Raw genomic sequence first — 114,263 nt, 5'->3', positions numbered from 1 at the left:
CGCCATGGGCACGCAGATGTTGCGCCTGGCCGGGCGCCGCACCGAGGGCACCGTCCTGTGGATGACCGGGCCGGCCACGATCCGGGAGCATATCGCGCCGACCATCGCCGCTGCCGCCGCGGACGCCGGGCGGCCCGCCGCGCGTATCGTCTGTGCGCTGCCGGTGCTGGTCACCGATGATATCGAGGCCGCGCGGGAACGGGCGGGACGTACCTTCGCGACGTACGGGACGCTACCGTCGTATCGGGCGATGATGGACCGCGAGGGCGCGGCCGGCCCGGCGGATCTCGCGATCATCGGGTCGGAGGACGAGGTCGCCACCCGGGTCGGCGAGGTGTTCGCCGCGGGTGCCACCGACTTCGTGGCCTCGGTGTTCGCCGGCGGCGAAGATGCCCGGCGAACCCGCGCACTGCTTGCCGGAATGATCGGCTGACCGGCTTCCCGGGGCGCATTGCCCGGCTCGGGGCCCGAGTTTCCCGATCAGCCGGGTCGGGTGATCATGACCGGGCACGTGGCCCGCTGTATCAGCGACTGACTGGTCGAGCCGAGCAGTAGCCCCCGGAATCCGCCGCGGCCCCGGCTGCCCACGACGAGCAGCTGGGCGCGTTCAGACCACTCGCGCAGATGCTGTGCCGGGGTCGACGGATAGACCTCGCGTTGCACGGCGACCTCCGGGTAGCGCTGCTGCCAACCGGCCAGCCGTTCGGCGAGCACTGCCTGTTCCGCGGTCTGCAGGTCTTCCGCCGGTATCTCGATATATCCGGTGCTGGCGAATTCGGTGAAGGTCAGATCGCTCCAGGTGTGGACAGCGACGAGATCGGTTTCGCGTTCGGCCGCCTCGGCGAAGGCGGCGGCCACGGCGGTATCGCTGACCGGGCTGCCGTCGACACCGACGACCACCGGACCGCTGGTGATGTCCTCACCGTCCTCCCGGACCGCGACGATGGTGCCCCGCCCGTGCGCGGCGACCGCCAGGATGGTCGATCCGAGGTGCGCGACGGCGCCGCCGCGACGCGACCCCAGCACTACCATATGCGCGGACTCGGACAGCTCGATCAGCATCTTGGCGGGGCTGTGCTCGGAGATCAGGGTGTCGGGTGCCAGTTCCGGCGCGGTTTCGCGGGCGACCTGAGTGCCGGTCAGCAGCGCCTGTTCGCCGTGCATGCGCAGGGTTCGGACGGCCTCGTCGACCATGGGCTTGTAGGCCATCAGCCAGGTTTTGGCCGGGGTCGAATTCATCCCGTAGGCGAGGACGAGCCGCCGCCCGCGCCGAGCGGCCACCGTGGCCGCCCAGCGGATGGCCGAATGGGCGGCGGGGGTCCCGTCCACGCCCACCACGACGGCGGCGGATACGAGCCGATGCGGATCCTCCGGGGTATCGGTCATGGGCCGAGTATCCACCCGGCGAACCGTGCTGGTCATATACCTGGGGCGTGTCTCCGCAAATGAGTGCCGCGGAATTGTCGTTCGGCGACATACAGTGTGCGAGCTGGCATTTTCGTTTCACGGCGCGCCGCCGCCGTGGCTTGTCGAATGGTCCGGATTATGCAGATCATGATCACGTGCTGATATCGGATGGGGTGATCGGGCTACGACCGATCGAGGTCGCGGACGCCGCCGCGCACCTGGCCGCTCAGGGCCGGGAACCGGTGCGCCCGGCGGCCGGGCCGGGCACTCCGAATATGGTCGCCGAATTCGAACGTTGCGTGGCGGAGTGGGCGGACGACGGACCGCATAAGACCTTCGCTGTCGTGGACGTTCCGGCCCGTGCGCTGGCCGGAACGCTGGATATAACCCTGGAACCGGAATTCCTCGCGAAACGGCAGGCCGATATCCGGTACGGAATCTATGCGCCCTGGAGCGGCCGCGGAGTGGACGGCCGGACTGTCGTGCTGGCCTGCCGGTACTTGGCCCGGCAGGACTCCGCGGACGAGGCGGTGCTGCGTATCGACCCGGCCGATACGGCGGCGATCGCCCTGGCCCGTCATCTCGGATTCCACTATCACCGCAGCAGCTCCGAGCCGAAGGGCCGGTTGGATTGGTTCATCCAGGCCGTGTAACGGCGGGTCATGCGCCCTTTCGAGTTCGCTTCTGCGCGGTTTTGCTCTGCGCGGTTTTGCTCTGCGCGGACTTACGGGGTTTCGAAGTTTTACCGGTGCTCTTGTCGTCCGCGGATTTCCCGCCGCCACGGGCGCCACTGGCCTCCAGGCTCCGCTGCAGCGCGGCGACCAGATCGACGACCTCGGCGTCGGATTCCTCGGCCGGGCCGGTCTCGGCGCGCTCCGGTGCTTTCCCGTCTCCGCGGGCGATCGCTTCCTCGAGCAGACGCTGGAGTTCGACCTGGTATTCGTCGGTGTACTGGTCGGGATCGAAATCCTCCGACATCGATTCGACCAGTGTTTCGGCCATCTTTATCTCCTGCGGCCGGGGTGCCTTGGCTTCCTCGAGCGATTCGAACGATACCGAGCGGACTTCGTCCGGCCACAACAGTGTTTGCAGGACCAGCATTCCGTCCCGGACCCGCATCGCGGCCAGGCGGGTTTTCTGCCGGAGCGTGAAATGTACGAGGGCGGTCCGCTCGATACCTTCGAGCGTCGCGGCCAGCAGAACGTAGGCCTTGGGAGTGGTCGAATCCGGTTCGAGGTAGTACGTCTTGTCGTACAGGATCGGATCGATCTGATCCGACGGAACGAATTGCAGGACCGGGATCTCGTGTTTTTCGGCCACCGGCAGTTTGCCGAAATCGTCATCGGTGAGGATGACCTTCTCGCCTTCGGGCGATTCGTATTGTTTATCGATATCGGCGAATTTGACCGATTGTCCGCAGACGGTGCAGACGCGGTCGTATTTGATCCGGCCGCCGTCCTTGGCGTGGACCTGGTGGAACTTGATGTCGTGATCCTCGGTGGCGGTGTAGACCTTCACGGGGACGTTCACCAGCCCGAACGCGATCGAGCCTTTCCAGATGGACCGCATTACTCCATGATGACCGAACCGGACCTCGTGTGCGAGAGAGCGGGAAAATGCAGTGTCGCGGCGGCGAGCCGTGCCCGGGTTCGCCCGGGCAGGGCGGCGAAGAGCCGGGTCATGGCGGTGACCGTTCCGGTGAGGTCGCTGTGACCGGATATGTAGGCACGTTGGAGATCGACGTCGAGGTCGAAGAATGTGTCGAAGAAACGGGGAAGCTCGTCCGGCGGCAATGCGAGCAGTGCTCGCAGCCCGGCCCGCCGGAGCCGGTACACCGCGTGGGCCGTGATCCGCGGCCCCGGCCGCCCGGCCGCGATATCGTCGGCGGCCACCAGAGCCGCGGCGACGCTGTACCCGGTGGCCGGATGCATATACCCACCGGCCGCGCCGAAGCGCCCTGCACCGGGGGTGCCGCCGACGACCGGGAAGCGAACGCGCTCGACTCGCTCGTCTCCCTGCCACGGGATACCGCGCACCCGTAGCCGGTGCCGCAGGCGACGGGCCAGTTCGTCGAGGCCGATCGGGGGCGCACCCACCAGGCAGGTCTCCTCGAACAGGACGCTGCCGCCACCGAGCGGAATCGTGTAGAGGAACGAGCGGGCGGCGCCCGGACCGGTACCGTTATCGGACCTCCAGTCCATGAAGAGTGCCGGTATGTCCTGGTCGAGGTGCTCGACGACGATTCCGTAGGCTGTCTGCTCGGCGCGGCCGGGCCGGCGGCGTAACCCGCGCGCATCGATAACACGGCCGGCCCGCAGGACCCGGCCCGAGTCCACCGTCACGGTATGACGGCCGAGGGCACTCGCCCGGCCGGCGATAACAGTCGCGCCGGTGAGATCGAGGCTCTGCTGGAACCGGGCGGTGTTCAGCACTGTGTAGGAGCGCGGTATCGCGTGGGCCTGCGCGCCGTAGGCGATCGGCTCGGCGACCGTGGCCGCCACCGTCGCGTCGTCCAGCCAGGGCGGAAGTTCGTCGGTCCAGGCGGCATAGGTAGCCTGCCAGCGCCGTCGCGGATTCGGATCGACCGCGGTGACCGACAGCCCGCGGGCCAGGCAGCGGTGGGCGAGCGCCCGCCCGGCCGGGCCCAAACCGCAGATCACGATATCGGCGCTCATCGAGGGATCGAAACACTAGCCGTGCTAGCTCTGAGTGGCGGGGTGCTGAAGTTCGCTGGAGGGCCAGGGGTGTGGTCCGGAACAGCCGCGCCCACGGATGATGTTACGAGTAGATGAACCGACGACCTGGAAGGACCTTCGATGACGAACCTGGAGGCGGCGCGGACCGTCCCCGATACGGGAGGCGGACGGCGCGCCTGGTTCGGTCTGGCCGTACTGCTGCTGCCGGTACTGCTGGTGTCGATGGATATGTCGGTGCTGTTCCTGGCCTTACCCACACTGACCGCCGATCTCGACCCGACAGCGGCGCAGCAGCTGTGGATACTCGATATCTACGGGTTCCTCATCGCCGGTCTGCTGATCACCATGGGCAATCTGGGTGACCGGATCGGCCGCCGCAATATCCTGCTCGCCGGTGCCGCGCTGTTCGGTATCGCCTCGGCGATAGCCGCCTTCGCGCCCAGCGCCGGGGTGCTGATCGCGGCCCGGGCACTGATGGGGATCGGCGGGGCCACATTGCTACCGTCCAGTCTGGCGTTGATCTCGAATCTCTTCCCCGACCAGCGGCAACGGTCCAAGGCGATCGGCGTGTGGACAGCGTTCTTCGCGGGGGGATCCGCGGTGGGGCCCATCATCGGCGGTGTGCTGTTGCACCACTTCCCGTGGGGCTCGGTCTTCCTTATCAATATTCCGGTGCTGCTGGTGCTGCTGATATTCGCGCCGGTGCTGCTGCCGGAGCACCGGGCCACCGCGCTGGGCCCGTTGGACCTGCCGAGCGTGATTCTCTCGATCGGCGGCATCCTGCCCGCGGTCTATGCGGTGAAACATATCGCCGAATACGGACCCGATGCCGAGGCGCTGCTGAGCGCACTGGCCGGTGCGGCGGTACTCACCGTATTCGTCCGGCGGCAGCGGCGGTTGACCGAACCGCTGCTCGATCTGGCGCTGTTCCGGCGGTCGCGATTCTCACTGGCCATCGGATCGTGTACCGCGGCCATGATGTCGCTCGCCGGATTGAGCTATCTGAGCAGTATCTGGCTGCAATCGGTCACCGGCCGTGACCCGCTGCAGGCGGCGCTGCTCGGGATACCGATGGCCGTCACCGTATTCGTCTTCTCGGTCAACGGATCCGCGGTGGCTCGTCTGCTCGGTGTGCGGTGGGCGTTCGCCTTGGCGCTGGCGGTGGCCGCGATCGGTAATCTGCTGGTACTCGGGATCGGTGTCGACGGCGGTGCGGTCTGGTACTCGGCCGGATCGGCGATCGCCGGTATCGGCTACGGGATCGTGTTCACCCTGGTGTCGGAAGTAGCGGTGGCCGCGGTCCCGCCGGAGCGGGCCGGGTCGGCGGTCGGTATCTCCGAAACCAGTTTCGAACTCGGCAATGCGCTGGGGCTGGCACTGCTCGGGTCGCTGGCGGCGCTGGTCTTCCGCTCGGCCGGCGAGTTCGCGCCCACCCTGGGCGAGACGATTCAGCGGCCCGACGCCGATACCGCACTGGTGCACGCGGCCCGGGACGCGTTCGTCACCGGTGCCCACACCTCGATCGCGGTCGGGGCCGGCATTCTGCTGATCGTGGCGACTGTGGCGGCGGTCGTGGGGAGAGGCGGGCGTTCGGCCGTCACACAGCCGATCGACCCGTAGGTATCCGGCGGGCGATCCGCCCGCCGGACACCCGGGTTGTCACTGTGGTGCTGTGCCGTACGGAGCGGCGGCGAAACCGTCGGCCGCGCCGATCGCCCCGCCGATGGCGCCGCCCACGGCCATCGCGGGCGCGGCGATGACCGCGTACCCGATGGCCGCACCCAGCACTGGGCCGATGACCAGGCCGATCGGCAGGAACGGAACACCCGAGATGAGCCCCGCCACCGCGCCCACCATCGCCGAGGTGGCCGCGATCGGGGACGCCAGCGTATTACCGACCGACGCGCCGATGGCGGCGGAGCCCACCGTCTGGGCGGCGATCCGATCCGACCGGCTGCGTTCCACGCCCACCGAATCGAAGAACGTCGCCACCTGCGCCTCGGCCTGGGCGGCGCCGGTGTTGATCTCGCGGACGTCGAACGGAGGGGCGTCCATGATGATGTTCCCGACGCGCAGTTTGCCCGGCGGGGCCTCGATCGGCGCCACCGGCGCCACCGGTACCGGTGCGTGCAGTTCACCCTGCGGGGCCAGATAGGAATATGCGGGTATCGGCCGAGTCGCCGGGGTCGGTGCGGGTGCCGGGACCGGATCCGCTACCCCGGCGGGGGCCGGTGCCGGTGCAGCGCCGAGGAACGGGGCCGCGGCCATACCGAACGTATCGGTCGCCGACCGGACGGCCACCGCGGTCGCCTCGTGCGCGGCGGCAGTGACATCGCGGAGCGGATCGCTGGTGGCGGGCGCGGTATGGATCAGATTCGCGGGTAGTGCGGGGATCAGGGGTGACGCGGGTGGCTCGGGGAGTGCTTCGGCGTTGGCCGTACCGGCGCCGATCAGTGTCGCGATGAGCGGGATCGCGCCCGCCGCGACTACCGATCCGGCAGCCCGCCGCGACGGACCGGTAGCTCTGTGCTTACCCATGGTCGCCTTTCTCCGGAAAGTTTGTCGGTTTGCCCGATATTCGGACCGGAACGGCCGGCGGATGGGTTATCTCAGTTCAGAGGTCTGAGCGATCGGCCCGGGAGGGGTCGCTGATCGATTGCTGCCCCGCCGGTCGCGGCGGTGTTCCGTCGATATCGCGCGTCACGACGGTCGTGGTAGGCCGGCCCGCCCGGCGGATTCGGCCGGCCTCGGGATCACTGGGGTGGTGCTCCGACGAGCGGCGTGGTGAAGCCGTCGGTCACTCCGTAGGCCGCGCCGAGTGCGGCACCGGCGGCCATGGCGGGTGCCGCGACGACGCCGTATCCGACTGCCGCCCCGAGTACCGGTCCGACGACGAGACCGGTCGGCAGGAACGGTATCCCCGCCACGAAGCCCGCGACCGCGCCCAGCATTCCGAACGGGATGGCGACCGGCGCGGCCACGGCATTCCCGATGGCCGCGCCGACGACGGCGTTACCCACGGTCTGGGCGGCGAGCCGATCTGCCCGGCCGGGCTCCATACCCGTCGAATCGAGGTAGGTCGCCACCTGCTCCTCGGTCTGCGCGGCACCCTGGTTGACCGGGCCGGCGTCGAAGGGCACGGCCATCACGATATTGCCGATCCGCAGTGTGCCCGGCGGTGTATCGATCGGCGCCGCGGGGGAGTCCGGCTGGGTGGCCGGGAGAGTAGCCCGGGGTGCGAGGTAGGTGTGTTCCGGCAGTGGTCCGGCACCCGGCGCGGCGGGCATCGGATCGGCGGGTGTGGTGGGCGGTGTGATCGCGGGAATCGGCGCGGGCACGGTCAGCGGCGCGGTCGCCGCGGTGATCGTATCGGTCACCGACCGGACGGCGTCCTGCACCGCGGTGCCGGCCGCGGCCAGCGGGTCCGGGGCTACCGGAGGCTGCACGGCCGGGGTGGCGTCCGGTAGCGCGGTGGTCGCCGCGGCCGGAGTGCTCGCGCCGGCGTCCGGGCCCGGCGGAAGCAGGCCCGCGGGGAATGCGGGTGGCGCGGGGAATGCTTCGGCGTCGGCCGTACCGGCGCCGATCAGTGTCGCGATGAGCGGGATCGCGCCCGCCGCGACAACCGAACCGGCAGCGCGCCGGGTGACACCCGTAGCTCTGTGCTTACCCATGGTCGCCTCTCTCCGGAAATATCGATTGCTCGATATTAGCTCCGGAGTGGGCATGGGTCCGGGATATCGGCCCGGTCAGCCGACCTTCCGATTGCCGGTGGGTTTCTCGCCTGCCGGATCGGCGCCCCCGGCTCCGGTGGGATCGGCCACGGATGTACCGCCCGCCGGGCCCGGCGGGCGGCGTCCCGCCGCTCCGCGCACGATCTCCTCACCTTCTTCGCTGTCGCCGTATACCGCCTCGAGTGCGAGCCGGGCGAAGATCCACTGTTCGGTCGCCGCCATCTGGCCGCGGCTGCGGCCGAGGAAGGTCACGAACCACTGGATGATCGTGATGATCCGGCTCCGGTAGCCGACGAGGTAGTACAGGTGCAGCGCCAGCCAGGCCAGCCAGGCGAGGAATCCGCCGAACTCGAGTTTGCCCACCTGGCAGACGGCGCTGAACCGCGAGATCGTCGCCATACTGCCTTTGTTGAAATATTTGAACGGCGCCCGGTCGTCCGGGGTCTGATTGCCCCCGACCTCCGCCTTGATCTGCTTCGCGGCGTAGGTGGCGCCCTGGATCGCGCCCTGCGCCTGCCCGGGAACACCGGGGACCGACATCAGATCGCCGACGACGAAAACATTCGGATGCCCCTTGATGGTGAGGTCCGATTCCACCACGACCCGCCCGGCGCGGTCCACCTCGGTCCCGGCGGAGGCATCCGCCAGCATCTTGCCCAGCGGGCTGGCCTGGACACCGGCCGACCAGACCTTGCACGCCGATTCGATCCGCCGGGTGGTGCCGTCCTGGTCCTTGACCGTCACACCGTGCGCGTCGACATCGGTGACCAGTGCGTTCAACTGGATTTCCACACCCATGGATTCGAGCCGGCGCTGCGCTTTGCCGCCCAGCTTCGGGCCCATCGGTCCGAGTACCGCACCCGCCCCCTCCACGAGGATCACCCGGGCGTCCCGGGGATCGATATTGTGGAATGTGCCTTCGAGCGTGCGATCGGACAGTTCGGCGATCTGCCCGGCCAATTCGACGCCGGTGGGTCCGGCGCCCACCACGACGAAGGTGAGTAGCCGGTCGCGTTCTTCCTGGGTACGCGCGACTTCGGCCTGTTCGAAGGAGCCGAGGATCCGGCCGCGCAGTTCGAGGGCGTCGTCGATGGTTTTCATACCCGGCGCGAAGGTGGCGAATTGATCGTTGCCGAAATAGGACTGCTGGGCGCCGGTCGCCACGATCAGGCTGTCGTACGGGGTCACGGTGGATTCACCGAGCAGGACCGAGGTGACCGTGCGTTCGGTCAGGTCGATATCGGTGACCTCGCCCAGTAGGATCCGGGCGTTCTTCTGTTTGCGTAGCACCAGCCGGGTCGCGGGCGCGATTTCGCCCACCGACAGGATTCCGGTGGCCACCTGGTACAGGAGCGGCTGGAAGAGATGGGTGGTGCTCTTGGAGATGAGGGTGACGTCCACATCGGCTCGTTTGAGGTGCTTGGTGCCGAACAGACCGCCGAATCCGGACCCGATCACCACGACGCGGTGCCGGCCGTTTCCAACAGGTTGCGTGCTCATATCGCTCCTCGCCAGCGGTGGGCCGGTGCTGCCCGGTGATCGTTGTCCGATATCGCACACGGTAGTGGCAGTACGCGCCGAGGACACAGTTCGATGCCCGTTGTTCACTCGTGGTGGTGTGGCAACTCACCACGATAGCGATCGCGTGGTGGTCTCGGGGGCAGCCCGCGGGTACCGATTCGGTTGAAAAGGCCGGTCCTTTGCAACAAAGACAATACGATGGATGCTATCTCTCAGGAGGTTTCGTCATGGTCACCGTCGACCGTGCCGCCACGCGACGAGCGCGGGCGCGCACCGATACCGAGAACTCGGCGCTCATCGAACTACCGAGGCGCCAGGTTGTCGACCGTTTGCTACAGAAGGTCCCCGAGCGGCTCAAGACACTGGCCACCCCGCCGTCCGGGAGTGATGCCGTCGCGGTGCGTGGGGACGCGGGCCTGCCGTATGTGGGCCGCACCTTCCATTACATGCGGTGGGGTCCGGCCGAAATGCTGGACAGGTACCGGCGTTTCGGTCCGGTCAGCATCAACAGCTCCATGGGTATGGATCGGGTTTTCGCCGCGGGACCCGACGCCCTGGACGAGGTGGTGGGCCGCCGCCGCCGCGATTTCGGGCAGGGCTGGGATTACTTCATCGGGCCGTTCTTCCGGCGCGGCCTGCTGCTGCTCGAATTCGACGAGCATATGTTCCACCGGCGCATCATGCAGCAGGCGTTCACCCGCGAGCGCCTGGAGGCGCATCTGGCGGAACTGACACCGGTGGTCCGTTCGACGATCGGCCGATGGGTTTCCGGCGGACCGGGCGCGAGCGGGACCGTGCAACTTTTCCCCGCGATCAAGGAAATGGCGCTGGATATCGCCGGCGAGACCTTCATGGCGGCCGAGGTGGGCGATCAGCGCCGGCAGCTCACCGACGCGTTCGTGGCGTGCACCCACGCCGGGCTCGCGCTCGTCCGGCACAACGTGCCGGGTGGGAAATGGCGCGCGGGGTTACGTGGCCGCAAGGTTCTCGAGGACTATTTCGCGGCCATGGTGCCGGCGAAGCGCCGCAGTGAGGCCCCCGACTTCTTCTCCGGGCTGTGCCATGCCCGCGCCGAGGACGGTTCGGTCTTCAGTGACGCGGATGTGGTCAACCATATGATCTTCCTGATCATGGCCGCTCACGACACCACCACGACCACTGCCACCGCAGTCGCCTACTACCTGGGCAAACACCCGGACTGGCAGGAGAAGGTGCGCGAGGAGGTGCGGGCGCTGGATCTGGCGCGGGAATCGCCGGCCATCGCCGATCTGGATACGCTGCACAATCTGGACCTGGTGGTGAAGGAGAGTCTGCGGCTGATGCCGCCGGTCCCCGGGATGGTGCGTCGCGCGGTGCGTGATACCGAGATCCTCGGGCATTACATCCCCGCCGGAACTCCGGTGGACCTCGGTTATCAGGTCAACCACCTGCTCGAGGAACTCTGGACCGATCCCGAGGTCTTCGATCCGACGCGCTTCTCCGAAGAGCGTCGCGAGGACAAATCGCATCGGCTCGCCTGGATGCCCTTCGGTGCGGGTTCACACAAATGCATCGGTATGCACTTCGGCACCTTCGAGGTGAAGACGATCATCTCCGCGCTGGTCCGTGACTACGAGTGGAGTTTTCCGGAGAGTTACCGGATGCCGTGGGGTTTCACCACGATTCCGTTCCCACGCGACGACGCCCCGATGCGGTTGCGGCGTCTCACCTGAGACAACCCCCCGCGATCGACAACGCCGGTCTCCCGTTCGTCACGGGAGACCGGCGCCGGTCGTTACGGAACAGCTCGGGCCGCAGCCGATTCAGCGACCGGACAGCAGGTTCTCGGCGACGGTGGTATCGGTGGCCGAGCCTTCCTCGTAGCCGCCCTCGCCGTTCATCGCTGTCATGATCGCCAAGGTGTAGCGCTCGCCCGCACCGGCGAACCCGACCGAGTTCACCACCCAGCCGCCCTGCTCGTCGGACCAGCCGTTCTTCAGGCCGGGCCGCATATCCGCTCCGGCGCCCCAGACGCCCCAGTGCTGATTGGAATCGACCCGGCGCATCAGATCCAGCAGGTAGCCGCGGTCGTCGGGATGCATCCGGTCCAGCACGCTCGACATGAGCCGGTCGAGATCGGCCGCGGTGGTCTTCTGGAACGCCCAGTGCGGACCGGGATTGGGGGAGGGCTGCGGGGCCAGGCTGGTCATCCCGTTGGCGCGGAACGCGTTGTTGAACGCCATGCGGTCGAGGCCCGCGTATTTGTTCCACAGCAGGTCGGTGGCCTGATCGTTGGACGTCAGCAGCATCTGCTCGATGAGCTGGCGGTCCTCCGGCGGCAGCGCGATGGCGCCGACACGGGCGCGGTTGAGCAGATCCTGCGCGATGGCGAGCTTGATCGTGGACGCGCTCCACACCAGATCCTCGGCGTGCGGACTCGCGTAGACGGCGCCGGTCTCGCGATCCCGGATCACGTAGCCGGTGACACCCGGCCGCGAGTCCAGATAAGAGTTGACGGTTTCGATCCGGCCGGCGAGATCACAGTCGAACCCGTGGGCGCAACCCTGGGTGTGCGCCGGCGGGACGGCAGCGGCCGAGGGCAGGCCGGCGGGTACGCCGGCGAACAGGATCGCGGCGGCGGCCAGGACGGATGCGGGCGCGGCCACACGGGGCGCCGCGGCGGTGAGCAGGGGGTAACGCACGAGGAAACACACTGTCATATCGACGCTCTGCGCGCACGTTTTCCTGGGTGACCGCTAGTGGACGCGGGCCGCGGCCTTCAGGCCGGCCACCGGGCGGCCGTTGAGGCGGTAGCAGTGTTCGAATGCCTCGGTGTGCTCATCGCGTGGCCACGAATGCAGGACGACGGTGCGTCCGTAATGCCGGGAGTTGACCAGTTCCCACCGGTCGCCGGATCGGCGAACCGTGAACCCGTCCCTCGGTATCAGGGGCACAACCAGCGCTTTCATCGACGCGAACCAGCCTTTCCTGCGGAAACCCGTTCCTCCCGGGGGTTGCACTGTGACACAGCGTCTCCGCGGGATCCCGGCCATCCGACCGCGTGTCGGTGGCTCATGTGTGCTATTTCACTGTGCAGAAGCACTGGTTATACGGTAGAAGCGTTCGGCGCTAGGGACATTCGGATGATGATCACCTGTCCCGGGGTTGTCCTGGGCGTCGCGGGGGGTTGCCCGGCGCTGTCGGCGGCGGGGCGTATAAACGGGGGACGAGACGGGCCGCTCGAGGTGTGCGAATGCGGCGGTGGACGGGATCGAACCGAGCGAAAGGGCGGAGATGGCGCTGCACGTCCACCGTGCCGAACGCGCGGACACGCTCGCCGCGGTACTGGCCGCGGTGCTTGCCGATCCACTGCCCGATCCGTTCGCCACGGAAGTGGTCGCGGTACCCGCGAAGGGCGTGGAGCGCTGGCTGGCACAGCAACTTTCGGGTGTTCTGGGTGCGGCGCCGGGAGCCCGCGACGGGATCGCCGCGAATATCCGGTTCCCGTCCCCGGCCGCGCTGGTAGACGATGTGCTGGACCAGGTCACCGGCATCGGCGCGCACACGGACCCGTGGGCGCACGACCGTGTGGTGTGGACGCTGCTGCGGGTGATCGACGAATCGGTACACGAATCATGGTGTGCGGTACTGGCACAGCATCTCGGACTCGACGTGGGCGGGTCGCCGCCCGGCGATGCGCACGGAAGCGACACCGGAACCGAACCGGCGATCGCCGGCACCGAGCATCGGCTGGGCAGGCGTTATGCCACAGCGGCACGGCTGGCGGTGCTGTTCGACGCGTACTCGGTACAACGCCCGGGCCTCATCACCGAATGGGCGGCCGGTGCCGATACCGACGGCACCGGCCGGCCACTCCCGGACGACCTGGTGTGGCAGCCCCTGCTCTGGCGCCGGCTGCGTGCGGCTGTCGGGGCCCCGAGCCCGGCGGAACGTCTGCGGGCAGCCTGCGCGCGGTTGCGCTCGGATCCGGGTTCGGTCACGCTGCCCGACCGGCTGTCACTCTTCGGCGCGACCCGTCTGACCGCCGGGCACCTGGCGGTACTCACGGCCCTGGCCGAACACCGCGATCTGCATCTGTGGCTGACGCATCCGAGCCCCGCGATGTGGGATTCCCTGGCCCGGAACAGGTCCGATCCGGCGGCGGGATCCGGAGCCGCCGGCGAGCCGGGAACCTCACGAGCAGCCGACGATTCGGCGTCCTCTGTGCGGCATCCGCTGCTGGCCGGGTTGAGCCGGGATATCCGGGAGTTCCAACTGCGGTTGCCCATGCCCGGATCCGATACCTGGTACCCGCCGGACCAGGGCGAACGGCAGGCATTGCGGTCGACGGATCGTGAGCAGCCCGGAGGGGAACGGGATTTCGCGGATACGGGAGCCGCCGAAGGGCAGCAGCCGGATCCCGTATCGCCGACCTTGTTGCACACGCTGCAGGGACATATTCGCGACGACGACTGGCCCCCGCCGGCCGGACAGCGCACCGGAGACCGCAGTGTGCAGGTACATGCGTGTCATGGGCCGGTGCGGCAGGTGGAGGTGCTGCGGGAATGCCTGCTCGGTCTCTTCGCCGCCGACGAGACGCTCGAGCCACGTGATGTCGTGATCATGTGTCCGGAGGTAGAGGTATTCGCTCCGCTGGTCCGGGCGGCGTTCGGGCAGCCGGGGCCGGGAAGCCCCGACGTCCCGGCTGCCGTGGCACATCCCGGCCACCGGCTGCGCGTGCGGCTCGCCGACCGCGGACGCGCCGTGACCAACCCGCTGCTGGGCCTGGTTGTGCAGCTGCTCGAACTGGCGCGCGGGCGGGTCACCGTCACCGAGGTGCTGGATCTGGCCGCGGCCGAACCGGTACGCCGCGCCTGCGGATTCGACGATGACGATATCGAACGGATGCGGGAGTGGGCGGTCGAAGCGGGCGCCCGGTGGGGGATCGGCCGGCGGCAGCGGCAAGCGTTCGGGCTCGGTGATTTCGAGCAGAACACCCTGAATGCCGCCCTCGACCGGATCCTGCTCGGTGTCACCGCGGACGAGAGCTCCCAGGGCTGGCTGGACAGGGTACTACCGCTCGACGATGTGGACAGCAACGATATCGATCTGGCCGGCCGGTTCGCGGAATTCATCGACCGGCTGGCCGCGATCTTGCGTGATCTGCAGGGGCCCGCGCCGGCCGGCGAGTGGTCGGCGATACTGGGGCGTGCCCTCGATCTGCTGACCGATGTCCCGGAGTCGCAAGCGTGGATACGCACCGAGGCGCGCCGGGAGCTGGCGGCCGCCACGGTCTACGCCGGCGATACGGCGTTGCGGCGCGCCGATATCGCGGAACTGCTGCAGGGCCGGTTCGCGACCGGCGCGACCCGCGCCAATTTCCGCACCGGCGAACTCACCGTCTGCACGATGACCCCGATGCGGTCGGTACCGCACCGCGTGGTGGTGTTGCTCGGGGTGGACGACGAGGTCTTTCCGCGCGGCACCGGAATAGACGGGGACGATGTACCCGCGCGTGATCCGCTACTGGGCGAACGTGATCCGCGGTCCGAGGACCGGCAGCTGCTGCTGGACGCGATCATGGCCGCCCGCGACACCCTGGTGGTGCTGCACACCGGCGCCGACCCGGTGACAGGCGCGTATCGTCCGCCTGCCGTGCCGATCGCGGAACTGCTGGACGCATTGCGCACCCATGTGGGAACACAGGGTATGGCCGAGGTGCTGACCCGCCATCCGTTGCAGGCACACGATCAACGTAATTTCACCGCGCCCGCGCCGTTCAGCTTCGATACGGCCGCGTTCGCCGGCGCCCGGGCGACCCTGCGGCCACGTGCCGCCGAGCCGGGACCGTTCACCCGGGCCCTGCCCGCCGCCGAGACCACGGAAACGAGTCTGGCCGAGCTCATCTCGTTCCTGGAGCATCCGGTGCGCGCTTTCCTCTGGCAGCGCCTCGGTGTGCGGATTCCCGACCAGGAGGAGGAAATCACCGACCGGCTGCCGATCGAGTTCGGCGGCCTCGATACCTGGGCGCTCGGGGAGCGGATGCTCGCCGCGCGGCTGGCCGGTGCGGACCCCGCGGATCTGCGGGCCGCGGAATGGCGGCGCGGCACCCTTCCCCCCGCCGAGCTCGGCCGCCGGGTGCTCGACGATGTGGAGCGGACGGTCGAATCGCTGGTCCGCGCGGCCGGACCGGACTACACGCAGACGCCGCGCGATATCGATATCGCCGTGGATCTGGGTGGTGGCCGCCGGCTGACCGGCACTGTCGCCGAGGTCCGCGGTGACCTGCTGGTACGCGCCACGTATTCACGTGTGGCCCCGAAACACCGCCTCGCGGCATGGGTCTCGGTACTGGCCCTGGCGGTCACCGAGGACCGCTCGTGGCGTGCCGCGGTGACCGGGCGCGGCCGGTTCCCCACCCCGGCCTGGCGCAGCGAGCTGACCGCCCCCGGCGCGGACGAGGCGAACTCGATTCTGCGCACGCTGGTCGCCCTGCGCGATGCCGGCCTGAACGAACCGCTGCCGATCCCGACGGCCACAACCGCCGCCTACGCGGCGGCGCGGTACCGGCGCCTACCACCCGAGGAAGCCATGGTCGCGGCCGATCGGGAGTTCGGCGGCGGCGATAAGACCCGGGATTTCGCCGAGCACACCGATCGGCATCTTCGCTACGTCTGGGGCCGCGCCCCGGATCTGAGCCGTCTCACCGCGGCCGCGGCACCGGACGGGGAACCGGTCGAGCACACGCGGTTCGGGTCCATCGCCCGCCGGCTGTGGGTACCGCTGCTACGGGCCGAACAGCAGGGGGCGCCATGATCGCGGTCCGGGTCGGCAGCCACGAAAGGCGGGGCCGATGACAGCGAGCGCTACCTCCCCGCCGGCCGCAGGGAATACCTTCGCCCTGTGCGACGACCTGCCGATGGGGACCACCGTGCTGGAAGCCAGCGCGGGCACCGGCAAAACCTATGCGATCGTCGGTCTGGCGGTCCGCTATGTCGCCGAGGCCGGGATCGCGATATCCCGGCTGCTGCTGGTGACATTCAGTCGTGCCGCGACCCAGGAGTTGCGCGAGCGCACCCGCGATCGGTTCGTCGCCGTCGCCGCGGCCCTCGCCGACCCGCCGGCGGCGCGTACCGCGTCCGACGAATTGATCCGTCATCTGGCCGCCGCCGAACCCGATGAGGTGCGGGCCCGGCGCGCCCGCTTGCTCACCGCGCTATCGGATTTCGATGCCGGTGTTATCGCCACCACGCACAGTTTCTGCCAGCGCATGCTCGGCGAACTGGGACTCGCCGGCGATCTGGACCCCGGCGTCCGGCTGGTGGAGGAGGCCGACGATATCACCCGCGCGGTGATCGACGATCTGTATCTCGGCCGCTACGCGCGCACCGCGGCGCCGTTCACGGTGAAACAGGCTCATCGGTTCGCGGCGGCCGCGGTGCGCGACCGGCAGGCGCGGCTCGCCCCCGATACCGACGAGGTCTCGGCGCAGCGAGTCGCGTTCGCGGAGGCGGTGCGCGCGGAAACCGAACGCCGCAAAAGGCTTTCGGGCCTCCGGGATTTCGATGATCTGCTGGTACTGCTGCGCGATATCCTCGCCGACCCGGTGCGCGGGCCGGCCGCGTGCCGCCGCATCCGCGATCGGTATCCGGTGGTGCTCGTCGACGAATTCCAGGACACCGATCCGCTGCAGTGGGAGATCCTGTATCGCGCGTTCCACGGCCACAACACGCTCGTGCTCGTGGGCGATCCCAAACAGGCGATCTACGCGTTTCGCGGTGCCGAGGTGCTCAGCTATCTGGACGCCGTGGGCCACGCGACCGCCCGGCGGGAACTCACCACCAACCGGCGCAGCGATGCCGGGTTGCTGCGGGCGCTGGAGCATCTGCTCGGCGGGGCGGCGCTCGGCCATGACGAGATCGTGGTGCCCGCTGTCACCGCCACCCAGCCGTGGACCCGGTTGCGTGGCCCCGCCGAACTGACCACCCCGCTGCGGTTGCGGTGCCTGCCGCGGACCGGAGCCGGGCCGCGGGGCGTATCCGGTTTCCCGAACATCCATCGGCAGCGTGCTCGGGTCGCGGCGGATCTGGCGGCCGATATCGTCGCCCTGCTCGAATCGGGAACCGTCATCACCGAGATGACGGGTCGTCGGCCGGGGCCGGACGGGGCCGGAGTGGCGGCGGCCGATACGGACGCCGGGCGTGCGCTGGGGCCCGGGGATATAGCGGTGCTCGTCCGCACCCACACTCAGCTGGAAGTGGTCCGCGAGGCTCTCGAACGCGCCGGTGTCCCGGTTGTCTTGACCAGCGGTAGCAGTATTTTCGCTACACCGACCGCCACCGACTGGTTGTGGGTGCTGGCCGCGCTCGAACAGCCACATCGCGCGGATCGTGTGCGGTTGGCCGCGCTCACACCGATATTCGGGTACACGAGTACCGAGATGGATACCGGGGGAGCGGATCTGGTGGGCCGGGTGAGCGCCGAGCTACGGGAGGCGGCGCGCCTGTTCGCCCGCGCGGGATTCGCCGCCGTATTCGAGGAGATCGCCGCTTCCACCCAGCTGGTGCCCCGGCTGCTGGCGGCCGGCCACGGGGAGCGACTGCTCACCGATATCCGTCATCTCGCCCAGATCCTGGACGATATCTCGGCCGCGGAGGGGTTGGGTCTGACGGCTTTGACCAGGTGGTTCGCCGACCGGGTCCGGGATCCCGCTTCGGGGTCGGTGGCCGGGCGGAGCCGGCGGCTGGATCGCGATATCGCGGCGGTGCAGCTCGCTACGGTGCACGCCAGCAAAGGACTCGAGTTCCCGGTGGTGTACCTGCCGTTCGCGTGGGACAGTTCGGCCGACCCCAAGCCCGCCACACTGCTGATGCACGAGAACGGCGTACGCGTACTCGATATCGGCGGTCCCGACGCGCCGGGGTACTCCGCCCGTAAGGAACGTGCGGACAGCGAATCCGCCGGTGAAGAACTGCGGCTGTGCTACGTGGCGCTGACCAGGGCCTGTTGTCAGGTGGTGGCCTGGTGGGCGCCGTCGTTCGGGACCGCGGTCGCTCCGCTGCACCGGCTGCTTTTCGGCCGGGTTCCCGATGCGGCACAACCGAAATCGCGTGCCCCGGTCGACGGGGACGCCGCCGTGGTGGACCGGGTGCGGGCCTGGGCCGCGGCGGCCGACGATGCCCTTTCGGTGACGGCGGCCGATCCCGGCGCGGAGATCCCGGTATACCGGCCGCGTACCGGTGCGCCGGGGGGCGAGCTCGCCGTGGCCACCTTCGACCGGGAGCTGGACGATCACTGGCGGCGCACCTCCTATTCGGCACTCACCGCCGCGGCGCATCACGCGGCCCCGGATACCGAGCCGGAGGATCCGATCGGTCCGGGTGACGAACCGGAGGTACCCGCCCCGGTGGCCGAGCCCGAGCCCGAGCCCGGTGCCGCGTCCCTGATGAACGATCTTCCCTACGGCGCGGAATTCGGGACCCTGGTACATGCCGTGCTGGAACGGGTGGGTACCGATACCGCCGATCTGGCCGCCGAGGTCCGCGCCCGCTGCGGCGAAACCGTTAGCGATATGCTCTCCGATGCCGATCCGGACATACTGGCGGACGCATTGCTCGCGGTGCTGCGCACCCCGATCGGGTTCGGCGCACTCGCCGATATCGCGGACCGGAACCGTTTGTGCGAACTGGAATTCGAGCTCCCACTGGCCGGCGGTGACTCCCCGGCCGGCGCATCGGCCACACTGCACCGGATCGCCGCACTCGTGCGTACCCACCTGGAGCCCGGCGATATCTTCCACGCCTACGCCGACGAACTCGGCACGCTCGACGATACGCCGTTGCGCGGCTACCTCACCGGCAGTATCGATGCGGTACTGCGCACCCCCGACGGTCATTTCGTCGTGGTGGATTACAAAACCAACCGGCTGGGCACCGGCGACCTCACCGTCGCCCACTACACGCGAGACCGGATGGCCGCCGAAATGATCCGGTCGCATTACCCGTTGCAGGCCCTGCTGTATTCGGTGGCGCTGCATCGGTATCTGCGCTGGCGGTTACCCGGCTACGACCCCGCCGCGCATCTCGGCGGTATCCGCTACCTGTTCGTTCGCGGCATGATCGGTCCCGAGACTCCGGAAGGTGCCGGAGTGTTCGATTGGACCCCGCCGCCCGCGTTGATCACCGGACTGTCGGAACTGCTGGCCGGAGGTGTGTCGTCGTGATACCGATCCGGGTCGCGCTGCGCGGCAACGGGATACTGCGCGAGTTCAACGAGGCCGGGGTGCTCTCGGCCGCGGATGTCCATGTGGCCGAACGGCTGGGCCGGCTCGCCGGGGAGACCCGGGATACGGTGCTGTTCGCCGCGGCGCTGGCGGTTCGTGCCGTGCGCTCGGGTTCGGTATGCCTGGATCTGACCGGGATGCGGGAGATCGGTGTGGATGCCGACGACGAACGCGTCGATCAGGTCGACCTTTCGGAGCTGCCCTGGCCCGAGGAACAAGCGGTCATCGACGCGCTCCGGGACAGCCCGCTGGTATGTGGTGGCCCGGCGGGACCCCTGTGCCCGTTGCGGCTCACCGAGCCGGCCCGGCCGGATACCGGCCCGCTCCTCTATCTGGACCGCTACTACCGGCAGGAGCAGACCATCCGCCGGGTGCTCACCGCCCGCGCGGCCGGTCATCCGCCCGCCGACCCCGCCGTGGTGTGCCGCGAACTGGATCGGCTCTTCGGCCCGGCCGGCGATACCCTCGACCGCCAGCGTCTCGCCGCCGCGCTGGCCGCGACCCACTGGACCACTGTCGTCGCCGGTGGCCCCGGAACCGGAAAAACCCATACCATCGCCCGGATTCTCGCGCTGCTGTCGGCGCACGGGGCGGCCGGGACCGGGCCGGGGGCCGGTACCGCACCACTGCGGATCGCGCTGGCCGCGCCCACCGGCAAGGCAGCGGCCCGGCTCCAGGAGGCCGTCCGCGATCAGGCGGGCCCGCTCGGCCTGCCGGAGCTCTCCGCGGCGACGCTGCACCGCCTGCTGGGCTGGCAGCGCGGCCGGACCACACGGTTCCGCTATCACGAACACAATCGCCTGCCCTACGATGTGGTCGTCGTGGACGAGACCTCGATGGTCTCGCTGACCATGATGAGCCGGCTGCTCGCCGCCCTGCGCCCGGACACCCGGCTGGTTCTGGCCGGCGATCCGGATCAGCTCGCCTCTGTCGATGCGGGTGCGGTTCTCGCGGATCTGGTCGCCTCGCCGTTTCCGGGAGCCGCCGCCCCGGTCTTCGAGGAGATACTGGCCGCCGACCCGGGATTCGCCGGCCGGCTCGAGACCGCCGGGGCATCGGCGGCCGCGGAGTCCGAAGCACTCACCGACCTGGAACGAAACCGCCTGCGCGGCGGTATCGTCCGGCTCACCCGGGGGCGGCGGTTCGGTGGCCGGATCGCCGATCTGGCCGTCGCCGTCCGGGCGGGCGATACCGAGGCCGCGCTGGACCTGCTGCGGTCCGGGGGCGATATGCTGCAGTTGCTCGGCCCGGACGAAATCGCCGCCGTCCGGGCCGATGTCGTATCCACCGCGCAGCGGGTCACCGCCGCGGCGAACGCGGGTGATGCCGCCGGGGCCCTGGCCGCTTTCGAATCGCATCGACTGCTCTGCGCGCATCGCCGCGGCCCGTACGGGGTGGAGCAATGGGACCGGACGGCAGCCGAATGGGCTGCCGCGGCGGGCGCCGGCCCGGAAAGCCGGGCCGGTACGTGGTATCCCGGCCAGCCGCTGCTGGTGACGGCGAACGACCACGAGGCCCGGATCTACAACGGCGATACCGGCGTCGTCCTGCGCCGGCCGGACGGGTCGCTGCGGGTAGCGCTGCAGCGTGGCGAGGAGCCGTTGCTCGTGCATCCCACCCAATTCCCGTCGGTGGTCACGGTTTTCGCGATGACCATCCACCGCAGTCAGGGCAGCCAGTACGACGCGGTGACCATCGTGCTCCCGGAACCGGGTTCGAGCCTGCTGACTCGCGAACTGCTGTACACCGCGATCACCCGGGCGCGGCGGCATGTGCGCATTCTGGGTAGCGAGGAGGCCATCCGGGCCGCCATCGACCGCCACGTCCTGCGCGCCAGCGGGCTCAGCCTCGACCACGCCGATCGACCCGACTGAGGCGCCTACGACACTGCCCGGGTGATGCGCCGGCCGATGAACGGTGTGCCCGACTACCTGACTTCGTCCGGTGCGGTGGGGAACAATCCGGGAAGCCCCATGGCGTATTGCATATCCGCGGTGTTTCCCAGGGTGGCCAGCACGACCCGGATCATCGTGAGCCGGGCCGCGGCCACCGTATCGGGGTCCGGCTGGGTGCCCGGTGCGGCAACGGCCGAGATCCGGTAGACGACGTATTCGCAGACGTACAGCGCGGCGTCGAGGTCCACCGGTCCGGGAACCGCACGGCCGAGTTCGGTGAATTTACTCCGGACGATCGCGCGGATGCCGTCGAGGGCGGTATTGCGGTACGCCGAAACCGGCGAGGCCGGATCGTGCAGTTCGGCGAACAGCGGCCGCAGCATCGGCCCGTGCCCGCGAGCCCAGTCCAGGTAGGCATCGATCAGCCGGATGCCCAGCTCCACGCCCTCCCCGGTCGCCTCGAGTGCCGCCGCTATCCCACCGACCAGTTCCGTGTTCGATACGTCCAGCAGCAGGTTGAGCGGTTCGGTCGCGTTGGCGAAGTAACGGTAGAAGGTGGGCCGGGACAGTCCCGCCTGGTCGATGATCTGCGCCACGCTCAGGCCGCGTGAACCGGAGCGGGTGAAGACCTCGGCGGTCGCGTCGACGATCCGGGCACGGACCTGTTCGGCCTGTTCGCGGGTCTGCGGCGGGCGGCCCCGCCGGGCCCCGCCGCCGGTGGGTGCCGCGGGAAGTGGCCGGTTCACCGGTCCGGCCGGTCGTGTCTCGGGGCCGTCCGCCCGGTCGGCTGGTCGGGTACTCACGACGGGACTCCCGGCGGTGCTGTGAGATTCCACAGCCACCACCGGTTCGGGGCTGTTGCGCGCAACGGGCCCCTTGACACTCCACACCGCACGAGCATTACATTAACACCACTGTTCAATTAATCATCCCCGCCGCGTTTCGCCACCGCGGCGGGTACTCGCCCCAGGAGAATGTCGACGATGACCACCGCTGCCCAGCGTCCCGCCGCCACCGGTGCACTGACTCCGGACCTGGTCGAACGGCTGCTCGCCCGCGCCGCGGCCGGTGGGGCTCCGGCTGTCCCGGTCGTCGCGCCGGCCACCGGCGAGCCGATCGCCGAACTTCCGCAGTCCTCGGTCGCCGATATCGAGGCCGCGTTCGATCGCGCCCGCGCGGCCCAGCGGGAATGGGCCCGGGTTCCGGTTCGGCAGCGCGCCGCGGTGCTGCGCCGCTTCCACGATCTGGTGCTGGCCGAACAGGACACCATCCTCGATATCGTGCAGGCGGAAACCGGGAAATCCCGCGCACACGCGTTCGACGAGGTCGGTGACGTCGCGGTCAATTCCCGGTATTACGCCGCCACCGCACCCAGGCTGCTGGCCCACCGCAATCCGCGCGGTGTGCTTCCGGTGCTGACGGATGTCCAGGTGCGGCAGCGCCCCAAAGGGGTTGTCGCGGTGATCTCGCCGTGGAATTATCCGCTCGCGCTGGCGGTTTCGGATGCGCTGCCCGCTCTGGTGGCCGGTAACGCGGTGGTGGGGCGGCCCGACAACCAGACCGCGCTCACGGCGCTGTGGGCGGTGGACGTCGCTGTCCGGGCCGGGCTGCCGGCGGATCTGTGGCAGATCGTGCTCGGCCGTGGATCGGTGATCGGCGGCGATGTCATCGACCGTGCCGACTATGTCGACTACACCGGCTCCAGTGCTACCGGCCGCACCATCGGACGGCAGGCGGGGGAGCGGCTGATCGGCTGTTCGCTCGAACTGGGCGGTAAGAATCCGCTGCTGGTGCTCTCGGATGCCGATCCGGTCGCCGCGGCCAAGACTGCTGTGCGGGCAAGTTTCGCCTCGGCCGGGCAGCTGTGCGAATCGATGGAGCGGATCTACGTCCACGAGAAGGTCTACGACCGGTTCATCGGTGAATTCGTTCCGGCGGTGCGGGCGTTGAAGCTGGGCTCCCCGCTCGACTACTCCACCGATATGGGTTCGCTGACCTTCCGGCGCCAGCTCGACACCGTGCGGGCGCATGTCGACGATGCCGTGGCGAAGGGCGCCACCGTCCTGGCCGGTGGCACCCACCGGCCCGACCTCGGCCCCTATTTCTACGAACCCACCGTGCTCACCGATGTCACCGCCGAGATGACGGTGCACCGGGAGGAGACCTTCGGGCCGGTCGTATCGGTCTACAAGGTCGCCAGCGACGACGAGGCGGTGACCCAGGCCAACGACACCCCGTACGGGCTCAACGCCAGTGTCTGGTCCCGCAGCGCGGCGCGGGGCCGCGAGTTCGCTGCCCGGATCAACGCCGGGTCGGTGAATGTCAACGAGGGTTTCATCGCCGCGTGGGGGAGCGCGGACGCCCCGTCCGGCGGTGTGGGAATATCCGGAACAGGTCGCCGGCACGGCCCCGAGGGCCTGCTGAAGTACGTCGACACCCAGACCATCGCGGTCCAGCGGATGCTGCCGATCGCGCCGCTGCCGGGGATGTCGGAGGCCATGTGGGCGAAAACCATGACCCTGTACTTCCGGGTCATGAAGACGCTGCGCCAGAAATAGGCCACTGTTCTACTGTTCTCCGACGACAAAGGATCCGAATCGATGAAACTCGCCACGGTGGCCGGTAAGAAGGTACTGATCACCGGTGCCGCCATGGGCCTGGGCAAACTGTTCGCCGAACGGGCGGTGCGCGAGGGCGCCACCGCGGTGGTGCTCTGGGATATCAACGAGACCGGACTGCGCGATACCGCGGCCGAACTCCGCGCGGCCGGGGGGACCGTGCACACATATACGGTCGATGTGTCCGACCGGACGGCGGTGGCGGGTGCCGCCGATTCGGTACGGGTGGATGTGGGCGATATCGATGTGCTGGTGAACAACGCCGGAATCGTGCGCGGTAACACCTACTTCTGGGAAACGAAGGACCGCGACGATATCGACAAGACGATGTCGATCAATGCTCTGGCGCCGATGTACGTGACCCTGGAGTTCCTGCCCGCCATGGTCGCCGGTACCGGCCAGGCCCGGGTGCTCACCATCGCCTCGTCGGCCGGTCTGGTGCACAACCCGCGGATGAGTGTCTATGCCGCGTCGAAATGGGCTGCCCTGGGCTGGTCGGATTCGGTGCGGATCGAACTGGGGCAGGCCGGCCACGACCACGTCAAGGTGACCACGGTCTGCCCGACCTACATCAATACCGGAATGTTCGAGGGCGCCAAGGGGTTCTGGCTCACGCCGATCCTCGACCAGCACAAGGTGGTCGAGACATCCTGGACGGAGATGAAGCGGGGCACCCCCGTGGTGATCATGCCGTGGACCTCACGCCTCAACAAGGCCCTGTCCGGTGTGCTGCCGCTCAAACTCCGCGATCTGTTCCTCAACACCGTCGGCGTCTACCACTCGATGGATCAGTTCACCGGCCGGAAGTAGCGGGCGGGAGCGTGCCGACGGCCACCGTGGCGCCGAGCTCCGGGGAGTCGGCGATCCGCACGCTGAATCCGCACTCGGTGAGCACGGCGGTGGCGGAAGGTATCTGATCGACGCCGATCTCGATCAGCAGACTGCCGCCGGGTGCGAGCCAGGCGGGCGCGGCCGTGGCGGTCCGGCGGGCGAGGTCCAGCCCGTCGGGTCCGCCGTCGAGCGCGGTGGACGGTTCGTGGTCGCGGGCCTCCGGCGGCATCCGTGCGATGTACTCCGACGGTACGTACGGCGTATTCGCCAGCAGGAGATCGACCTGCCCGCGGATCTCGCGCGGTAGTGCGTCGAACAGATCGCCCTGGTAGACCCGCCCGCCGATATCCGCGAGATTCTCGCGGGCGCAATCGACCGCGACCGGGTCGATATCGGCGGCGAACAGATCCGGAAGCGGATCGGATCCGGTGGCCAGTTCGTCGATCAGGGCCAGCCCGAGTGCCCCCGAACCGCAGCACAGATCCACCACCGTATGCGGCGGGTTTCCGCGGGCCAGCGCGGCCGCCTCCGCCACCAGCAGCGCCGAACGCCGTCGCGGGACGAACACCCCCGGACGCACCCGCACCCGCAGCCCGTTGAATTCGGCCCACCCGAGCACATACTCGAGTGGGGTCCCGGCGACTCGTCGAGCGATCAGACCGGCTAGTTCGGCCGGTGAACCGGCGGCGTCCACCAGTAACCGCGCCTCGTCTTCGGCGAACACGCATCCGGCGTCCCGGAGTTGCCTGGTGACGGCCTCGAGATCGAAATCGGGCATGGGCCCAGTGTGTCGGGTGCTCCGCCCCGGCGCACTGGAATTGATCGCTCGGCGCGGCGCCGCGCGCGGCGAGGATCCTGCGGCGCGTCAGGGACGAAAGGCGCGCAGGGTGATATCGACCAGCGAATCGGCATATTCGGCGGTGAGCGGGCCGGTGCGGAGCAACCACCGCTGGAACAGTGGTGCGTAGAGCACCTCGAGCACGAGGTCGAGGTCGGCGTCGGCGGCGAGCTGGCCCGCCTGCTGCGCGCTGCGCAGGCGGGCTTTCTTGGCATCGTCGACGGGTCGGGCGAGCTTGTCCCGGTACTGTTCGGCGAGGTCCGGGTCGTGGATCAGTTCGGTGTTGAGTGCCCGGATCGGCCGCTCGAAATCCGGATCGGCGAATTCCGCGGCAGTTGCCCGCAGGACGAGTTTCAGATCGGCCTCGAGATCACCGGTATCCGGTAGTTCGATTCCCGTCCCGTCGCCGGATTCGCTGAGCGCCAGAAAGGAATCGAAAATCACCGAGCCTTTGGACGGCCACCACCGATAGATCGTCTGTTTGCCGACACCTGCGCGTGCGGCGATCGCCTCGATGGAGACCTTTGCGTACCCGGATTCGGAGATCAGCTCCCTGGTTGCCGCGAGGATCGCCTGGCGGGAGCGCTCGCTGCGCCGGGGTCGCTCCCGGTTCTGGGCAGTGCTCATGGGCGCAGCCTACCAGTGGGCGAGACGCAACGGTTCGTTTGACATCGACTCCGAGGGTGCGCATACTCGAGTGAACGAACCGAGACGGTTCGTCTTACTTAAGGAGGTGGGTATCTGTGACGACCGCACGAGTCTGGTTCATCACCGGTGCTTCGCGAGGTCTCGGCCGGGCTTTCGCCGAGGCGGCTCTCGCCGCGGGCGACAGGGTGGTGGCGGTTGCGCGCAATATCGCGCCGCTCGATGATCTGGTGGCCGCATACCCGCACAGCCTGGTCCGGTTCTCCCTCGACATATCCGATCGCCGCGCCGTATTCGACGGTGCCGAGCGAGCCTTCGGTGCGTTCGGCCGGGTCGATATCGTCGTCAACAATGCGGGCGGGATGCTGTACGGGATGGCGGAAGAAGCGACCGAGGAACAGATCCGCGCCCACTTCGATGTGAATTTCTTCGGCGCGGTGTGGGTTTCGCAAGCGGTGGTTCCCCGGCTGCGGGCGCAGGGGGGTGGCCGGATTCTGCAGGTGACCTCGATGGGAAGCGGAGGCGGGATGGCCTCCGTCGGTTTCTACGGGGCGGGAAAGGCGGCGTTGGAATCGTTCGGCGAGGCGCTGGCCATGGAGGTCGAGAGTTTCGGGATCGACATCACCAATCTGCAAATGGGTGGATACGACACCGGGCTCTTCAGCCTCGGCACCACCGCGACCGACCCGTTCCCCCCGTACGACCCGCTGCGCGCCGAGCTGGCCGAGATATGGGGCGACGACGCCGGACCGGATCCGGCCACGGCCGTCGCGACGATCATGGAACTGGTGGCGCTGCCGCATCCGCCCCGGCGGCTCATCGTCGGCAGTCGCTCGTACGAGCAAGTCCGGGAGCTGGACCGGGCCCGTGACCGGTCGCGGGAGGAGTGGGAGTATCTCAGCTGTATGGCGCCGGGCTGACCGGGATCGGCGGCGGTCCCGGTCCGGCTACCCGTCCTCGGTGAATGCCCATACCGCGGCCGGGCGGCCGGTGGCCTTGGTACGGCGCCGCTGGTCGGTTTTCTCCAATCCGGGGATTCCGGCGAGAGTGCGGTTGAGATTCGCCGCGTCCGGCCGGGTGCCCAGCAGGGACGCGGTCAGGTCGACCGCCCGGGTCGCCGGGAACCGAGTGCCCAGCAGGGAGCGGGTGAGGGTGAGGTCCTTCCACAGCAACCCCGACAGCAGCCCGCGGGCCGCCGCCACGATGCTGTTGTGGTCGAACGCGAGTGCCGGTGGTTCGTCGAAGGAGACCCACTGCGCGGGCCCTCCGTGCGGTTCGGTCACTGCCCACATGACGATGGACAGTGTCGGCCCGCGCGGGTCCCGATTCGGTTCGTCGAATGTCACGAGCTGCCCGACCGGTCCGATGGCGGCCGCCGGAACGCCGAGTTTCGTGTGTACCGCGCGGATCGCGGCATCGGCCAGACGTTCCCCCCGGCCGAGCAGGACGCCCGGGAGCGCTACCTGCCCCGTGAACGGTTCGTGGCCGCGGGCCGCGATGCCGAACGTGGCCGCGGCGTCGTCGGCCCAGAACCGCAACGCCACGACATCCACCGATACCGCCGATTGGTCCACAAACCCCATACTGCCGCATCCGCGACGCTTCTCCCTCGGACGATAGTGCGCGGCGAGCGCGCGGAGCTCATTGCGCGGGACGACGGCCGGTGACAGTCCGCGGCGGTCCCGGACACCCAGGCGCGTGAGCCGTTCCGCCGGTGCCAGGGGCCGGTGCGGCCGGGACGGCGATCGCCGCAGTGGATCGCGAGCACCGGACCCGCCGGTCGCGCGGATGGGCAGCCGGGCCCGTCGGGCTGGCTATCGTGAAGGTGTGCCGACCCGCATCGTGAAGCGCAGCGCCACCCTGGCCGACGGCCGGGAACTCATCTACTACGACGACGCCGATACCCGGCTCGGTCCCGAACGCCGGATCGACACCCGTCGCCTGGAACCCCGGCCGCCGACCGCGGCGATGCGCCAGGATGTGCTCACGGGGGAGTGGATCTCCATTGCCGCAGCCCGGCAGGGCCGGGTGGTGCTACCGCCCGCCGATCGCGATCCGCTGGCACCGCAGACGCCGGACAATCCCTCGGAGATACCGGACCTGTACGACGTAGCGGTATTCGAGAACCGGTCCCCGTCCTTCGGTCCCGCGCTGCCCGGCGACGTCACGGGCGAACCGCCCGCGCCGGGCGGGCTCGCAGATATCACCGATCTCGGGCTGGAGCGGGAACGGGTGGCGGTCGGGCGCTGTGAAGTGGTCTGCTTCAGCCCGGAACACGAGGGGGCGTTCGGTGATCTCACGCCGAGCCGCGCCCGCACCGTCGTCGAGGCCTGGGCCGACCGCACCGCCGTACTGTCGGCGCTGCCGGGTATCGAGCAGGTGTTCGTGTTCGAGAATCGCGGGAAGGCGATCGGTGTCACCCTGCCGCATCCGCACGGCCAGATCTACGCCTACCCATATGTGACACCGCGGACCACCCGCGTTCTCGAATCCGTGCACCGGCTCGGCCCGGATCTGTTCCAGCGCATCCTCGAAACCGAACGTGCGGGTGGCCGGGTGGTGCTGGCCGGCGAGAACTGGACCGCGTTCGTACCGTTCGCGGCACGCTGGCCGATCGAGGTACATCTGCTCCCGCACCGCCATATTCCGGATCTCGCGGCGACGAACGACGCGGAACGCGATGAGTTGGTCACTCTCTACCAGCGATTGCTCCGCGGCATCGACAGCCTCTACGACGATCCGACGCCGTATATCGCGGCCTGGCACCAGGCGCCTGTGCACACCGGACGCGACGCCGTGCGCCTGCACCTGCAGCTGACCTCGATCCGGCGCGGTGCCGACAAGATCAAATATCTGGCCGGCTCCGAAGCGGCGATGGGAGCCTTCGTCGCCGATATCGTGCCGGAGGAAGCGGCCGCCCGGATCCGGGCGGCCGTCGCGTCCGGCTGATTCTCGCCGTCCGGGAATACCGGATCAGCGGGTGACGGGAAGCTGGAAGGTCCGCGTGGCATCCAGGTAGATGCTGTACTGGGCCGCTCGGTCGGGGGGCGGCAGCTGGGATACCAGCTGGTCCAGCGAGGTCGTGGCGCCCACCACCGGGATACCGGCGATATAGAGATCCGTCACCGCCCGGCGGATATGGTTCGGGGAGGTTACGGCCACCGCCGACGTGGCGCCTATATCGTGCAGAATCTCCGCGCTGTACAGCGCGTTCGCCACCGTGGATCCGGCCCGGTTCTCCACATATATACGGCTCGCCGGGATTCCGCGGCCCACCAGCCAGTTGCGCATCGCCTCGGCTTCGGTGATGCCGTTACTGGGATTGTTTCCGCTGACCACGATCGGTGAGGCCGGGGAGGCGATCGCCTGCAGCCAGGCGGCCGTCAGCCGGTCGACCAGTTCGGGACGCGGGGTGCCGTCGGGCAGCAGGCCGAAACCGAAGACCACGATGCCGGTCTGCGGCCCGACCAGCGCGGGAAGTGGGTTGGGCAGGGTGGCGACACCCGCGCCGATCGCACGGAAGACCCCGTCGGTCCCCGCGGCCAAACCCGGGTCGACGACGCGCAAGCGTCCCATGGCGTCGTCCCGGGCGGGGATATCGTTATCGTAATTCGACCAGATCGCCTGCAGGGAGAGCGCCTGGGCGTCGGCCGGATCGCGGCCGATGAGTTCTCGGAGATCGGCGCGTCCGGCGGCCGAGTCGCCGTCGGTGAAATGACGCTGGGCGGAGTTGTAGAGGGCGTTCGTTTCGGGAGTTGTGGCCTGAGCGGGTGAGCCGATGAAACCGGCGACAGAGACGACGGCGGCTGCGCTGATCGCCACCAGATATTGCAGACCTCTGCGAATGTGCACTACGGCGACACCTTTCCACACGTGGAGTTGGTTCTCGTAGGTGATCGGGTCGGAGCTGACGGATTGCGGCATATGGCACCCCACCCTAGAGCCGGGTGTGGTCCGAATACGGGATTTACGGCTGGCCGATTCGTGACATGCCCCGAATCCGGCGACGCCCTCGCGGGCCCGATGCCGGCGCGGGTCTAGGGTGAATGCCCGTGGATACCGCATCGCTCACCGGGAAAGATCTCGCCGCCGCCCTCAACGCGGATACGACCGCACGAGCGAAGGCGCTCACCGAGCGGGTGGGCCGGGCGCCGCGCCTGGCGCTGGTCGTCGCCAATGACGATCCGGCCAGTGCCTGGTACGTCAACTCGCTGAAGAAATCGGCGGCGAATCGCGGAATCGATTGTGACACAGTGGATCTGGGTGCCGACGCCTCGGCTGATACGTTGCGGACCGAACTTTCGGTGCGGAGTGCGGACCGCGATACCGACGCGATCATGCTGCAGACACCGCTGCCCGCCGGTGTGACCCTGGACGAGGTATCTCCGGCCATCGCCGCCACCAAGGATGTGGATGGGGTGAGCCCACTGTCGCTCGGCCTGCTCACCGCGGGTTCGGCCGGATTCGCACCGGCCACGGCGGAAGCCGTGGTGGAGTTGCTGAAGCATCACGATATCGCGCTCGAGGGGCGGCATGTGGCCGTCGTCGGACGCTCCAACGTCGTCGGCAAACCGCTCGCGCAGCTGTTGCTGGCGGAGAACGCGACGGTCACCATCTGCCATTCCCGCACCGTCGACCTGCCCGCGGTGACCGCGACCGCCGATATCGTGGTCGCCGCGGCCGGCCGGATCGGGCTGGTGACCGGCGCGAACCTGCGTCCCGGGGCAGTTGTGATCGATGTCGGTACGAACGAATCGGCCGACGGCAAGATCGTCGGCGATGTCGATCCGGATTCGGTCGGGGGCATCGCGGGCGGGCTGACCCCCGTACCCGGTGGGGTCGGCCCGGTGACCACCGCGCTGCTCATGCGGCATGTGGTGATCGCCGCCGAACAGGCCCAGCGGTAGCACGCTCGCCGTCGTCGCCGGGCCCCGGCCTCCGGTCGTGGCCCGGGCGTTTCGGGGCCGGCGTGCGCTGGGTAGCGCTAGTGTGTGCGGGCCTGTCGGCCCGCGCTGGAAGTCGAGTTAAGGTGACATCGTGAACGTCGAAGTGACACCCTTGCCGGGAATAGGCGTACGCAAGGATTTTCCACTCACCGCTGTGCGCCGGCGGATCGGGGTCGTCGATCACAAGGACGGGACGATCGACCTGATCTTCACCAAGATCGGCGATCCCGACGCCACCACGCAGATTCCGATGAGTGAAGCCGAAGCGGGCACGCTGGCAAATCTGCTGGGTGCACCGCAGCTGGTCGGTCAGCTGCGCAACGACCACCGGGATATGGCCGGGGTGAACACCCGGCAGCTGCCGGTCAGTGAGAACTCTCCCTACGACGGGCGAACCCTGGGCGAGACCCGGATGCGGACCCGGACCAAGGCGTCCATCGTGGCGGTTATGCGTGCGGGGCAGGCCATGCCGGCGCCCGGACCGGATTTTGTGTTCACCGGTGGCGATGTGCTCATCGTGGTGGGAACCTCGGAAGGTCTCGACAGCGCCGCCGATATCCTGAAAGACGGCTGATACCAAGGCAATGCATGCGGACACGCTGGCTTTGATCCAGCTGGGGGCGGTGTTCTTCGGGCTCGGAGTGCTCGGACGCATCGCGGCCCGGATCGGAATGTCCCCCATACCCCTCTATCTGGTGGGCGGACTCGTGTTCGGGGAAGGAGGTTTCCTCCAATTACACGAGATGGGTGAGTTCATCACACTCGCCAGCGAGATCGGGGTAGTACTGCTGTTGCTGCTCCTCGGCCTCGAATACAGCGCGGCAGAACTGTTCACCGGGATGAAGAGATCCTGGATGGCAGGCCTGCTCGACCTGGTGCTCAATGCGACACCCGGCGTGATCGTGGCGCTGATGCTCGGGCTGGGTCCCACGGGCGCGCTGGCGATGGCCGGTGTCACGTATATCTCCTCCTCCGGGATCATCGCGAAAGTTCTGAACGATCTCGGCCGGCTCGGCAACCGGGAGACACCGGTGATCCTGTCGATCCTGGTGTTCGAGGATCTGGCGATGGCCGCGTATCTGCCGGTGCTGACAGCCGTGCTGTCGGGATTGGGATTCGTGGCGGGCCTGGAAGCGCTGGGTATCGCGCTGCTGGCGGTGACCGCCGTGCTCGTGGTGGCGTTCCGGTACGGAAAGTACGTCTCCGCGATCGTGTCGAGCGAGGATAACGAGATCTTCCTGTTGAAGTTGCTCGGCTCCGCGCTCCTGGTGGCCGGGGTCGCGTCCACGCTCCAGGTTTCGGCCGCGGTCGGGGCGTTCCTTCTCGGTATCGCGATCTCCGGTGCCACGGCGCACAGCGCCACCAAAATCCTGGAACCGCTGCGGGACCTGTTCGCGGCCATGTTCTTCGTGCTGTTCGGTTTGACGACCGACCCACGTAGTATCCCGCCGGTGCTCGCGTGGGCGGTGCTGCTGGCGGTGCTCACCACTGTGACGAAGGTAGCCACCGGATGGTGGGCCGCCGCGCATGCCGGCGCCTCGCGGATGGGTCGTGCCCGCACCGGCGCGGCCCTCGTGGCACGTGGTGAGTTCTCCATCGTTATCGCCGGGCTGGCCGTATCGGCAGGTGCCGTACCGGACGAATTCGCGGCATTGGCGACGACCTATGTCCTGCTGATGGCCGTTATCGGTCCGGTCGCGGCACGCGTGGTGGAGCCGGTCCTGCGGATGGCCACCCGCCAGCCCAAACCGGAGCCGGATACCGCCGGCGAATAGCGCGGCTGTCACAGCGCCGTATAACCGCCGTCGACGAGGTAGCCCGCGCCGGTGACGAACGAAGCGTCCTCGGAGAGCAGGAAGGTGACCACCGCGGCGACCTCGTCGGCCGTCCCGAACCGCCCGAGCGGGTGTTTGTTCTCCAGGAACTGCCTGGCTTCGGCGGGCATCTCGGTCAGCGGGGTCGCGATGACGCCGGGCTGGACGGCATTGATCCGCAGGCCGGTGGGCCCGTATTCGACGGCCGCCGTCTTGGTCATCCCCAGGACCGCGTGTTTGGACGATGTGTACGCCGAACCGGGTGCGTCGGTGGCGACATTGCCGTGTACCGACGACATGTTCACGATGGCGCAATTTTGCGGTCCGGCGGCGAGCATCGCGGGAATCTGGTATTTCATCCCGTACACCACGCCGTCGCAATTGATCGACATGAGCAGCCGCCACTTATCGGGATCCAATTCCCCGATGGGTCCGGGGCTCACGCCGATCCCGGCATTGTTCACCGCGAGGTGCAGGGCACCGTAGTTCTCGACCGCGAAATTCACCGCCGCTTCGTGGTCGGCGAGTCTCGCGGTGTCCTGCGCGAGGGCGGCGGCCGTACCGCCGGCCTCGCTGATCTGCTGGGCGACCTGGCGCGCCGCCGCGAGATCGATATCACCCAGTACGACCTTCGCACCCGCCGCGGCCAGCCGCAGCGCCGTCGCCTTCCCGATACCCGAACCCGCACCGGTGACCAGGGCGACTTTCCCGGTGAAATCGGTCATATCTTCCTCCGCGTTATCGGCGACAGCAGGGCACGGACCGGACACCGAATCGATCGAGCCGGGTGCCGGTTGGTCTTCGAGCGGAGCGCGACGTCTGGACGGTCGCGGCCGACCGGAACCCTACCCGGCTCGCGGACCGATCCCCGGGAGCCCGGCGATATGCCGGTGATCCGCCGATCGGCCTCCGCGGCGAAGGAGGCCGATCGGCGGTGTAGCGGCCGCGGGTCAGGCAGCGGCGGCCGAGCGCAGGGAAAGCAGAACAGCCGCGGGGTCCTCGACGTCGACCACGAGCCGGGTGTAATCGGTGCCGCGGAGTTCGATACGCACCGCCTTACCACCGAACAGGGTGTCCCAGAACTCTTTGCGGCCCTTCCCGCGGAAGGTCCCGGCGGCGATCGCGCCGGGGAAGAAGACCCCCGGAGCACGGACCCAGGGTGGGCGCCGATCTATTTCGGCCGTTTCGGCGGCCACGATATTCGTCAGGTCGAAGGTGATCCGGTCGCACAGCGACAGGACCCGGTGCGTGCCACGGACGTGCACTGTGACAGTAGTGCCGGTTATCTCGATGTCCACCATGGGTTCCTCCCAGATGCCGAGTTCCGCTCTTCTTCCAGCATGCCGCCGCGCCCTGGTCGTTGGCTGTGCTGTTGCTGTGAAAATTCTCAGGGTCCGCCGATTTCCGGGCTCCGATCCCATGCGGAGGATGCGCCCGCGAATCATCGCAGGTGGAGGTGGGTGCTGCCGTATCCCGCGCCGTCGCGGTGGCGCGGCGCGGGCAGTATCGGTCAGACTCGTCGATGTGGATCAGAAATCGAACGAGTGCCCGGCCCGGCGCCGGGGACCTCGGCAGACCGGCGGGTGCCGGTGCACGTCGAGTCGAGGTGATATGAGGTGACCGCACTCGCTCCGGGCGAGAACCGGCCCGCGCCGGGTGACCGTTTGACCGTCACAGTGACATGCTCTGCGCCGGTGGATGTTTCGGCGCTGCTACTCGCCGGGAACGGCAAGGTCCGGTCGGACGGCGACTTCGTCTTCTTCAACCAGCCCGCCGGACCCGGTGTCACCTATCGGCACGGACAGGGCGCCGGTGACATCGTCGATGTGCAGACGCCGGCGGTGCCGGGCGATATCGACAAGGTGGTGGTGACCGCGAGCCTGGACGGCAGCGGCCCGCCGACCTTCGGCGCGGTGGGCTCGTTGACGGCGACGATCACCGGACAGCAGGGCACACTGACCTTCCCGGTCACGGGGTTGAGTACCGAGACCGCTGTGGTGTGTGTGGAGATCTACCGCCGCGGCGACGCGTGGAAAGTGCGCGCGGTCGGTCAGGGCTACGATAACGGCCTTGCCGGAATCGCCACCGACTTCGGGGTCAATGTGGACGACGACCCCGTCCCGCCGGCACCCGTTCAGCCGCCCCAGGCGTCGCAGCCGCCGCAGGCGTCGCGAAACGATCCGACCATGGTCGCCAATCAGGTTGTAGCGCAACAGTATCCGGCCCCGCCGAATCCGGCGCCGAATATGCCTCCCGCGGCAGGCTACCCGCCGCCGGTACCGCCGGCGCCGTATCCACCCGCGCAACATCCACCCGCTCAACATCCACCCGCTCAACCTGCGCCCTACCCTGGCGGGCACCAGCCGGTGCCCGGCTACCCACCCCAGCAGCAGTATCCGCCCGCCGCGGGCTATCCGGCGGCGCCGATTCCGCCCGCCCCCGCCCCGCAGCACAATCCAGCACACTTTTCTCAGCAAGGAGCTCAGCCGATGCACAGCGAGCTGTTCGACCCGCGTCATGCCGAAGTCTCCGGTATCGGCATCCAGAAGCAGGGCGGCAAGATGATCAAGGTCGGGGTGAACGGCGAAACGCTGGTCCGCTCCGGGTCCATGGTCGCCTACCAGGGCGATCTGCGTTTCCAGGCGCTCGGTTCCGGTGGTATCGGCCGGGCCATCCAGCAGCGGGTCACCGGTGAAGGGGTGCCGTTGATGAAGGTCACCGGTCGTGGTGATCTCTTCGTGGCCAACGGTGCCGCCGATGTGCACGTCATCGATCTGGACGGCACCGACGGGCTCACCATCAACGGTTCGAATGTGCTCGCCTTCGATCCGACACTGGGCTACGACATCCGGAGGGTGCAGGGCGCCGCCGGGTTCGCCAGTAACGCGGGCCTGTTCAACTGCGTGTTCAGCGGCCGCGGCCGGATCGCTATCACCAGTCACGGGACGCCGGTCGTCCTGAACGTCGATCAACCGACCTTCGCCGATCCGCAGGCGGCGATCGCCTGGTCGTCGAGTCTGCAGACCAGCGTGACACGTAACGATTCGTTCGGGCTGGGCCGGCTCATCGGCCGCAGTACCGGAGAGGGCATCACCCTGTCGTTCGGCGGCCGCGGATTCGTCATCGTGCAGCCGTCCGAACTGCCGCCGGGTGGTTTGCTCGGCGGTACCGGCGGCGGCCAGGAGGCAGGCCAGAGCGGCGGCCTGCTCGGCGGGTTGCTCGGCTGACCGCGCCTGCCCGCCGCCACAGTGTGGTATCGACAACGTATGGTGATGCGCTCTCGGTACGACGTGGTGATCGTCGGCGGCGGGCACAACGGGCTGGTGGCGGCCGCGTATCTGGCGCGTGCGGGGCAGTCGGTGCTGGTGCTGGAGCAGGCGGCCGTACCCGGCGGCGCGGCCGTTTCGGCACGTTTGTTCGACGGGGTCGATATCCGGTTGTCCCGGTATTCGTACCTGGTCAGCTTGCTTCCGGACCGGATCGTGCGCGATCTCGGCCTACGGTTCCGGACCCGCAAACGACGGATTTCGTCCTATACGCCCGCCGGATCGACGGGGCTCCTGGTGGACAACGGGTCCCCGGCGGCGACGCGGGAGAGTTTCGCCCGGGTCACCGGCTCGGACCGGGAGTTCGAGGCCTGGCAGCGGTTCTACACGATGACCGGGGAGGTCGCGCGGGCGGTGTTCCCGACCCTCACCGGCCCGCTGCCCACGCGTGACGAACTGCGGCAGCGGGTCGGTGCACGGCACTGGGAGGCGCTGTTCGAGCGGCCGCTGGGGGAGACGGTCGAACATTATTTCGCCGACGACCTGGTCCGCGGGGTGGTGTTCACCGATGCGCTGATCGGCACGTTCACCCATGCGCACGATCCGTCACTCGCGCAGAACCGATGCTTTCTCTACCACGTGATCGGCGGGGGCACCGGTGATTGGGACGTGCCGGTGGGTGGTATGGGCGCGCTGACCGACGCACTGGTCGCGGCCGGGCATTCAGCGGGAGCGGAACTGGTGACGGGCGCGGAGGTGACCGGTGTGGTCACGGACGGGAAGACCGCGCAGATCCGCTTCGCGGCCGATACCGGAACTGGGCAGGCCACCGTCGACGCCCGGTATGTCCTGGTGAACGCGGCACCCGCGGAACTGGCGCGCATAGTGGACGAACCCGCGGGTACGGAGCCCGAAGGCGCCCAACTGAAGATCAATATGGCCCTGACCCGGTTGCCGCGGCTGCGCGATACCGGAACGGACCCGCGAGACGCCTTCGCCGGCACCTTTCATATCGCGGAGTCCTACAGCCGGCTCGAACATGCCTATCGGGAAGCGGCCGCGGGAAAGATCCCGTCGGCTCCACCGTCGGAGATCTACTGTCACACCCTCACCGACCCGGATATCGTCGGCCCCGCGACCTCGAACGCGCGGCACACGCTCACTCTTTTCGGGATCCATATGCCGGCCCGCCTTTTCGCGGCCGATCCGGAAACGGCGAAGCAGGCCGCGGTCGAGGCCACTCTGGCCCAGCTCGACGCGGTCCTGGCCGAACCCCTTCACGAATGCCTCGCCCGGGATTCCGGTGGTGAGTTGTGCCTGGATACCGCCACCCCGGCCGACCTGCAGCGAACGCTGCGGCTGCCCGGCGGACATATATTCCACGGTGATCTGTCTTTTCCCTACCGCACCGAACCAGCCGGAACACCGGCCGAGCGGTGGGGTGTGGAGACCGCGCATCCCAATATCTTCCGGTGCGGTGCCGGCACCGTCCGCGGCGGCGGAGTGAGCGGTATCGGCGGGCACAACGCCGCCATGGCGGTCCTGGAGGAAACCGCCGCCCAGCGGCCGGGAAATGGGTGGTGAATTCTGGTCGGAGAATCGGCTGCGCTCCTCGTTGACGGGAGTACCCGAATACGGTGTGGCGGTAGGGTTGTCGGCTGTGGATCGGCCCGGCGGGTCGTTTCGATTTTCGATATCCGGCGCCGAGGAGATGTACGTGACAACCGAAACCGCACCGAAAGGTAAGGCCCCCGACGACAAAGCGGCGCGGGAGCTGAAGGCGATACGCGAGCTGGAGAACCGGCTGGCGGACGCCTACGCCCGGGACCGTTCCGCCGCCGAGGTGGGTACCGCGGTGCAGTCGGCGCATGACCGGTTCGCCGGCAGTTCGGTGCGGGATTTCGTCCCCATCCTGGTGGAACGGGCGGTACGCCGGGAGCTCGATCCGGCCGAGGATATCGCGACCACCGAGGTGATCGCGACGCAGGCACCGACCGAGAAGGTCGCCGCCGGCGCCGCCGCACCCGGTGTGCCCGGCCGGGTACGCGCGGCGGCCACCGATCGGCGCGGTCTGTTCGTGCTGGCCGGGGCCGGCGTGGTGGCGGCGGGCGCGGCCGCCTGGGCGGTCGGCCGGCCCGAGGCCGGGCAGCCGCAGGCGGCGGGGCCCGTCTCGGGGGCCCCGCTCACCACGGTGTCCGGGGTGGTCGGGTCGGAGAAGGCGGCGTTCTTCGATGATCGTCGCGTCGCGCAGATATTCGCCGCCAACGGCTTCGAGGTCAGAGTGAAAACGGCCGGATCCCGGGAGATCTCCACATCGGTCGACCTCGCCGGGCAGGCGTTCGCCTTCCCGTCCAGCCTGCCCGCGGCCGAGAAACTGAAACGTGAGGTCGGCGTTCGGACACAGTTCACCCCGTTCTATTCCCCGATGGCGATCGCCACATTCGCTCCCATCGTGGAACTACTCGACGCCGCCGGCGCCGTGAAATACGACGGACCGACACCGACACTCGATTTCTCCGCCTACATCGATATGGTGCAGCGCGGTGTGCAATGGGACGAATTGGCGGGGAACACGGCCTATCCGGTCGCGAAGAACATCCTGGTCAGCACGACGGACGCCCGGACCTCGAATTCGGCGGCCATGTATCTGGCGGTGGCGAGTTATGTGGTGAACGACCATGCGGTGGTGCGCGGGGCGACGGCGGAACAGCATGTGCTGCCCACCCTGCAGCGGCTGTTCCTGGCGCAGGGCTACACGGAGGGTTCGAGCGCGGGGCCCTTCGAGGAATACCTCACGGCGGGTATGGGCCCGACTCCGATGGCCTGGATCTACGAGGCGCAGTATGTATCTGCGGCCATCGAGGGCCGGTTGCGGCCCGATATGGTTCTGCTGTATCCGTCGCCGACGGTGGTTTCCCGCCATACCGTGGTACCGCTCACCCCGGAAGGGGAACAGGTCGGGGCCTTGCTGCACAACGAGCCCGATCTGCAGGCGCTGGCCGCCGAACACGGTTTCCGGACCGGCGATGCCGCACGGTTCGACGAGGTGGTCACCGAGCACGATGTGCCGGTAACCCCCGACCTCGTCGATGTGGTCGACATCCCGGCCTTCGAAACCCTGGAACATCTGCTCGACGGAGTCGCGGGCGCCTACTGACCGGCCCGCAACCACACCCGGGTGGGCGGAACCTTCCGATTCCGCCCACCGCGGTCTCAGAGCTGGGTGGCGACCTCGTTAGCGATGAGCGCCAGATGCTCGAGGTCGTCGAGATCCAGTATCTGCAGATAGATCCGTTCGGTACCGATCTCGCGGTACCGGCCGATCTTGTCGACGACCTCCGCCGGGGAGCCGGCCAGCCCGTTGGTCCGCAGTTCGTCCACCTCGCGGCCGATCGCGCCGGCCCGGCGGGCGATCTCCGCCTCGCTGGTGCCCACGCAGGCGACGAGAGCATTGGAATACACCATGCTGTCGGCGGCCCGCCCGTTCGCGGCGACCGCCGTCCGCACCCGGTCGAACTGGGCGGCGCTCTCGGCGGCCGAGAGGAACGGAATATTGAACTCGCTCGCGTACAGCGCCGCGAGCCGCGGCGTACGTTTGGGTCCCTGGCCGCCGACGATGACCGGTACGGGTTGCTGTACCGGTTTCGGCAGGGCCGGGGAACGGGAGAGTTCGTAGTACTTGCCGGTGAAATCGAAGGTCTCGCCGAGCGCCGTTTCCCATAGGCCCGTGATCACGGCGAGTTGTTCCTCGAGCCGATCGAACTTGTTGTCCGGGAAGGGAATACCGTACGCGGAATGCTCCTCGGCGAACCATCCGGTGCCGAGTCCGAGTTCCACCCGGCCGCCCGACATCTGATCGACCTGCGCGACCTGGATCGCCAGCGGGCCGGGCAGCCGGAAGGTGGCCGCGGTGACGAGGGTGCCGAGCCGGAGCCGGCTGGTCTCCCGGGCCAGGCCGGCCAGGGTGATCCACGCATCGGTCGGACCGGGCAGGCCGTCCACCGATCCCATGTGCAGGTAGTGGTCGGAACGGAAGAAACCGTCGAAGCCGAGTTCCTCCGCGGTCCGGGCCACCCGCAGGAGTGTTGTGTAGTCCGCACCCTGCTGCGGTTCGGTGAAGATACGCAGTTCCATACGCCCTATCGTGCCGCACGGCGTGGCGGCGGCTGGACCGGGTGGTGTCCCCCCTGATACTGCCCGGTATCAGGCCGGTCGCGCGGCGGGGCCGGTCATCGTCGTCGGCGGTACCTGGTCGGACCAGCCGCAGGGCAGCCCGCAACTGGCGATGACCAGCCGTTCGATCTCGCCGGTGTCGTAGACGCGGCGGTAGGACTCGGCGCGTGCCGGGTAGCCGCAGGATTTGCATTTGCCGAAGTAGTTGAGGATCTCGTCGGTGTGGTTGCGGACCACCCGGCGCCGGGTCTCGTGCATGGTCTTCCTCCGGTCTCCAGGGGAGTGGTGTGGCGCCGAATGTAATTCGCGCACAGCGGGTGTGTGGGTGAAGTGAGTGGTAGCTGGGACCTCTCACACCGTGGTCGCCGACTGCTTTGGGCAACCTCCAACAGCGAGGTGGACGGGTCTTCTGCGAGGAGAGTGAATATCCGGCAATTCGATTGGTGACCTGTCACAGAGCCGCTCCGGAACCGGTGCTACTCGCTGGTAATAACGGGGGTGCGCAGCTATTGTGAGCGACGTTACAGATGGGTTTCCCCGCCGACCCAGTTGTCCGTTGCGGGCCGACGAGAAGTTGTGCGAGTTGGTTACCGACGTCATCGATGTGGTCGCGGATCTGCCCGCCGCGCGCGCCGCGGTGTGGGATCTGCTGCTGGACCCGCAGACCTATCCGCGTGTGTTCACCGGTATCGGCGCCTGTGCAAGGCTCGATATACCCGGTGAACAACCGGTATTCGAGTTCCGGATCGGCACACCGGGCGCGGGTATCCGAATCCTGCGGGTCCGTGTGGTCGCCGGGCGCTGGTACGAGAGTGTGGAATTGCACGCGCCCGAGATCGGCAGCTTCGCCGCGTTGCGCTTGACCGGGGAAGGTGACCGCTGCCGAGTCGCGGCCACCTTCTTCACGCCCGGCCGGGTGCACCGGCAGGTGGCCGGCCTGTCGAACTCCGCCGTGCAGGATTGGGCGGTCAAAGGTCTGCGCCGGGTCGCCGGTATCGTGCGCGGCGCGCACACCTCGGTGGTGACGAATGCCGAGGCATCGCCGGTGCGACACAGTTTCGGGGTGATGCGGCAGGTCACCGCCAGTGGTGTGGTGGGCACTCGTGCCCAGACCGTGGTCAAACAGTTGCTGTCACTGAACAAATGGGGGTTCAACCTGGCGGGCGGCTATGCCGCGGGTGCCGCGTACTCGCCCGACCGGCCCGCTGTGATCGACGACCAGGGGTACCGCACCTTCGCCGAGATGGACAGCCGCAGCACCGCGCTGGCGGCCGCCATGGCGGCGGCGGGCTTCGGTGCCGGCGATGCCGTCGGCCTGTTGTCGCGCAACCACGCCGGAATGGTCGAAACCATGGTCGCGGCAGGGAAACTCGGTGTCGACGTCGCTCTGCTGAACGCCGGCCTGGCGGCGCGCACCATCGAACAGATCGTGCAGCGGCATCGGCTCTCGGCACTGTTCGTGGACGGTGATCTCGAAGAGCTGGTGCAGTATCTGCACGCCGATCTGCCGCGGTTCAACACCGATCTGCGGCCGCCCGTTCCCGACCGCTTCACCGTCGACGATCTGATCGATATGGGGGAGAAGGATTTCCGGATCCCCGCCCATCCCGGCCGGCTGATCGTTCTCACCTCGGGCACCAGCGGGGTGCCGAAGGGGGCACGCCGCCCGCACCCCAAGGGGTTCGGCACCATCGCAGCACTGCTGTCGCGGATTCCGCTGGAGATGGAATCGGCCATGCTCATCCCCGCTCCACTGTTCCACACCTGGGGCCTCGCAGGTCTGCAACTGAGTACCGCCCTGCGATCCACGGTGATCCTGCCGGAGCGTTTCGATGCCGAGGACTGCCTGGCGCTGGTCGAGGAACACGGGGTGGCGACCATGATCGTGGTGCCGACCATGGTCAATCGCATCCTCGATCTCGAGCCCGCGGTCCGCGCCCGGTACGACACCTCGAGCCTGCGGCACGTCATCAGCTGCGGAGCGCCGCTGGCCGGCGCCACCGTTCTGCGATTCATGGATACCTACGGCGATATCCTCTACAACGTCTACGGGTCGACCGAGGTGTCCTGGGCCACCATCGCCACCCCGCAGGACCTGCGTTTCTCCCCCACCACCGCCGGGCGACCACCGCTCGGCACCCGGGTCGCGGTGCTGGGCCCGGATCACAAACCGGTTCCGATAGGCGCCACCGGGCATATCTTCGTCAGTAATCACATGCTGTTCGACGGCTATGTGAACGCCGCGCCGCCGGACGAGGCGCACGGCATGCTCGATACCGGAGATATCGGGTACTTCGATGTCAACGGACGGCTTTTCATCGCCGGCCGGGACGACGAGATGATCATCTCCGGCGGCGAGAACGTATTCCCGCGACCCGTCGAGGAAGCCCTCGCGCATCTGCCACAGGTGAGCGAGGTCGCCGTGGTGGGTGTGCCGGACCCGGAGTTCGGTCAGCGGCTGGCCGCGTTCGTGGTGAAACACGAAGGGTCCGGGCTGGATCCCGAGATGGTGCGCACCTATATCCGGCATCGGCTCAGCCGGTTCTCGGTTCCCCGGGACGTGACTTTTCTGCCGGCGCTACCGCGCGGGGAGACCGGCAAGATCTTGAAATGGCTACTGGCAGGCGGGCACAACGGGGGTCTCCCGCCGTCGGGTATGGGCGGGTTGGGGATCAGCGGTTCGGCATAACGCCGGCGGGACTGGCCGTGCGTTCACCGGCGCTCGTGCGTGGGCGTGTGCCCGGATGGTGCTGATGTATCCGATATTCGCGGTGACATGGTGTTATCCCTGGTTGCCGGTTCGGCGGTTCTGTCGCCGCGAACGCCGCGATACCGCATAACAGGTGCGGGGCCCACTGCCTGCCGAGCGGGCACGGGTAGATTCAGTTTCCGCATAGGCAATCGGTCAGGAGAGGCATCCTCCGTGGTAGTAGTTTCCGTGCTCGCAGGGCTGGCCGTGGCGGTGGTGCTCGCCGGGCTGCACTGGTACCTGTGGCGACGGCTGGTTCGCGACACCACGCGAGAGGGTTCGACGTGGCGGTCGTACGGCGCCGGGGTGTTCGCGCTCGGTGCGGTACTGATGGGCGGTGCGTTCGCCGCGGTGCTGAGCGGCGCGACCTGGGATGTATGGCGCTGGTTGACCTGGCCCGGCTTCCTGTGGGCGGCCTTGTTCCTCTATCTCCTGATCGGAGTGCTTGCCGGCGAGATCATCCGGCCGCTGCTGCTGCGCGGGCTGGAGAGCCGTGATGCCGGGACCGCGGCCCCGCCCGCCGCTCCGGTTGCTGTGGACTCTCCGGCGGAGCCAGGGGTTGCCCCGGAGCCCGTCGGCGTGGCGGTCGCCGACGGCGCGGGCGGCGACAGCTCCCCGGTGCCCCCGTCCATATCCCCGGGGCCACCGGCCCCCGGGAGCGTGCCGGTACCGGCCGAGCCCGCGGAAACGGGCCACGAGCCGTTGTCCCGGCGGCAGGTCATCTCCCGTCTGGCGGCCGGGGCGACGGTCCTCGCGGCCGGCGCGGTGGTGGCCACCGGCACCTATGGGGTGCTGGACGGGCCGTCGGTGCGCCGGGTCACGGTACCGCTGGCGAAACTGCCCGCCCAGGCGCATGGCCTCCGGATCGCCCTGGTCAGTGATCTGCATCTGGGGCCGGCCCTCGGCCGCGGATTCTGCGAGCGGGTGGTGCGCACGGTGAACGAGACCCGCCCCGACCTGATCGCGGTGGTGGGCGATCTCACCGACGGCAGCGTCGAGGACCTGCGTGCGGAAACCGAACCGCTGGCCGGATTCAGCGCGCGGCTGGGCACATACTTCGTCCCGGGCAACCACGAGTACTACTCCGATGCCGACGCCTGGCTCACCCGGGTCGGTGAACTGGGTATGCGGGTACTGCTCAACGATCGGGTGAGTCTGCCGGACTTCGATCTCGCCGGGGTCGACGATCCCGCGGCGCGTGAGATCGGCCGCGGCCCCGATTTCGCGGCGGCGCTGGCCGGTCGCGATACCGCACGTACCTGCGTCCTGCTCGCCCACCAGCCGGTGCTGGTGGACGAATCGGTGCGGTACGGGGTCGATCTGCAGCTGTCCGGGCATACCCACGGCGGTCAGGTGTGGCCGGGTAACCTGCTGGCACGCCTGGCCAACCCGACCGTCGCGGGGCTGGAACTGTACGGGGCGACAGCCCTGTATGTCACCCGCGGCGCGGGGGCGTGGGGTCCTCCCGTGCGAGTCGCGGCGCCCTCGGACATCACGGTGCTCGAACTGGCTTCGCTACAGGGAGTATGACCGGCAACGCCACCCCGGGCCGTCTCAGAGGCCGGTGAGCAGGGTGCGCAGGCGTTTGATCCGTGGGATCTGGACCGGGGCGAATTCCGGGGGATGGTGGACTTCGATACTGAGCCGGTCGTTGTATGTGGTGATGATGCTGGTTCCGCCGCCGGGCTGCGGGGGGCGACGGCCGGTCGGGTCGGGTTTGGCGATCATGGTGGTACGGAAATCATCGATCCGGACCGCGGGCCCGGACAAGCTGGGTAATCGTCCCCAGTTCGTGGTCATCACCGTCTCGAACGGGTTCGCCGGCGGCGCGGCCAGGGTATCGGGCAGTTGCAGCGGTGTCTGCTGAACGTAGCCGGTGGTGAGATCGGTCCGTAGCGCATGAAAGACCCCGTGCGCCAACGCCGCCGGCGTGGGCTCGGTCTCCGGACCGGGCCGGTAGCCCGCGAAACCCAGTACATTCGTGCCCTCCACCGGGCCGATCGGTGGCCGGACACGACGGCGGAGATCCACCGAGTACGAACACTGCAGATCGGTCACCGGGAGCCGCCGTGCCTCGGATTCGGTGAGCAGAAGCGCCGCGGCCACCAGACTGTGCACGGTCACACCGGCGCGGTGCCCGCACGCCACGAGCTCCCCAGTGTGCTCCCGGCTCAGCCGGCACCGTGTGGTGATCAGCGGGGGGTACTCGTTATCGTTCGTGTTCAGTGCGTCGGCCGGGGGGAGCGGCGGTTCGCTACGCGGTGGGCCGGCGCGGCCCGGGATCGGCCGGCGGGTGATGCCGCGGACGGTCAGCAGGTCTTCGACGGGCAGCGGCTGCCGTGTCGGTGGTAGCTCCGGGACCTGTCCGGTGGTCGCGGTCGCGTAGCAGTACCACAGCTGATCGACGAGATGCAGTGCGTGGGTCGCATCGGCAATGCTGTGGTGGATGAGCAGGGTGACGCTCGCGGTGGACCCGGCACGCACCACGTGCACGCTGCCGAGAGCGTGCCGCTGATCCGGTTCGGCGCCGGTGAGCAGCAGTTCCGGATCCCCGTCGGTGACGGTGAGCACGATCTGCGGCGGCCCGCAGGTGACCAGCGTATGCCCGTAGGGCTCGACCGGTACGAGCTGGGCGGCGAGCATGGGATGAGCGGTGACCAGGGCTTCGAACGCGGCGGTGAGCGCGGAGATATCGAGTGAACCGGTGACTCGCGCGCAGTATCCGACGAAAACCTCGCTGAATGCGAAGATCTGTTCGCTGGGGGCCAGCGGACGGATGACGGTAGCCGCGGTCATTGTGGTGCCTTTGTCCGGATGATGGTGTGAGATTAGCCCAAAAACACTTACTTGCCTCATATTTCGTCAGGGCCGAGACGGATGCTACACAGCGGGTCCGACAGGGCTGGTACGTTTGCTTAGGTAAACCTAATTAAGTGAGGAGGCCGGATGGCCAGGAAGCGCACCACCATGACTGTCGCCCGGACCGAGTGGCTCAGCTCACATATCGTCCGGGTCTATCTCGGTGACCCCGGATTCGGTGATTTCGAACCGAACGAATTCACCGACGCCTATGTGAAGCTGCTGTTCGATCGGCCCGAGGGTGAGGTCATGCGCACCTACACGGTTCGGTCGGTGGATACGGCCGCTCGGGAGATCGCCATCGATTTCGTGGTGCACGGTGACGTGGGGATCGCCGGCCCGTGGGCCGCCACGGTCCGGCCTGGTGAGCGGATCGCGTTCTTCGGCCCGAGTGGGGCGTACGCACCGCGCCCGGACGCCGACTGGCATCTGCTGGCCGGTGACGAGGCCGCGCTCCCGGCGATCTCCGCCGCGGTGGAAGCCCTGCCCGAGGGGGCGCCCGCGAAGGTGTTCATCGAGGTCGCCGATGCGTCCGACGAGATCACGTTCACCTCGAAGGCGCTGGTGGACGTCACCTGGGTGCATCGTGGCGGTGCAGCGCACGAGGTCGGTGACGAACGTGCCGGGGACAATGCCCCGCTCATCGGCGCGGTCCGGGCGGCCCCGTGGCTGCCCGGACAGGCTCAGGTGTTCATCCACGGTGAGGCGCAGGCGGTCATGCACAATCTGCGGTCCTATATTCGCCGGGAACGCGGTATCTCGGCGGAGTTCGCCTCGATCTCCGGGTACTGGCGGCGCGGGCGCACCGAGGAGGGGTTCCGCGTCTGGAAGAAGGAACTCGCCGAGGCCGAGAGCACCGGATAGCGGGCGACCGGCGCGGGGTCAGCTCGCCGGGCAGTCCGGTCCGCCGGATATCGGAAGGCAGATACCGGCGGTGGCGGAGAGCAGTAGTCCCGCGCCGATCGCCAGGGCGCCGAGCGCGATGCCCAGGAACACCACCACCCACAGCAGGCCCGGCAGTTTGGTCAGCCGCGCCAGTTGGTCGGCGTCGGTGGTGCCGTCGCGCATCCGCGAACGGGTGCGCTGCAACTCCAGGACCGGGCGGCTGCCGGCGAGGAGTAGCAGCCAGGTCGCCAGGTACGCGAAACCGGCCTGCAATTCATCCGATCCGAACCAGGAAACCACGAAAACCAGTGCGCCGGTGGTCACTACCGATATCACGCCGTACACGTTGCGGATCATCACCAGCATCGCGACCAGCGCGGCGATCGCGATCCACAGCATGAGTGTGATCCGCCCGGCGCCGAGCAGCGCGGCGAAACCGAGACCCACCAGCGGTGGCGCCGGATATCCGGCGAGCGCGGTCAGGATCATCCCGAATCCGTAGGGTTTTCCGCTGGAGACGGTGAGCCCGGACGTATCCGAGTGCAGTGTGATCGCATTGAGCCGCCGCCCGCTCAGCAATGCCAGCAAGGCGTGCCCGCCCTCGTGCGCGATGGTGACCACATTGCGGGTCACCCGCCACAGCGGGCCGTATCCGACGAGAACGAGGGCCGCCACCGCGGTGGCCAGTACCAACCAGGACGGCGGCGCCGCCTGGGTCGTCGTGAGCCGCTCCGCGATGGAACTGCTGCGGTCTATCAGATCACCGGTATCCACCGCCGCACCATAACCGGGGACGCCCGGGCGCCGCGCGCCGTACCGTCCGATACCGGGCCCGGCGGTACCGGGTGGGCGGATCTACGAAACGAAGTATCTGTTGATGGGACGTCTCACTATTTTCAGCGGGTCCAGTTCCGAGGTGGACCGAAGTCCGGGCGTTGAGTCGCACACGGTGGACCGGGAAACTATACGTTTGTCCATATCGGAAATCGGTCGCCGGCGGAGGGAGCACGGATGTGCACGAGTGGGCAGTACGACCCCGAGCCGGAGGACTCCGCGGATTTGTTCGATGTACCGGATCTGGCCGAATTGCTCCGGATCTGGTCGGTACGCCATCTCGCGACTCCGAGCACACAACGCCCCGCGGCCGATTTCGGGACCGCATTCCGCGTGGGACTGGGCTTGGCGCTGGCACTGCTGGATGATTCCGATCCGTCGGGGCAGCAGGTGCTGGCCCGGCTGGAAGTGGCCGCCGCACGCTGGGCCCGTGAGGACGTTCCGCTCGAGGTTATTCAGCACGCACTGCACGAAGGCGTCAAAAGTGGCCTGGGACTGGGTGGTTCGCGGCGACTGCGCCCCACCGACCCGGCGGCCGACGGTGTGGACGGTTCGTTCGTGGTGGATGTGCTCGACACCCTGACCGCGGCGGTATCCCGCGCCTATGTGGCGCAGGTGCGCGGCGGGCAGGGGCCGCGGTGATCACCGGGCCCGATAGCTGCGGGCCACGAGTGCGGACCGCAGATACCACAGCCCCGACGGCTGAGTCGGGTCGAATCCGGTGAGCTGGGCCACTCGTTTCAGCCGATAATCGATGGTGTTGGTGTGGATATGCATGAGCCGGGCGGTGCGCTGGCGGTTGAGGTTGTTGGAGATATGCCGTTGCAGCGTTTCCAGCAGTTCCGGATGATCGTCGAGCGGATCCAGCAACGAACCGAGATATTCGCGACCCGGCCCGGGGCGGGTCAGCTGGTATTCCAGCGCCATATCGTCGAACCGGTAGAGTCCGGGCACGCAGTCCAGCCGCTGCACCATATCCAGCAGCTCGTGTGCCTGGTCGGCGGCCGTAGGGACTTCCGCGGTAGGCGATTCCACCATCGCCGCGCTGACCGGCACCTGCGCGGCGCGCGACAACTGGGGGAGGAGTTCGTCCAATTTCTCCGGGGTGAGGACCTCGGTCGGCAAGAGTACCGTTCCACCGTCCACGCTCAGCAGCGACAAGGCCGCGTCGCTACAGCGGGTCGCCAGTTCCGCCTGTACGCGCCGCAATTTGCGCCGGGCCACCACTTTGCCGTCGAGGGCGGGAACGGATTCGTCCGGATGCGCCGGAATGGCCACGGCCAGCACGATATAGGCGGGCGCGATCTCTATTCCACATTCGCGGGCCATGGTCGAGGTGCTGTGCCCGCCGAGCAGTGCGGAGGTGAGTGTGTGCACCGCCGTATGGTGTTCGCTCACCACCGAACGCAGTTCCCGCACATAGGCCATGGAGATACAGACCGTCATCTTGTCGAGCATCTCGACAACGAGTTTGGCGCCGTCGACGAGCGCCGAGTAATCGGTGACGGTCGCATTCGACACCACCAGGTCCAAACCGAGCCGGAAACCTTCGTGGACCGCATGGTGAATGGTGTCGATCGGCACTCCTTCACGCGCCCAGCCGGCGGCGGCATTCTCGAGTCTTCGGGTTTTCTCCGGGATGTCCTGGCCGTCGAGCATGCTGACCGCGAGTTCGAGGCAGGTGCGGGTGATAGTGGTGACATCGCCGTAGATGGCGTCGCCGGGGAGGGTGCCGCACGGGACCACGTTCTCGACGAAATGACCGACCATCCGCCGGGACAATTTGCGCACATCCTGCAGGGGTGCCGACATAGGTTGCCCGGATAGCGTCAGCTTGGTTCTGGTCGCGTCGACGGTCATGCTGACTCCTTCTACCCCCGGATGGCGAGACTGCGGCTTCACAGTAACGAGCGGGTCTCCGGTAGGGGGTTGGTTTGCGAACTCGACTGGACGATCGTGAAGGGTGTCCCGATCGGGTTGTGACCGGTCACAGTGGCGTGGGTTATGGTCGGATGGGCAGGTCAGGCGGGTAGTGCGGGCGCCAGGACGGTTGTCACCCGCTCGACCCGCGCGCACGCGCCGCCGGCGGACGGGCCGCTGTCCACCCGCACTCGTACCAGTCCGCCGTTCTCGGTGGGGAGCGCGACGGTGCAGGTCGCCGCGGTATCGGTGGGGCCGGTATGGAGGCGTTGCCCGGTCCGGTTCGCGACGGTGACCTCGGTACGGGTGTCCTCGGCGTCGCCGACAGCGTCCGGTGACCCGTCAGTGGTGAACAGGACCCGGACCGCCGCCTCGCCGCTACTCCATCCGCATCCTGCCCAGCCCGGTTCCGCGGCGATATCGTGCCGTCGCGATTCGGGCGGGAAGCCGGCGTCGGCGAGGAGCCCTACGGGGAGAGTGCAGGGATCCCAGACCGCCGCCGGATCCGTGGCCTCGCCGGAGCCGCAGGCCGCGGTTCCGATGGTCGCGGCGGCAACGAGTCCACACCACACCATCCGAGTGCGAACAGAGTGCGTGGGCGAGGGGGCCGATATTTTCATTCCGCGGATGCTAGCCGCGGGTTTCCTTGTGACACAGGGCCTCTGTGCGGCCTCACAGCCACCGCCGCGCGGGGGTTGCGGCACGGCACAAGTGAACGGCGGGCGGTGCCGCGCCGGATACCGTCCCACCATGTGGAAAACCGGACGCCGGTCTGCCCGGGATGGGAATAGCGTGCCGGGGCGGGCGCGTTGGCCTGTCTGGTTATCGGGAAAGGGGTGCGCCGGTGGTGGCGGATACTGCGAAGGCCGCCGTCGGACTGCGTTCCGATCGTGGCGCGATACTCGGTTCGCTGATGCTCGCGACAGGGCTGATCGCGCTGGACTCCACGATCATCGCGACGGCCGTGCTCTCCATCACCGAAAGCCTCGGTGGTTTCGCGCAGTTCCCGTGGCTGTTCTCCATCTATCTGCTGGCCCAGGCGGTTACCGTGCCTGTGTACGGCAAGGTCGCCGATATGGTGGGCCGGAAACCGGTGATCCTGTTCGGTATCGCGGTTTTCGCCCTCGGCTCGCTGCTGTGCGGCCTCGCGGGCAGCATGCTGTGGCTGATCGTGTTCCGCGCGGTACAGGGTATCGGCGCGGGCGCTGTCCAGCCGATGACCATGACCATCGCCGGCGATGTGTACACGCTCACCGAGCGGGCCAAGGCACAGGGCTATATAGCCGGGGTGTGGGCCCTGTCCTCGGTGGCCGGACCGCTGCTGGGCGGTGTGTTCGCCGACTTCCTCGGCTGGCGCTGGATCTTCCTGATCAATCTGCCGCTGTCGGCCTGGGCCGCGTGGATGCTGTCGCGTCACTTCACCGAGTCCGTACCCCGGCAGCGCCATCGGATCGACTATCCCGGCGCCGTTCTTCTGACCTCCGGCGCCGGGGCGCTCATCCTCGGGCTCCTCGAGGGCGGCCGGGCCTGGGCGTGGGATTCGCCCACCGGTATCGGGATATTCTGCGGCGGCGCCGCGGCGCTGCTGGCGTTCGTCTTCGTGGAGCGCCGTGCGGCGAATCCGATTCTGCCGCTGTGGCTGTTCACCCGGCGCGTGGTGGTGGCCAGTTCGGTGGTATCGCTACTCGTCGGTGCGCTCCTGCTGGGGTTGACCTCCTATGTCCCGACCTTCACCCAGGGCGTGCTGGGTGCGAGTGCGCTGGTCAGCGGATTGACTGTGGGCGCGCTCACCCTGGGCTGGCCGCTGTCGGCATCCCAGTCGGGCCGGGTGTATCTGCGGGCCGGTTTCCGGTTCACCGCCGTCCTCGGCAGTACTTTCGGCGTACTCGGTGCTACCGCGATGCTGTTCATCGGACCGGGATCGTCGATCGGGCAGATCGCCGCCACCTGTTTCCTGATCGGTCTGGGTATGGGTTTGGTTGCCAGTCCGACACTGATCGCCGCGCAGACCGGTGCGACCTGGAACGAACGCGGCGTGGTGACGTCGGCGAATATGTTCGCCCGGTCCATCGGCAGCGCGGTGGGTGTCGCGGTGTTCGGGGCACTGGTCAATTCGCGGGTGGGCGATGCCGCCGTACCGGCGCCCGAGGCGCTGGCCGAGGGCGTGCATCTGGTGTTCGTGGCGGTACTGGTGATGACCGTCGCGTTGGTGGTCGCCTGTGCTCTGATGCCGGGCCGGTCCGGATCCGGCCGGTAGCGGCCCGGCGTCCCTGTCGCTATCCGTCGCCGCCGAGGACTTCCACCCGCTCGCCGGCGTCGAATTCGATCACCTGATGTACCCGGGATTCGCCGACCGGGCCGAGATCGGCGAGTACGACCTCACCGCGCTGGGCGATCGATTCGACGATCGCCTCCAGCGGTTTGCCGTCCGAACCGGCGATCCGGATCCGGTCGCCGATTTCGAGGGTGTCGGCACGCGCCCCGCTCTGGGCGATATGCGGGCTGTACACGCCGCAGTAGGTGCGGCCGGCGCCGTCACCGACGCCCCGCTGCGCGATCGTCCACCACACCGGTGCGGAACCGGCACCGGCGGCGCGGCGGTGCCGGCGCAACACCCGATCGCGTCCGGCTTCGGCGGCGTCCCGGCTCTCGTGTACCGAGACATGCCGCCGCACGGGCGCACTGCGATGCTGAACGGTGCCGGCAGCGCCGTCGACGACCAGAACCCAGCCCGCGGACAGGTCCTGGTCCCGCGCGGCGTTCACCCGTTTCGCCAGGGCCTGGCCAGGGGTCGCGCCCAGCCGATCGGCGACCTCGGCGAGGCTCTCCGCCAGGCCGAGTGCCCGCAGGAACCCGGCGACCTCGATCTCCGCTGTGCCCAGACGCTGGGCCAGTACGGGCATGGGTGTGCGCTCACGCCATGCCCGGCGGGCTGTGTGCTCGTGCTCGGTGAGCCACAGTGCCGACGGCCCGTGCAGGTGGTGATCCACGACGATCGCCCACCAGTCCCAGCCGGGTTCGGCGGCCAGCCGGTCCCGGATCCAGCCGGCCCGATCACCGGCGCGTACCTTCTCCTCGGGCGGGATGATATTGCGTAAAGCGGCCCGGACGGCGGACGGAGTCCGGCCCAGTTCGGCGGCGATATCGGGCAGATCCCTACCGGCCCGCAATTCCGCCACGACGGTCCGATACTCCGATTCGCGCCACGATGCCCCGTGCTGACGCGGCGGCAGCAGTTGTTGTCCGAATTCACTCATCACAGAACCCCCGGTTCCGATGCGCCGGAGAGCTTCTCGTACGGCCGGTCCGGCGACCGTACCTCACCCTCCGACTGTGTCCTACCTGCATGATTTTACTGCGGGGGTACGACAGAAAACGGCTTCGTGGCGGGGTGGCGAACCCTGCCCTTACCCGCTCATAACGACTCCGGCGCAAGCGAATCAGATCGGAAACGGCACTCACCGGACCCGGCCGTGCACCTCCGGAAACGAAGTCGCACGGCCGAGTTCCGTTGTCATGGAGTGGAATAGCCGATCAACGCGCCGATGCCCGCGCCGATCGGGATGGTGATCAGGGCACCGACACCGCCGAGAAAGAAGCCCAGCACCGCGCCGATACCGCCACCGATCAGCGCACCGATCCCCGCGTTGTGCATTTTGCGCGCTTCGGTATCGGGATCGGCCACCAGCTGGGCGATATGCTGTCCCGCCGGAGTCGCGGCGTCCGGGGTGAGGGTGAGGGTGCGGCCATCCGCGGATATTCCGGCCGCCAGGGGCGCGGTGGTACCGGCGGCAGCGACTCCGAGCGGGAGTGTCGTGAGCGTTCGGCCCGCCTGATCCGCCAGGGTCACCGCGGCACCGTCCGCGGTGAGCCGGAAGCTACCGGCATCCAGGGTTGTGACGATCGAGGTGCCGGTTTCGTTCGGTGCCACGACATATCCGACCCCCTGCTCGGCGCCGCGGACCGCCGTCTCGGCGGTATGTGGATCGGCCTGTGCGGTGCCCGTGGCGATACCGAGCGTGCCGATGGAAAGCAGAGCGGTAGCCGCGATGTGCTTGATTCTCATGGTGTTCCCCACTTGATCTGCCGGCGCACGGCGCCGGCGGTTCCCCAGTGAGCCGGATCTCGGCTCGAAACCCATTCTCGAAGAAGGGGATAGGGCAAGCAATGCTTTCGGTGAAAGAGACACCCGGATGAGAGAAGGGCCGGCGGGCATTTGTGAGTGGCTCGAGAGGCCCGCTCATGGTCGGTGAAAGCGGTGACCAGGCCGTAGGGTTTGCCGCCCCGGAGAAGCTCGTGGAGTCGGGTGCCCACGACCCGCCGGGGGACGACTGTTACGGGGCGCGCCGGGTGCCGTAGCGTCGCCGCCCCGTCCGGCGCGGATCTCGTCGAAGCTCGGCTCGCCGCGAGCCGGCCCGCACCGGGAACAATGGTTCGGGCTGGATATCGTGGCCGGCGCAGGGCCGGTGCGGATCGGACCGGGTCAGCAGTCCGCGGTTTCGTCGACGATCTCGGCGCCGGTCGCGTGCGACTGGACCGCGGCGATGCCCTGCTTCGCCGAATCCTTGTTCTCGTAGACGCGGCTCGCGGCGATGATCTCGCCGTCGCCGGCCTTGAGCCGCCACCGGATCATTCCGTCCGTGTCGGTGAACAGCACGAACTTGCCTGTCATGCCCGCCTCCGCTCCAGAAAGCTGGATCAAGCCTGGTCGGGCGCAGAATACGGCCCTGGTCGCCGATCTCGGGACGGACACGCGGAGACGGTTGATCGCGGCTTGGCCGGGGCGGTCCTGCCGCCCGCCCGTCGCCCCGATGTCGCTGTCAGATATCGAGGATATGGGGCAGCCCCGCCCGGAACCGGTCCGCGTCGAGTTTCTTGGCCGCCTCGAACGCCGGTAGCGCGACAAGTGGGAACACCGGGGCGTGCGGGGCGGGATCGTCGGCCGCGTCGATGATGGCGTTGGCCGCGTTGCGACCCGATTCGTTGGCGCTCTCCATGGTGGCCAGGTCGATATGGCTGCGGACATGGTCGCCGCCGAAGAACAGATTGGGAATCGCGCAGTGTGTGGTCGGCCGGCGGTCGTAGGAGCCGACGGTATTGACCAGTAGCGGTGTCTCGTTATGGGTGGTACCGCCGGACCAGCTGATCCCCGGGTCCAGATGCCAGGAGTGGACGTCCTCGTCGCGCAGCCAGCCTGTGCCGGTGTTCAGCCATATCTTCAACTGTGCCCAGACCTCGGCCGCGATCTCCTCGGCACTGCACTGTTTGGCCGGGCGCCGGTGCACGATCCCCGGTGTGTCCCAGTCGGAGATATCCACCGAGAAGCATTCGTGGACCGAACCGTCGCCGTACTGGCCGGGGAAATCGCCGACCCACATCGGGGCCTGCCGCAGCGCCGTGAGCGCCCAGGGTGAACCGAGTGCCGCGATATGCCCCTCCGGGATCTCGGTGGGGCGGCGCAGATAGAACTGGATGCCGACCATCCAGTCGGTGACCAGGTCCCGCATACCGGCCAGCCGAGGGTCGGCATTCAGAATCCGATCATCGAGCAGCGGAACGGTTTTCTCCACCGGCATGGCGCAGATGTAGTGGTCGGCGACGACGGAGGTCGCGTTGCCCTGCCCGTCGGTGATCGCCACCGAATTGATCGTGCTGCCGTCGTAGGAGAGCCGGCTCGCCCGCTGACCCATCACGAACCGCACGCCGCGGGATTGCAGATAGGCAACCCAGGGTTCGATCCATGCCACGTTCGTCGGCCGGTTCAGAATCCGGTCCACGCCACCGGAGAATTCGGGTATGAGCCCGGTCCCGGCGAGTACCAGCGCCTCACCGATGGTGCCGATGGTGCGTGCCGAACTCAGATGCGGTTTGGCGGCCACGGTGATCCGGGTGAGGGCGTTGACCAGATAGGCCCGGTACGCCGCGGATTTACCGTCGGCGCGCATGATCTGCTCCCACGTCAGATACTCCCACTGCCCGAAGCGGCGTTCGGTACTGGAGGTGAACCACATGGCCATCTGCTTGCCGAAGAAGGCCAGTTCGTGGGGTGGCAGTTCCGGGATGAAGCTGAACGCCCCGATCATGCTGTTCTGCAGGCGTTCCGGGGTGAGCTGGTCGAGCGCACCGAGTTCCACCGGCGCGAAGATGGGCGGTTTATCGCGGAAACCGGCCACCGTGCCCTCGACGCGGATCAAGTTGTCCAGTACGCCGTTCGGGTTACCGGGGAACGGGATCCGGCGCATGGTATCGGGAATGTTCCGGTAGCAGCCGGGAAAGAAGCGGAACCCGTGCTCGCCGGGGAGATCGGCGCGTCCGCCGGTACCGGTCCCGGGTACGCCCATACTGCGTGCTTTGCCGCCGAGATAGGAAGGTTCGTACACGGTCACCCGGAAGCCGCGCTCGATGAGCTCATGGGCGGCCGACAGGCCGGCCATACCGCCGCCGAAGATCGCGACGTCCTTCCCGCCGGTGCGTAGGCCCGGAGTTCGGTACCGGCCGGGTACCGGGGATGCGGTGGCCGCCGCGGATCCGGCCGCGACCAGCGCGGCCCCGGCAAGGGCGCCGCGCAGGGCGGTCCGGCGGTCGATCGAGGCTGACTTCTTCGGCAGCTGATCCGACATGGTGCTCTCCTGGTCAAGCGGTGGCGAACGGTGAAGCCGGGGGCGCGTCGGCGCGCAGGGTTGTACACGAGGTGCGGAATTCGCGGGCTGTGGCGGTGATCTCGTGCACGAGATCGCGGAGCACCGGCGCCGGGTTTCGGCGGTGCTCCCACAGGGCGCCGGCGGTGAGCCGCGCCATTCGTGCCGGTGTGTAGAGCTCGCCGGGACTCATGGTGCGGGAGAAGATCGCGGTGGTGATCGCCGCGAGATCCGGATCGGCGGTCGCGGCACGGTACAGCTCGACCTCGAGCGGGCTCATCGCCGTACCGCGGGCGAGCCGGTTGGTCCAGTGGTAGATCTCCCGGCATTCACGCACCCGGCGCTGTTCCCAGGCGGCGACGGCGCGATCCAGTCGCGGAGGGTCGTGTAGCACCGGCGCCACGTCCTCGGCCAGCAGGCGGCCGTAGTGCAGGGCGTCGCGAATGCCCTGGGCGGTCACCGGATCCTTGAAATGCCCGGAGTCGCCGGGTAACGCCCATCCCGGACCGCTCGAGCGCCGGAAGTACGAGGTGATATCGGTGGCCGAGCGCACCCGGCCCACCTGTTCACAGCCCCGGAGGCGTGCGCGCAGCGGCGGGATGCGGTCGAGCGCCGCGGCGTAGCGGCGCTCGGTATCGCCCGGCCGGAGTTTGCCGGTTTCGGCCGGTGGCTGGACCAGGCACAGCAGGAGGCCGTCGTCGCACGGGAAGGCGGTACCGAGGTCGGCCCCCTCGCGCCATTGAGCGGCGGTCGATCGCCAATCGGTCGAATTGTCCCGCCAGTACGCGAAATAACAGTCGCGGCCACTGGGTTCGGATTCGTACGGTACGTCCGCGCCGGCCAGCCGCGCCACAGTGCTGCGGCGGCCGTCGGCGCCGACCACCAGCGCGGCGCGGATCTCCCCGGTCCGGTCACCGGGGCCGGTGTAGCGGACCCCCGCGCACCGGTCACCGTCCCAGACCAGTTCGGTCACCCGGTATCCCTCGCGCACTTCCGCGCCTGCGCCGACCGCGGTGCGAACCAGCGCGTGATCGAGGCCGGTGCGGCGTACGCAGAGTGTGTAGTCGATACCGTCCACCTCGGGAAACGGTGTTTCTATCGCGTTTCCGGCGCCGGCGGCGAAGGCGTGGGTGAGTTCGGGCGCGCCGATGTCGGTGACGGCGCCGAGAGCACCCAACCGGGACAGTTCGGCGACGCCGGCCGGCCAGAGCAGATGGGTGGACAGAGTGTCGGAGGGAAACCGTGCGCTGTCCAGTACGACGACGTGGCGGCCGGCCCGTGCCAGGGTGGCCGCAGTGGCGGAACCAGCGCAGCGGGCGCCGACCACCACAACATCCGCATACTCGGCCGTGGCGGGGGAATCGGCCATGGGAACCGCCTCGGTCATCGAGTCTCGGACACTGTGTCCGATTGATGGTGCGGTGCGCGGGCCCGGTTGTCAACCATATGAGCGGCACTGTCCCGCACAGCTTTCCGCGCGGCGTCGCGGCGTGCGTCGATTCCACCGCGGCTGCCGGTGCGAACCGGGCGGTGCGGTCGCCGGCCGCGCCGGTCGGGGAGTGGCGGGCACAATGGGGCGCATGGACATTGCGAGCCGGTATCCGGGACAGCGGTCGAGCGATGCGGTGGTCGCGGTATGCCCTCGCTGACCCGCGCCCCCCGGTCCGCCCGCAAACCGGACGACGATCGCCGGGCCGAATTCGAGCAGCGGGTGCTGCGCGCGGTCGAGGATCTACTCGCCGACGGCACGCCGTTCACCGAGATCGCGGTTCAGAAGATCGCCGCGACCGCCCAGGTGGCACGGTCGACCTTCTACCGGTACTTCCCCGATAAGAGCCGGCTGCTGATCCGGATGGCGGAACTGGCGACAAGCGATCTGTTCGCCGCCGCCGAGCGCTGGTGGGCCGCCGAACACACCGATCGCGAAGCGGGTGTGCGCCGGGCCATGAGCGCGATGATCGAGGGCTTCCGCCGGCATCGCTATCTACTGCTGGCGCTGACCGAACTCTCCGCCTACGACCGCGACGTCGGCCGTTATTGGCGGGGGCGAGTTGCCGCCTTCGTCGAGTTGATGCGGGTCCGCCTCGAGGCGGACCGCGCCGCGGGCCGGGTGGCGCCCGAGGTGGATCCCGCCGCCACCGCACTGGTCCTGGCCGCCATGGTGGAGCGGTCCATCAGTACGGCGTTCGCGGTGCAGACCGGGATAACGGACGCGGAGCTGGCGACGGCGCTGGGGCGCTCCATCTGGCTCATCGTCTACGGCGACGTTCCCTCAGACGACCACCGGGCCTGACGACCTGCATCATCCGTTCGAAGGTGTCTGTTCGACCAGCCGCCGTGCGGCCAGCACAACGGCGGCTCGCTGCTCGGCGATCCGCCGGGCCGGGCCCTGGCCGGCATGGACCGCGGCGCTGCGGGCGAGTTGGGTGAGCATGCGCAACAGCGTCGATGCGGCGATATCCGTGCTGATCGTGCCGTCGCGCTGGCCGCGCCGGATCTCGGCCAGTTTGGGGTCGACGGTATGGCGCAGCACCTGCTCGATTCGCTCGTCGGCCGGTTCGAGTTCGGCCCATGCCTGGAGCCGGGAGTTCTCCGGATGCGCCAGGAAATGGTCGAACAGGCGGCCGGCGTAACCGGGTACGTCATCGGCACGCAGGGCGGTCTCGGCGGTCGTCTGCGCCGTCCACTGCTCGGTGACCGCGGCGTAGAGCTCGGATTTGCCGGGAAAGTAGGCGTAGAGGCGGTCCTTGCTCGCCTGGGCGGCAGCCGCGATCCGATTGATCCGCGCGCCGGCGATGCCGTATTCGGCGAACTCCGCCTTGGCCGCCGCGAGAATTCGTTCCCGGGTTGCCTGACCTGCCGCACGCATACCGCGGATCCTATCTTGCCGAACCAGATGGTTCGGAACTATGGTCGTTGCCGAACCGAATGGTTCGCCGAACCGGTGGATGGGACAGATATGAGCGCGGACAAACCACGGTGGCAGCAGCTGCGGGAGCTGACCGAGGGCGTTTCGGTCGAGGAACTGGACGATCTGTGGACTCGGCTGCGGCCCGCCCGGGCCGAGGAGATTCTCGGCGAATGGCGCGGCGATGCCTTCCAGACCGGCCATCCGCTGTGCCGGGCGCTGCCCAAGAGCCGCTGGTACGGCAAAACTTTCCACGCGCTCGGTGACGCCAAGCCGCTGATCTGCCGGGCCGAGGACGGCACCCTGTTCTCCGATGTCGAACTCGGTCAGGGCGAGGCGACCCTGTGGAATATCGAGTTCCGCGGTGAGGTGACCGCGACAATGGTCTACGACGGTCGCGCGGTATTCGATCACTTCAAATGGCTCGACGACACCACGCTGATGGGCATCATGAACGGTCGCCCGGAACTGGTTCTGGCCGGCGGGCAGTACTTCTACTTCCTGCTCGAGCGGGTGTAGCGGTGCGGACCACGGCCGTTCTGTCCCGTGACCCGGCGGCCCCGTTCACCGTGGAGACCGTCGATCTCGATGCCCCGCGCGACGACGAGATCCTGGTGCGCATCCAGGCCTCGGGTATCTGTCACACCGATCTCGTGAACCGGGTCGTGGGCCGGACCGACCGGCCGGTGCTACTCGGGCACGAGGGTGCCGGGATCGTCGCCGCGGTCGGCGCGGCGGTGACCGCGGTGGCGCCGGGCGACCATGTGGTGCTGACATTCCGGCACTGCGGCACGTGCCCGAATTGCGCGACCGGCCGGCCCGCCTACTGCCGGCAGTCGACCGCGCTGAACCATTTCGGACGCCGCGCCGATAGCTCCCCGCGGGTCACCGTCGGCGGCAACCCCGTGCGGGACGGTTTTTTCGGGCAATCCAGTTTCGCCGGTTACGCGCTGGCCACGGCGGACAACACCATCGTGGTCGACCCCGCGTCCGATCCGGCCGTCGTGGCATCCTTCGGCTGCGGATTCCAGACCGGCGCGGGCGCGGTACTCAACGTGCTGCGCCCGGATTCCGGGTCGTGGCTGGCGATCTACGGCGGGGGAGCGGTCGGATCCGCGGCGCTGCTGGCCGCACGGACGATCCCCGGTGTCCGCACGATCGTCGTGGAAACCGCCGCGGCGCGTCGTGCCCTGGCCGGAGAATTGGGCGCGGACCATGTCCTGGACCCGTCCGGAACCGATATCGCCGGCGCCGTCCGCGAGATCACCGGCGGGGGCGCGACCCATGCCCTCGATACCACCGGTATCCCCACTGTGCTGGCCGACGCCTTCGCGGCGCTCACCACCGGTGCGACCGTGGTCGCGGTCGGCCTCGGTTCCGGGATCCCGCCGATCGACGTGCGCGATATGGTGTTGCAGGGCAAAACCATCCGCGGCTGCCTCGAGGGCGACGCGGAGCCGGCGAGATTCATTCCGCACCTGCTCGATCTGTACGGTCGCGGACTGCTGCCGGTGGACCGGTTGGTGACCCGCTTCCACTACGCCGATATCGAAGCCGCGCTGGCCGCGCAGCACGCGGGCACAGTGGTCAAACCGGTACTGACCTGGTGATCTCATCCGCCGGACGTCCGGCCGATATCGCGGACGCCGGAATTCGGCTCCCTGACATCTGCCGGACGAAATCCGTTCTGGTGGAGAACATCCCGCAGTCTCCTCGACAGTGCATTCTGCACTGATCGATCACGAGGAGCGCCCGGCGCCCATATCTGCGACCGGTCGCGGGAACCGGGGAAAGGTCGGCCGCTGTGTCCGATATGCCGATACGCGATTACATTGCGGAGTTCTTGCGTACGCACGGTGATCTGGAGCTCGACACCATCCCGGCCGGCGCGACACTGAACGATCTGGAATTGGATTCGCTCACCGTATTGTCGCTTATCGTGCTGGTCGAGAAGGAGTACGGACTCGAGGTACCCGAGCGGGAGGTGGTCGCCGCGCGAACCTTCGCCGACCTGATGGGGCTGGTGGGGGTGACTCCGGCCCACTGACAGCCGGGCGCCGCCGGCGCGTGGCTGCCGTGATCCGGTCGCCGGTGTATCGCAACGGACCGGTGACCAGCGACCCGGGTACCGCGGATCTGGTTGCCGATCGAATGCTGTAGAGCGACAGGCACAGCGTGTCGCATCGATGACACGCCGCGTTTTCAGGCGGTGACCAGAGGAAATCGGCGAGTCTCACCCCATTGCGACCCCGATTGCGCTTCAATATCCGGTCGGGTCCATCTTTACGGAAACGGCATTCGTCCACCACCGGATACATCGTCATCCGAGAGGGGCACGACCAGATGAGCATGATCCTCACCGCACTGCAGGACGGCGTACCGGCGTTGCACGACAGCTACACGGTGCTCGCCCAGCTCGGCAATCCCACTCCGGAACCACCGCCACTGTCCGACAAGATCACCCAGATGACCCAGTACCTGACGTGGTTCGTCCTGCTCTCGGGCGTCACCTCGATCGTGTTCGGGGGTGGCAAGTTCGCCTGGGAGAAGTGGAACGGTGGCTCGCTGACCGCACCGAAGCAGATCGCGGGCGCGATGATGGGCGGCGCGGTCGCCACCAGTGCGGGAACGATCATGAACGCGGTGATGGGCGGCTGACGGAGCTGCCGGCGGGTGCACCGGCCTGCCGTGGCGCTACAGCAACAACCGGGCTGCTAGATTCGGCCCGGTGCAGTCCGGTCTCGCGGGAACACTCGTGCGTTGGTTGCTGCCGGCCTTCTTGGCGGTGGCGCTGCTGGGCATGCATCATCTTCCCGCCGCCGATGAGGGTGGTGTCGTGTCTGCGGGGCACCACGCTGATCTGCGGCCCGATGCGGCCGCGGGCCCGCCGGTAGCGCAGCCCGGCGGTTCGCACTGTTGCACGGTGTCGTCGTTGCCCACGGTGGAGCCGCGCGACCCGTCCGGCGGTCACGGTAGCGGTCACGAACTGCTGCATCTGTGCCTGGCGGTGCTGGCCGCATTGGCGGGGATCGTCCTGGCCTTGTTCGCCGCCGCCTGGAGTCCGGCCGGATCCAATCGGGGCTCGGCGGCCCCGCGTTCGCCACCGGTTTTCTGCGCGCGACCCCCGCCACCGCAATCTCGTCGCCTGGCCGCCCTGGGTGTGCTGCGGCTGTGACGAACGCCCGCCGGGCCCGGCCGATCCGGGCCGCGGCGCTGCTTCGTCAGTCGCAACGGACCGATACCCAGGAGAAAAAGTAATCATGACCAGGAAGTCTCTGACCTCGACCGCCTTCGCGATCCTCAGCTCGGTCGCCGTTCTCACCGGTTGTGGTGACGATGCCGCCGAGCACGGCAGTCACCCGGCGACCGACGGCGGTTCCGCACCCGCGGCCACGAGCCCGTCGGTCTCGACGCCGGTGTCCGGCGAGCACAACGAAGCGGATATCCGCTTCGCGCAGGAGATGATCCCGCATCATCGCCAGGCTGTGGCGATGGCCGCCCTCGTGCCGTCGCATTCGACCGACCCCCGAGTGGTCGATCTGGCCGCCCGCATCCAGCAGGCGCAGGATCCCGAGATCGCGGCGATGACCGGCTGGCTGGAAGCCTGGGGCGCCCCGGTACCCGAGGACTCCGGTCATTCCGGAACCGATCACGGCGCCATGCCCGGAATGATGAGCACAGAGCAGATGGCCGAACTCGAAGCGGCCGAGGGCGCGGAATTCGACCGGATGTGGCTGACGATGATGATCGACCACCACGAGGGCGCGGTGCAGATGGCACGTACCGAGCTGGCCGAGGGCACCGATCCACAGGCGCGGGTGACGGCCCAGCAGATCATCGACGCTCAGCAGTCGGAGATCCAGGAGATGCGGGCGATGCTGGAAAGCTGACCCGTGACCGGTGGCCCGGCTCCGCGTAAGCGGCGCCGGGCCACCGGCTGCTCGGTGCCGGCCGGTTCCAGGTCCTTCGCCGGCGGCGACTCCGGCGCGTAGGCCTGCTCACAGCACCGCGCGAACCGGCGCGGTGAGCCCGGCCCGCAGCTTCTCCGGCGGCCACGGATCACTCGCGGTCTGCCGCAGGTAGGCCATATCCGCTGGTTTTCGGCGGTTGCCGGAACCTCGTCAGGTGTCGGTTGTCGTTCCAGCGAGGCGGGCGAGGGCGGCGATCGGCGCGGTCAGCGCGGTGGTGTCCAGAGTGGAATCACTCGAGAGCGCATGCAGCAGAGTTCCGTCGAGGTACACCGCGATGGCCCGGGCGGCGGTGGGGCCGGTGTGCGGGGTGAGGATCTCGACCAGGCCCTCGAACCAGACCCGGGCCAGCGGGCGCAGTTCGGGATGCCGGGTGGCGGCGAGGTAGAGCTCGTTGACGGTGAGTATCCGCTCCGGCTCGGCGAGACAGTCGGCGGTGAGCGCGGCCAGCGTCGCGGGCAGGTCGTCACTCGCTGCCAGTTCCCCGGCCCAGTCCGCCAGCGCCGCCCGGGTGGCCTCGGCGGTCTCGGCCAGCGCGGTCTCGGTGAGATCGGACAGATCGGCGAAATAATAGGTCGTCGATCCGACGGGCACTCCGGCCTCGGCCGCCACCAAGCGATGGGTGAGCCCGCCGATCCCGTAGCGCGGAATCAGGGCGCGGGCGGCGTCGAGGATGCGCCGGCGCCGGTGCGGATCCCGGGGTGTCAATGCGCGCCCGCCAGGTTGAGGGTGACCACACCGGCGACGACCAGCGCCACTCCCGTGATCTTGGCCGGGCCGAGCGATTCGCCGAGGAACAGCGCGCCGACGATGACGATCAGTGTGGTACCCAAGCCGGACCAGAGGGCGTAGGCGAAGCCGACCTGCATCCCACGCGAGATGGCCTGAGCCAGGAGTACGAATGCGACGGCGTACGCGGTGAGCGAGGCCACTGTCGGCCAGAGTCTGGTGAAGCCCTCGGTGGCCTTGAGCAGGCTGGTTCCGATGATTTCGGCCACGATGGCCAGCCCGAGCATTACCAGTGCCATGACCGTTCCTCCGTAATGTGTACGTTTGTCCATGTACAAATGTACACATTACGAAGGAGGCGGTGACCGCCTTGTCTACTCGGCGCCGGAGCGACGGTTGCGGGTCAGCAGGAACAGGATCACCAGAACCGCGGCACCCAGCGCGAGCGCCAACTGACGATTGGTGGAGATTCCGGCGGCCGCCATCAGATCGATGGGCTCGGCACCGGGCCGTGGGGCGATAGGAGTCGCCGCGGCCGGTTCGGGGGCGGTGGCAGCGGGCTCGGTGGTCGCAGCGGTTTCGGGTTCGGCGGCCCCCGGTGCCGAGGAGGTGATCTCCGCGGCGAGATTATCGGCGAAGGTGCCGATGAGCGAGCCCGCTACATCGGCGAGCGCACCGCGGCCGAACTGGGCCGGCTTACCGGTGATCGCCAGATCGGTGTCGACGAAAACATCGGTGATACCGCCGGATTCGACCAGCCGGCAGGTGATCACCGCCTTCGCGGTGCCGTTGCCGCGGGTTTCGCGCCCGCCGCCCTCGAGCACGGCGACCTTGGCGTCCACGTCCTGGGACAGGATTTTGATGACGCCGTTGTACGTGAGGCCCACCGGCCCCAGTTTCACCTTGATCTTGCCGTGGAAATCGTCGCCTTCCCGGGACGTGAGGGTTGCCCCCGGGACGCAGGGCGCCAGCCGCTCGAGGTCGAGCAGGACCGGCCACGCGTCCTCGGCGGGCACGGGGATCTGGAAGGTGTTCTCGAGTTTCATTCGCGGTCCTTGGCTTCGGTGTGCCGGTTCACGCCTGCGGGGTCGCGGGTGCTTCGGCTTCGGCGTTGATCGTGGTGGCGGCGTCGCGGACGGCCCGGATGATGCCCTGATACCCGGTGCACCGGCAGACATTGCCGGACAACGCCTCGCGGATCTCGTCGTCGTCGGGATCGGGGTTCTCGTCGAGGAAGGCGGTGGCGGATACGACGAACCCCGGGGTGCAGAAACCGCATTGCAGACCGTGGTGGTCGCGGAATGCCTGCTGCACCGGCGAGAGCCGGCCGTCCGGGGTGGCCAGGCCCTCGACAGTTGTCACCTCGGCGCCGTCGGCCTGCACCGCGAAGACCAGGCAGGCCCGCACCGCCGCACCGTCGAGCAGCACCGAACAGGCGCCACACACCCCGTGCTCACAACCGAGGTGGGTGCCGGTGAGACCGCAGGTCTCGCGCAGGTAGTCGGCCAGGGTGCGGCGCGGTGGAATCCGGTCCCGCCGCTCGACCCCGTTGATCACCACCGAGATCTCGATATCAGTCATTGCTCGCCTCCTCTACCGCGCGGGTCCAGGCCCGCGCGACCATAACCGCCCCGATCCGGCGCCGGTAATCGGCGGAACCGTGAATATCGGCGGGAACAGAGTTCAGGGCCGCGGTCGCGGATCGGCCGACCTCGGCGGGATCGATTTCGGTGACCGCCCGGCCGATCACCTCGGATTCGGCCGTGGCCGCCCGCAACGGGGTCGGGGCCAGGCCGAACAATCCGAGAGCGATCTGCTCCACTCGGGAGTCCGCATCCAGCCGCACCGCGACCGCCGCTCCGGCCATCGCGAAATCACCGGCCCGGCGGGCGAATTCCTCGATCGCGAAACCGGTACGTCCCCGCCACACCGGGAAGGTGATTCCGGTGAGCAGTTCATCGGGTTCCATTGCGGTGCTCCACATACCCGTGAAGTAATCCGCCGCGGCGATATCGCGTCTGCCCCGGGGGGACAGGGTGTGCATCTGTGCGTCGAGCGCGAGGGCGACCACCGGGTATTCACCGGCGGCATCGGCGTGGGCGATGGCGCCGCCGATGGTGCCCCGGTTGCGGATCTGGAAATGGCCGATCAGCGGCGTCGCCCGGTGCAGTAGCGGCACCTCGCGGCGGACCTCCGCCGAGCGGCCGACGGCGGCGTGCGTGGTCCCGGCGCCGATCCACACCGAATCGCCGCGGGTCTCGATACCGCGCAGTTCGTCGAGGCGGCGCAGATCGACCAGATGGTCGAAAACGGCGAGTCGCAGGGCCAGCATCGGCACGAGGCTCTGCCCGCCGGCAATGATCTTGGCTTCGTCGCCCAGATCCGCCAGCAGCGCTACCGCTTCGTCCGCGGTGGCCGGGGCGTGATAGTCGAAGGCCGCGGGTTTCATGCTGTCACCTCCGGATCACCGCTCGCGCGGGCCGCATCGATCATGGCCACGATTCGGGCCGGGGACAGGGGGAGCCGGTCGATCTGGATATCGAACGGTGCGAGCGCGTCGGCGACGGCATTGAGTACCGCGGGTGTCGAACCGATCGCACCGCCCTCACCGACGCCCTTGAACCCGCCCGGACCGGAACTCGGAGTTTCGACGTGGCCGAGTTCGATCACCGGGACCTCGGTCGCGGTGGGCAGCAGATAGTCCAGGAACGTCGTGGCGACCGGGTTGCCGTCGTCGTCATAGGCCAGATGTTCGAACAGCGCGCCTCCGATGCCCTGGACGGTGCCGCCGTAGATCTGGCCCTCCACCACATTGGGATTGATCATCGGTCCGACGTCCTCGCTGACGATGAACCGCAGCAATTTCACGTGGCCGGTTTCGATATCGACCTCGCAGGTGCACACGTGACTGGCATTCGCCCAGATCATCATCTGATCGGCGCGGTGCCGGCCGGTCGCCTCGAGACCCGGCGCGACGCCCGGCGGCAACAGTTCGGTCTGGTAGTACGCGATATGGGCGATTTCGGCGAGCGAGAGCGATTTATCCGTCCCCGCGACCCCCGCGCGGCCGTCCGCGAACTCGACATCCTCGACTGCCGCGCCCAGCTGGTTCGCCGCGATGGCGATGATCCGCTCGCGCAGTATCCCCGCGGTCTGGGCGATGGCACCGGCTGCCATGGAACCGGATCGGCTGCCGTTCGTACCACCGCCCTGGGGAGCCACCGCGGTATCACCCTGGATGGTCTGCACATCGGCGATATCCACACCGAGCGCGTCGGCGGTCAGCTGGACGGCGGTGGTTTCCAGGCTGTTTCCGGCGGATCCGCCCGAAAGGTAGACGTTCACCTTGCCGGTTGCCGAGATCCGGATGGTCGCGCCCTCGGTGCTCAGGAACGGGGTGCTGCCGGCGGTCGGCTCGACATAGGTGCAGGTTCCGACGCCCAGGTAGCGGCCCTCGGTGCGGGCCCTGGCCTGTTCGGCGCGGAAGGCGTCGTAGTCCAGGATCTGCAGGGCCTGCTCGAAGGTTTCGAGGGGGGAGGCGTCGGAGTAGGGCATGCCGTTCGGGTTGGCGACCGGCATTTCCTTGTGGCTGAGCATGTTACGTCGCCGCAGCTCGACCGGATCCAGCCCGAGCCGCCGGGCCGCGGTGTCCAGCAGCAGCTCGCGCGATACCGATTCGAACTGCCAGGGACCGCGATAGGCGACCCGGCCCACCGTATTCGAGTAGTACGAGGCGGTGCTGAATCCGGCCTCCGGTATCCGGTACGGCCCGGGGAACAGCATGCCGACCGCGATCGATGAGGTGAGCGGCGACGGGATCGGGTACGCGCCCACGTTCTGCACGTGATCGATGGTGGCGGCCAGGATGCGGCCGTCGTCGTCGAAGGCCATGGCTACTTCGCCGTGTTCGTGGCGGGCCGCCCCGGCCGCCATCAGATTCTCCTGCCGGTCCTCGATCCACTTCACGGCGTTGCGCACCGTGCGGGCCGCGAGCATCACGCAGGTTTCCTCGCGCTGCGGCGCCACCTTCTGCCCGAATCCACCGCCGGTATCGCGGACGATGACCCGGACCCGGTGTTCGTCGATCCCCAGCAGGCGGGCGCAGAATCCGCGCACCTCGTGGGGTGATTGGGTGGAGGTCCAGATCGTCATCTCGCCGGTGGGCGCGGTCCATTCCGCGATCACCCCGCGGGTTTCGAGGGGGACCGGGGCATAGGCCTGCTGGTGAATCGTCTGGCGCACCACATGAGGTGCCGCGTCGAGTACCGGGGCGAGATCGGCCGGCGCCCTTCCGGCGAGGCCTCCCGCGGAGTTGCCGGCATGTTCGGCGTGGACGAGTTCTGTCGCGGTGCCGGCGGTTTCGTAGTCGACCACGGGGTCGAGCGGATCGTAATCGACCACGACCAGTTCGGCGGCGTCCTCGGCGATATAGCGATCGGCCGCGAGCACCAGTGCCACCGGGTCGCCGACGAACCGGACCTCGCCCTCGGCCAGTGGCGGCCGCGGCACTTCCGGGAAGCCGGGTGTATCGAGGGCGTAGGAGATCTCGGTGACGAGCGGGTTCAGTTCGGCGGCGGTGTATACGGCCACCACGCCGTCGAGTGCGGCGGCTTCGCTGCAATCGATTCCGGTGATCCGGGCGCGGGCCAGCGGGCTGCGCACGAAGCAGGCGTGCAGCATACCGGGCCTGGTGACGTCGTCGACGAAGGTGCCCGCTCCGGTGAGCAGGCGTAGATCCTCGATCCGGGGGACGCGAGCGCCGACCGCGGTCGTTTTCTCCGTTGTACTCATCGTCGGCTCCGTCGCGTCGGGGTATGTGGTGTGGCGCTGCGAGACAGCCTGATTCGACCCATCCGGCCGTTCCTCCGTTCGCGGGTGTCGCGGGTGCCGGGTGCGGGCGCCCGAAACGTAGTGTGCGGCCCCGGATCCGCCGCGCCGGCGCTCCTGTCGGCGGCACGGGTGTTCCGGGGGCTGGCACGCCGATGCTGAGCACTTGTTTAGCATCGGCGCGACAGCGGTGTCAATACAGGATATGTCGACTTCAAGAATTCCAATGTCGATTTGCGGAAGTGGTATTCTCGCATGTTGTCCGTGGTTTTCCGAGCGCTGCCGCGGCGAGGAGGTGGAGTATGCGCGATCTGGCTGCGCACCTGGCCGGGTGGCACGCCGAGGGCGTCGAGTACGCACTGGCGACGGTGGTGGGTATCCGCGGAAGCGCACCCCTGCCGCTCGGCGCGAGTATGGCAGTGGCCGCCTCGGGCGCCGTTCGCGGCAGCCTCTCCGGTGGCTGTGTCGAGGGAGCCGTGTACGACCTGTGCACCGCGGTGCTGGCCTCGGGGGTACCCGCCCGCCAGAGCTTCGGATTCAGTGATTCCGACGCGTTCGCGGTCGGTCTCACCTGCGGAGGTGAACTCGAGATCTTCGTACAGCGGGTGACCGCCGCCGATTTCCCGGTCGTCGAGGTCGCACTGGACCCTTCCGCGACGGTCGCGCTGGCCCGGGACCTCGCGACCGGGGCGATGACGGCCGTGACGTCCCGCTCCGTGTTGTGTTCCGACGGTCACCGGTCGGAACCGGTGATCACGCAGGCGCGCGCCATGCTCGAGCAGGGGAGTACCGGGGTATGCACGATCGGGTGTGGGCGTTCGGCCCGAGAGGTGTTCGTCCAGTCCTTCGCCGCGCCTCCGCGGATGATCGTCTTCGGCGCCAACGTTTTCGCGGCCGCACTGTGCCGGGTGGGGCGGCTGCTGGGGTATCGCGTCACGGTCTGCGAGGCCCGGCCGGCCTTCGCCGATCGCGCGCGGCAACCGGAAGCCGACGAGGTGGTCGCGGACTGGCCACACCGCTACCTCCGTGAGACCGAGGTGGATTCGCGGACGGTGCTGTGTGTGCTGACCCATGATCCGAAATTCGATATCCCGGTCCTGGTCGAGGCGTTGCGGCTACCGGTCGCCTATGTGGGTGCGATGGGGTCGCGTCGGGCCGACGCCGAGCGACGTGCCCGGCTGCGGGAGGCCGGGGTCACCGCGGCGGAACTGTCCCGGCTCCATTCTCCGATCGGGCTCGAATTGGGTGGGCGTACACCGGAGGAGACAGCCGTCGCGATCGGTGCGGAGATCATCGCATTGCGCCACGGTGGATCGGCCCGCTCACTATCGGGAACCACACGGCCGATCCATGCCCCGGAGCGCGCGCAATACGTGGAGCCGGGGCCGGCCGAACCGGTCCGGTTCGGGGATCACCGGATCAGGTCCTGCGGGGTGTCGACATCGTCGGGGGAGCCGGTGTCCTCGCACGGTACGTACTGAACCAATTCGGGATTGGCGGCCAGGAACTCGCGGGCGCCGATATCTCCGACGGCGGTCGCGGCCACTGCCGCGAAGTATTCGGACCCGATCAGCACCGGATGTCCGGACCGGTCGCCGTAGGCGGCGACGGCGACGCGCCCACCGCAATCGAGCAGCCGGCGGACGGATTCGGGGCCGAGCCACGGCATATCGACCGGAACCACCACCGCGGCGTTCTCGCGTACCGCGCGCAATCCGGTCGTCAGGGAGGAGCCCATTCCGCCCGCCCACTCGTGGTTGTGCACCACGACGGCCCCGTCCACCTGCAACCCCACCGCCCCCGAGACCACCAGTACCCGTTCACACCCTCCGTCGCGCAGCAGCCGCACCGCGCGGTCGACGAGGCGTTCCCCTTCGAACAGCACCTCGGCCTTGGGCCTGCCGAACCGGCGGCCGGCGCCGGCGGCGAGTACTACTCCCGCGGCCTCCGTACGCGGCCCTCCGGTATCCCTGTCCGAGTTCATAGCGTCTACTCCTGTGGCGGATCTATTCCCAGCAGTGCGGTCTGTACCTGGTGGAGCCGGTCGACATCGCCCCGGAGGCCGGTCACGTTGTCGTGGTACAGGAATGCTTCCCCCAGCCGTACCAGGGAATACGCGAGCAGGGAACGTTCCAGTTGCGGGACGTAACCGTCCTGTTCCTCGGCGCGGATGATGAGCCGCTCGACCGCGACCAGGATCCGCGGCTGGACCGGGCCGTCGCTGGAGGTGAGAATCCGCAGACCGGCCAGCGGTTCGTTCTCGAAATAGCGCCGGAACGGTTCGTTACCGGCCATCCAGCGGTTCACCCGGTCGAGCACGCTCAGGATGCGCCGGGCGCCGGCATCACGGCGACGGGCATCCGCGCGTTCGATGAGGGATTCGAATTCTCCGGCCAGTACGGCGCCGAGTACGCCGTCGCGGGAACCGAACCAGCGGTAGATCGAGGCGCGGCTCAGTTTGAGCTGGGCGGCGATGGCCTGGACGTCGACCCGTTCGCCGGCCAGGAACGCCTGCCGGGCCAGGGCGACGACTTCTTCACGGGTGGCCGAGGCCGGGCGGCCGGGCGGTCGGGAGGTGCGGCTGGCTGTGGTCACCCCATTACGATACACACAATCTTTAATGTATCTAAACCGGAAATTTCGGCCACCGTCCGGGCCCCGAGTGTAGAGCTCACCCCACCGGCTGGTGTACCGGGGACCGCGCGGACCAGCGGCCGCCCTCCCGGCCGACGCGAACAGGATGGTCGAACGTGGCGGAAATACTTGCCGTGGTGATCGTTTCGCCGGCCGGGCCGGCGGCGACGGTTCGCCCATCGGCGATCAACAGCGCGTGAGTGGTCGTGGTCGGCAGTTCCTCGAGGTGGTGGGTCACCAGGACGGAAGCGAGATCGGGAAGCGTGCGGTCCAAGGCGTCGATCGTATGCAGCAACTGTTCGCGTGCGGCGACATCCAGGCCGGTGGTCGGCTCGTCGAGCAGTAGTAGCCGCGGGGCGGTGATCAGTGCCCGGGCGATGAGTGTCCGTCCCCGTTCGCCCTGGGACAGGGTGGACCAGCGTCGCTCCGCTTTATCCGCCATACCGACGGCATCGAGCGCCTCGGTGGCGGCGGCTGCCTCCGACGGTCGCGGCGACCAGCGCATCGGGGTGTCGACCGTACCGGTGAGCCCGGTGAGTGCGACCTCGTGCGCTGTCAGCGGCGATCGTAGCGGGTGCCGCGGATTGACATGCCCGATCGAGCGCCGCAGTTTCTGCAGTTCCACCCGCCCGAGCTGCTCCCCGAGGACCCGGACGGTACCGCCGGTGGGATGGGTGAGCGCACCGCAGAAACCGAGCAGGGTACTTTTCCCCGCACCGTTCGGGCCGAGCAGCGCCCAGTGCTCGCCGGCGCGGACGGTCAGCGAGATACCGTCGATGATCTGATTGCCGTCACGCCGGAAGGTGACGTCGGTCAGTTCCAGAACGGCCGTGCTCACGTGAAGGCCTCCTTGATCGCTTGTAGATGGGTGCGGCTGTGGGTGGCCGCGGCCTCGGGATCACGCGCGGCGATCGCGTCGGCGAGCCGCTCGTGCGCGGCATGGTCCTCGTCCGGTGCGGGCATCGGTCGAATATTCAACATATCGATCATCGCGGTCCTGGAACGGGGGAGGAACGTGTCGAAGAGCTGGGTCAGGATGTCGTTGTGGGCGGCCACGATCACGGCACGATGGAACGCCGTATCGGCATCGACGAGTCCGGGGACCGTCCGGCTCTCGGTCGCCCGGACCGTCAGAGCCCGTCGGATGGCCCGGAGGTCCGCGGGGGTGCGTCGTTCGGCGGCCAGTGCCGCGGCTTCCGCCTCGATGGCGATACGTGCCTCGAGTACCGAGGCGATGGTGGACCGCCGCAGCACGATATCCCAGTCGTCGGGAACATCCAGTGCCGTCACGAACACGCCCGCGCCCTGCCGGCTGGCCAGAACGCCTCTGCCCGCGAGGACACGTACGGCCTCGCGCAGCGTCGAACGGCCCACACCCAACTGGGCGGCCAGCGTCGTCTCGCCGGGCAGTCGATGCCCGAGCGGCCATTCGCCCGCCCGGATGCGTTCGAGCAGTAGATCCGCGGCTTGTTCGGCCAGCGGATGGCGTCGCACCTGCACAACCATTTCAACCTCGCTACTTGTCTGAGGAGTCGTGTACAGTCTGCCATATGTCGCAGCAGCTGCTCCTCGGCCGCCACGGCGGGGCCTGACCGATCGGCCGCCCCGCCGTGGGGTTGTCGTCGGCCGATCACCGTTTCCACGACGGCCGAACGGACAGGAAGGCTCGGGGCGTATCCCCATGACCACGCAGACCCACCCCACCATCGACACGCCCGCCGGCGCGATCCCCGCCGACGCGCCGAACTGGTACCGGCAGCGGCATTCACAGCTGCTCTCCTCCCGGTACCGCGATATCTACGACCGCGTACAGATCCCCGGCCAGGAACGGCACTGGCCCGGCGCCCGTATCCGGCACGCCCCGCTGTGGGTCCCGGTGGACCTGCGCGACGGCAACCAGGCCCTGGCAGAGCCCATGGACCCCGACCGTAAACGCCGGTTCTTCACCCTGCTGGTCGCCATGGGGTACAAGGAGATCGAGATCGGCTACCCGTCGGCCTCGCAGGCAGATTTCGATTTCGTCCGAGTGCTGGCCGATACCGGGATCGCGCCGCCGGACGTGACTTTGGTCGTTTTCACCCCCGCCCGCCGCGACCTGATCGCGCGGACTGTCGAATCGGTGCGCGGACTGGACAACGAGGTGGTCATCCACCTGTACACCGCGACCGCACCCGTCTGGCGGGAAACCGTACTGGGCAAGGATTCCGACGCGGTACGCGAACTGATCCTGGACGGTGCGCGTGATGTCCTCGAACTCGCTGGAGATCTGCCGCGGGTACGGTTCCAGTTCTCCCCGGAGGTTTTCAACCAGACCGAACCCGGATACGTCCTCGATATCTGCGATAGCGTCACCGAGCTGTGGCAGGCGAGCCCGCAACGGCCGGTGACCCTGAATCTGCCGGCCACGGTCGAGATCGCGACGCCCAATGTCTACGCCGACCAGATCGAATACATGCACCGCAACCTGGCCCGCCGCGACAGCGTCATCCTGTCGGTGCACCCGCACAACGACCGCGGAACCGGTGTGGCCTGTGCCGAACTGGCGGTGCTGGCCGGCGCGCAGCGCGTGGAGGGTTGTGTTTTCGGCAACGGTGAACGCACCGGCAATGTCGATATCGCCACCCTGGCATTGAACCTGCACGCCCAGGGCGTCGATCCGATGATCGATTTCTCCGATATCGACGAGATCCGGCGCACCGTCGAATACTGCACCCGCCTGCCGATCCATCCGAGGCATCCGTATGTAGGGGACCTGGTGCACACCGCGTTCTCCGGGACCCACCAGGACGCCATCAAGAAGGGCTTCGCCGAGCACCGGGCCCGCGCCGCGCGGACCGGCCGCGACGAACGGGAGATCGAATGGCGGGTGCCGTACCTGCCCATCGACCCGGCCGATATCGGCCGCGGCTACGACGCGGTGGTCCGGGTGAATTCACAATCGGGCAAAGGCGGGATCGCCTACCTGCTCGATACCGAACACGGCCTGGACCTGCCACGCCGATTGCAGATCGATTTCGCCCGGCAGGTACAGCAACATACGGACGGTTCGGGCGCCGAGGTGACTGCCGCCGAACTGAGCGCGCTATTCGACGCGGCGTATATCGACACCCCGGAACCGCCGGATGTGCAGTTGAAGGATATGCGGGTGACCGGACCGGAGGCAGAACCGGTCGTCACGGTGGGGTTGGTCGTCGACGACCGATCCCACACCAGTACCCATCAGGGCACCGATCCGGTCGCCGCCGTGGTGGCCGCATTCGGGCAGGCCGGACGCGAGATCGAAGTGCTGAGCCTGACCGGGCACACCGTCGCCGACCACGCGATCGCCTATCTGGAGTACCGCCGTAACAGCCGGACCGGATGGTCGTGTGCGCGGGCCGATTCGGTGAGTTCGGCGGGCGTGGCCGCAGTGGTGCGCGCGGTCGCGGTCCCGGCATAGCTCCCGCGCCGGGTTCAGTCTCCGGTCCGGCCGTCGATCTGTTCGCGCAGCAGATCGGCATGCCCGTTGTGCCGGGCGTACTCCTCGATGAGATGCAGGTACACCCAACGGAGACTGAACTCGAGGCCGGCCGGGTGGTGGCAGAGGTGGTCGAGCGGCAGTTCGGCCACCGCCGCATCCGCCAGCCGTGTCTCACGGTGGTACACAGCGAAATCAGCCGCGGGATCGGCCGCGTCGATATCGTCGAAATCGCCGTTCGGGTTGGTGGCGGCGCAGTAGAGATACGCGAGCCGTTGCCCGGCCGCGGCGTTCCGGAACCAGCCGCGTTCGACCTCCGACATATGCCGCACCAAACCGTGCAGCGAGAGCCCCGAGGGCGGAACTCCACGGTGTTTCAAATGCGCCGGGTCGAGATCGGCGCATTTGCCCAACAGGGTCCGCCGGTGGAAGTCCAGCCAGGACTGCAGCATCGGCCGTTCCGGGCCGGTGCGTACCGGGTCGGTCCGGTCGATATCGGGTGCGATCCAGGTCATTCCACTGAACATAGCTGTTGCCGGCAAGCAGGTTGTCGAGGCGCCGCGCGCGTGGCCGGTCAGTCGCCGCGTAGGACGGCTTGTGTCTGGGTGATGAGCGCAACGAGTTTCTGGTTGTTGTCGCGGATTTCGGTCTGCACAACGATGGTTCGACCGCCGACATGAACTGGCCGCCCTGTCGCGGTCACCTGTCCGGATCTCACACCGCGGAAGAAGTTGGTCTTCGATTCGATCGTCGAGGTGGCGGCGCCAGGCGGCAGGTTCAGGTAGGCACACGCGCCGCCGACGCTGTCGGCCAGCGCCATCAACACGCCGCCGTGCAGGATCCCACCGGCTGTGCAGCGCTGCTCTGCCCAGTCCAGAATCCCGACCACGTGTTCCGTGGTGGCCTCGGTAAGCCGGATTCCCACGGACTCGGCGAACGGCATGAGCTTCAGCAGTGTCGACGCGGCCTGCTCAGCCTCCGGGCTACCAGGAAGACTGCTGGATGTGGCGTTGGGGCCCGCTTCTTGCGTCATCGGCGACAATCCTTTCGACCCTGTCTCGGCTACGCCCAACCGGCGATGATGTCGCGGCCTTGCGGGATGACGAGATCGAGGAGCCCGGGGAAGCGAGTATCGAGGTCAGTGCGCCGAAGCCGATTCAGTCGCCTGGTTCCTTCGTCTCGCTGGTAGATCACCCCTGCCTCACGCAGCGTCTTGAAATGCCCACTTTGGGTGGATTTGCTGACGGGCAGTGCGAATGTCGCGCAGGCCAATTCGCCCTCGGGTTCGACCTCGGCGAGCCGCGCAATGATCGCCAATCGGACCGGGTCGCTCAGCGCTGCCATCACTGTCGTGAACTCCAGTTCGCCGGCGGCTGGGTGCACGAGCTTGGTTGCGGTCCTACTCGCCATACGCTCCACCGTATCGAATATGTTCGAGATATGTGAACATCTGTTATGTTCGGAAACCATGAACATGAGGCAAGATGGCAGGACAGACCACGGCGGCACTCAGGATGCTGCTGAGCCTCCCGGCTCAGCAGCGTTGTATGTCCGCACCCCGCGGGCCGGTGAAGCGAGCCGCCGGCGGTTCTGGACGACGGCGTATGCGCTGCTGATATTGCTGACCGGAACCAACCTGCCGACACCGCTGTACCGCAGCTACGAAACGAAGTTCGGGTTCTCGCCGTTCGTCGTCACGCTGATCTTTGCCGTCTACGTCGCGGTCCTCATCCCATCCCTGCTGGTGGCCGGCCCGCTCTCCGACGCGATCGGGCGACGCCGGGTTCTGCTACCAGCCCTTGCGCTGGCCGCCTTGGGATCACTGGGGTTCGCGCTCGCCACCGACACTGGCTGGTTGTTCGCCGCCCGGATCTTGCAGGGCCTCTCCGTCGGCGCGGCATCCGGGGCATTGACGGCGGCGCTCAGCGAACTCGAACCCACCGGCAACCGCCGCAAGGCCGCGTTGGTCACCACGGTGGCCTCGGTCGGCGGCCTGGGCCTGGGGCCGGTCCTGGCCGGACTCATCGCCGAGTACGCGCCAGCCCCTGACGTGCTGCCGTTCGTCGTAGAGATCGCGCTCCTCATCCCCGCGGCCGTCACGGTGACGCGGATGCCCTCGACGCAGCAGGTGACACGGTGGCGTCCTCGCCGACCTCGGGTTCCTGCCGTGATGCGAACAGTGTTCATGACCAGCGGGACCGCAAACTTCCTCGCCTTCGCGGTCATCGGTCTGTTCCTGTCCCTCATCCCGGCCTACGTCGCGACGCTGACGGGCAGCACGAACCTGCTCCTCGGCGGCGGCACCGCAGCACTCATGCTGGCCGGCTCCGTCGCCGTCCAACTCATCACCTACGGACAACCACCACGCCGCCTACAACTCGCCGGACTGCCGATCCTGGCGGTGGGGCTGGGTCTCCTTGTGCTGGTAGGGAACACACCGTCGCTTGCACTTCTGCTGGCAGCCACCGTCCTCGCCGGGGTCGGGCACGGGCTGGTGTTCCTCGGCGGCCTCACCACGGTGAACAACAACGCCCCCTCCTCCAGGCACGCCGAGGTGCTCTCCAGCTTCTACGTCATCGTCTACACCGGCGTCGGACTGCCCGTGCTCGGAGTCGGCATCCTCGCCACCGCCCTCGACCTCACCACAGCCATGACCTGGTTCGCCGGAACCGTCGCCGTCTTGTGCCTGCTCGTGCTCACCGCACTCTCGCGCGCCAACCGGGATACCGCAGTGCTCAGCAAATAGCCCGTCTCACCCCTCACCCGGGAAGGAACTATGGATACCACCGAATTCGAGGCTGCCTACCACGGCCTACTGAGGCTTGCCGAGTCGATTCCGGACACGGCAAGTTACTCGGTGCCAGCACGTGACGACATCGACTGGACGTTGAGTCACATCGCGCTGAGCGATCCACTCCTCACCGACGCGGCCCGCGGCATTCGCAACGGACACCCCGCGGTGGTCGACAATCAGGACGCGATGGACCAGGGCGCGATCGCCGGACTCATCGCTTCGACCACGTATCAACAGCGTGTTGCGCTGGTCCGCGACCACGCCCAGGAGCTTCGCGAGGCACTGAGTGCGATCCCCGACCAGGTGGCCGATATCCCGGTGTTGCTACGTCTCTTCAACCGCGCCGGCGAGCCCCTTCCCGAGCAACACATGCCCTGGCGGGACCTGATCGCACTCCGCGCCACCATCCACATCCCCGGCCACACAGCCCGGATCAAGACATACGCATCAGCGGAAGACGACAGGACGCGCAATGCAGACGGCCCGCGCGATGCATAAGAACGGGCCCGATCAGCCGCGGTGGCGGGTTGCGCTCGACTTCACCGACGCAGCTGGTCGCCGCCGAATATCTGAACTCCCGGTTTGCACCCGATTCCACTACCGTCGTCGGGTGTGAGCGATACCCAATGGATGGTCCTCGGTGAGCGCCTGGTGGACGAGAACCGGCACATTCGGTTGTCGACAGCCGACATTCGGCTTCCTGACGGGGCTGAGTTCACGCAGTACGTCGCCCGGATGCCGCGGTGCGCTATGACGCTGGTACTCAATGACGACCGTGAGGTACTGCTGATGTACCGGCACCGATGGATCATCGATCAGTGGGTGTGGGAGCTGCCCGGCGGATACGTCGACCACGCCGAAGATGTCGCCACCGCGGCAGCTCGTGAGGTCGAGGAGGAGACAGGCTGGCGCCCGCGCACAATGCGGCACCTCGTAACCTATCAGCCCGCGATCGGCACCCTCGACCATCCGCAGGATATCTACCTTGCCCGCGGCGCCGATCTCACCGACACCCGACCCGACGTCAACGAGGCCGAGACGATCCGGTGGGTCCCGCTCGAAGAAGCGTTCCAGATGATCGATCGGGGCGAGATCGTCGGCGCAGCGACCATCGTCGGTGTGTATCGGGCCCTCACACTGTCCTAGCCGCTGCGACCCGCTCGCGGAACCCCGCTACCGTCGGGATCGCGCTGTACGGGACCAGCCGGGCTCGCACATCGCGCAGATATGCATGCGTCCGGCGGGACTCCACGGCGCTCGACAATTCGAGCGCTTGCATACCGATCCGGACTGCCTCGTGGGGATCCTCGGAGGCGAGGCTCGACGCGAGCAGGCACAGGTTGAAGACTTTTCCGCGCTGATACCCATCGCTCATATCGAGCGATTGCCGCGCCAGCGTTGCGGCACGCTCGTTGTCGCCGAGGTCGCGGAAGCATTGACTGGTCTTTGCCGCCATGTACGCCGAGTCGAGGTAGTTCAGCCACGTGGGACGGTTCGAACCCTCGCGGTCGAATGCGCCTTCGGCCGCGTTCAGTGAACGCGCGCAGGAACGAGCATCGGCGCGGGCGGCGTGCCCGTGGGCTTCCACCATGTGGCATCCGGCTTCCAGCGCAGGCAACCTCGCCGAGCGGGCCGCGATCTGTGCCGCCCGCGCGAGATCTACAGCATCACCGGGCCGACCGACGTAGGTCGCCTGGTGACTCATCGCTGCAAGGATCTCGGAGCCCAGCGCCGAATCCCCAGCGGCGCGGGCCATCCGGAGTGCCTGGATCAAGTACCGCTGTGCGAGTCCGTGTTCCTCGAGATCGTAAGCTGCCCAGCCGGCCAGTTTCGTCAGCTCGGCGGTCACCGCGAAGAGGCGACGGCCGACTTCCTCGGTGTAGCTGCTACGCAGCAGCGGGGCGACCGATGTGTGTAGGTAGTGCACCACCGTGGAGCGGACCTTGCCTCCTCCCACCTGATTGTCCAGGTCACGAAAAGCAGTGTTCATGGTCCGCAGAGCGTCGATATCAGCCACCCCGACACGGCGGAGGCCAGTCGAGGAGATCGGGTGCTCGTTACCCGGCAAGGTCAGCCAGCGCATGCTCGCGACCGGGTAGACCGCGACCGCGTATGCCGCGCCCTCCAGAAAACGGCGACGCTCCACATCGCTCCTCCATAACGCAGTAACGGAGGCTGTGGCCTCCGTGAGGCTCAACGAGAATTCCAGTCCCAGGTCCGCTGATTCACCGGCGGGCATACCGCAATCGGACGGCGTGATGCGGCGCCCACACAGCTCGGTGAGCACGTCTGCGATCAAGTTCGGTCCGGGCGGTGTCGGTCGCTCGCCGGCCAGCCATCGGCCTACTGATGTGTGGTCGTAGCGCAGGTGGACGCCGATCGACCGGCCCCGCTCGACAACTCGACGCGCCAACCCTTTTCGGCTCACGTGAGTCTCGTTGAGCAGCTCCGCCAACTGGTGGTTCGGCTGTTTCGGGTGACGTCCCATATGCGGAGTGTGGCATGGCAATTGCTCCGATGACGACGATCAGGCCTTTCTGCACACCCCAGCTGCACACACCTGTCCGGAGCGCAGGTCTTATGCGCAGAAGCGGTACGCGATGAGCTGGGACGGACCACTGACCTCAACCCGAGGTGACCCACATGTCCAAATCTGAGCTCGCTCAGTCTCTCACCGTCCGCGAGATGCACGTACTGCGCGCGCTTCTCCCTGGCTCACAGCTCACCGTCGAGCAGATCGCTCGTGCAACTTGTCTGAGTAAACACACCGTGCGCCGCGCGGTCTGCATCCTCGACAGTGCTGGCCTGCTGGTCGACGGCGTCGGCCTTCGTCGCACCGCGTGGCAGGTGACACCGCTTGCCCTCAGTTGGTCGGCGACACCACAAGGCCGCGTCATACTCGATGTCCAGACCGACAGCGCGACATCATGAGCGCCTCGATCGCATTCTGCTGGATCGATTACGACGTGAGCACTGCGCCGGAATGGGACCGTGCGCAGGTGCGGCGGCTGGCCGATCGGCTCGGCTACCGGGTGGTGTGGCCGGATGAGCGCTCGGTGCTGCCGGTCGCCGATCAGGCGCGCAGCGCCGGAGCGGACATGGTGATCCTGCCCGCCCCTGACCACCTCGGCCCGTTGGAGCTGAATCGGGTGATGAACGTCGCCGACGTGGAAACGGTGATCCCCCGGTTGTCCTTCGCGCGTTGGTATGCGGCCGGGGTCGCGCGATGATCGCATTCGGCCTGGCTGTTGCTGCCGGACTACCACTGGGAGTTCTGCTCTGGGCAGTGCTGTGGCCGCAGGGTGATCGATCCGAGAACGGATCGGACGAAGGTCCCGGGCACTGATGACGTTCTCGGAAGTTCGTCCGGTAACCGGGCGGCGTCAGGGTTGGGACGGCATCGGTGAATGCGCGACGTCAGAACCAGTTCTCCGCCATATCGAGGGTGGTGGTGTCCAGGTCGGAGAGGAGGTCCAATTGTGGTCCGGTGCGGGGGAGTTCGTGACGGAAGAAGTAGCGGGCCGCGTGGCGTTTGCCGTCGTAGAAATCGCCGGTGCGGCCGTGGGCGGCGATCGTTTGCTCCAGCCAGATCCAGGCCACGACGTGGTGGCCGAAAGCCTCCAGGTAGACCGAACTGTTGGCCAGGGCGACCTCGATATCGCCGGCCGCGAACAGGCTGCCGGTGACCGCGACCAGGCGGGTCCAGGATTTCTCCAGCCGGTCGGCCAGATCGGCGGGGACACCGCCGAGGTCCTGTGCGGTGGCCAGGGTGGTCCGGATCCGGTCGTCCAGTTCGCGCAGGCTCGCGCCCGACTGCTGGGTGACCTTGCGGCCCAGCAGGTCCAGGCCCTGGATACCGTGAGTGCCTTCGTGGATCGGGTTCAGGCGGTTGTCCCGGTAGTGCTGTTCGACGTTGTATTCGCGGGTGTAGCCGTAGCCGCCGAGTACCTGGATGGCGAGATCGTTGGCGGTCAGGCACCACTGCGAGGGCCAGCTCTTGGCGATCGGTGTGAGAATATCCAGCAGTAGGGTGAGTGCGCGGCGTTCGTCCGCGGTTTCGGCGGTGTGCTGTTCGTCGATGAGGCGGGCGCAGTACAGCACCAGCGCCAGGCCGCCCTCGGCATAGCTCTTCTGCGCGAGCAGCATGCGTTTGACGTCGGCGTGCTCGATGATCGGCCGCTGTGGGGAGGCCGGGTCGGCGGCGCCCTTTGTGCGGCCCTGTGGGCGGGTGCGGGCGTAGTCGAGTGATTCGAGGTAGCCGGTGTACCCGAGGGCGGCGGCGACCAGTCCGACACCGCTGCGGGCTTCGTTCATCATGTGGAACATGTATTTGAGGCCCTGGTGCGGTTCGCCGACGAGATAGCCGATCGCACCCGCGGACCCCTGCGGTGTCCAGCGGCCCTCACCGAAATTGAGGACCGTGTTGACTGTGCCGCGGAAACCCATCTTGTGGTTGATACCGGCCAGCGCCACATCGTTGCGCTCGCCCAGCGATCCGTCTTTCTGGACCAGGAAACGCGGAACCACGAACAGCGAGATCCCTTTGGTGCCCGCTGGGCCGCCCGGGATTTTCGCCAGCACCAGATGCACGATGTTCTCGCCGAGTTCGTGATCGCCGCCGGAGATCCACATCTTGGTGCCGAAGATCCGGTAGGTGCCGTCGTCGTGGGGTTCGGCGCGGGTCACGATATCGGCGAGCGAGGAGCCGGCCTGGGGTTCGGACAGGCACATGGTGCCGAAATACCGGCCTTCGAGCATCGGCGGGACGAAACGCCGAACCAGATCCTCGCCGGCGTGCGCGATCAGCAGATTGGCGTTGCCGATGGTGAGCAGCGGGTAGGCGCTGGTGCCGGGATTGGCGGCGTGGAACCAGGCGAATGCCGCCTGCGCGACGGCCGCCGGGAGCTGCGCGCCGCCCAGTTCCGCGTCCATGGTCGCCCCGACCATGCCCGCCTCGGCGAACGCGGTCAATGCCGCGCGGACCTCCGGGATGATGGTGACCGTATCGCCGTCGAAGGTGGGTTCGTGGGTGTCGTTGAGCTTGTTATGGGTGGCGAAGTACTTGGTGGCCAGCTGTTCGCTCAGATCGAACACCGCGTCGAAGGTGTCGCGTGAATGGTCGGAGAAGCGTGGCCGCTCGGTCAGGTCCTCGACGTCGAGCCATTCGTAGAGCAGGAACTCGAGGTCGCGCCGGGACAGCAGAGTAGACCGCATAACCACCCTTTCGGTACAAATTTCCATCAGAGTATCAAATACCGGCAGTGATGACGGCCCAGGATCCGGGCAGCTTCCGCGCCGCCGTATGGGTTCGAGACTAGTGATTGCGTCCGTGATCGGTGGCCGGATTCCTATGCGGCGGGGCTACCGGTTGCGGGCGGGCCGGGATCAGTTCACCGAGTAGGTGACGCCGGTCAGTTCCTCGGAGACCTGCCACAGTGTCCGTTGCAGGTCGGCATTGTGGGACTGCTTGCTGGAGGAGACGAGCTCGGGTAGCCCCCGGATCCCGCCCGGCCCGCTGGGACCGTAATACTGCGCGCCGAGCACGTGGGGATCGGTCGCGGCCCGCAGCGTCGGAAGTGCGCCCATCGATGCGGGTTGGGACAACACTCGCATGGCCGGTATCCGTACTACTGCCGGCAGATGGCGGCCCAGCTCGGTGTTCGCCCCGCCCGGGTGGGCCGCGACAGCGAGCGTGTCCTGACCGGCGGCGCTCAGGCGGCGCTGTAGCTCGTAGGTGAACAGCAGATTCGCCAGCTTTGACTGGCCGTAGGCGCCGACACGGCTGTAGCCGTTGTCCCAGTTCAGGTCGTCGAAAGCTACTCGACTGTACGGAACGCGGGTGCTGTTGCCGGGACGGCGCAACGGAGGCGATCCGGAGTGCCTGCGCCGGACGTCAGGCGCTGTCCTCCCGCGCCAGTAGCGCCAGGATCGTGGCGGCCATCGCGGCCGGATCGCCGTCCTGCGGACGTAGCACCAGCGCCGGCGCGTGGGGCGCCTCGTAGGGGTCATCTATCCCGGTGAAACCGCGAACCTCTCCGGCGCGGGCCTTCGCGTAGAGACCCTTGGGGTCGCGGGCCTCGCATATCTCCAGTGGCGTGTCCACGAAGACCTCGACGAACGGAATCCCGGCGCCGTCGTGGGTGGCGCGGGCACGGTCGCGGTCGGCCCGGTAGGGGCTGATGAGCGAGACGATGGCGATCGTCCCGGATTCGGCGAACAGCCGGGCCACCTCACCGACCCGGCGGATGTTCTCGGTGCGATCGGCCGCGCTGAAACCCAGATCGGCATTGAGGCCGTGGCGCAGATTATCGCCGTCGAGCAGGAACGCCGGCCGCCCGGCGGCCACCAGGCGGCGTTCGAGCTCTACCGCCACGGAGGATTTACCGGACCCCGACAGCCCGGTGAGCCAGACGGTCAGCCCACGGGTCGGGCGCTCGGCGCGTTCGACCGCGCTGGCATGCCAGACCACGCGGGACGACGGCAGGCTGGGCCCGGTGATCATGCCGGCGCCGACGGTATCTCCGGTGACGTCGTCGATCAGCAGGAAACTGCCGGTGGTGCGGTTGCGTCGATAGGGGTCGAATTGCAGCGGCTGCCGGGTCCGCAACTGCACCCGGCCGATCTCGTTGAGTGACAGTGCGGTCGCGTTCTCGTCCCGGTGCAGCGTGTTCACGTCGAGGCGATAGTCCAGCGTGCGGATCTGCGCGGGCACGCTGCGGGTGGTGTGGCGGACGGTGTAGGACGCTCCCGGGCGCATCCGGTCCTCGTCGCTGAACCAGCACACCATCGCGTCCAGGTCCCGGCTGACCTGCGGCCGGTTGGCGGGGCGGCAGAGCATATCGCCGCGGCCGATATCGAGCTGGTCGGCGAGCCCGACGGTGACGGCCTGCGGCGGGAAGGCGTGGTCGAGCGGTACCCCGCCGGGCCCCCAGATGCCGGTGACCGTGGTGGTGAGACCCGAGGGCAGTACGGTGATCTCGTCGCCGGGGGACCAGACACCGCTGGCCACGGTGCCCGCGTACCCGCGGAAATCCGGAGTGTGACTGCGGATCACGTACTGCACCGGCAGCCGGGCGTCGATGAGATTACGGTCCGAGGCGATATGCACCTCTTCGAGATGGTGCAGCAGCGGGGTGCCCTCGTACCAGTCCATGGTGGCGCTACGGTGCACGATATTGTCGCCGTGCAGTGCCGACATCGGAATGAAGGTCAGGTCCGCGATCTGCAACCGGGACGCGAAAGCGGCGAATTCGTCGCGGATCTCGGCGAACCGCTGCGCGGAGTAGCCCACCAGATCCATCTTGTTGACGCACAGCACCAGGTGCGGGACCCCCAGCAGTGACGCCAGGAACGCGTGCCGCCGGGTCTGCTCGACCACCCCGTGCCGGGCGTCGACCAGGATGAGCGCGAGATCCGCGGTCGAGGCGCCGGTGACCATGTTCCGGGTGTACTGCACGTGTCCCGGGGTGTCGGCGATGATGAATTTGCGCCGGGGCGTAGCGAAGTAGCGATGGGCGACATCGATGGTGATGCCCTGCTCGCGTTCCGCGCGCAAGCCGTCGGTGAGCAGGGCGAGATTGGGATAGTCCTCGCCGCGGTCGCGGCTGGTGCGTTCCACCGCGTCGAGCTGATCGGTGAACAGCGTTTTGGAATCGAAGAGGAGCCGTCCGATCAGCGTGGACTTACCGTCGTCGACGCTGCCCGCGGTGGCCAGGCGCAGCAGGGTGCTCATCAGAAGTAGCCCTCTCGTTTACGGTCTTCCATCCCGGCCTCGGAGATCCGGTCGTCGGCGCGGGTGGCGCCGCGTTCGGTGACCCGCGCGGTCGCCACTTCCTCGACGACGTCGGCCGGGGTGGCGGCGGTGGATTCCACACAGCCGGTGCAGGTGGCATCACCCACGGTGCGGAACCGGACCAGCGCCTCCTGCGGTTCCTCACCGTCGAGCAAGGTCAGGAACCTGGTGTGCGCCAGCAGCATTCCGTCGCGCTGGACCACCGGGCGGCGATGGGCGTAGTACAGCGACGGCAGCTCGATGCCCTCGCTCGCGATATAGGTCCAGATATCGAGCTCGGTCCAGTTGGACAGCGGGAAGACCCGGATATGTTCGCCGGGACGGTGTTTGCCGTTGTAGAGATTCCACAGTTCGGGGCGTTGCCGGCGTGGGTCCCACTGGCCGTATTCGTCGCGGAAACTGAACACGCGTTCTTTGGCGCGGGCTTTCTCCTCGTCGCGGCGCGCACCGCCGAAGACCGCGTCGAACCGGCCCTCACGCAGGGTGCGCAGCAGGGTCGCGGTCTGCAGCCGGTTGCGGCCGGCGCGCGGCCCGGTCTCCTCGGTGACCCGGCCGGCATCGATATCGTCCTGCACCCGGCCGACGAGCAGGCGGACGCCGGATTTCGCGACCACCGCGTCGCGGTAGGCGATGACCTCGTCGAAGTTGTGGCCTGTATCGATATGCAGGATCGGGAACGGCACCGGGGCCGGCCAGAACGCCTTGGTGGCCAGATGCAGCATCACGACGGAATCCTTGCCGCCGGAGAACAGCAGGACGGGGCGCTCGAAGGTCGCGGCCACCTCTCGGAGGATATGGACGGATTCGGCCTCGAGTGCCGCCTGATGCGAGAGCTCGTAGGTACTCGCCGCCGACTTCGTGTGCTGGCTCACGCTTAAAAACTAGAACACGTTTCTGTTGCGGTCAACGGTGGTGCGGCGGGAACCCGCCGGCCGCGGCGGTGACCGCGTCGGCCGCCGCGGCCAATGCGGTACCCCGCCGGACGATCTCGGCGCCGGTGATCGGCCGGCCCACGTACATGGTGAGCACCAGTTGCTGGCGGCCGTCGGTGTCGTACGTCGGTGCCGCGAGCAGGCTCACCGGATGCTCCTTGCGGGGCCGTAGGTCGGCACCCAGGTAAACCCGTTCGCCGAGGGTGGTCACCAACTCTGCCACGGCGGTGCGCAGCTCATCGGGCAATTCGTGGCCGCCGACGCCCGCCAGCATCGAGTACAGCTGCCGGCCGGCCCCGGTCATGCTCTCCACCAGGTAGCCGCGCTCCCGGCATTCGGCGACGATCCGGCGCAGCCGGGTCTCATCCTGCTGGAGGGGCACGGTGGGCGGCGTGGTGAGCCAGGCGTCCAAGGCGGCATCGGTATCCCAGAGCACATACATCAGGCCGACCGGCGGTGCGAAACGATAGGTCGCCCCCACGCGCACCATCGCCGGCCCGGCGCTGTCGAGGACGCTGATCCGTTCGCCGACCACGGCGGAGGCGGTGCAGGTGGTGGCGTATATCGCGCTGAGACGTTCCAGTTCGGGGTGGGCGAGGCCGGCGATGGCGAAACTGTCCTGGGCGACCCGCCCCGCGGCGATCAGTGCCGGACCGGGCCCGTAGTCACGGGTGCGGGGGTCGCGAGTGAGGTAGCCGGCGGCAGTGAGTTCGGTGACGATTCCGAGGCAGGTGGGCTTGGCCAGGCCCAGGTCGCGGGCTATTTCCGAGAGTCCGGCCCGCCGGCCGCGCCGGGCGGTGACGTAGTCGATCACCTGGATCACGCGCTGGGTGGGGGCCGAGCGCCGGCCCACGTCACGCACCTCCGGCAGTCCTGCTGCCATTGACCACTCCTAGAACAGGTTCTAATCTTCTCGATATCAGAATGTACCAGGGCGGTACATATATGGAACACCGGGAGTATCGTGCTGACCCAGCCGTTCGCGGACTCGATCGCCGCCGCCGAGGAAATCATCAAGGGCGCCCCCCATATCCGCACCGAACAGGATCTGGCCGAGGGCTACGACTACCTGGCGGGCAGTATCCGGGCCGCCATCCAGATGTCATGGGCCTTCGAGCGGGACTTCCCGTTCTTCGTGGCATCCACCGGGCCCTACACCAAGATGGGCCTGGACAACCCGGATACGCTCTATTGGCACGCCAATCTGCGCCCCGACGCGGAATACGTGGTCGACGGCACCCGGGGCACCACCCGTGACCTGAGTTTCCAGGTCCTCAACGGCAACTATTCGCCGAGCGAGGTGCCCGGCGGGGAAACCGCCTTCGACGACCGCTCCATCGATATCGCCGCCGACGGGAGCTACCAGCTGACCCTGGGCCCCGGCCCGGGCGGACGTAACCACATCCAGCTCGCCCCCGACGCGACCATGCTCGCGGTGCGCGAGGTCTACGGTGACTGGGCGAACGAGAAGGCCGGCACCGTCCGTATCAGCCGGGTCGACACCGTCGGTGACGCGCCGCCCGCGATCAGCACCGATCTGATGGCGAAACGGTACGAGGTCGCGGGCAAGATGCTGGTCTCCCGGCTGAAGACCTTCCTCGCCTTCCCCGAGTGGTTCTACCTGAACCTGCCGGTGAACACCATGACCGAACCTCGCCGCACGCCCGGCGGGCTGTCCACCCAGTTCTCCTCGGTCGGCCACTACGAACTCACCGGCGATCAGGTCATGATCCTGACCGTGCCCAAATCCGACGCCCCCTACCAGGGCTTCCAGCTCGGCAGTATGTGGTACCTCTCGCTGGACTACATCAACCATCAGACCAGCCTCAATGCCGATCAGGCGAATGTGGATCCGGACGGCATGATCCGCCTGGTGATCAGCGAACGCGACCCGGGCCTGGCCAACTGGATCGAACGGACCGGCCACGAGCGCGCCTATATGCAGTTCCGCTGGCAACGCCTGTCGCGCGATATGAAACCCGAGGACGGGCCGACGGTGGAGTTGGTGTCGTTCGACGATCTGCCGAACCGGCTGCCCTACTACCAGGAGTCGCGGATAACCCCGGAGGACTGGAAGGCCAGGATCGCCGGCCGCCAGGCCGCGGTGGCGGAAAGGATGCTGGGCTGATGCTGTTGCGGGACAAAGTCGTCGTCGTCTCGGGTATCGGGCCCGGACTGGGTCAGGCGATCGCGGTACAGAGCGCGAAAGCCGGTGCGAATGTGGTGCTGGCCTCGCGCACCGAGAAGCGGCTGCGCAAAGTCGCCGCCGAAATCGAGGAACTGGGCCGGCGGGCCTTGGTGGTGCCGACCGACATCACCGACGACGCGGCGGCGCAGGAACTGGTGCGTGCCACACAGGAGGAATTCGGCCGGGTGGACGCGCTGGTGAACAACGCGTTCGCCATGCCACCGATGGCCGACCTGACCGATGTGGCGTTCGACGATCTGCGCACGAGCCTCGAAACCAATGTCTTCGCCGCGCTGCGCCTGACCCGGCTGTTCGCGCCCGCGCTCGCCGAGCAGAACGGTTCGGTGGTGATGATCAACTCGGCGGTGCTGCGGCATTCGCGGCAACCGTACGGCCCCTACAAGATGACCAAGACCACGCTGCTCGCGCTGGCGCAGAGCCTGGCCACCGAACTGGGTCCGCGGGGGATCCGGGTGAACTCGGTGGCGCCGGGCTGGATCTGGGCCGACACCCTGAAATGGTATTTCGACTACCTGGCCCAGGAGCGCGGGATCACCGCCGCCGAGGTCTACACCGAAACCGCGGCCGATATCGACCTGCGGCGGCTGCCCGAACCCGACGAAATCGCCGACGCCGTCGTCTTCTTCGCCTCCGAGATGTCCCGGGCGATCACCGGGACCTGTCTCGATGTGAACTGCGGCGAATTCCACCACTGAGGGAGAGAACAGAAATGATCGGCAGGGAAGACGTCGGAACGATCGACGATCTGCACGCCTCCGCCACCAAGGTGATCGGCCTGGACGATTTCGGCACGGACGACTACCGCGCCGGGCTGTCGGTACTACTCGACTCCTACGCCAACGACGCCGAACTCACCCCGTTCGGCAACAAGGTCAATCGCGCGTTCCTGCGCGGCGCGCTCATCGCGCGGGCGCTGAGCGAATCCGGGTGGAAACAGTATCCGCAGCACGCCGAGGTCACGATCGATCGCCCGATCTTCGTCACCGGCCTGCCGCGTTCGGGCACCACGGCGGTGCACCGCCTGCTCACCGCCGATCCGGGCCATCAGGGCCTGGAGATGTGGCTGACCGAGATGCCGCAGCCCCGCCCGCCGCGGGAGACCTGGGAACAGAATCCGGTGTTCCAGCAGTTGCAGGCCGGCTACGAGAAGCACCATGTCGAAAATCCGGAATTCATGGGCGTGCACCATATTTCCGCCGACCAGGTGGAGGAGTGCTGGCAGTTGCTGCGGCAGTCGGCGATGTCGATCTCCTACGAATGCCTGGGCTATCTGCCGCGATACTCCGAATGGTTACGTGACCAGGACTGGACGCCCGCGTACGCCCGCCATCGCCGGAATCTGCAGCTGATCGGACTCAACGACCCCGACCGGCGGTGGGTGTTGAAGAATCCGAGCCACCTGTTCGCGCTCGACGCCCTGCTCGCGGTCTATCCCGACGCACTGGTCATCCAGATGCACCGGCAGCCGCGCACCATCGTGGCCTCGGTCTGCAGTCTGAACGAACAGGCGACCGCGGGCTGGTCGGACAAGTTCCGCGGGCCGGTGGTGGGGTCGGCGCAGCTCGAACTGTGGTCACGGGGCGCGCGGACATTCCTCGCGGACCGCGCGAAATACCCCGCCGCGCAGTTCTGCGATGTGTACTACGAGGATTTCGTCACCGACCCGATCGGTACCGCCGAGCGGATCTACGCGCAGTTCGGTCTCGAACTCACCGATACCGCACGCACGCAGATGGCAGCTCTGCACAGCGAATCCACATCGGGCGCGGCGCGCCCGGCGCACAAGTACTCGCTGACCGATTTCGGTCTCACGCCCGAACAGGTCGACGAGGCTTTCGCACCGTATCTCGCCGAGCACTATCCGGGCGGCAGCCGTAATTAGCCGAGCGCCGGAGAGCGGACGGACCGGCACGCCTATCCGGGTGTGCCGGTGCGGTTGCGCGCACCACCCGGCCGCGGCCGAAACGGAGGTTACTGCTCCGCCACCAGATAGCGGTCCCAGACCTGTGCCGTCCGATAGGGACCGTCGCCGTCGGCGTCGTACTGGGATTCGTCGAATCGAACCCAGTAGACCAGTTCTCCGGGGCGGGCACTGGACAGTGTGACCGGCGCCGGCGGCTCGGGTGTGTAATCGACGGTCCCGAAGAACTCGTCGCGCCACGGACCTTCCCATTCGGGATCGTGGATCACCTTCACGCGGGTGCCCGCCGGAAGGGCAGAATCGGGCAGGTCGTTTTCCTCGCTCATCGGTTCGGCTCCGTTCGATCCTTGAATTTGAAGTCCGCGACCTCACGCGTATTCGGGTTGCGCACGTAGTGGATCTCGATGTCGTGCACTGTCATGCTCATCTTCACCCACCCGTCCTCGGCCGGCCACCGCGGGTCTTTCAGCCGGACATTGGTCAGCACATCACCGTATTCGGCATTCTCGCGGACCAAACTGATGGCCTCGGCCTCCTCCCGGCTACCGGGCGTGGTGCGGCCGGTGGACTTCTGGGATTCGGTCTGCAGTTCGCCGGGTGTTTTGCGATGGTCGACGGTGCGTGCGATCGCCACGTGCGGTTCACCGTTGATCCGCACCTCGAAGGGGCGGTCGACCTTGTCGAAGGTATTGAGCGCACTGTTGGTTCGGTGGCTCGTATCCTCGAGTACACGAGCTGTGAACGAGCTGATCGACCCGGTGAGTTGCCTGATTTTCTCGAGCTGCTCCCGAGCCAGGACGACCACGCGCCTGGATTGCACAGTCCCACACCTCCCCGGTCACCCCGCGCGATGCGCCTCTTCAGCCCAGGTTATTGCATGGGCCCGCCGCTGTTACGGAATCCCGCCGCAGGGTGGCATAGGCGCATTCACGGTCGAGGCCTCAGGGCTGGCCGGGTTTCAGGACGATGAACAGCCCGTGAGCTTCGGCGCAGAGCCGGTCGCCGTCGTGCAGGGTGGCCTTGATCCAGACCTTGCGGCCCTCCTGGCGTTCGCCCCAGGCGCGCAGTCTCAGTTCCTTGTTCAGCGGTGTGATAGCCCGGTAATCGACGGTGAGCGAGGCCGTCCGGGTGACCGAGCCGGAATACACCGAACCCGCCAGACCCATCAGATCGTCGAAGCCCAGCGAGATGTACCCGCCGTGCGCCGCCGCGTTACCGCCCAAGTGGAAGGTGCGGTAGGTGATCCGTGCGTCCACCCCGTCGGGTTCGGCGCGGTCCACGCGGTAGGGCGGCAGGGTCACATTCCCCCGGGACGGTAGATCGAACCGGGTCCAGCCGGGTGCGTCCCATTCGTTGTGCACGTGCACGGCCAGCCGGTCGTTGAGCTTCTCGAGGATGCCGGCCGCTTCCTGCACCAGATCATCGGGCGGCACCGCCAGCCGGGCCCGGTCCATGAGCGTCCGTACCTGTTCGACGAAATCGCCGTAGTGGGGGCCGCCGCGACTGGTGTCCACCGCATGGACCTGGTCCATCAGCTCCGACATCGGCCGGAATCCGCCCTCATGGTGCTCCGCGTTGGGGAGTACGTTCCCGGCCTCGTTTTCGCTCATGAGAACACGTTATCGTTCGGACCGGGGATCGCTGCCGGCCGGGGCGCTCACGCGCGTCCGCCGACCGGGCGCTCCCGCCCTGCTCGAGCCGCGTAGGCTGCCGGACTATCGGCTGCCCGGTAGCACCCTTTCACCGGGCGGCCGAAGCCCGTCCGTGCGAGGATTTCCGGATGGGGTGATATCTGTACGCGGGGCGGTCGGCTCGGGCCGCCGGGAGGACGACACATGCCGACGATGCCACTGACCCAGCAGAACTTCCAGACGGTCGTGGCCACCAACCACATTGTGCTGGTGGATTTCTGGGCGACCTGGTGTGGATGGTGCACCCGGTTCGCCCCGGTCTACGAGGCATCCGCGGAGACCCACCCCGATATCGTGCACGCGACGGTCGAGGCCGAGGCCGAACCCGCGCTGGCCGCCGCCGGTCAGGTCGACCGGTACCCGTGGGTCATGGTGTTCCGCGAGGGCCTGCTGGTGTATTCCAAGGCCGGTTTCCTGCCCGGCGATCAGCTCGAAGAACTCGTCCAGCAGGTGCGGTGGATGGATATGGAGACCTTCCGCCGCGAACACGGGCAGCAGGCAGGCGGGGAGAAGGGTCCCGTGGTGGAGGATCAACCGGCCGGCCGGGCCGGGCCCGCGCCGGGACCCCATACCTACGGATGGCCGGGACTGCGGTCGGCGTGAACGGCGGGCTCGAACCGGGGCGGGTATTCGCCGGCTACCGCATCGAGCGTCTGCTCGGCGCCGGTGGGATGGGGGAGGTGTACCTGGCCCGCGACCGTGATCTCCCGCGTCCGGTCGCGTTGAAACTGCTGAACCCGGTGGTCGGCGACGACCGTGATATCCGGGCCCGGTTCCTGCGCGAGGCCGATACCGCGGCGCGGCTCTCCCATCCGAATATCGTTGCCGTATACGCCCGCGGTGAGGAAGAGAACCGCCTCTGGATGGCGATGCAGTACGTCGAGGGCACCGATGTCGCGGCGGTGCTGGCTCGCGGGCCCATCCGGCCGGACCACGCGGTGCGGATCACCGAGGAGACCGCCCGCGCCCTCGGCCACGCGCATACCGCCGGCGTGCTGCACCGGGACGTGAAACCCGCGAACATCCTGCTGGCCTGGGGAGAACAACAGCAGGTTTATCTGTCCGATTTCGGTATCGCCAAAGCACTCGACCGTAGCGACGGCCTCACCCGTACCGGCGAGTTGTACGCCAGCTTCCACTACGCGGCGCCCGAATACTTCGAGATGCGCCCGGATATCGACCGCCGCGCCGATGTGTATTCCCTCGGCTGCACGCTGTACTACATGCTCACCGGGCGTCTGCCGTATCCGGCCACGTCCACGGGCGCGCTGATCAACGCCCATCTCAACGCTCCCGTACCGCTGCCCTCGGCGGTCGATCCGCGTTTGCCGCGCGGTTTCGACGGGGTGATCGCCAAAGCGATGGCGAAGAACCCGAACGAGCGTTTCGGCGACTGCGGTGAACTCGCGCAGGCGGCTCGCCGGGCGCTCACCGATACCGCGGTCACCATGCCGGCCGTACTGCCGACGCCACCGGTCGCCCCGCCACGCGACCGGAACAGGCGCCGATTCGTGCTCGTACCGCTGGCGGTGGCGGCCGTCCTCGCGGTCGTCGGAGCGGTTGTCTGGTTCACCGGTATCTTGCGACCCGCCGATGCCGGGCCCGGCGTCGGTCCGGTGACCCCACCGGCGGACGCGAAGGCCGCCGCCGAACAGGCCGCGTGCGAATACTCCTCACTGGTGGGGAGTTACGACTACGCGGATCCGGCGGGCTGGGAGCAGAAAGTGCAGGCCGGTGCCACCGGGCAGTGGAAGAACCAGGCCGCGACGGTCCTGCCGATGGCCCGGGTGCTCATCTCCTCCGACCCCGAGCGGTCCCGGGTCGATACGGCCACCTGCGTGGCGACCATGAGCGCGAACGAAACCCGCGCCGACGTGCAGGTACAGCTCACCACCCGCAACGCCGAACCGGGGGAGGCCGAGACAACCAAGGAACTGTCGGTGTCCACGGTGATGGAACTCGTCGACGGTCGCTGGCTGTGCAGCGTGTTCAACGCACCCTTCATGCCGGGCTGAACTCGGCTGTGATGGTTTGCACACGGCCGGAACGGGGCATCGTCGATAGCGTCCCGTTCGCTACGCATAAGCTGGCCGGGCTGCACGATGGAGGTAAGTCTTGACGGTCGAGGTACTGGCCGACCCGGAACCGGGCGGGTCGTGGCAGGGCAGGCAACAGCCGGTCCGCTCCGCTCCGCCGGTATCGATGATCGAGCGGATGACACTGATACTGGACGCGTTCGCACCCGCCACACCGGTTCTCACATTGCACGACCTGGTGGAACGAACCGGCCTGCCGCGTTCCACCGTGCACCGCATCCTGGACCAGATGATCCGGCTGCGCTGGCTCGCGCATTCACCCGGCGGCTACCGCCTGGGGCTGCGGGCACTGGAACTGGGCGGGCTGGCCGCCGGGCACAACGAACTGCGCGCAGTGATCGGCCCGCTACTGCACGAATTGTGTCAGCGGATCGCCGCGGTCGGGCATCTCGGTGTGCTCGACGGCCGGGACGTGGTCTATCTGGACAAGACCGGGGGCCGGTACAGCGCCACCGTCCCGACCCGGATCGGCGGCCGGCTGCCCGCGCACAGCACCGCCCTCGGCAAGGCACTGCTGGCCAGCCTGGATCCGGGTGTGGTCGAAACATCGCTGCGCGAACAGCTTCCCCGCCTCACCTCCCGCACGATCGGGGACCGGCTGGAATTGCACCGCGAGCTGGTGCGGATCCGGAACCGGCAGGGAGTGGCGGTCGACAACGAGGAGGCGGTGGCCGGTATCGGCTGTGTCGCGGTACCCGTACGGCGGCGTGGTGTCGCCGTGGCCGCGCTATCGCTGTCCACTCGAATCGGTGCTGGCCGCCCGGCCATCGATACGGGCCGCCAGGCCCGGCAACTGGCCGCGCTGGCCACCGAGGCGGGACGGTTGCTCTCCCGCGAGTGACCGGCGGCCGGTGACCGCGGGTCAGGCAGTGCCGAGCAATCGGGCAAGCGCCCGGCCTGCCGCCCGGCCGGAGAAGATGCACCCGCCGAGGAAGGTGCCCTCCAGCGCGTTGTAGCCGTGCACACCGCCACCACCGAATCCGGCGACCTCACCCGCGGCGTACAGCCCGGGCAGGGGAGAGCCATCGGGGCGGATCACCTGTGAATCCAGATCCGTCTGCAGACCGCCCAGCGTTTTACGGGTCAGGATGTTCAGCCGGACCGCGATGAGCGGCCCCGCGGCCGGATCGAGGATCCGGTGCGGTTTCGCGACGCGCGCGGTTTTGTCGCCGAAGAAATTGCGGGCATTGTGAATCGCCGTGACCTGGGCGTCCTTGCTGAACTTGTTGGCGATCTCCCGGTCGCGCGCCACGATCTGGCGTTCCAGATCATCGTGGTCGAGTCGCGGACCCCGGGCGATCGCGTTCATCCCGTCCACCAGCTCGCGCAGGCTATCGGCCACCACGAAATCGACGCCGTGCTCCTTGAACGCTTCCACCGGGGCGGGTGCGCCCTTGGTGAACCTGCTGCGCACGGTGGAGAGCCGGTCCTTGCTGGTGATATCCGGATTCTGCTCCGAACCCGAGAGTGCGAACTCCTTCTCGATGATCGCCTGGGTCAGTACGAACCACGAATAGTCATGGCCGGTGGCCAGGATGGCTTTCATCGTGGTGTTCGTATCGAAACCCGGGAAGCAGGGCGCCGGGAGCCGACGGCCTGTCGCGTCGAACCACAGCGACGACGGGCCGGGAATGATGCGGATCGCGTGATCGGGCCAGATCGGATCCCAGTTGTTGATTCCCTCGGTGTAATGCCACATGCGGTCCCGGTTCACCAGGGCACCGCCGGCGGATTCGGCGATACCGAGCATCCTGCCGTCCACATGGGCGGGTACACCGGAGATCATGGTGCGCGGCGCCGGACCGAGGCGATCGACCGGCCAGTTCCGGCGGATGAGATCGTGATTGTGGCCGATACCGCCGGAAGTGACCAGGACGGCCTTCGCGTGGAACTCGAAATCGTCCACCACGGTGCGTGAGGTCGCCACTCCTCGTGGCAGTTCGGTCGGTTCGAGCACACTGCCCCGGACGCCGTTGACCGTACCGTCGCGCACGATCAGTTCGTCGACCCGATGCCGGAACGCGAAGCGGACCAGGCCGTTGCGTTCGGCTTCGAGGACCGGGTTCAGGAAGATCTCCAGCACACCGGGGCCGGTCCCCCAGGAGATATGGAACCGCGGCACCGAGTTGCCGTGCCCGTCGGCCAGCGCCCCGCCGCGTTCGGCCCACCCGACCAGCGGCGTCACCCGCAGCCCGAGGTCGTACAGATAGTCCCGCTTCTCGGTGGCCGCGAACCGGACGTAGGCCTCCGCCCACTGCCGCGCCCAGTGGTCCTCGTCGTCGCGGTCGAATCCGGCCGACCCGAGCCAGTCCTGCAGCGCGAGTTCGTAGGAGTCGTGGATACCGAGCCGCCGCTGTTCCGGGCTGTCGACGAAGAACAGGCCGCCGAGCGACCAGAATGCCTGTCCGCCGATATTGTTGCGATTCTCCTGATCGACAACGAGGACGCGGTGCCCGGCCCGGGTCAGTTCGTAGGTGGCGACGAGACCGGCCAGTCCGGCGCCGACAACGACCACGGGATAGTCGTCGGCGGATACCCGGTCGCCAGGAGAGGTTTCGGACACGGTTCACCCTTCGCTCACGGTGTATACCGGCGGGAATGTATCAGACGGCCCGCCTGATCGGGCCCTGTCAGCCCGAGCGGTGCCGGGGTTCTACGACGGGCGCCGGGCCGGGAATTCCGCGGCGAGTTCGGTGAACAGCGCCCGGTTCAGGACGAAGGCCCGCTTACCCTCGTCCAGGATGCGGCGCTGTTCGAGTTCGTTCACGCCGATCCGGTCCAGCAAGGCGCGGTATTCGCGTTTGAACGCCGCCGGATTGCCGATCCGGTCGAAGACGTAGAACCGTACGCCGTCCCCACGATGCGGTAGGTCCCACAGCTTCTCGGCATGGCCTCGAATCACCTGGCCACCCGACAGATCGCCCAGATAACGCGTGTAGTGATGGGCAATGTAGCCACCGGGCCAGGTCCGGGCGCATTCTTCGATCCGCGCGGCGTAGGCCGCGGTCGCGGGGAGCGGGGCCAGTTCCGTACGCCAGCCCGAGCCGGCCAGATGTGTCAGGTCGCGTTCCAGTTCCGCGGTGCGCGCGAGCTCCGGTTTGATGAACGGGCCCGCCACCGGATCCGCGGCGAGCTCCGCACTGTGCCGTTCCAGGGCCCGGTAGATGAACCACAGCTGGCCGGTATAACGCCGGTAGGAGTCGATACCGAGTGAACCGTCGAGCATCTCGCTGATGAAGGTCGAATTCTCCGCCGCCTCGTGCTCCTGGGCGGTGGCCTCCCGGATACGCGCGGAGAACGGGGTGGCCGGATCGGTGGTCTCGGTGGTCTCCGGCATCGAACGAACCTTCCTGCGAACGCGGTGTGGATTCACCGCCCGATCACTCGATCGGCGGTGGCACGGTGTTCACCGTGCCACCGCCGACGGCCGACAACCCGACGATACCGGGCGGATACCGCCGGTGGGGATGTCCGTCAGTCGGCGTCGGGACGCAGTGCGGCGGGTTGCGGCTCGGTCGGGAACAGCCGCGGTTCGCCCGCGCCGACACCGACCGGCTCCAGAGGCGGAGTGAGCGGCATCGCCGCGGTGGGCAGGATGTCCTCTGCCAGTCCCAGAGGTGCGGTGGGCAAGGCCAGCAGATCCGCGGGGAGGACCGGCATCTCCAGCGTTTCGGGCGAGGAAACCCCGGATACCGCCTGGGCCGGCTGACCCGGGCGTACGGATACGGCCGAACTCAGCGGCGCGGAATCCAGATCGCGGGTCCACCTCCCGCGATCGACGCTGGGAATCGGCGCCCGGCCCCGCGTGGCGGGCTCGGAGATCTGTGGCAACTGCCCGGCCGCGGGGAACCCGACCGGCACCTCCGGCGAGGCCATGACCGCGGCGGGCGCCGCGCCCAGCACTGGACTGTGGCGGCGACCCAGCGGCGCGGCCCGCCGCTTGCGCAGGTTCACCGACTGCAGATGTTTGGCCAGGTTCACCGTGGGCAGGCGCTTGCGCTTGACCACCGGACGCCGCAGCGCGCCGAACTTGCGCAGGATCGGCGGACGGCGCACCGTCCGGTCGAACCATTCGCCGAGGGTCACCCCACCGGCCAGCGCGCAGCCGATACCGAACGCGGCCAGCAGTTGGTCGGCGCCGCGGGTGATCTCGTCGTTGAGCATGCCGTACAGCCCGCGGTACACGCTCAGACCGGGCAACAGCGGGGTGATACCCGCGAGCGCGATGACCAGCGGCGGGGTCAGCGTGCGGCGGGCGAACAGACCACCGAACAGGCCGATCACGATGGCCGCCGCGCCCGCGGCGATCACCGGCCCGAATCCGGTCGCCATGACCAGCAGGTAGCAGATGGCGCCCATGGCGCCGCTGGTCGCGGCCGCGGCCAGCGCCCGCTTCTCCGCATAGCAGGCCAGCGAGAACGCCAGCGCCGCCACGGCGCCGGCCAGCACCTGAACGGGAAGATTCGTCAGCGCGTGCCCGGGACCGAGATCCAGCGGCACCGTCGCGTCGAACATCTCGCCGATGCGCAGGGTGAGTGCGATACCGGCGATGATCCCGCCGGTCATCATCAGCAGCTCGAGCATGCGTGCCGCCGCCGTGACCGGCGCCCCGGTGATGGCGTCCTGTACCGAGCCCACGAGGCTCAGTCCACTGAGCAGCACCGTGATCCCGGCCGCGATGATCAGTGTGGGATTCACTGAGATACCCATCGGTTCGGCGAACGCCGCCAGCGCTACCGCCGGGGTGGCGGCGATCGCACCACCCACCAGATGCTGGAAGAAGAACGGCAGACCGTACCGGTTGAGCGCCCTGTTGGTGCGGTCGATCACCGCGGTGGTGACGAAGCTGAGCGCGACGACGAGTACGCCGCCGCCGAGCAGCAGGGAGATCGCCGCGGCCATCAGCGACCAGCCGAAGGTGGCCGTCCAGCGCTTGTACGGGTGCGGTGCCGAGGTGATGGCATCCAGCGCGGCGCGCGCTTCCTGCGGCGGGACGACCTCGCGGCGGATCCGCCGGGTCAGCCGATCGACCGCGGCGAGCCGGGTGAAGTCCAGCGAGCGGTACTGCACCACCCGCATCGAGCTGGCCGGTGGCAGTTGGCTGCCGCGGTGCACGTAGATGCGGATGGAGTTGTAGGTGACCTCGACATCGCACGCCGACAGACCGTAGGTGGCGGCGATGAAACGCACTGTGGTCTGGGTGTCGGTAACCGCGGTACCCGACGCCAGCACGACCTCGCCCATCCGCACAGCCAGATCCAGCACCTCGGCGACCGCGGCGTCATCGGCGAGATCGATCGGCTGCAGCGGGGCAGGGGCAGAGACGATCGTATCGGCGGTGGCGGGACGGTCGGCGACCAATTTCTTGATGGCGCCGGTGATTCCGGGCAAGCGCAAGGGAGTACTCCGAGAAGCGGAATAACCCGACGAGTCCGGAGAGATCTGTGGTGTGGAAGTCGCTCCTTCCGAGAATCCTTGCGCAGCCATAGCCGCGAAGGTAGTGGCCGGAGGCACCGCTTTTCCACCGAAAACCGGGCCGAATGAATGTGACGTTCGTTACGTACTGGTTTATTCGATGTTTCGAATGGAGAAAAGGATCCGTTTGCGCAGGTTGAACGCGCTTCTCTCGATGGCGTCGGTCCCCAGGGCGCGAGTGTTACGTAGCGCGCATCGAAGGTTCTCGCGCGGACCTCCGGCACTCCGGTACTCGCCGTCCATGTCCGCCGGACGACAGCGCCGAGGCGTCCTCACGCATATCTCTGACACGGGGGCTACACGCGGTCTGTCGGAAGGCTTCACTTCGATACGCCGATTAGGGTCGGAGGTATGAGCACCGGGAGCACTGCGACGGCACAGTATTTACGGCAGGCACTGGACGGGCCGTGGGGTGAGGTCCGGGAGGAGGCGCGTACCCAGCTCGCGGACGGGCGGTTCGCCGGCGATCCCGGCCTGGATCTCCCCGCGGCGCGCGCCCGGGTGCTGGACCAGATGCGGGAGATCGCGAAACTCGGTTTGGCCGAACGCGGTTTCCGGCGGGAGCACGGCGGCACCGGCGAACCCGGTGCGGCCGTCGTGGGTTTGGAGATGCTGGCCTACGCGGACCTGTCGCTCTGGGTGAAATCCGGCGTGCAGTGGGGTCTGTTCGGCGGCGCGGTGGAGAACCTGGGCACCGAACGGCACAGCGACTACATCCGTCGCCTGATCTCGCTGGATCTGCTCGGTTGTTTCGCGATGACCGAATCCGGGCACGGCAGCGATGTGGCGAACCTGGAGACCACCGCCACCTACGATCCGGCCACCGAGGAGTTCGTGGTCCACACACCCACCCCGTCGGCACGCAAGGACTACATCGGGGGTGCCGCCGAACACGCGCGGATGGCGGCGGTCTTCGCCCAGCTGCGCACCCCGTCGGGCGAGCACGGTGTGCACTGCCTGCTGGTGCCGATCCGCGACGAGGACGGTAACGATCTGCCCGGTGTCACCACTTACGACGACGGCCGCAAAGGTGGCCTGCCGGGGGTGGACAACGGCCGGATCGTTTTCGACCGGGTGCGGGTGCCGCGGGAGAATCTGCTCAATCGCTATGCCGATGTCGCGCGGGACGGCACCTACAGTTCCGATATCGACAATCCCAGCCGGCGTTTCTTCACCACCCTGGGCACTCTGGTCCGCGGCCGGGTGAGTGTCGGCGGTGCCGCGGCCGCCGGTGCCCGGGTCGCGTTGAGTATCGCGGTGCGATACGCGCTGAAACGCCGCCAGTTCGGTAATCCGGACGACGGCGGGGAAACCCTGCTCCTGGACTACCGGATGCATCAGCGCCGGCTACTGCCGTTGCTGGCCCGCTCCTACGCGCTGGCCTTCGCGCAGAACGACCTGGTCCGCCGGATGCATCTGGTGCAGACCGGGCAGGATCTCGATCCGCACGCGCAGCGGGCCCTGGAGAAGCGGGCGGCGGGCCTGAAGGTGGCGCAGACCCGGCACGCGACCACCGCCATCCAGGAATGCCGCGAGGCGTGTGGCGGTGCCGGATATCTCACGGAGAACCGCCTGGTCACGCTGAAGGCCGATACCGATGTGTTCACCACCTTCGAAGGCGACAACGTGGTGCTCACCCAGCTGGTCGCCAAGGAGATCCTCACCGCCTATGCCGACGAGGTCCGCGACCTCGACGCGCTCGGCTGGGTTCGGTTCGCCGCGACCATGGCCGGAGATGTAGTGCGTAAACGTTCGGGCGTGCGGCAACTGATCCAGACCCTGCGCGACCGAAGCGGTGAGACCGTCGACGAAGGCGACCTGGGCAAACGTGCCACCCAGCTGCAGCTGTTCGCCGACCGCGAGGACTATCTGACCCGCACCGCCGCGCACCGGCTCCGCGCCCGCGCGGAGGAGACCGGGCCGTTCGAGGCGTTCAACAACGCGCAGGACCATATCCTCGCCGCCGGGTCCGCCCATATCGATCGGCTGGTGCTCGAGGCCTTCATCGAAGGTATCGCCGATATCGAGGACGAACAGGCGCGGGCTCTCGCCGAAACCGTCTGCGATCTGTATGTGTACTCGCTGCTCGAGGACAACTCGGCCTGGTTCATCATGCACAGGTTCATCTCGGTCGAACGGGCCAAGGCGGTGCGGCGCGGAGTGAACGAACTGGTCGACCGGCTCCGCCCGGACGCACTCACCCTGGTCGAAGGGCTGGGAGTGCCGGAGTCCATGCTGGGCGCCGCCATGCTCGACGACGCGAGCGTGTACGACCGGCGCTGAGTTTCTCCGTGGTCCGGGCGGCCGCGCACTGGTCAGGCGTTATGAGCAGGACAATCCCGCCCGGTCCGGACGAGCCCGGGCGGGGTTGCGCTGCCGGAACGACCGGGAGGTGGTGCGGGTAGCCGGTTCCTGTCAGTGGTGCCGGGACCCGTACGTGCGGCGGATGTACACCGAAACCCAGTACAGGCCGATCGCCAGGGCGATTCCCGCCGCGGCGCCGCCGATGACATCGGTGGCCAAGTGGTAGTCGAGCGCGATCATGCCCACCGCGCCCGCACACCAGCCGGCCCCGGCGAGCAGCGCGATCACCACCCGGGCGCGTGACGATCGCAGCAGCAATACCAGCGCCGCGATCACCGAGACGAGATGGACGGTATGCCCGCTCGGATACGCCAGGTAGTCGTGTAGCGGCCGCGCCCACCAGGGTTTCAGCGCCCATGCGTTGACCGCCACCGCGATCTCCGGCACCAGCACAACGGTCGCGGTCTCCCACCATCTGCGCTGCCAGGCGAACCAGGCCGCACCCCCGCACAGCACAGCGAGTACCACGCCGGTACTGGTCGCCAGCGCCAGCACCTCCGCGATCCAGGGCCGCGGATCCAGCCGCGGATCGACGCGTGCCCCGACCTCCAGATCGAAGGTGGTCGGTCCGCCGCCGGGCGGAAACGTCAGGGGCAGGGCGACCGTTACCGCGGCGCCGGTCGCGGCGACCATCCCGGTGGCGAGCGGGGCGGCGGTATGAGCCGGCCCACCGGAGTGCGAACAGGGTTCCGGTGTTCGGTCCCCGGCGCCGGGATACGGGTGCGCTCCCGGATCCGGACGGTCCTCTGTGGTGCGGTGGGTAGTTCCGGAGGGCCGGTTCGCATCGAACGGATCCGGCAAGCCGGGTGCGGTGCTCACGGTCCGACCCTAATGGGCGCCGCGGGGTGAGGCCCAGTCGTAGTCCGTGCACGGCCGGAGCGAACGGGGGCATGCCCTGTCCATCCGTCGTGGTGCCGGCACGGCTCGACCGGTGGTGCTCCGCGGAACCTCAGCTCGGACCGTAGGTGAAGAAGGCGGTGATCACGAACCACAGGATCCAGGCGACCGCGACGAACGTCCCGATGGCGAACATCGCGCGCATGAACGCCCGGCCCAAATCGATATCGCCGACTTCCCGCGGGTACAGGCGCCACGGGCTGTACCAGGGCGCGCGGAACCGCCGCATCCCGGCGGTACGTTCGAGCTCGGCGAGATCCTCGGCATACTGTTCCGCTTCCGCCTGGGCCGGGCCGCCGTGCCACAACGTGACGTCGATCGGGCCCAGGAACCCCTCGTCGAGCAGTAGTTGCGGTGCGGGCAGGTACGCCAGGATTCCCAGGCTCCGGAAGGCAGAGGCCACATCGTTGGCCGTCCAGCGGTGCGTCTCCCGTTCGGCGAGTACACCGAAGTAGTGCCGGAGCTGTTCGGCGTCGTCGCCGACGATCACATCGAAACTCGGGTCGTGGACCTTCTGATCGATCTGGATCGGGACCCGCTGGAACGGCACGATCAGGGCGATTCCGTGGACCATCCGCTGTCCCAGTCCGCGCGCGGCCAGCCAGCTCTGTAAGGCGAAGGTGTGTTCGCGGGAGCGTTCCAGCAGTGAGCGGTCGTCGGCGGCTTCCAGTTCGGCCCGGACTCCGTTGAGTGTCGACCTGCCGGTCAGCGGAACGTGCAGCGTGCCGCCGTGCTCGCTGCGCAGGCCCGCAACATCGATCACAACGCAGCTCGTGGGCGTCCACACCACGGCGTCGAAGTGGTAGGTCGCGCCCTGGTACAGCAGGTCGCAGTTGACTGTCGCGACCCCGTGCGGGCTGTCCGTGCTGCCCCAGCCGCTGAGCCAATCGATCAGGGACCGCTCGGCGAAACTGTCGGTGCTGTCCTGAACCTGCACGAGCATGATGACCGCCCTTCGTATCCGAAACGAGGCTGTGGCCCCGCCGAGTCCGGGCGGCGCACCCCTCGAAACTACCGGTCCGGCTCCTCTGCCGGAAGTTTCCCGGCCCGAACCGCGGCGACGAGTTCCTCGTGATCGGATTCGGTGCGGTCGGCGTAGCGGACCGCGAAATCGGCCACGGCTCCGTCGAAATCCGCGTCGTCGCCCAGGTAGCCGGTGATCAGCCGGGGATCGAGGGACCGCGCGTGTGCGCGGGCGAGCAGGGCGCCGGCGAGGCGGCCGTAATCGTCGAGATCGTGTGGTTCGAGTTCCTCCGGCGCTATTCCGCCCTTGAGGTTGCGGAACTGACGGACGATGAACGGCAGGTCCCGGGTGCCACCGCCGGGCTGCGGAACAGCCATGGTTGTCCAGCCCAGCAGGATATCGGTTTCGGTCTGGACCAGCCTGGCGCCCTGCACAATTCGCTTGCCCTCGTGCTCCGGCGATTCGATTCCGAGGACCGGCGCCAGCGCCGAGGGCGCCGCCTGTTTGAGCTGTAACACCAGTACCTCGCCCGAATTACCGTGCAGCAGAGCGACATAACTGTGCAGGCCGACGCTACCGGTGCCCACGATCCGGAACGCGATATCGGTGACCGCGAATCGTGCCAGCAGCCCCTGCCGGGATTCACGCAGGCTGGGACCGTAGCGTTCCAGCGCGTCGACGGCCGCGTCCTCGACATCCTGTGCGACGGTGGTGAGGATGGGCGGATCGCTGACGAAGCGGTGGCTTTCGACACCTGTTTCGTGATCGTCGATATGGGTCCACTTCCGCACGACCTTCTCGCTGGTGTTCTTCCGCGCCTTTTTGGCGGCCTTCTTGAAGTTGTCGAGAAGATCGTCGGCTTCGACCCGGTCGAGGACGGATTCATCGGCCAGCGCCGACCACGAGGTCAGGAACGGCCGTTCCGCCAGTCTGGCAGCGGTGCGGCGATAGCTGCGCGCGGCATCGGCCGCGGCCGTGCGGCATTCGTCTTCGTCGGCGCCGCCGTCCCGGCCGGCCAGGACCAGGCTGGCCGCGAGTCGTTCCAGATCCCATTCCCAGGGGCCCGGTACCGTCTCGTCGAAATCGTTGATATCCATGACGATTTCGCCGCGTGAGGTGCCGTACAGGCCGAAATTCGCCGCGTGCGCGTCGCCGCAGAGCTGGGCCTGGAACCCGGTGTCCGGGCTGCCCGCCAGGTCGTGCGCCATCAAACCGGCGGCGCCCCGATAGAAAGCGAAAGGGGAGGCCATCATCCGGCCGATGCGCAGCGGGATCAGCTGATCGAGCCGCCCGCTGTTGGTGGCTTCGATGAATTCGATTACCGACGGCCGCCCCTCGGTGCGGATCATGCGGTCGCGGGCTGTGCGCGGCACCCGGTCGCGCAGTGCCTCCCCACGGGCGAGTATTTCCTCGGCAGGAATATATGAGCGCAACGGGATACGGCTATCGGGCACGTGGTCACGGTACCGATCGATCGGCCGGTGCGTGCCGGGCGGTCGTCGCGCGGGCCGAGGATGGGTCAGCGCGTTCCCGCCGGGGTTATCGGTAGCCGCAGCCCCCCGGGGCGGTGGCGGGCACCGCGGGGTGTTCGGGAGCCACGGCCGCGCCGAGCATGCGCTGCGTCTGGTCGTAGTACGGCGCGAGTTCGTCGCGCCGATCGGTGATATGCGCACACCTCCGGTCGGTGTAGAAATCGTCGAGGGGCGGTAGTCGAATCCCGACATGATCTTGCTCTCACCCGAGCTGACGATGAGATGGTTCCATACTCACTGTTTCATCGAATCGCCTGCGGGGCGTACTGGCGCCGGAGCAGGTCGTGCGGTAAGCACTGGCATGTGATGAGCGATTCGGGAACCGGCGGCTCCGAGACCTCGGCCGCGGGCCGCGGGCCCGGCGGTGCGATAGCGGCGGTGCTGTCCGATCGGCTGCTCACCGTGCCCAATGTCCTGAGCATCCTCCGGTTGCTCGGTGTCCCGCTCTTCCTGTGGCTGTTGCTGGTACAACATGCCGACGGCTGGGCGTTCACCTTACTGATCCTGAGCGGGCTGACCGACTTCCTGGACGGCAAACTCGCCCGCCTGCTGGACCAGTCCTCCCGGCTGGGCGCCCTGCTGGACCCATTCGTCGACCGGCTCTACCTGGTGACCACGCTGGTGGCGTTCGTCGCCCGCGATCTCGTCCCCTGGTGGGTCGCGGTCCTGCTGATCGGCCGCGATCTGGTGCTCACCTGCACGCTGCCGGTCTATCGCCGCCGCGACCTCGATCCACCCGAGGTCATCTATCTGGGGAAGGCTGCCACCTTTGCGCTCATGTCGGCATTGCCCTGGCTGCTGGCCGGGCAGATGGACTGGGTGGGCGACGGTTTCGGCCGCGCCTTCGGTGGCGCGCTGCTGATCTGGGGCACCGCGGTCTATGTGTGGACCGGACTGTTGTACCTGGGCCGGGCGATCGCCATCGCGCGGACGGTACCGCGATCCCCGGGCCGTCCCGGTGGGGCACCCGGCCGGGAGACCGGCGCGGCGGACGGCGGCGGGCTCGCATAGAGTTGCCAGCATCGTGGACGACGACACGAAGAAAGGACACCACGTGAACCCGGCTCCGGAGGATCTGCGCTACACCGCCGAACACGAATGGGTGCGTCGGGTCGACCCCACCCGGGTCCGGGTGGGGATCACCGATTTCGCCCAGTCGCAACTCGGTGACGTCGTATTCGTGCAGTTGCCCGAAACCGGTGCCGATGTCGCCGCCGGGGACAGCATCGCCGAGGTCGAATCGACCAAGAGCGTTTCCGATATCTACGCTCCGCTGAGCGCGAAAATCGCTGCGGTGAACCAGGAATTGGAGGCGAAGCCGGAGACGCTGAACACCGATCCCTACGGCGACGGGTGGTTGTTCGAACTCGAGCTGGACAGCGCGTCCGCGCTGGACTCGAGTCTCGGTGAACTACTCGATGCCGCAGGTTATCAAGGAGTTATCGAGGGCTGATTCAGCCTTCCAGGTTCTACCTGCACGGGCACGGCCCGGCAGGGTACGGTCAATGCCAACGGATGTGCCGCCCGGAGTCGGGGCCACCGAGCCACGTCGCGTCGCGGCATCTGCCTGCATGGTTTATGAGGTTCGAGGAGGAGAGAAACGGTGAGCGAGAACAAAGACCCGGGTTACGGGGAGACCGCGGCCGAGACGACGTCGGTCTTCCGCGCGGATTTCCTGAACGAGGTCGACGCATCGCGCTCCGGCGAGCCGACCGGTGAACAGCCGGTGCAGGGTGTCGAAGGTCTTCCGGTCGGGGCAGCGCTGCTGGTCGTCAAACGCGGCCCGAACGCGGGCTCGCGCTTCCTGCTGGATCAGCCCACCACTTCCGCCGGCCGCCATCCCGACAGCGATATCTTTCTCGACGATGTCACCGTCAGCCGTCGTCACGCCGAGTTCCGGCAGGATGAGGATTCGTTCCAGGTCGTCGATGTGGGCAGCTTGAACGGCACCTACGTCAACCGGGAGCCGGTGGACTCCTCGGAGCTGCAGAACGGTGACGAGGTACAGATCGGTAAATTCCGGCTGGTATTCCTCACCGGGCCGCGGACGCAGGAGGCCGGATCGGCGGCCGGTGCGGGTAGTTTGTGAAGAGTTGAAGATCGGTGCGCCGATCCGGGTGATCGGCGCTTCGGCATGAAAGACTCGAAGTCATGACAGGCGCGGCGCAGCAGTGGGCGCACGGAGGGATGTCGATCGGCTCTGTGCTCGATCTGTTGCGACCGGATTTTCCGGATATCACCATCTCCAAGATCCGTTTCCTCGAAGCGGAGGGGCTGATCCGGCCGGAGCGGACACCGTCGGGCTACCGCCGGTTCTCCGCGGCAGATTGTGAGCGTCTCCGTTTCGTGCTCACGGCCCAGCGCGATCAGTACCTGCCGTTGAAGGTGATCAAGGAACAGCTCGAGGCGATCGACAGCGGAGCCGCGACACTCGGGGTGCGTGAGGCCAGAGCCCGGGCGCGGACCGCCCGTCCGGATGCGGGGCAGGATATGGCGGACGAGCGCGCCGCGACACCGCGGCCGCCACGCCGGCTGGCGGTACAACCCGGCCGGATCACCGCCGACGAGTTCGAATTCGACCACGAGATCCGGGTGACCCGCGCCGATCTGCTCGATCAGGCCGGTATCGACGAGAAATTTCTCAACGATCTGATCCGGGCGAACCTGATCACGCCGGGCCCCGCCGGTTTCTTCGACGGTGATGCGGTCACCCTCGCCACTACGGCGAAGGCCATGGCCGAATTCGGTTTGGAGGCGCGGCATCTGCGTGCCTTCAAACTCGCCGCGGACCGGGAGGCGGCACTGGTGGCGCAGATCGCCGCACCGATCGCCAAGAGCCGCGATGCGGGCGCCCGTGCCCGCGCCGAGGAGACGGTGCGGGAACTCGCCGCCTTATCGCTCACCCTCCACGCGAGCCTGGTGAAGGCGTCGGTGCGCAACTCGCTGGGCGGATGACGCCCGGCCGCTGCCGGCGGCGGGATCGTCCTGACCTGCGGCGGGGTCGGTGTCGGCTACGCCGGTGGCAACACACCGATTCCGCTGTACGCCAGCCATCGCGGCGCCGCCCGGAGTTCGCCTAGACTCGTGGTACGGCGAGCCCTGCATCGGCGAGGGCGGGCGGCCGGGATTATGGGAGGCAGTGCGATGAGCGAAATGCGCGTGATCGGCATCCGGGTCGAGCAGCCACAGAACCAGCCCGTCCTGCTGCTGCGGGAGGAGAGTGGTGAGCGTTATCTGCCCATCTGGATCGGCCAGGCCGAGGCCACGGCGATCGTGCTCGAACAGGAGGGTGTCACCCCGGTCCGGCCGCTCACCCACGATCTGATCAAGATCTTGATCGCTGATCTGGGCCATACCCTCGAGGAGGTCCATATCGTGGATCTCAAGGAGGGCACCTTCTACGCGGATCTGGTGTTCGAGAACGAGGTGCGGATATCGGCCCGCCCCTCCGATTCGGTGGCCATCGCGTTGCGCGTCGGCTGCCCGATCTATGCGGCGGAATCGGTGCTCGAGGAAGCCGGTCTGGTGATGCCCGACGAACGCGAGGACGAGGTCGAAAAGTTCAAGGAGTTCCTCGAGTCGGTATCCCCGGACGATTTCAAAGCGACCGATAGTTGAGTTTCCGGATTATTTTCTAGACCTCAACTACAGGTCGAGACTGTTACCGCGCGTCGCGTTTGGATCGGCACTGCTGTGGCCGAGAGAATGGGAAGAGTAGCCTCGTACTCGACGCCGGGCCGTCGGGTATGGGCACAGATCGGCGGAGCAAGGGAGTAGTTCAGTGGCAGAGCAAATGCGGGATATGCGATCGGAAGTGGGCCCGCCTCGGCGCTACGAAATACAGCCCGGATTGTTCCCCGACGATTCGGTCCCCGACGACCTGGTCGGATACCGGGTGCCGACGGCCTGTCAGGTAGCCGGGATCACCTATCGGCAGCTGGACTACTGGGCCCGGACGGGCCTTGTCGTTCCCTCCATCCGCGGTGCGGCCGGTTCCGGTAGCCAGCGGTTGTATTCCTTCAAGGACATCCTGGTCCTGAAAATTGTCAAACGTCTGCTCGACGCCGGTATTTCGTTGCAGAACATCCGCATAGCCGTCGATCATCTGCGCAGCCGAGGCGTCCAGGATCTGGCGAATATCACGCTGTTCTCCGACGGCACATCCGTGTACGAATGCACCTCACCCGAAGAAGTCGTCGATTTACTGCAGGGCGGCCAGGGTGTATTCGGTATCGCCGTCAATAGCGCGATGCGGGAACTCACCGGGGCGATCGCGGCGTTTCCCGCCGAGCGTGCGGTGGCGGCCGATGAGCGACCCGAGGACGAATTGTCCTACCGCCGCAAAGCCCGGCTGACCCGGAAAACCGGGTAGGAGCGGCGCCCCGTACCGGCTACCGCCGGGGTGAGGGTAGCGACACATCCGGCCGGGGTGAGTGCCCGTCCGGCCCGGTCGCCGGGCTAAGATAACCGGGCGCCGTAGCCGTGCGGGAGAGTCTCGGGTCCTAGCGGAGCCGGGCGCCGAAGGAGCAGCACCTCCCCGTCAATCTCTCAGGCACCAGGACCGTGCGGGAACCGGCGCCTCTGGAAAGTGGTGGCTGCGGGCCACCCGCCCAAGGTGAAAGGCGATCGGACCCCTGCGGCCCGCCGCCGAAGCTCTCAGGCGCCGCGACAGAGGGGGAGGGCCCTGTGCCGACCGAGTGGTCGGCCCGCCCGACCAGGGAGCCGTGGTGACCCAGAGTTTCGCAGACCGGCATATCGGACCCGATAGCGACGGGTTCGCGCATATCCTCGCCGAGATCGGCATCGCTTCCGCCGAGGATCTCGCCGCCACGGCGCTGCCCGCGGGTATCCGTGACACCGAACCGCTCACGGGACTGCCGCCCGCCGCGAGTGAACACGAAGTGCTGGCCGAACTGGGTGCGCTCGCCGCCACGAACACCGTGGCCACCTCGATGATCGGGCTCGGCTACTACGACACCCTGGCCCCACCCGTTCTGGTACGCAACCTGCTGGAGAACCCCGCCTGGTACACCGCGTACACGCCCTACCAGCCGGAGATCAGCCAGGGCAGGCTCGAAGCGCTGCTCAACTTCCAGACCATGGTGACCGACCTGACCGGTATGGACGTGGCGAACGCGTCGATGCTGGACGAGGCCACCGCCGCGGCGGAGGCGATGACACTGCTGCGCCGGGTGAGCCGTGGCGGCAGCACCCGCCTTGTGGTGGATCGTGATCTGTTCCCGCAGACGCGTACCGTCCTGGCCACCCGCGCCGAACCGCTCGGTATCGAGATCGTCGAGGCGGACCTGGCCGCCGACGGACTGCCCGAGGGCGAATTCTTCGGGGTACTGCTGCAGGTGCCGGGTGCCTCCGGCCGCATCGTGGACTGGTCCGATCTCATCGCGGGAGCACACGAACGAGGCGCGCTGGTGGCCGCCGGCGCGGATCTGCTCGCCCTGACCTTGATCACGCCGCCCGGGGAACAGGGCGCCGATGTCTGTTTCGGGACGACCCAGCGGTTCGGGGTACCGATGGGCTTCGGCGGCCCGCACGCCGGATACCTCGCGGTGCGTACCGCCTACGCGCGGCAGCTACCGGGCCGGCTGGTCGGGGTGTCGAAGGATGCCGACGGCACGCTCGCCTATCGCCTGGCGCTGCAGACGCGGGAGCAGCATATTCGCCGGGAGAAGGCGACCTCGAATATCTGCACCGCCCAGGTGCTGCTCGCCATCGTCGCCGGGATGTATGCCTGCTACCACGGTGCCGACGGGTTGCGGGCCATCGCCCGGCGGGTGCACGGGCACGCCGAACATCTCGCGGCCGCGCTGGGCGATTCCCTGGTGCACGATAAATACTTCGATACGGTGCTGGCCCGAGTCCCCGGGGATGCCGAGAGCGTGGTGGCCAAGGCCGCAGCGCGCGGTATCAACCTGCGCCTGGTGGACGACGATCACGTCGCCGTGGCCTGTGACGAGGCGACCACCGGCGATCATGTGGCCGCTGTCCTGGACGCGTTCGGGGTCGCGCCCGCCGACCCGGTGGGGGCGGGCATCGCCGACCGGACCTCGGAGTTCCTCACCCACCCGGCGTTCACCCGGTATCACACGGAAACGGCGATGCTGCGGTATCTGCGGGCGCTGTCGGATAAAGATATCGCGCTGGACCGCAGCATGATCCCGCTCGGCTCGTGCACCATGAAACTCAACGCCACCGCGGAAATGGAGCCGATCACCTGGCCCGGTTTCGCCCGGCTGCACCCGTACGCGCCGGCCGCCGATACCCCCGGCCTGCGCCGGGTGATCGACGATCTGGAGCGCTGGCTGGCCGAGATCACCGGCTACGACTCGGTGAGCCTGCAGCCCAATGCCGGTAGCCAGGGCGAATACGCCGGCTTGCTGGCCATCCGGCGCTACCACCTGGACCGCGGCGATACCCGGCGCGATACCTGCCTCATCCCGTCGAGCGCGCACGGCACCAACGCCGCCTCGGCGGCCATGGCGGGCCTGCGGGTGGAAGTGGTGAAATGCCGGGCGAACGGCGATGTCGACCTCGACGATCTGCGTGCCAAGATCGCCGACCATGCCGAGCGGCTGGCCTGCATCATGATCACCTATCCGTCCACGCACGGTGTGTACGAGCAGGAGGTCGCCGACCTGTGCGCGCTGGTCCACGACGCGGGCGGTCAGGTCTACGTCGACGGCGCGAACCTCAACGCCCTGGTCGGGCTGGCCCGGCCCGGCCGGTTCGGCGGTGACGTCAGCCACCTCAATCTGCACAAGACGTTCTGTATCCCGCACGGCGGTGGCGGCCCCGGGGTCGGCCCGGTGGCCGTGCGGTCACATCTGGCCCGATACCTGCCGGGCGACCCGCTGGTCACCGATTCGCACGCGGTCTCGGCGGCGAACTACGGCTCGGCATCGATTCTGCCGATCACCTGGGCCTATATCAGGATGATGGGAGCGGACGGGTTGCGCCGCGCGACGCTCACGGCGATCGCCTCGGCCAACTACCTGGCCCGGCGGCTCGGCGAGCACTATCCGGTGCTCTATACCGGCGATAACGATATGGTCGCCCACGAATGCATTCTGGACCTGCGCGAGATCACCAAACAGACCGGTGTGACCGTCGACGATGTGGCGAAACGCCTGGCCGACTACGGTTTCCACGCGCCCACCATGAGCTTCCCGGTGGCGGGCACGCTCATGGTGGAACCGACCGAGAGCGAGGATCTGGCCGAATTGGACGAATTCGTGGAAGCGATGATCGCCATCCGCCGCGAGATCGACCGTGTCGGCGCGGGGGAGTGGCCGGCCGACGACAATCCGCTGCGTCAGGCACCGCATACCGCGGCATGCCTGGTCGGGGACTGGGATCACCCGTACACCCGGGAGATCGCGGTGTACCCGCGCGGGCTCGCGCATACCCGAGCCAAGGTGTGGCCGGCGGTCCGCCGGATCGACGGTGCTTTCGGAGATCGCAATCTGGTCTGCACCTGTCCGCCCCTGGAGTCCTACGTCGACTGATGCCCTGTGCACTCCGGCCGAGATCCTTTGCCACGGAATCGGATCTCGGCCCGAGCGGTTCCCCGCGCCCAACGGAGCAGCCGGGAGATATCAGGCCGAGGCGAGAACTTTCGCCCCGTCCGCTTCGGCGGGGTGTGGGTCGTGGTCGTCCACCATTGTCTGCTCGTCGAACGGCAGTTTCCGGTCCAGGACGTCGCGCATCTGCTCGGGATCGACGGTCTTGGTCCAGGTGCCGATCAACAGGGTGGCCACGGCGTTGCCGGAGAAGTTGGTGAGCGCCCGGGCTTCGGACATGAAACGGTCGATCCCGACGATCAGGCCGACCCCGTCGAGCAGTTCGGGCCGGTGACTCTGCAGCCCGCCCGCCAGGGTGGCCAGGCCCGCGCCGGTGACGCCGGCCGCGCCCTTGGAGGCCACGATCATGAACACCAGCAGGCCGAACTGTTCGCCCAGGCCCAACGGCTGCCCCATCGCGTCGGCGATGAATATCGACGCCATCGTCAGATAAATGGCGGTGCCGTCGAGGTTGAACGAATAGCCGGTCGGTACGACCACACCCACAGTCGTTCGTTGTACCCCGATGTGTTCCATCTTCGCGATCAACCGCGGCAGCGCCGATTCCGATGACGAGGTGGCCACGATGAGCAGGTATTCGCGTGCGAGATAGCGGCACAATTTGAAGATCGACACCCGGGCGACGAACCGCACCAGCACTCCGAGTACCCCGAAGACGAACAGCAGGCAGGTCAGGTAGAAGGCGATCATCAGGGTGGCCAGTTGGACCACGGCCTCGAGTCCGGTCCGGGCGACCACATTGGCGATCGCACCGAAGGCCCCGAGCGGAGCCAGCCAGAGGATCATCACCAGGATCCGGAAGACCAGCTTCTGGATCAGCGCCACACCGCGCAGGATCGGCTCACCCGAGGCGCCCATGGCCTGTACCGCGAAACCCACCAGCAGCGCGACGAACAACGCCTGCAGCACATTGCCCGCGACGAGTGCGGAGACCAGCGTCGTGGGAAT

Annotated in this window: 105 protein-coding genes, 1 pseudogene and 1 riboswitch (2 of these 107 running past the window's edge); of the genes and pseudogenes, 50 read left to right on the top strand and 56 right to left on the bottom strand. The window is 67.9% G+C overall.

Features of this window, described 5'->3' with window-relative positions; genetic code table 11:
• On the top strand, positions 1-433 hold the final stretch of the coding sequence (locus ABZ827_RS07205) for a TIGR03564 family F420-dependent LLM class oxidoreductase (protein ID WP_357233690.1). 479 nt of this gene lie to the left of the window's left edge; 433 of the gene's 912 nt are visible here — the last part of the coding sequence; its start codon lies beyond the left edge, outside the window; it ends in the stop codon at positions 431-433.
• Between the two features lie 47 nt (positions 434-480).
• Here ABZ827_RS07205 and ABZ827_RS07200 read toward each other — a convergent pair whose 3' ends face one another.
• A complete protein-coding gene (locus ABZ827_RS07200; protein WP_357233688.1) occupies positions 481-1,386 on the bottom strand; it encodes a universal stress protein in 906 nt (301 codons plus the stop codon).
• A 176-nt stretch (positions 1,387-1,562) separates the two neighbouring features.
• Here ABZ827_RS07200 and ABZ827_RS07195 point away from each other — a divergent pair, with 176 nt between their 5' ends.
• Positions 1,563-2,060, top strand: coding sequence for a GNAT family protein (locus ABZ827_RS07195; RefSeq protein ID WP_357233686.1), 498 nt, complete (start codon positions 1,563-1,565; stop codon positions 2,058-2,060).
• Between the two features lie 7 nt (positions 2,061-2,067).
• On the opposite strand, the gene ABZ827_RS07190 is transcribed toward ABZ827_RS07195, so the two are convergent.
• Together ABZ827_RS07190 and ABZ827_RS07185 are read right to left on the bottom strand one after the other, a co-directional pair.
• Positions 2,068-2,976: a Ku protein gene (locus ABZ827_RS07190; RefSeq protein ID WP_357233684.1), complete on the bottom strand. Its 909-nt coding sequence runs from the start codon at positions 2,974-2,976 to the stop codon at positions 2,068-2,070.
• Positions 2,976-4,082, bottom strand: a complete 1,107-nt coding sequence (locus ABZ827_RS07185; RefSeq protein ID WP_357233682.1) for a lycopene cyclase family protein — start codon at positions 4,080-4,082, stop codon at positions 2,976-2,978. The genes ABZ827_RS07190 and ABZ827_RS07185 overlap by 1 nt, the downstream gene beginning before the upstream one ends.
• 141 nt (positions 4,083-4,223) lie before the next feature.
• Here ABZ827_RS07185 and ABZ827_RS07180 point away from each other — a divergent pair, with 141 nt between their 5' ends.
• Positions 4,224-5,723 carry an MFS transporter gene (locus tag ABZ827_RS07180; RefSeq protein ID WP_357233680.1) on the top strand — a complete coding sequence of 500 codons (1,500 nt, stop codon included), beginning with the start codon at positions 4,224-4,226 and terminating at the stop codon, positions 5,721-5,723.
• Positions 5,724-5,762: 39 nt separating this feature from the next.
• Here ABZ827_RS07180 and ABZ827_RS07175 read toward each other — a convergent pair whose 3' ends face one another.
• The 3 genes from ABZ827_RS07175 to ABZ827_RS07165 form a co-directional block, all read right to left on the bottom strand.
• The gene (locus ABZ827_RS07175) at positions 5,763-6,641 is read right to left on the bottom strand and encodes a hypothetical protein (RefSeq protein ID WP_357233678.1); all 879 of its coding nucleotides are present in this window, start codon (positions 6,639-6,641) and stop codon (positions 5,763-5,765) included.
• A 215-nt stretch (positions 6,642-6,856) separates the two neighbouring features.
• Positions 6,857-7,774, bottom strand: coding sequence for a hypothetical protein (locus ABZ827_RS07170; RefSeq protein ID WP_357233676.1), 918 nt, complete (start codon positions 7,772-7,774; stop codon positions 6,857-6,859).
• Between the two features lie 75 nt (positions 7,775-7,849).
• Complete coding sequence (locus ABZ827_RS07165) at positions 7,850-9,334, bottom strand: NAD(P)/FAD-dependent oxidoreductase (RefSeq protein ID WP_357233674.1); 1,485 nt, start codon at positions 9,332-9,334, stop codon at positions 7,850-7,852.
• Between the two features lie 248 nt (positions 9,335-9,582).
• On the opposite strand from ABZ827_RS07165, the gene ABZ827_RS07160 reads away from it, so the two are divergent.
• The gene (locus ABZ827_RS07160; protein WP_357233672.1) at positions 9,583-11,067 is read left to right on the top strand and encodes a cytochrome P450; all 1,485 of its coding nucleotides are present in this window, start codon (positions 9,583-9,585) and stop codon (positions 11,065-11,067) included.
• Between the two features lie 90 nt (positions 11,068-11,157).
• Here ABZ827_RS07160 and ABZ827_RS07155 read toward each other — a convergent pair whose 3' ends face one another.
• Both ABZ827_RS07155 and ABZ827_RS07150 read right to left on the bottom strand, forming a co-directional pair.
• A complete protein-coding gene (locus ABZ827_RS07155; RefSeq protein ID WP_357234582.1) occupies positions 11,158-12,048 on the bottom strand; it encodes a serine hydrolase in 891 nt (296 codons plus the stop codon).
• A gap of 42 nt (positions 12,049-12,090) precedes the next feature.
• Entirely contained in the window at positions 12,091-12,303 is a 213-nt protein-coding gene (locus tag ABZ827_RS07150) for a hypothetical protein (RefSeq protein ID WP_357233670.1), read from the bottom strand.
• Positions 12,304-12,628: 325 nt separating this feature from the next.
• On the opposite strand from ABZ827_RS07150, the gene recC reads away from it, so the two are divergent.
• The 3 genes from recC to recD are packed head-to-tail and all read left to right on the top strand — an operon-like array spanning position 12,629 to position 21,490.
• On the top strand, positions 12,629-16,150 hold the full coding sequence (recC, locus tag ABZ827_RS07145) for an exodeoxyribonuclease V subunit gamma (RefSeq protein ID WP_357234580.1): 3,522 nt from the start codon (positions 12,629-12,631) through the stop codon (positions 16,148-16,150).
• A 37-nt stretch (positions 16,151-16,187) separates the two neighbouring features.
• Positions 16,188-19,556: a UvrD-helicase domain-containing protein gene (locus ABZ827_RS07140; protein WP_357233668.1), complete on the top strand. Its 3,369-nt coding sequence runs from the start codon at positions 16,188-16,190 to the stop codon at positions 19,554-19,556.
• Positions 19,553-21,490 (top strand): exodeoxyribonuclease V subunit alpha, encoded by a 1,938-nt coding sequence (gene recD, locus ABZ827_RS07135; RefSeq protein ID WP_357233666.1) that lies wholly within the window; start codon positions 19,553-19,555, stop codon positions 21,488-21,490. The genes ABZ827_RS07140 and recD overlap by 4 nt, the downstream gene beginning before the upstream one ends.
• A 53-nt stretch (positions 21,491-21,543) precedes the next feature.
• Here the strand turns inward: recD and ABZ827_RS07130 are convergent, their stop codons facing one another.
• Complete coding sequence (locus tag ABZ827_RS07130; protein WP_357233664.1) at positions 21,544-22,314, bottom strand: TetR/AcrR family transcriptional regulator; 771 nt, start codon at positions 22,312-22,314, stop codon at positions 21,544-21,546.
• Positions 22,315-22,494: 180 nt separating this feature from the next.
• Here ABZ827_RS07130 and ABZ827_RS07125 point away from each other — a divergent pair, with 180 nt between their 5' ends.
• Entirely contained in the window at positions 22,495-24,069 is a 1,575-nt protein-coding gene (locus ABZ827_RS07125; RefSeq protein ID WP_357233663.1) for a succinic semialdehyde dehydrogenase, read from the top strand.
• 42 nt (positions 24,070-24,111) lie between these two features.
• Positions 24,112-24,939 (top strand): SDR family oxidoreductase, encoded by an 828-nt coding sequence (locus ABZ827_RS07120; RefSeq protein ID WP_357233661.1) that lies wholly within the window; start codon positions 24,112-24,114, stop codon positions 24,937-24,939.
• Here the strand turns inward: ABZ827_RS07120 and ABZ827_RS07115 are convergent.
• Positions 24,923-25,738, bottom strand: a complete 816-nt coding sequence (locus ABZ827_RS07115) for a putative protein N(5)-glutamine methyltransferase (RefSeq protein ID WP_357233659.1) — start codon at positions 25,736-25,738, stop codon at positions 24,923-24,925. The two genes, ABZ827_RS07120 and ABZ827_RS07115, sit on opposite strands and share 17 nt — an antisense overlap.
• 87 nt (positions 25,739-25,825) lie before the next feature.
• Positions 25,826-26,425, bottom strand: coding sequence for a TetR/AcrR family transcriptional regulator (locus ABZ827_RS07110; protein WP_357233657.1), 600 nt, complete (start codon positions 26,423-26,425; stop codon positions 25,826-25,828).
• Positions 26,426-26,541: 116 nt separating this feature from the next.
• On the opposite strand from ABZ827_RS07110, the gene ABZ827_RS07105 reads away from it, so the two are divergent.
• On the top strand, positions 26,542-27,363 hold the full coding sequence (locus tag ABZ827_RS07105) for an SDR family NAD(P)-dependent oxidoreductase (RefSeq protein ID WP_357233655.1): 822 nt from the start codon (positions 26,542-26,544) through the stop codon (positions 27,361-27,363).
• Positions 27,364-27,390: 27 nt separating this feature from the next.
• Here the strand turns inward: ABZ827_RS07105 and ABZ827_RS07100 are convergent, their stop codons facing one another.
• Positions 27,391-28,017 (bottom strand): NUDIX hydrolase, encoded by a 627-nt coding sequence (locus tag ABZ827_RS07100; RefSeq protein WP_357234577.1) that lies wholly within the window; start codon positions 28,015-28,017, stop codon positions 27,391-27,393.
• A gap of 253 nt (positions 28,018-28,270) precedes the next feature.
• Here ABZ827_RS07100 and galT point away from each other — a divergent pair, with 253 nt between their 5' ends.
• Entirely contained in the window at positions 28,271-29,392 is a 1,122-nt protein-coding gene (gene galT, locus ABZ827_RS07095; protein ID WP_357233653.1) for a galactose-1-phosphate uridylyltransferase, read from the top strand.
• A 24-nt stretch (positions 29,393-29,416) separates the two neighbouring features.
• Here galT and ABZ827_RS07090 read toward each other — a convergent pair whose 3' ends face one another.
• A complete protein-coding gene (locus ABZ827_RS07090; RefSeq protein ID WP_357233651.1) occupies positions 29,417-30,367 on the bottom strand; it encodes a YdcF family protein in 951 nt (316 codons plus the stop codon).
• Positions 30,368-30,495: 128 nt separating this feature from the next.
• Here ABZ827_RS07090 and ABZ827_RS07085 point away from each other — a divergent pair, with 128 nt between their 5' ends.
• From ABZ827_RS07085 to ABZ827_RS07075, 3 genes are all read left to right on the top strand, one after another.
• Positions 30,496-31,350 carry a bifunctional 5,10-methylenetetrahydrofolate dehydrogenase/5,10-methenyltetrahydrofolate cyclohydrolase gene (locus ABZ827_RS07085; RefSeq protein WP_357233649.1) on the top strand — a complete coding sequence of 285 codons (855 nt, stop codon included), beginning with the start codon at positions 30,496-30,498 and terminating at the stop codon, positions 31,348-31,350.
• Between the two features lie 130 nt (positions 31,351-31,480).
• Entirely contained in the window at positions 31,481-31,963 is a 483-nt protein-coding gene (locus ABZ827_RS07080; protein WP_357233647.1) for a TrkA C-terminal domain-containing protein, read from the top strand.
• A gap of 10 nt (positions 31,964-31,973) precedes the next feature.
• Positions 31,974-33,164: a cation:proton antiporter gene (locus ABZ827_RS07075; RefSeq protein WP_357233645.1), complete on the top strand. Its 1,191-nt coding sequence runs from the start codon at positions 31,974-31,976 to the stop codon at positions 33,162-33,164.
• 8 nt (positions 33,165-33,172) lie between these two features.
• Here ABZ827_RS07075 and ABZ827_RS07070 read toward each other — a convergent pair whose 3' ends face one another.
• Positions 33,173-33,928, bottom strand: coding sequence for a glucose 1-dehydrogenase (locus tag ABZ827_RS07070; protein WP_357233643.1), 756 nt, complete (start codon positions 33,926-33,928; stop codon positions 33,173-33,175).
• Positions 33,929-34,153: 225 nt separating this feature from the next.
• Positions 34,154-34,504, bottom strand: a complete 351-nt coding sequence (locus ABZ827_RS07065) for a hypothetical protein (RefSeq protein ID WP_357233641.1) — start codon at positions 34,502-34,504, stop codon at positions 34,154-34,156.
• 315 nt (positions 34,505-34,819) lie between these two features.
• Between ABZ827_RS07065 and ABZ827_RS07060 the strand changes: the two genes are divergently transcribed.
• The 3 genes from ABZ827_RS07060 to ABZ827_RS07050 all read left to right on the top strand — a co-directional run bounded on the left by ABZ827_RS07060 (position 34,820) and on the right by ABZ827_RS07050 (position 39,626).
• Positions 34,820-36,430 carry an AIM24 family protein gene (locus tag ABZ827_RS07060; protein ID WP_357233639.1) on the top strand — a complete coding sequence of 537 codons (1,611 nt, stop codon included), beginning with the start codon at positions 34,820-34,822 and terminating at the stop codon, positions 36,428-36,430.
• 39 nt (positions 36,431-36,469) lie between these two features.
• Positions 36,470-38,053 carry an NAD(P)/FAD-dependent oxidoreductase gene (locus tag ABZ827_RS07055; RefSeq protein ID WP_357233637.1) on the top strand — a complete coding sequence of 528 codons (1,584 nt, stop codon included), beginning with the start codon at positions 36,470-36,472 and terminating at the stop codon, positions 38,051-38,053.
• A gap of 133 nt (positions 38,054-38,186) precedes the next feature.
• Positions 38,187-39,626 (top strand): three-helix bundle dimerization domain-containing protein, encoded by a 1,440-nt coding sequence (locus tag ABZ827_RS07050; RefSeq protein ID WP_357233635.1) that lies wholly within the window; start codon positions 38,187-38,189, stop codon positions 39,624-39,626.
• 56 nt (positions 39,627-39,682) lie between these two features.
• Here ABZ827_RS07050 and ABZ827_RS07045 read toward each other — a convergent pair whose 3' ends face one another.
• The gene (locus ABZ827_RS07045) at positions 39,683-40,603 is read right to left on the bottom strand and encodes an LLM class F420-dependent oxidoreductase (protein ID WP_357233633.1); all 921 of its coding nucleotides are present in this window, start codon (positions 40,601-40,603) and stop codon (positions 39,683-39,685) included.
• A 69-nt stretch (positions 40,604-40,672) separates the two neighbouring features.
• Positions 40,673-40,900 carry a hypothetical protein gene (locus ABZ827_RS07040; protein ID WP_357233631.1) on the bottom strand — a complete coding sequence of 76 codons (228 nt, stop codon included), beginning with the start codon at positions 40,898-40,900 and terminating at the stop codon, positions 40,673-40,675.
• Positions 40,901-41,225: 325 nt separating this feature from the next.
• Between ABZ827_RS07040 and ABZ827_RS07035 the strand changes: the two genes are divergently transcribed.
• Both ABZ827_RS07035 and ABZ827_RS07030 read left to right on the top strand, forming a co-directional pair.
• A complete protein-coding gene (locus ABZ827_RS07035; protein ID WP_357233629.1) occupies positions 41,226-43,331 on the top strand; it encodes an AMP-binding protein in 2,106 nt (701 codons plus the stop codon).
• Positions 43,332-43,565: 234 nt separating this feature from the next.
• Positions 43,566-44,921, top strand: coding sequence for a metallophosphoesterase (locus ABZ827_RS07030; protein WP_357233627.1), 1,356 nt, complete (start codon positions 43,566-43,568; stop codon positions 44,919-44,921).
• 24 nt (positions 44,922-44,945) lie between these two features.
• Here ABZ827_RS07030 and ABZ827_RS07025 read toward each other — a convergent pair whose 3' ends face one another.
• A complete protein-coding gene (locus ABZ827_RS07025; RefSeq protein WP_357233625.1) occupies positions 44,946-46,187 on the bottom strand; it encodes a hypothetical protein in 1,242 nt (413 codons plus the stop codon).
• Positions 46,188-46,337: 150 nt separating this feature from the next.
• On the opposite strand from ABZ827_RS07025, the gene ABZ827_RS07020 reads away from it, so the two are divergent.
• On the top strand, positions 46,338-47,114 hold the full coding sequence (locus ABZ827_RS07020; protein ID WP_357233623.1) for a siderophore-interacting protein: 777 nt from the start codon (positions 46,338-46,340) through the stop codon (positions 47,112-47,114).
• 18 nt (positions 47,115-47,132) lie between these two features.
• On the opposite strand, the gene ABZ827_RS07015 is transcribed toward ABZ827_RS07020, so the two are convergent.
• Positions 47,133-47,909 carry a M50 family metallopeptidase gene (locus ABZ827_RS07015; RefSeq protein WP_357233621.1) on the bottom strand — a complete coding sequence of 259 codons (777 nt, stop codon included), beginning with the start codon at positions 47,907-47,909 and terminating at the stop codon, positions 47,133-47,135.
• Positions 47,910-48,146: 237 nt separating this feature from the next.
• Between ABZ827_RS07015 and ABZ827_RS07010 the strand changes: the two genes are divergently transcribed.
• Positions 48,147-48,611: a hypothetical protein gene (locus ABZ827_RS07010; RefSeq protein WP_357233619.1), complete on the top strand. Its 465-nt coding sequence runs from the start codon at positions 48,147-48,149 to the stop codon at positions 48,609-48,611.
• On the opposite strand, the gene ABZ827_RS07005 is transcribed toward ABZ827_RS07010, so the two are convergent.
• Together ABZ827_RS07005 and ABZ827_RS07000 are read right to left on the bottom strand one after the other, a co-directional pair.
• Positions 48,612-49,829, bottom strand: a complete 1,218-nt coding sequence (locus ABZ827_RS07005; RefSeq protein WP_357233617.1) for a helix-turn-helix domain-containing protein — start codon at positions 49,827-49,829, stop codon at positions 48,612-48,614. It abuts the gene before it with no gap.
• 161 nt (positions 49,830-49,990) lie between these two features.
• Positions 49,991-50,509 (bottom strand): hypothetical protein, encoded by a 519-nt coding sequence (locus tag ABZ827_RS07000; RefSeq protein ID WP_357233615.1) that lies wholly within the window; start codon positions 50,507-50,509, stop codon positions 49,991-49,993.
• A gap of 224 nt (positions 50,510-50,733) precedes the next feature.
• Between ABZ827_RS07000 and ABZ827_RS06995 the strand changes: the two genes are divergently transcribed.
• A complete protein-coding gene (locus tag ABZ827_RS06995) occupies positions 50,734-52,146 on the top strand; it encodes an MDR family MFS transporter (protein ID WP_357233613.1) in 1,413 nt (470 codons plus the stop codon).
• A gap of 19 nt (positions 52,147-52,165) precedes the next feature.
• Here ABZ827_RS06995 and ABZ827_RS06990 read toward each other — a convergent pair whose 3' ends face one another.
• The 5 genes from ABZ827_RS06990 to ABZ827_RS06970 all read right to left on the bottom strand — a co-directional run bounded on the left by ABZ827_RS06990 (position 52,166) and on the right by ABZ827_RS06970 (position 57,896).
• Positions 52,166-53,146, bottom strand: coding sequence for a hypothetical protein (locus ABZ827_RS06990; protein WP_357233611.1), 981 nt, complete (start codon positions 53,144-53,146; stop codon positions 52,166-52,168).
• A 257-nt stretch (positions 53,147-53,403) separates the two neighbouring features.
• Positions 53,404-53,955, bottom strand: coding sequence for a hypothetical protein (locus ABZ827_RS06985; protein ID WP_357233609.1), 552 nt, complete (start codon positions 53,953-53,955; stop codon positions 53,404-53,406).
• 417 nt (positions 53,956-54,372) lie between these two features.
• Positions 54,373-54,561: a DUF1508 domain-containing protein gene (locus tag ABZ827_RS06980; protein WP_357233607.1), complete on the bottom strand. Its 189-nt coding sequence runs from the start codon at positions 54,559-54,561 to the stop codon at positions 54,373-54,375.
• 148 nt (positions 54,562-54,709) lie between these two features.
• A complete protein-coding gene (locus ABZ827_RS06975; RefSeq protein WP_357233605.1) occupies positions 54,710-56,509 on the bottom strand; it encodes an FAD-dependent oxidoreductase in 1,800 nt (599 codons plus the stop codon).
• A gap of 13 nt (positions 56,510-56,522) precedes the next feature.
• Entirely contained in the window at positions 56,523-57,896 is a 1,374-nt protein-coding gene (locus ABZ827_RS06970) for an NAD(P)/FAD-dependent oxidoreductase (protein ID WP_357233603.1), read from the bottom strand.
• A gap of 267 nt (positions 57,897-58,163) precedes the next feature.
• Between ABZ827_RS06970 and ABZ827_RS06965 the strand changes: the two genes are divergently transcribed.
• A complete protein-coding gene (locus ABZ827_RS06965) occupies positions 58,164-58,820 on the top strand; it encodes a TetR/AcrR family transcriptional regulator (RefSeq protein WP_357233601.1) in 657 nt (218 codons plus the stop codon).
• Positions 58,821-58,829: 9 nt separating this feature from the next.
• Here the strand turns inward: ABZ827_RS06965 and ABZ827_RS06960 are convergent, their stop codons facing one another.
• Positions 58,830-59,396: a TetR family transcriptional regulator gene (locus ABZ827_RS06960; protein ID WP_357233599.1), complete on the bottom strand. Its 567-nt coding sequence runs from the start codon at positions 59,394-59,396 to the stop codon at positions 58,830-58,832.
• Between the two features lie 90 nt (positions 59,397-59,486).
• Here ABZ827_RS06960 and ABZ827_RS06955 point away from each other — a divergent pair, with 90 nt between their 5' ends.
• From ABZ827_RS06955 to ABZ827_RS06930, 6 genes are all read left to right on the top strand, one after another.
• A complete protein-coding gene (locus ABZ827_RS06955; protein WP_357233597.1) occupies positions 59,487-59,954 on the top strand; it encodes a DUF4334 domain-containing protein in 468 nt (155 codons plus the stop codon).
• Between the two features lie 2 nt (positions 59,955-59,956).
• Entirely contained in the window at positions 59,957-61,045 is a 1,089-nt protein-coding gene (locus tag ABZ827_RS06950; RefSeq protein ID WP_357233595.1) for an NAD(P)-dependent alcohol dehydrogenase, read from the top strand.
• 203 nt (positions 61,046-61,248) lie between these two features.
• A complete protein-coding gene (locus ABZ827_RS06945; RefSeq protein ID WP_357234574.1) occupies positions 61,249-61,482 on the top strand; it encodes an acyl carrier protein in 234 nt (77 codons plus the stop codon).
• A gap of 296 nt (positions 61,483-61,778) precedes the next feature.
• Positions 61,779-62,093 (top strand): hypothetical protein, encoded by a 315-nt coding sequence (locus ABZ827_RS06940; protein WP_357233593.1) that lies wholly within the window; start codon positions 61,779-61,781, stop codon positions 62,091-62,093.
• A gap of 70 nt (positions 62,094-62,163) precedes the next feature.
• Positions 62,164-62,610 carry a hypothetical protein gene (locus tag ABZ827_RS06935; RefSeq protein ID WP_357233591.1) on the top strand — a complete coding sequence of 149 codons (447 nt, stop codon included), beginning with the start codon at positions 62,164-62,166 and terminating at the stop codon, positions 62,608-62,610.
• A gap of 85 nt (positions 62,611-62,695) precedes the next feature.
• A complete protein-coding gene (locus tag ABZ827_RS06930) occupies positions 62,696-63,325 on the top strand; it encodes a DUF305 domain-containing protein (RefSeq protein ID WP_357233589.1) in 630 nt (209 codons plus the stop codon).
• A gap of 231 nt (positions 63,326-63,556) precedes the next feature.
• On the opposite strand, the gene ABZ827_RS06925 is transcribed toward ABZ827_RS06930, so the two are convergent.
• The 6 genes from ABZ827_RS06925 to ABZ827_RS06900 all read right to left on the bottom strand — a co-directional run bounded on the left by ABZ827_RS06925 (position 63,557) and on the right by ABZ827_RS06900 (position 68,923).
• Positions 63,557-64,111 (bottom strand): TetR family transcriptional regulator, encoded by a 555-nt coding sequence (locus tag ABZ827_RS06925; protein WP_357233587.1) that lies wholly within the window; start codon positions 64,109-64,111, stop codon positions 63,557-63,559.
• Entirely contained in the window at positions 64,108-64,431 is a 324-nt protein-coding gene (locus ABZ827_RS06920; RefSeq protein ID WP_357233586.1) for a multidrug efflux SMR transporter, read from the bottom strand. The genes ABZ827_RS06925 and ABZ827_RS06920 overlap by 4 nt, the downstream gene beginning before the upstream one ends.
• A 75-nt stretch (positions 64,432-64,506) precedes the next feature.
• The gene (locus ABZ827_RS06915; RefSeq protein WP_357233584.1) at positions 64,507-65,178 is read right to left on the bottom strand and encodes an SRPBCC family protein; all 672 of its coding nucleotides are present in this window, start codon (positions 65,176-65,178) and stop codon (positions 64,507-64,509) included.
• A gap of 28 nt (positions 65,179-65,206) precedes the next feature.
• Positions 65,207-65,713: a (2Fe-2S)-binding protein gene (locus tag ABZ827_RS06910; protein ID WP_357233582.1), complete on the bottom strand. Its 507-nt coding sequence runs from the start codon at positions 65,711-65,713 to the stop codon at positions 65,207-65,209.
• Positions 65,706-66,581, bottom strand: a complete 876-nt coding sequence (locus ABZ827_RS06905; protein WP_357233581.1) for a xanthine dehydrogenase family protein subunit M — start codon at positions 66,579-66,581, stop codon at positions 65,706-65,708. Before ABZ827_RS06905 ends, ABZ827_RS06910 begins: the two co-directional genes overlap by 8 nt.
• Positions 66,578-68,923, bottom strand: coding sequence for a xanthine dehydrogenase family protein molybdopterin-binding subunit (locus ABZ827_RS06900; RefSeq protein WP_357233579.1), 2,346 nt, complete (start codon positions 68,921-68,923; stop codon positions 66,578-66,580). The genes ABZ827_RS06905 and ABZ827_RS06900 overlap by 4 nt, the downstream gene beginning before the upstream one ends.
• A 338-nt stretch (positions 68,924-69,261) precedes the next feature.
• On the opposite strand from ABZ827_RS06900, the gene ABZ827_RS06895 reads away from it, so the two are divergent.
• Positions 69,262-70,440: an XdhC/CoxI family protein gene (locus ABZ827_RS06895; RefSeq protein WP_357233577.1), complete on the top strand. Its 1,179-nt coding sequence runs from the start codon at positions 69,262-69,264 to the stop codon at positions 70,438-70,440.
• Here ABZ827_RS06895 and ABZ827_RS06890 read toward each other — a convergent pair.
• The 4 genes from ABZ827_RS06890 to ABZ827_RS06875 all read right to left on the bottom strand — a co-directional run bounded on the left by ABZ827_RS06890 (position 70,371) and on the right by ABZ827_RS06875 (position 73,099).
• Positions 70,371-70,943: a nucleotidyltransferase family protein gene (locus tag ABZ827_RS06890; RefSeq protein WP_357233575.1), complete on the bottom strand. Its 573-nt coding sequence runs from the start codon at positions 70,941-70,943 to the stop codon at positions 70,371-70,373. The genes ABZ827_RS06895 and ABZ827_RS06890 overlap by 70 nt on opposite strands.
• 5 nt (positions 70,944-70,948) lie before the next feature.
• Positions 70,949-71,554: a QsdR family transcriptional regulator gene (locus tag ABZ827_RS06885; RefSeq protein ID WP_357233573.1), complete on the bottom strand. Its 606-nt coding sequence runs from the start codon at positions 71,552-71,554 to the stop codon at positions 70,949-70,951.
• 76 nt (positions 71,555-71,630) lie between these two features.
• Positions 71,631-72,431 carry an ATP-binding cassette domain-containing protein gene (locus ABZ827_RS06880; protein WP_357233571.1) on the bottom strand — a complete coding sequence of 267 codons (801 nt, stop codon included), beginning with the start codon at positions 72,429-72,431 and terminating at the stop codon, positions 71,631-71,633.
• Positions 72,428-73,099, bottom strand: coding sequence for an FCD domain-containing protein (locus tag ABZ827_RS06875; protein ID WP_357233569.1), 672 nt, complete (start codon positions 73,097-73,099; stop codon positions 72,428-72,430). Before ABZ827_RS06875 ends, ABZ827_RS06880 begins: the two co-directional genes overlap by 4 nt.
• A gap of 175 nt (positions 73,100-73,274) precedes the next feature.
• Between ABZ827_RS06875 and ABZ827_RS06870 the strand changes: the two genes are divergently transcribed.
• Positions 73,275-75,032 carry a 2-isopropylmalate synthase gene (locus ABZ827_RS06870; protein ID WP_357233567.1) on the top strand — a complete coding sequence of 586 codons (1,758 nt, stop codon included), beginning with the start codon at positions 73,275-73,277 and terminating at the stop codon, positions 75,030-75,032.
• 14 nt (positions 75,033-75,046) lie between these two features.
• Here the strand turns inward: ABZ827_RS06870 and ABZ827_RS06865 are convergent, their stop codons facing one another.
• The 3 genes from ABZ827_RS06865 to ABZ827_RS06855 all read right to left on the bottom strand — a co-directional run bounded on the left by ABZ827_RS06865 (position 75,047) and on the right by ABZ827_RS06855 (position 76,460).
• The gene (locus tag ABZ827_RS06865; protein ID WP_357233565.1) at positions 75,047-75,565 is read right to left on the bottom strand and encodes a DinB family protein; all 519 of its coding nucleotides are present in this window, start codon (positions 75,563-75,565) and stop codon (positions 75,047-75,049) included.
• Positions 75,566-75,624: 59 nt separating this feature from the next.
• Entirely contained in the window at positions 75,625-75,993 is a 369-nt protein-coding gene (locus tag ABZ827_RS06860) for a PaaI family thioesterase (RefSeq protein ID WP_357234571.1), read from the bottom strand.
• 119 nt (positions 75,994-76,112) lie between these two features.
• Complete coding sequence (locus tag ABZ827_RS06855; protein WP_357233563.1) at positions 76,113-76,460, bottom strand: ArsR family transcriptional regulator; 348 nt, start codon at positions 76,458-76,460, stop codon at positions 76,113-76,115.
• On the opposite strand from ABZ827_RS06855, the gene ABZ827_RS06850 reads away from it, so the two are divergent.
• The 3 genes from ABZ827_RS06850 (at position 76,357) to ABZ827_RS06840 (ending at position 78,990) form a co-directional block, all read left to right on the top strand.
• Positions 76,357-77,796, top strand: coding sequence for an MFS transporter (locus ABZ827_RS06850; protein WP_357233561.1), 1,440 nt, complete (start codon positions 76,357-76,359; stop codon positions 77,794-77,796). The two genes, ABZ827_RS06855 and ABZ827_RS06850, sit on opposite strands and share 104 nt — an antisense overlap.
• Positions 77,797-77,826: 30 nt before the next feature.
• Positions 77,827-78,342, top strand: a complete 516-nt coding sequence (locus tag ABZ827_RS06845) for a hypothetical protein (protein ID WP_357233559.1) — start codon at positions 77,827-77,829, stop codon at positions 78,340-78,342.
• A 114-nt stretch (positions 78,343-78,456) separates the two neighbouring features.
• Entirely contained in the window at positions 78,457-78,990 is a 534-nt protein-coding gene (locus tag ABZ827_RS06840; protein WP_357233557.1) for an NUDIX hydrolase, read from the top strand.
• On the opposite strand, the gene ABZ827_RS06835 is transcribed toward ABZ827_RS06840, so the two are convergent.
• Positions 78,977-80,332 (bottom strand): hypothetical protein, encoded by a 1,356-nt coding sequence (locus ABZ827_RS06835; protein WP_357233555.1) that lies wholly within the window; start codon positions 80,330-80,332, stop codon positions 78,977-78,979. The two genes, ABZ827_RS06840 and ABZ827_RS06835, sit on opposite strands and share 14 nt — an antisense overlap.
• A 155-nt stretch (positions 80,333-80,487) precedes the next feature.
• On the opposite strand from ABZ827_RS06835, the gene ABZ827_RS06830 reads away from it, so the two are divergent.
• On the top strand, positions 80,488-80,775 hold the full coding sequence (locus ABZ827_RS06830; protein ID WP_357233553.1) for a hypothetical protein: 288 nt from the start codon (positions 80,488-80,490) through the stop codon (positions 80,773-80,775).
• Entirely contained in the window at positions 80,772-81,074 is a 303-nt protein-coding gene (locus ABZ827_RS06825; RefSeq protein WP_357233551.1) for a hypothetical protein, read from the top strand. Before ABZ827_RS06830 ends, ABZ827_RS06825 begins: the two co-directional genes overlap by 4 nt.
• Before the next feature lie 187 nt (positions 81,075-81,261).
• Here ABZ827_RS06825 and ABZ827_RS06820 read toward each other — a convergent pair whose 3' ends face one another.
• The 5 genes and pseudogenes from ABZ827_RS06820 to ABZ827_RS06800 all read right to left on the bottom strand — a co-directional run bounded on the left by ABZ827_RS06820 (position 81,262) and on the right by ABZ827_RS06800 (position 87,451).
• Complete coding sequence (locus tag ABZ827_RS06820) at positions 81,262-83,058, bottom strand: acyl-CoA dehydrogenase (protein ID WP_357233550.1); 1,797 nt, start codon at positions 83,056-83,058, stop codon at positions 81,262-81,264.
• 171 nt (positions 83,059-83,229) lie between these two features.
• A pseudogene (locus ABZ827_RS06815) lies at positions 83,230-83,682 on the bottom strand (short-chain dehydrogenase); the annotation flags it as partial.
• Between the two features lie 55 nt (positions 83,683-83,737).
• A complete protein-coding gene (cysC, locus tag ABZ827_RS06810; protein WP_357233548.1) occupies positions 83,738-85,576 on the bottom strand; it encodes an adenylyl-sulfate kinase in 1,839 nt (612 codons plus the stop codon).
• Positions 85,576-86,508: a sulfate adenylyltransferase subunit CysD gene (gene cysD / locus ABZ827_RS06805; protein WP_357233546.1), complete on the bottom strand. Its 933-nt coding sequence runs from the start codon at positions 86,506-86,508 to the stop codon at positions 85,576-85,578. The genes cysC and cysD overlap by 1 nt, the downstream gene beginning before the upstream one ends.
• Positions 86,509-86,539: 31 nt before the next feature.
• The gene (locus ABZ827_RS06800; RefSeq protein ID WP_357233544.1) at positions 86,540-87,451 is read right to left on the bottom strand and encodes a helix-turn-helix domain-containing protein; all 912 of its coding nucleotides are present in this window, start codon (positions 87,449-87,451) and stop codon (positions 86,540-86,542) included.
• Between the two features lie 81 nt (positions 87,452-87,532).
• On the opposite strand from ABZ827_RS06800, the gene ABZ827_RS06795 reads away from it, so the two are divergent.
• Genes ABZ827_RS06795 through ABZ827_RS06785 form a run of 3 tightly spaced genes read left to right on the top strand, consistent with a single transcriptional unit; the run spans position 87,533 to position 90,659 of the window.
• Positions 87,533-88,696: a hypothetical protein gene (locus ABZ827_RS06795; protein ID WP_357233543.1), complete on the top strand. Its 1,164-nt coding sequence runs from the start codon at positions 87,533-87,535 to the stop codon at positions 88,694-88,696.
• Positions 88,696-89,472, top strand: coding sequence for an SDR family oxidoreductase (locus tag ABZ827_RS06790; RefSeq protein ID WP_357233541.1), 777 nt, complete (start codon positions 88,696-88,698; stop codon positions 89,470-89,472). The genes ABZ827_RS06795 and ABZ827_RS06790 overlap by 1 nt, the downstream gene beginning before the upstream one ends.
• Positions 89,473-89,486: 14 nt before the next feature.
• Positions 89,487-90,659: a sulfotransferase gene (locus ABZ827_RS06785; protein ID WP_357233539.1), complete on the top strand. Its 1,173-nt coding sequence runs from the start codon at positions 89,487-89,489 to the stop codon at positions 90,657-90,659.
• Between the two features lie 89 nt (positions 90,660-90,748).
• Here the strand turns inward: ABZ827_RS06785 and ABZ827_RS06780 are convergent, their stop codons facing one another.
• The 3 genes from ABZ827_RS06780 to ABZ827_RS06770 all read right to left on the bottom strand — a co-directional run bounded on the left by ABZ827_RS06780 (position 90,749) and on the right by ABZ827_RS06770 (position 92,308).
• Complete coding sequence (locus ABZ827_RS06780) at positions 90,749-91,024, bottom strand: hypothetical protein (RefSeq protein WP_357233537.1); 276 nt, start codon at positions 91,022-91,024, stop codon at positions 90,749-90,751.
• Complete coding sequence (locus ABZ827_RS06775; protein WP_357233535.1) at positions 91,021-91,518, bottom strand: hypothetical protein; 498 nt, start codon at positions 91,516-91,518, stop codon at positions 91,021-91,023. The genes ABZ827_RS06780 and ABZ827_RS06775 overlap by 4 nt, the downstream gene beginning before the upstream one ends.
• A 121-nt stretch (positions 91,519-91,639) precedes the next feature.
• Positions 91,640-92,308, bottom strand: a complete 669-nt coding sequence (locus tag ABZ827_RS06770; protein WP_357233533.1) for a PaaI family thioesterase — start codon at positions 92,306-92,308, stop codon at positions 91,640-91,642.
• Between the two features lie 225 nt (positions 92,309-92,533).
• Between ABZ827_RS06770 and ABZ827_RS06765 the strand changes: the two genes are divergently transcribed.
• The 3 genes from ABZ827_RS06765 (at position 92,534) to ABZ827_RS06755 (ending at position 95,326) form a co-directional block, all read left to right on the top strand.
• Positions 92,534-92,992, top strand: a complete 459-nt coding sequence (locus ABZ827_RS06765) for a thioredoxin domain-containing protein (RefSeq protein ID WP_357233532.1) — start codon at positions 92,534-92,536, stop codon at positions 92,990-92,992.
• Positions 92,968-94,404, top strand: a complete 1,437-nt coding sequence (locus ABZ827_RS06760; protein ID WP_357233530.1) for a serine/threonine-protein kinase — start codon at positions 92,968-92,970, stop codon at positions 94,402-94,404. Before ABZ827_RS06765 ends, ABZ827_RS06760 begins: the two co-directional genes overlap by 25 nt.
• A gap of 100 nt (positions 94,405-94,504) precedes the next feature.
• Positions 94,505-95,326 carry an IclR family transcriptional regulator gene (locus ABZ827_RS06755; protein ID WP_357233528.1) on the top strand — a complete coding sequence of 274 codons (822 nt, stop codon included), beginning with the start codon at positions 94,505-94,507 and terminating at the stop codon, positions 95,324-95,326.
• Positions 95,327-95,347: 21 nt separating this feature from the next.
• Here the strand turns inward: ABZ827_RS06755 and ABZ827_RS06750 are convergent, their stop codons facing one another.
• From ABZ827_RS06750 to ABZ827_RS06740, 3 genes are all read right to left on the bottom strand, one after another.
• Positions 95,348-97,048: an FAD-binding dehydrogenase gene (locus ABZ827_RS06750; protein WP_357233526.1), complete on the bottom strand. Its 1,701-nt coding sequence runs from the start codon at positions 97,046-97,048 to the stop codon at positions 95,348-95,350.
• A 90-nt stretch (positions 97,049-97,138) separates the two neighbouring features.
• The gene (locus tag ABZ827_RS06745; protein WP_357233524.1) at positions 97,139-97,822 is read right to left on the bottom strand and encodes a biliverdin-producing heme oxygenase; all 684 of its coding nucleotides are present in this window, start codon (positions 97,820-97,822) and stop codon (positions 97,139-97,141) included.
• Between the two features lie 137 nt (positions 97,823-97,959).
• On the bottom strand, positions 97,960-99,876 hold the full coding sequence (locus tag ABZ827_RS06740; protein WP_357233522.1) for a threonine/serine exporter family protein: 1,917 nt from the start codon (positions 99,874-99,876) through the stop codon (positions 97,960-97,962).
• Between the two features lie 435 nt (positions 99,877-100,311).
• Between ABZ827_RS06740 and ABZ827_RS06735 the strand changes: the two genes are divergently transcribed.
• Positions 100,312-102,243 carry an acyl-CoA dehydrogenase gene (locus ABZ827_RS06735; RefSeq protein WP_357233520.1) on the top strand — a complete coding sequence of 644 codons (1,932 nt, stop codon included), beginning with the start codon at positions 100,312-100,314 and terminating at the stop codon, positions 102,241-102,243.
• A 132-nt stretch (positions 102,244-102,375) separates the two neighbouring features.
• On the opposite strand, the gene ABZ827_RS06730 is transcribed toward ABZ827_RS06735, so the two are convergent.
• From ABZ827_RS06730 to ABZ827_RS06720, 3 genes are all read right to left on the bottom strand, one after another.
• Complete coding sequence (locus tag ABZ827_RS06730; RefSeq protein WP_357233518.1) at positions 102,376-103,143, bottom strand: phosphatase PAP2 family protein; 768 nt, start codon at positions 103,141-103,143, stop codon at positions 102,376-102,378.
• A 130-nt stretch (positions 103,144-103,273) separates the two neighbouring features.
• Positions 103,274-104,164: an NERD domain-containing protein gene (locus ABZ827_RS06725; protein ID WP_357233517.1), complete on the bottom strand. Its 891-nt coding sequence runs from the start codon at positions 104,162-104,164 to the stop codon at positions 103,274-103,276.
• A 68-nt stretch (positions 104,165-104,232) separates the two neighbouring features.
• On the bottom strand, positions 104,233-105,639 hold the full coding sequence (locus ABZ827_RS06720) for a DUF2252 domain-containing protein (protein ID WP_357233515.1): 1,407 nt from the start codon (positions 105,637-105,639) through the stop codon (positions 104,233-104,235).
• Between the two features lie 384 nt (positions 105,640-106,023).
• Here ABZ827_RS06720 and ABZ827_RS06715 point away from each other — a divergent pair, with 384 nt between their 5' ends.
• The 7 genes from ABZ827_RS06715 (at position 106,024) to gcvP (ending at position 113,240) form a co-directional block, all read left to right on the top strand.
• Positions 106,024-106,728, top strand: a complete 705-nt coding sequence (locus ABZ827_RS06715; protein ID WP_357233513.1) for a CDP-alcohol phosphatidyltransferase family protein — start codon at positions 106,024-106,026, stop codon at positions 106,726-106,728.
• 43 nt (positions 106,729-106,771) lie between these two features.
• Positions 106,772-107,170, top strand: coding sequence for a glycine cleavage system protein GcvH (gcvH, locus tag ABZ827_RS06710; protein ID WP_357234568.1), 399 nt, complete (start codon positions 106,772-106,774; stop codon positions 107,168-107,170).
• Between the two features lie 150 nt (positions 107,171-107,320).
• The gene (locus tag ABZ827_RS06705; RefSeq protein ID WP_030520553.1) at positions 107,321-107,806 is read left to right on the top strand and encodes an FHA domain-containing protein; all 486 of its coding nucleotides are present in this window, start codon (positions 107,321-107,323) and stop codon (positions 107,804-107,806) included.
• Positions 107,807-107,868: 62 nt separating this feature from the next.
• Positions 107,869-108,672 (top strand): MerR family transcriptional regulator, encoded by an 804-nt coding sequence (locus ABZ827_RS06700; protein ID WP_357233511.1) that lies wholly within the window; start codon positions 107,869-107,871, stop codon positions 108,670-108,672.
• 189 nt (positions 108,673-108,861) lie between these two features.
• The gene (locus tag ABZ827_RS06695; protein WP_357233509.1) at positions 108,862-109,335 is read left to right on the top strand and encodes a bifunctional nuclease family protein; all 474 of its coding nucleotides are present in this window, start codon (positions 108,862-108,864) and stop codon (positions 109,333-109,335) included.
• A gap of 175 nt (positions 109,336-109,510) precedes the next feature.
• Positions 109,511-110,089 (top strand): MerR family transcriptional regulator, encoded by a 579-nt coding sequence (locus ABZ827_RS06690; protein ID WP_357234565.1) that lies wholly within the window; start codon positions 109,511-109,513, stop codon positions 110,087-110,089.
• Positions 110,090-110,192: 103 nt separating this feature from the next.
• Positions 110,193-110,291: riboswitch (glycine riboswitch) on the top strand.
• 153 nt (positions 110,292-110,444) lie between these two features.
• Positions 110,445-113,240, top strand: a complete 2,796-nt coding sequence (gene gcvP, locus ABZ827_RS06685; RefSeq protein ID WP_357233507.1) for an aminomethyl-transferring glycine dehydrogenase — start codon at positions 110,445-110,447, stop codon at positions 113,238-113,240.
• A gap of 90 nt (positions 113,241-113,330) precedes the next feature.
• Here the strand turns inward: gcvP and ABZ827_RS06680 are convergent, their stop codons facing one another.
• Positions 113,331-114,263 carry the 3' portion of a cation:dicarboxylase symporter family transporter gene (locus tag ABZ827_RS06680; RefSeq protein WP_357233506.1) on the bottom strand. It continues 420 nt past the right edge of the window, so the window shows 933 of its 1,353 coding nt (coding positions 421-1,353); the start codon falls outside the window, past its right edge — the gene reads right to left on this strand; it ends in the stop codon at positions 113,331-113,333.

Origin of the sequence: Nocardia sp. NPDC019395, from assembly GCF_040632335.1 — a bacterium.
Taxonomy (GTDB): domain Bacteria; phylum Actinomycetota; class Actinomycetes; order Mycobacteriales; family Mycobacteriaceae; genus Nocardia.
Note: the sequence above shows the minus strand (reverse complement) of the source record. Positions and strands in the feature narration are given on the sequence as shown.

Excerpts from the sequence above, each read along its gene's own strand:
- ABZ827_RS06690 (WP_357234565.1), top strand. The coding sequence starts at position 109,511 with ATGCGGGATATGCGATCGGAAGTGGGCCCGCCTCGGCGCTACGAAATA.
- ABZ827_RS06835 (WP_357233555.1), bottom strand. The coding sequence starts at position 80,332 with ATGGGACGTCACCCGAAACAGCCGAACCACCAGTTGGCGGAGCTGCTC.
- ABZ827_RS07190 (WP_357233684.1), bottom strand. The coding sequence starts at position 2,976 with ATGCGGTCCATCTGGAAAGGCTCGATCGCGTTCGGGCTGGTGAACGTC.
- ABZ827_RS06735 (WP_357233520.1), top strand. The coding sequence starts at position 100,312 with ATGAGCACCGGGAGCACTGCGACGGCACAGTATTTACGGCAGGCACTG.
- ABZ827_RS06900 (WP_357233579.1), bottom strand. The coding sequence starts at position 68,923 with ATGAGTACAACGGAGAAAACGACCGCGGTCGGCGCTCGCGTCCCCCGG.
- ABZ827_RS06760 (WP_357233530.1), top strand. The coding sequence starts at position 92,968 with ATGGCCGGGACTGCGGTCGGCGTGAACGGCGGGCTCGAACCGGGGCGG.
- ABZ827_RS06725 (WP_357233517.1), bottom strand. The coding sequence starts at position 104,164 with ATGCTCGTGCAGGTTCAGGACAGCACCGACAGTTTCGCCGAGCGGTCC.
- ABZ827_RS07000 (WP_357233615.1), bottom strand. The coding sequence starts at position 50,509 with ATGAAAATATCGGCCCCCTCGCCCACGCACTCTGTTCGCACTCGGATG.
- ABZ827_RS07150 (WP_357233670.1), bottom strand. The coding sequence starts at position 12,303 with ATGAAAGCGCTGGTTGTGCCCCTGATACCGAGGGACGGGTTCACGGTT.
- ABZ827_RS07200 (WP_357233688.1), bottom strand. The coding sequence starts at position 1,386 with ATGACCGATACCCCGGAGGATCCGCATCGGCTCGTATCCGCCGCCGTC.
- ABZ827_RS06870 (WP_357233567.1), top strand. The coding sequence starts at position 73,275 with ATGACCACGCAGACCCACCCCACCATCGACACGCCCGCCGGCGCGATC.
- ABZ827_RS07120 (WP_357233661.1), top strand. The coding sequence starts at position 24,112 with ATGAAACTCGCCACGGTGGCCGGTAAGAAGGTACTGATCACCGGTGCC.
- ABZ827_RS06910 (WP_357233582.1), bottom strand. The coding sequence starts at position 65,713 with ATGACTGATATCGAGATCTCGGTGGTGATCAACGGGGTCGAGCGGCGG.
- ABZ827_RS07070 (WP_357233643.1), bottom strand. The coding sequence starts at position 33,928 with ATGACCGATTTCACCGGGAAAGTCGCCCTGGTCACCGGTGCGGGTTCG.
- ABZ827_RS07005 (WP_357233617.1), bottom strand. The coding sequence starts at position 49,829 with ATGACCGTCGACGCGACCAGAACCAAGCTGACGCTATCCGGGCAACCT.
- ABZ827_RS07140 (WP_357233668.1), top strand. The coding sequence starts at position 16,188 with ATGACAGCGAGCGCTACCTCCCCGCCGGCCGCAGGGAATACCTTCGCC.
- ABZ827_RS07185 (WP_357233682.1), bottom strand. The coding sequence starts at position 4,082 with ATGAGCGCCGATATCGTGATCTGCGGTTTGGGCCCGGCCGGGCGGGCG.
- ABZ827_RS07115 (WP_357233659.1), bottom strand. The coding sequence starts at position 25,738 with ATGCCCGATTTCGATCTCGAGGCCGTCACCAGGCAACTCCGGGACGCC.
- ABZ827_RS06895 (WP_357233577.1), top strand. The coding sequence starts at position 69,262 with ATGCGCGATCTGGCTGCGCACCTGGCCGGGTGGCACGCCGAGGGCGTC.
- ABZ827_RS06855 (WP_357233563.1), bottom strand. The coding sequence starts at position 76,460 with ATGGCGAGTAGGACCGCAACCAAGCTCGTGCACCCAGCCGCCGGCGAA.
- ABZ827_RS07180 (WP_357233680.1), top strand. The coding sequence starts at position 4,224 with ATGACGAACCTGGAGGCGGCGCGGACCGTCCCCGATACGGGAGGCGGA.
- ABZ827_RS06955 (WP_357233597.1), top strand. The coding sequence starts at position 59,487 with ATGAGCGCGGACAAACCACGGTGGCAGCAGCTGCGGGAGCTGACCGAG.
- ABZ827_RS07045 (WP_357233633.1), bottom strand. The coding sequence starts at position 40,603 with ATGGAACTGCGTATCTTCACCGAACCGCAGCAGGGTGCGGACTACACA.
- ABZ827_RS06850 (WP_357233561.1), top strand. The coding sequence starts at position 76,357 with ATGATCGCCAATCGGACCGGGTCGCTCAGCGCTGCCATCACTGTCGTG.
- ABZ827_RS06980 (WP_357233607.1), bottom strand. The coding sequence starts at position 54,561 with ATGACAGGCAAGTTCGTGCTGTTCACCGACACGGACGGAATGATCCGG.
- ABZ827_RS07065 (WP_357233641.1), bottom strand. The coding sequence starts at position 34,504 with ATGGTGGACATCGAGATAACCGGCACTACTGTCACAGTGCACGTCCGT.
- ABZ827_RS06990 (WP_357233611.1), bottom strand. The coding sequence starts at position 53,146 with ATGAGTGAATTCGGACAACAACTGCTGCCGCCGCGTCAGCACGGGGCA.
- ABZ827_RS07020 (WP_357233623.1), top strand. The coding sequence starts at position 46,338 with ATGGCCAGGAAGCGCACCACCATGACTGTCGCCCGGACCGAGTGGCTC.
- cysC (WP_357233548.1), bottom strand. The coding sequence starts at position 85,576 with ATGAGCACCCTGCTGCGCCTGGCCACCGCGGGCAGCGTCGACGACGGT.
- ABZ827_RS07110 (WP_357233657.1), bottom strand. The coding sequence starts at position 26,425 with ATGAGCACTGCCCAGAACCGGGAGCGACCCCGGCGCAGCGAGCGCTCC.
- ABZ827_RS06770 (WP_357233533.1), bottom strand. The coding sequence starts at position 92,308 with ATGAGCGAAAACGAGGCCGGGAACGTACTCCCCAACGCGGAGCACCAT.
- ABZ827_RS06975 (WP_357233605.1), bottom strand. The coding sequence starts at position 56,509 with ATGTCGGATCAGCTGCCGAAGAAGTCAGCCTCGATCGACCGCCGGACC.
- ABZ827_RS06940 (WP_357233593.1), top strand. The coding sequence starts at position 61,779 with ATGAGCATGATCCTCACCGCACTGCAGGACGGCGTACCGGCGTTGCAC.
- ABZ827_RS06715 (WP_357233513.1), top strand. The coding sequence starts at position 106,024 with ATGAGCGATTCGGGAACCGGCGGCTCCGAGACCTCGGCCGCGGGCCGC.
- ABZ827_RS06930 (WP_357233589.1), top strand. The coding sequence starts at position 62,696 with ATGACCAGGAAGTCTCTGACCTCGACCGCCTTCGCGATCCTCAGCTCG.
- ABZ827_RS07160 (WP_357233672.1), top strand. The coding sequence starts at position 9,583 with ATGGTCACCGTCGACCGTGCCGCCACGCGACGAGCGCGGGCGCGCACC.
- ABZ827_RS06695 (WP_357233509.1), top strand. The coding sequence starts at position 108,862 with ATGAGCGAAATGCGCGTGATCGGCATCCGGGTCGAGCAGCCACAGAAC.
- ABZ827_RS06765 (WP_357233532.1), top strand. The coding sequence starts at position 92,534 with ATGCCGACGATGCCACTGACCCAGCAGAACTTCCAGACGGTCGTGGCC.
- ABZ827_RS06790 (WP_357233541.1), top strand. The coding sequence starts at position 88,696 with ATGCTGTTGCGGGACAAAGTCGTCGTCGTCTCGGGTATCGGGCCCGGA.
- ABZ827_RS07040 (WP_357233631.1), bottom strand. The coding sequence starts at position 40,900 with ATGCACGAGACCCGGCGCCGGGTGGTCCGCAACCACACCGACGAGATC.
- ABZ827_RS06820 (WP_357233550.1), bottom strand. The coding sequence starts at position 83,058 with ATGCGGTCTACTCTGCTGTCCCGGCGCGACCTCGAGTTCCTGCTCTAC.
- ABZ827_RS06915 (WP_357233584.1), bottom strand. The coding sequence starts at position 65,178 with ATGAAACTCGAGAACACCTTCCAGATCCCCGTGCCCGCCGAGGACGCG.
- ABZ827_RS06945 (WP_357234574.1), top strand. The coding sequence starts at position 61,249 with ATGCCGATACGCGATTACATTGCGGAGTTCTTGCGTACGCACGGTGAT.
- ABZ827_RS06905 (WP_357233581.1), bottom strand. The coding sequence starts at position 66,581 with ATGAAACCCGCGGCCTTCGACTATCACGCCCCGGCCACCGCGGACGAA.
- ABZ827_RS06825 (WP_357233551.1), top strand. The coding sequence starts at position 80,772 with ATGAGCGCCTCGATCGCATTCTGCTGGATCGATTACGACGTGAGCACT.
- ABZ827_RS07075 (WP_357233645.1), top strand. The coding sequence starts at position 31,974 with ATGCATGCGGACACGCTGGCTTTGATCCAGCTGGGGGCGGTGTTCTTC.
- ABZ827_RS07010 (WP_357233619.1), top strand. The coding sequence starts at position 48,147 with ATGTGCACGAGTGGGCAGTACGACCCCGAGCCGGAGGACTCCGCGGAT.
- recC (WP_357234580.1), top strand. The coding sequence starts at position 12,629 with ATGGCGCTGCACGTCCACCGTGCCGAACGCGCGGACACGCTCGCCGCG.
- ABZ827_RS07175 (WP_357233678.1), bottom strand. The coding sequence starts at position 6,641 with ATGGGTAAGCACAGAGCTACCGGTCCGTCGCGGCGGGCTGCCGGATCG.
- ABZ827_RS06845 (WP_357233559.1), top strand. The coding sequence starts at position 77,827 with ATGGATACCACCGAATTCGAGGCTGCCTACCACGGCCTACTGAGGCTT.
- ABZ827_RS07025 (WP_357233625.1), bottom strand. The coding sequence starts at position 46,187 with ATGACCGCGGCTACCGTCATCCGTCCGCTGGCCCCCAGCGAACAGATC.
- ABZ827_RS06700 (WP_357233511.1), top strand. The coding sequence starts at position 107,869 with ATGACAGGCGCGGCGCAGCAGTGGGCGCACGGAGGGATGTCGATCGGC.
- ABZ827_RS06875 (WP_357233569.1), bottom strand. The coding sequence starts at position 73,099 with ATGGTTGTGCAGGTGCGACGCCATCCGCTGGCCGAACAAGCCGCGGAT.
- ABZ827_RS06960 (WP_357233599.1), bottom strand. The coding sequence starts at position 59,396 with ATGCGTGCGGCAGGTCAGGCAACCCGGGAACGAATTCTCGCGGCGGCC.
- ABZ827_RS06920 (WP_357233586.1), bottom strand. The coding sequence starts at position 64,431 with ATGGCACTGGTAATGCTCGGGCTGGCCATCGTGGCCGAAATCATCGGA.
- ABZ827_RS06985 (WP_357233609.1), bottom strand. The coding sequence starts at position 53,955 with ATGAGAATCAAGCACATCGCGGCTACCGCTCTGCTTTCCATCGGCACG.
- ABZ827_RS06970 (WP_357233603.1), bottom strand. The coding sequence starts at position 57,896 with ATGGCCGATTCCCCCGCCACGGCCGAGTATGCGGATGTTGTGGTGGTC.
- ABZ827_RS07090 (WP_357233651.1), bottom strand. The coding sequence starts at position 30,367 with ATGCCGCAATCCGTCAGCTCCGACCCGATCACCTACGAGAACCAACTC.
- ABZ827_RS06965 (WP_357233601.1), top strand. The coding sequence starts at position 58,164 with ATGCCCTCGCTGACCCGCGCCCCCCGGTCCGCCCGCAAACCGGACGAC.
- ABZ827_RS06890 (WP_357233575.1), bottom strand. The coding sequence starts at position 70,943 with ATGAACTCGGACAGGGATACCGGAGGGCCGCGTACGGAGGCCGCGGGA.
- ABZ827_RS06860 (WP_357234571.1), bottom strand. The coding sequence starts at position 75,993 with ATGCCGTTCGCCGAGTCCGTGGGAATCCGGCTTACCGAGGCCACCACG.
- ABZ827_RS06745 (WP_357233524.1), bottom strand. The coding sequence starts at position 97,822 with ATGCCGGAGACCACCGAGACCACCGATCCGGCCACCCCGTTCTCCGCG.
- ABZ827_RS07125 (WP_357233663.1), top strand. The coding sequence starts at position 22,495 with ATGACCACCGCTGCCCAGCGTCCCGCCGCCACCGGTGCACTGACTCCG.
- ABZ827_RS06865 (WP_357233565.1), bottom strand. The coding sequence starts at position 75,565 with ATGACCTGGATCGCACCCGATATCGACCGGACCGACCCGGTACGCACC.
- ABZ827_RS06800 (WP_357233544.1), bottom strand. The coding sequence starts at position 87,451 with ATGGCAGCAGGACTGCCGGAGGTGCGTGACGTGGGCCGGCGCTCGGCC.
- ABZ827_RS06780 (WP_357233537.1), bottom strand. The coding sequence starts at position 91,024 with ATGAGCGAGGAAAACGACCTGCCCGATTCTGCCCTTCCGGCGGGCACC.
- ABZ827_RS07055 (WP_357233637.1), top strand. The coding sequence starts at position 36,470 with ATGGTGATGCGCTCTCGGTACGACGTGGTGATCGTCGGCGGCGGGCAC.
- ABZ827_RS06830 (WP_357233553.1), top strand. The coding sequence starts at position 80,488 with ATGTCCAAATCTGAGCTCGCTCAGTCTCTCACCGTCCGCGAGATGCAC.
- ABZ827_RS07170 (WP_357233676.1), bottom strand. The coding sequence starts at position 7,774 with ATGGGTAAGCACAGAGCTACGGGTGTCACCCGGCGCGCTGCCGGTTCG.
- ABZ827_RS06785 (WP_357233539.1), top strand. The coding sequence starts at position 89,487 with ATGATCGGCAGGGAAGACGTCGGAACGATCGACGATCTGCACGCCTCC.
- ABZ827_RS07165 (WP_357233674.1), bottom strand. The coding sequence starts at position 9,334 with ATGAGCACGCAACCTGTTGGAAACGGCCGGCACCGCGTCGTGGTGATC.